General features: G+C 55.1%; 84 protein-coding genes, 1 tRNA gene and 1 riboswitch (1 of these 86 running past the window's edge). Of the genes, 42 read left to right on the top strand and 43 right to left on the bottom strand.

Annotated elements, in window-relative coordinates:
• A protein-coding gene (locus tag Poly59_RS20770; protein WP_146535976.1) for a protein-tyrosine phosphatase family protein crosses the window boundary here: on the top strand, nucleotides 1–602 show its 3' portion. It extends 307 nt beyond the left edge of the window; 602 of the gene's 909 nt are visible here — the last part of the coding sequence; its start codon lies off the left edge, out of view; it ends in the stop codon at nucleotides 600–602.
• Between the two features lie 90 nt (nucleotides 603–692).
• Nucleotides 693–2270, top strand: coding sequence for an MBL fold metallo-hydrolase RNA specificity domain-containing protein (locus Poly59_RS20765; RefSeq protein WP_146535975.1), 1578 nt, complete (start codon nucleotides 693–695; stop codon nucleotides 2268–2270).
• Between the two features lie 164 nt (nucleotides 2271–2434).
• On the opposite strand, the gene Poly59_RS20760 is transcribed toward Poly59_RS20765, so the two are convergent.
• From Poly59_RS20760 to Poly59_RS20750, 3 genes are read right to left on the bottom strand one after another with little or no spacing between them, the layout of a single operon-like run.
• On the bottom strand, nucleotides 2435–3565 hold the full coding sequence (locus tag Poly59_RS20760; RefSeq protein WP_146535974.1) for an HD domain-containing phosphohydrolase: 1131 nt from the start codon (nucleotides 3563–3565) through the stop codon (nucleotides 2435–2437).
• Nucleotides 3562–5847, bottom strand: coding sequence for a response regulator (locus Poly59_RS20755; protein ID WP_146535973.1), 2286 nt, complete (start codon nucleotides 5845–5847; stop codon nucleotides 3562–3564). The genes Poly59_RS20760 and Poly59_RS20755 overlap by 4 nt, the downstream gene beginning before the upstream one ends.
• Before the next feature lie 10 nt (nucleotides 5848–5857).
• On the bottom strand, nucleotides 5858–6451 hold the full coding sequence (locus Poly59_RS20750; protein WP_146535972.1) for a thioredoxin domain-containing protein: 594 nt from the start codon (nucleotides 6449–6451) through the stop codon (nucleotides 5858–5860).
• Between the two features lie 498 nt (nucleotides 6452–6949).
• On the opposite strand from Poly59_RS20750, the gene Poly59_RS20745 reads away from it, so the two are divergent.
• From Poly59_RS20745 to Poly59_RS20730, 4 genes are read left to right on the top strand one after another with little or no spacing between them, the layout of a single operon-like run.
• On the top strand, nucleotides 6950–7576 hold the full coding sequence (locus Poly59_RS20745; protein ID WP_146535971.1) for an RNA polymerase sigma factor: 627 nt from the start codon (nucleotides 6950–6952) through the stop codon (nucleotides 7574–7576).
• Complete coding sequence (locus Poly59_RS20740; RefSeq protein ID WP_146535970.1) at nucleotides 7576–9579, top strand: hypothetical protein; 2004 nt, start codon at nucleotides 7576–7578, stop codon at nucleotides 9577–9579. Before Poly59_RS20745 ends, Poly59_RS20740 begins: the two co-directional genes overlap by 1 nt.
• 14 nt (nucleotides 9580–9593) lie before the next feature.
• Nucleotides 9594–10943 carry a hypothetical protein gene (locus Poly59_RS20735; RefSeq protein ID WP_146535969.1) on the top strand — a complete coding sequence of 450 codons (1350 nt, stop codon included), beginning with the start codon at nucleotides 9594–9596 and terminating at the stop codon, nucleotides 10941–10943.
• 44 nt (nucleotides 10944–10987) lie between these two features.
• Nucleotides 10988–11596: a hypothetical protein gene (locus Poly59_RS20730; RefSeq protein WP_146535968.1), complete on the top strand. Its 609-nt coding sequence runs from the start codon at nucleotides 10988–10990 to the stop codon at nucleotides 11594–11596.
• A gap of 27 nt (nucleotides 11597–11623) precedes the next feature.
• Here Poly59_RS20730 and xseA read toward each other — a convergent pair whose 3' ends face one another.
• Complete coding sequence (gene xseA, locus Poly59_RS20725) at nucleotides 11624–12835, bottom strand: exodeoxyribonuclease VII large subunit (protein WP_246151807.1); 1212 nt, start codon at nucleotides 12833–12835, stop codon at nucleotides 11624–11626.
• Between the two features lie 380 nt (nucleotides 12836–13215).
• Between xseA and Poly59_RS20720 the strand changes: the two genes are divergently transcribed.
• Nucleotides 13216–13611, top strand: a complete 396-nt coding sequence (locus Poly59_RS20720; RefSeq protein ID WP_146535966.1) for a BlaI/MecI/CopY family transcriptional regulator — start codon at nucleotides 13216–13218, stop codon at nucleotides 13609–13611.
• A complete protein-coding gene (locus tag Poly59_RS20715; protein ID WP_146535965.1) occupies nucleotides 13612–17715 on the top strand; it encodes a M56 family metallopeptidase in 4104 nt (1367 codons plus the stop codon).
• A gap of 112 nt (nucleotides 17716–17827) precedes the next feature.
• Here the strand turns inward: Poly59_RS20715 and Poly59_RS20710 are convergent, their stop codons facing one another.
• Nucleotides 17828–19354: a hypothetical protein gene (locus Poly59_RS20710; RefSeq protein ID WP_246151806.1), complete on the bottom strand. Its 1527-nt coding sequence runs from the start codon at nucleotides 19352–19354 to the stop codon at nucleotides 17828–17830.
• A 260-nt stretch (nucleotides 19355–19614) separates the two neighbouring features.
• Here Poly59_RS20710 and Poly59_RS20705 point away from each other — a divergent pair, with 260 nt between their 5' ends.
• Both Poly59_RS20705 and Poly59_RS20700 read left to right on the top strand, forming a co-directional pair.
• Entirely contained in the window at nucleotides 19615–20175 is a 561-nt protein-coding gene (locus Poly59_RS20705; protein ID WP_146535964.1) for an adenine phosphoribosyltransferase, read from the top strand.
• A 115-nt stretch (nucleotides 20176–20290) separates the two neighbouring features.
• Nucleotides 20291–21301, top strand: a complete 1011-nt coding sequence (locus tag Poly59_RS20700; protein ID WP_146535963.1) for a hypothetical protein — start codon at nucleotides 20291–20293, stop codon at nucleotides 21299–21301.
• A 3-nt stretch (nucleotides 21302–21304) separates the two neighbouring features.
• On the opposite strand, the gene Poly59_RS20695 is transcribed toward Poly59_RS20700, so the two are convergent.
• The 3 genes from Poly59_RS20695 to Poly59_RS20685 form a co-directional block, all read right to left on the bottom strand.
• Nucleotides 21305–22702 (bottom strand): anti-sigma factor family protein, encoded by a 1398-nt coding sequence (locus Poly59_RS20695; protein WP_146535962.1) that lies wholly within the window; start codon nucleotides 22700–22702, stop codon nucleotides 21305–21307.
• Complete coding sequence (locus tag Poly59_RS20690; protein ID WP_146536128.1) at nucleotides 22702–23367, bottom strand: sigma-70 family RNA polymerase sigma factor; 666 nt, start codon at nucleotides 23365–23367, stop codon at nucleotides 22702–22704. The genes Poly59_RS20695 and Poly59_RS20690 overlap by 1 nt, the downstream gene beginning before the upstream one ends.
• Before the next feature lie 207 nt (nucleotides 23368–23574).
• Nucleotides 23575–23895 carry an FmdB family zinc ribbon protein gene (locus Poly59_RS20685; protein WP_246151805.1) on the bottom strand — a complete coding sequence of 107 codons (321 nt, stop codon included), beginning with the start codon at nucleotides 23893–23895 and terminating at the stop codon, nucleotides 23575–23577.
• 28 nt (nucleotides 23896–23923) lie between these two features.
• Between Poly59_RS20685 and Poly59_RS20680 the strand changes: the two genes are divergently transcribed.
• On the top strand, nucleotides 23924–24589 hold the full coding sequence (locus Poly59_RS20680; protein ID WP_246151804.1) for an NAD(P)H-hydrate epimerase: 666 nt from the start codon (nucleotides 23924–23926) through the stop codon (nucleotides 24587–24589).
• A 24-nt stretch (nucleotides 24590–24613) separates the two neighbouring features.
• On the opposite strand, the gene Poly59_RS20675 is transcribed toward Poly59_RS20680, so the two are convergent.
• Nucleotides 24614–25315, bottom strand: a complete 702-nt coding sequence (locus Poly59_RS20675; protein WP_146535961.1) for a hypothetical protein — start codon at nucleotides 25313–25315, stop codon at nucleotides 24614–24616.
• A 402-nt stretch (nucleotides 25316–25717) separates the two neighbouring features.
• Here Poly59_RS20675 and Poly59_RS20670 point away from each other — a divergent pair, with 402 nt between their 5' ends.
• A complete protein-coding gene (locus Poly59_RS20670; protein WP_146535960.1) occupies nucleotides 25718–26602 on the top strand; it encodes a DUF1571 domain-containing protein in 885 nt (294 codons plus the stop codon).
• Nucleotides 26603–26645: 43 nt separating this feature from the next.
• On the opposite strand, the gene Poly59_RS20665 is transcribed toward Poly59_RS20670, so the two are convergent.
• From Poly59_RS20665 to eboE, 3 genes are all read right to left on the bottom strand, one after another.
• A complete protein-coding gene (locus Poly59_RS20665) occupies nucleotides 26646–29858 on the bottom strand; it encodes an efflux RND transporter permease subunit (protein ID WP_146535959.1) in 3213 nt (1070 codons plus the stop codon).
• A complete protein-coding gene (locus Poly59_RS20660) occupies nucleotides 29855–31300 on the bottom strand; it encodes an efflux RND transporter periplasmic adaptor subunit (protein WP_246151803.1) in 1446 nt (481 codons plus the stop codon). Before Poly59_RS20660 ends, Poly59_RS20665 begins: the two co-directional genes overlap by 4 nt.
• A 214-nt stretch (nucleotides 31301–31514) precedes the next feature.
• The gene (gene eboE / locus Poly59_RS20655; RefSeq protein ID WP_146535958.1) at nucleotides 31515–32735 is read right to left on the bottom strand and encodes a metabolite traffic protein EboE; all 1221 of its coding nucleotides are present in this window, start codon (nucleotides 32733–32735) and stop codon (nucleotides 31515–31517) included.
• 141 nt (nucleotides 32736–32876) lie between these two features.
• On the opposite strand from eboE, the gene Poly59_RS20650 reads away from it, so the two are divergent.
• The 5 genes from Poly59_RS20650 to Poly59_RS20630 all read left to right on the top strand — a co-directional run bounded on the left by Poly59_RS20650 (nucleotide 32877) and on the right by Poly59_RS20630 (nucleotide 41454).
• A complete protein-coding gene (locus Poly59_RS20650) occupies nucleotides 32877–35270 on the top strand; it encodes a M1 family metallopeptidase (RefSeq protein ID WP_186776432.1) in 2394 nt (797 codons plus the stop codon).
• Between the two features lie 456 nt (nucleotides 35271–35726).
• The gene (locus Poly59_RS20645; protein ID WP_146535957.1) at nucleotides 35727–36251 is read left to right on the top strand and encodes an RNA polymerase sigma factor; all 525 of its coding nucleotides are present in this window, start codon (nucleotides 35727–35729) and stop codon (nucleotides 36249–36251) included.
• On the top strand, nucleotides 36241–38787 hold the full coding sequence (locus Poly59_RS20640; protein WP_186776417.1) for a serine hydrolase domain-containing protein: 2547 nt from the start codon (nucleotides 36241–36243) through the stop codon (nucleotides 38785–38787). Before Poly59_RS20645 ends, Poly59_RS20640 begins: the two co-directional genes overlap by 11 nt.
• Nucleotides 38788–38819: 32 nt before the next feature.
• The gene (locus Poly59_RS20635) at nucleotides 38820–40325 is read left to right on the top strand and encodes a serine hydrolase (RefSeq protein WP_186776416.1); all 1506 of its coding nucleotides are present in this window, start codon (nucleotides 38820–38822) and stop codon (nucleotides 40323–40325) included.
• Between the two features lie 181 nt (nucleotides 40326–40506).
• A complete protein-coding gene (locus Poly59_RS20630) occupies nucleotides 40507–41454 on the top strand; it encodes an outer membrane protein assembly factor BamB family protein (protein WP_456238993.1) in 948 nt (315 codons plus the stop codon).
• Between the two features lie 50 nt (nucleotides 41455–41504).
• Here Poly59_RS20630 and Poly59_RS20625 read toward each other — a convergent pair whose 3' ends face one another.
• The 6 genes from Poly59_RS20625 to panB all read right to left on the bottom strand — a co-directional run bounded on the left by Poly59_RS20625 (nucleotide 41505) and on the right by panB (nucleotide 48385).
• Nucleotides 41505–43517, bottom strand: coding sequence for a vWA domain-containing protein (locus Poly59_RS20625; RefSeq protein WP_146535953.1), 2013 nt, complete (start codon nucleotides 43515–43517; stop codon nucleotides 41505–41507).
• Nucleotides 43514–44407 carry a DUF58 domain-containing protein gene (locus Poly59_RS20620; RefSeq protein ID WP_146535952.1) on the bottom strand — a complete coding sequence of 298 codons (894 nt, stop codon included), beginning with the start codon at nucleotides 44405–44407 and terminating at the stop codon, nucleotides 43514–43516. Before Poly59_RS20620 ends, Poly59_RS20625 begins: the two co-directional genes overlap by 4 nt.
• Nucleotides 44408–44547: 140 nt before the next feature.
• Nucleotides 44548–46047 (bottom strand): sulfatase family protein, encoded by a 1500-nt coding sequence (locus Poly59_RS20615; protein ID WP_146535951.1) that lies wholly within the window; start codon nucleotides 46045–46047, stop codon nucleotides 44548–44550.
• A gap of 52 nt (nucleotides 46048–46099) precedes the next feature.
• Complete coding sequence (locus tag Poly59_RS20610) at nucleotides 46100–47014, bottom strand: tetratricopeptide repeat protein (RefSeq protein ID WP_146535950.1); 915 nt, start codon at nucleotides 47012–47014, stop codon at nucleotides 46100–46102.
• A gap of 18 nt (nucleotides 47015–47032) precedes the next feature.
• Nucleotides 47033–47548 (bottom strand): hypothetical protein, encoded by a 516-nt coding sequence (locus Poly59_RS20605; protein ID WP_146535949.1) that lies wholly within the window; start codon nucleotides 47546–47548, stop codon nucleotides 47033–47035.
• 18 nt (nucleotides 47549–47566) lie between these two features.
• Nucleotides 47567–48385 carry a 3-methyl-2-oxobutanoate hydroxymethyltransferase gene (gene panB / locus Poly59_RS20600; RefSeq protein ID WP_146535948.1) on the bottom strand — a complete coding sequence of 273 codons (819 nt, stop codon included), beginning with the start codon at nucleotides 48383–48385 and terminating at the stop codon, nucleotides 47567–47569.
• Between the two features lie 161 nt (nucleotides 48386–48546).
• On the opposite strand from panB, the gene Poly59_RS20595 reads away from it, so the two are divergent.
• From Poly59_RS20595 to Poly59_RS20565, 7 genes are all read left to right on the top strand, one after another.
• Nucleotides 48547–49416, top strand: a complete 870-nt coding sequence (locus Poly59_RS20595; RefSeq protein WP_146535947.1) for a hypothetical protein — start codon at nucleotides 48547–48549, stop codon at nucleotides 49414–49416.
• A 9-nt stretch (nucleotides 49417–49425) separates the two neighbouring features.
• Nucleotides 49426–51090, top strand: a complete 1665-nt coding sequence (locus tag Poly59_RS20590) for a formylmethanofuran dehydrogenase subunit A (protein WP_146535946.1) — start codon at nucleotides 49426–49428, stop codon at nucleotides 51088–51090.
• Nucleotides 51087–52019 (top strand): formylmethanofuran--tetrahydromethanopterin N-formyltransferase, encoded by a 933-nt coding sequence (fhcD, locus tag Poly59_RS20585; RefSeq protein ID WP_146535945.1) that lies wholly within the window; start codon nucleotides 51087–51089, stop codon nucleotides 52017–52019. The genes Poly59_RS20590 and fhcD overlap by 4 nt, the downstream gene beginning before the upstream one ends.
• On the top strand, nucleotides 52016–52729 hold the full coding sequence (locus Poly59_RS20580; protein ID WP_186776415.1) for a GltB/FmdC/FwdC-like GXGXG domain-containing protein: 714 nt from the start codon (nucleotides 52016–52018) through the stop codon (nucleotides 52727–52729). Before fhcD ends, Poly59_RS20580 begins: the two co-directional genes overlap by 4 nt.
• 184 nt (nucleotides 52730–52913) lie before the next feature.
• On the top strand, nucleotides 52914–54074 hold the full coding sequence (locus tag Poly59_RS20575; protein ID WP_186776414.1) for a TlpA disulfide reductase family protein: 1161 nt from the start codon (nucleotides 52914–52916) through the stop codon (nucleotides 54072–54074).
• A 257-nt stretch (nucleotides 54075–54331) separates the two neighbouring features.
• Entirely contained in the window at nucleotides 54332–57046 is a 2715-nt protein-coding gene (locus Poly59_RS20570) for a PSD1 and planctomycete cytochrome C domain-containing protein (RefSeq protein WP_246151801.1), read from the top strand.
• A 6-nt stretch (nucleotides 57047–57052) separates the two neighbouring features.
• Nucleotides 57053–58492 (top strand): DUF1501 domain-containing protein, encoded by a 1440-nt coding sequence (locus tag Poly59_RS20565; RefSeq protein ID WP_146535942.1) that lies wholly within the window; start codon nucleotides 57053–57055, stop codon nucleotides 58490–58492.
• A 6-nt stretch (nucleotides 58493–58498) separates the two neighbouring features.
• Here the strand turns inward: Poly59_RS20565 and Poly59_RS20560 are convergent, their stop codons facing one another.
• Nucleotides 58499–59926 (bottom strand): sulfatase-like hydrolase/transferase, encoded by a 1428-nt coding sequence (locus tag Poly59_RS20560; RefSeq protein WP_146535941.1) that lies wholly within the window; start codon nucleotides 59924–59926, stop codon nucleotides 58499–58501.
• Between the two features lie 69 nt (nucleotides 59927–59995).
• A complete protein-coding gene (locus tag Poly59_RS20555; protein ID WP_186776413.1) occupies nucleotides 59996–62974 on the bottom strand; it encodes a [protein-PII] uridylyltransferase family protein in 2979 nt (992 codons plus the stop codon).
• Nucleotides 62975–63273: 299 nt separating this feature from the next.
• On the opposite strand from Poly59_RS20555, the gene Poly59_RS20550 reads away from it, so the two are divergent.
• From Poly59_RS20550 to Poly59_RS20535, 4 genes are all read left to right on the top strand, one after another.
• Nucleotides 63274–64947 (top strand): RNA polymerase sigma factor RpoD/SigA, encoded by a 1674-nt coding sequence (locus tag Poly59_RS20550; protein ID WP_146535939.1) that lies wholly within the window; start codon nucleotides 63274–63276, stop codon nucleotides 64945–64947.
• A 190-nt stretch (nucleotides 64948–65137) separates the two neighbouring features.
• Nucleotides 65138–65213 (top strand) — tRNA-His (locus tag Poly59_RS20545).
• Nucleotides 65214–65623: 410 nt separating this feature from the next.
• Nucleotides 65624–66580 carry an alpha/beta hydrolase gene (locus Poly59_RS20540; protein WP_246151800.1) on the top strand — a complete coding sequence of 319 codons (957 nt, stop codon included), beginning with the start codon at nucleotides 65624–65626 and terminating at the stop codon, nucleotides 66578–66580.
• A gap of 135 nt (nucleotides 66581–66715) precedes the next feature.
• Complete coding sequence (locus Poly59_RS20535; protein ID WP_146535937.1) at nucleotides 66716–68026, top strand: M20 metallopeptidase family protein; 1311 nt, start codon at nucleotides 66716–66718, stop codon at nucleotides 68024–68026.
• Between the two features lie 27 nt (nucleotides 68027–68053).
• Here the strand turns inward: Poly59_RS20535 and trhA are convergent, their stop codons facing one another.
• From trhA to Poly59_RS20515, 5 genes are read right to left on the bottom strand one after another with little or no spacing between them, the layout of a single operon-like run.
• Nucleotides 68054–68734: a PAQR family membrane homeostasis protein TrhA gene (trhA, locus tag Poly59_RS20530; RefSeq protein WP_186776412.1), complete on the bottom strand. Its 681-nt coding sequence runs from the start codon at nucleotides 68732–68734 to the stop codon at nucleotides 68054–68056.
• Nucleotides 68731–69654, bottom strand: coding sequence for an alpha/beta hydrolase (locus tag Poly59_RS20525; RefSeq protein WP_222436144.1), 924 nt, complete (start codon nucleotides 69652–69654; stop codon nucleotides 68731–68733). Before Poly59_RS20525 ends, trhA begins: the two co-directional genes overlap by 4 nt.
• Nucleotides 69654–69779 (bottom strand): hypothetical protein, encoded by a 126-nt coding sequence (locus Poly59_RS30445; RefSeq protein ID WP_261343512.1) that lies wholly within the window; start codon nucleotides 69777–69779, stop codon nucleotides 69654–69656. The genes Poly59_RS20525 and Poly59_RS30445 overlap by 1 nt, the downstream gene beginning before the upstream one ends.
• A gap of 10 nt (nucleotides 69780–69789) precedes the next feature.
• A complete protein-coding gene (locus tag Poly59_RS20520) occupies nucleotides 69790–70452 on the bottom strand; it encodes an MIP/aquaporin family protein (protein ID WP_146535934.1) in 663 nt (220 codons plus the stop codon).
• A 57-nt stretch (nucleotides 70453–70509) separates the two neighbouring features.
• Nucleotides 70510–71040, bottom strand: coding sequence for an NUDIX hydrolase (locus Poly59_RS20515; protein WP_146535933.1), 531 nt, complete (start codon nucleotides 71038–71040; stop codon nucleotides 70510–70512).
• A 145-nt stretch (nucleotides 71041–71185) separates the two neighbouring features.
• Between Poly59_RS20515 and truB the strand changes: the two genes are divergently transcribed.
• Entirely contained in the window at nucleotides 71186–72091 is a 906-nt protein-coding gene (gene truB, locus Poly59_RS20510) for a tRNA pseudouridine(55) synthase TruB (RefSeq protein ID WP_261343511.1), read from the top strand.
• A gap of 32 nt (nucleotides 72092–72123) precedes the next feature.
• On the opposite strand, the gene Poly59_RS20505 is transcribed toward truB, so the two are convergent.
• From Poly59_RS20505 to Poly59_RS20495, 3 genes are read right to left on the bottom strand one after another with little or no spacing between them, the layout of a single operon-like run.
• The gene (locus Poly59_RS20505) at nucleotides 72124–72900 is read right to left on the bottom strand and encodes a glycerophosphodiester phosphodiesterase (RefSeq protein WP_146535931.1); all 777 of its coding nucleotides are present in this window, start codon (nucleotides 72898–72900) and stop codon (nucleotides 72124–72126) included.
• 59 nt (nucleotides 72901–72959) lie between these two features.
• Nucleotides 72960–73847 carry a lipase family protein gene (locus Poly59_RS20500; protein WP_146535930.1) on the bottom strand — a complete coding sequence of 296 codons (888 nt, stop codon included), beginning with the start codon at nucleotides 73845–73847 and terminating at the stop codon, nucleotides 72960–72962.
• A gap of 31 nt (nucleotides 73848–73878) precedes the next feature.
• Nucleotides 73879–75684 (bottom strand): beta-propeller fold lactonase family protein, encoded by a 1806-nt coding sequence (locus Poly59_RS20495; protein WP_186776411.1) that lies wholly within the window; start codon nucleotides 75682–75684, stop codon nucleotides 73879–73881.
• 349 nt (nucleotides 75685–76033) lie between these two features.
• Between Poly59_RS20495 and Poly59_RS20490 the strand changes: the two genes are divergently transcribed.
• The 3 genes from Poly59_RS20490 to Poly59_RS20480 all read left to right on the top strand — a co-directional run bounded on the left by Poly59_RS20490 (nucleotide 76034) and on the right by Poly59_RS20480 (nucleotide 77612).
• Nucleotides 76034–76630, top strand: a complete 597-nt coding sequence (locus tag Poly59_RS20490) for a hypothetical protein (protein ID WP_146535928.1) — start codon at nucleotides 76034–76036, stop codon at nucleotides 76628–76630.
• 183 nt (nucleotides 76631–76813) lie between these two features.
• The gene (locus Poly59_RS20485; RefSeq protein ID WP_146535927.1) at nucleotides 76814–77116 is read left to right on the top strand and encodes a P-II family nitrogen regulator; all 303 of its coding nucleotides are present in this window, start codon (nucleotides 76814–76816) and stop codon (nucleotides 77114–77116) included.
• 7 nt (nucleotides 77117–77123) lie between these two features.
• Nucleotides 77124–77612: a hypothetical protein gene (locus Poly59_RS20480; protein WP_146535926.1), complete on the top strand. Its 489-nt coding sequence runs from the start codon at nucleotides 77124–77126 to the stop codon at nucleotides 77610–77612.
• 47 nt (nucleotides 77613–77659) lie between these two features.
• Here the strand turns inward: Poly59_RS20480 and Poly59_RS20475 are convergent, their stop codons facing one another.
• From Poly59_RS20475 to pepF, 4 genes are all read right to left on the bottom strand, one after another.
• Nucleotides 77660–78583, bottom strand: coding sequence for a DUF4465 domain-containing protein (locus Poly59_RS20475; protein ID WP_146535925.1), 924 nt, complete (start codon nucleotides 78581–78583; stop codon nucleotides 77660–77662).
• Nucleotides 78584–78624: 41 nt separating this feature from the next.
• On the bottom strand, nucleotides 78625–79431 hold the full coding sequence (locus Poly59_RS20470; protein ID WP_146535924.1) for a DUF1559 domain-containing protein: 807 nt from the start codon (nucleotides 79429–79431) through the stop codon (nucleotides 78625–78627).
• 148 nt (nucleotides 79432–79579) lie between these two features.
• Nucleotides 79580–79809, bottom strand: a riboswitch (cobalamin riboswitch).
• Between the two features lie 130 nt (nucleotides 79810–79939).
• Nucleotides 79940–81913 carry an ABC transporter ATP-binding protein gene (locus Poly59_RS20465; RefSeq protein WP_246151799.1) on the bottom strand — a complete coding sequence of 658 codons (1974 nt, stop codon included), beginning with the start codon at nucleotides 81911–81913 and terminating at the stop codon, nucleotides 79940–79942.
• A gap of 169 nt (nucleotides 81914–82082) precedes the next feature.
• The gene (pepF, locus tag Poly59_RS20460; protein WP_146535922.1) at nucleotides 82083–83891 is read right to left on the bottom strand and encodes an oligoendopeptidase F; all 1809 of its coding nucleotides are present in this window, start codon (nucleotides 83889–83891) and stop codon (nucleotides 82083–82085) included.
• Between the two features lie 456 nt (nucleotides 83892–84347).
• On the opposite strand from pepF, the gene Poly59_RS20455 reads away from it, so the two are divergent.
• From Poly59_RS20455 to Poly59_RS20430, 6 genes are all read left to right on the top strand, one after another.
• Nucleotides 84348–85952, top strand: a complete 1605-nt coding sequence (locus tag Poly59_RS20455) for an exopolysaccharide biosynthesis polyprenyl glycosylphosphotransferase (RefSeq protein ID WP_146535921.1) — start codon at nucleotides 84348–84350, stop codon at nucleotides 85950–85952.
• A gap of 103 nt (nucleotides 85953–86055) precedes the next feature.
• Nucleotides 86056–86697 carry a hypothetical protein gene (locus Poly59_RS29720; protein WP_186776410.1) on the top strand — a complete coding sequence of 214 codons (642 nt, stop codon included), beginning with the start codon at nucleotides 86056–86058 and terminating at the stop codon, nucleotides 86695–86697.
• A 321-nt stretch (nucleotides 86698–87018) separates the two neighbouring features.
• A complete protein-coding gene (locus tag Poly59_RS20445; RefSeq protein ID WP_186776409.1) occupies nucleotides 87019–87765 on the top strand; it encodes an N-formylglutamate amidohydrolase in 747 nt (248 codons plus the stop codon).
• Between the two features lie 174 nt (nucleotides 87766–87939).
• Nucleotides 87940–89580, top strand: coding sequence for an AAA family ATPase (locus tag Poly59_RS20440; protein WP_146535919.1), 1641 nt, complete (start codon nucleotides 87940–87942; stop codon nucleotides 89578–89580).
• A gap of 348 nt (nucleotides 89581–89928) precedes the next feature.
• Complete coding sequence (locus tag Poly59_RS20435; protein WP_246151798.1) at nucleotides 89929–91650, top strand: BBP7 family outer membrane beta-barrel protein; 1722 nt, start codon at nucleotides 89929–89931, stop codon at nucleotides 91648–91650.
• Between the two features lie 178 nt (nucleotides 91651–91828).
• Entirely contained in the window at nucleotides 91829–96151 is a 4323-nt protein-coding gene (locus tag Poly59_RS20430) for an SdrD B-like domain-containing protein (RefSeq protein WP_222436143.1), read from the top strand.
• 168 nt (nucleotides 96152–96319) lie between these two features.
• Here Poly59_RS20430 and Poly59_RS20425 read toward each other — a convergent pair whose 3' ends face one another.
• Genes Poly59_RS20425 through Poly59_RS20415 form a run of 3 tightly spaced genes read right to left on the bottom strand, consistent with a single transcriptional unit; the run spans nucleotide 96320 to nucleotide 98624 of the window.
• Nucleotides 96320–96814 carry a hypothetical protein gene (locus Poly59_RS20425; protein WP_186776408.1) on the bottom strand — a complete coding sequence of 165 codons (495 nt, stop codon included), beginning with the start codon at nucleotides 96812–96814 and terminating at the stop codon, nucleotides 96320–96322.
• Nucleotides 96815–96853: 39 nt separating this feature from the next.
• Nucleotides 96854–98095, bottom strand: coding sequence for a competence/damage-inducible protein A (locus Poly59_RS20420; RefSeq protein WP_146535917.1), 1242 nt, complete (start codon nucleotides 98093–98095; stop codon nucleotides 96854–96856).
• Nucleotides 98061–98624, bottom strand: a complete 564-nt coding sequence (locus Poly59_RS20415) for a DUF6702 family protein (RefSeq protein ID WP_146535916.1) — start codon at nucleotides 98622–98624, stop codon at nucleotides 98061–98063. Before Poly59_RS20415 ends, Poly59_RS20420 begins: the two co-directional genes overlap by 35 nt.
• 264 nt (nucleotides 98625–98888) lie before the next feature.
• Here Poly59_RS20415 and Poly59_RS20410 point away from each other — a divergent pair, with 264 nt between their 5' ends.
• Nucleotides 98889–100613, top strand: a complete 1725-nt coding sequence (locus Poly59_RS20410; protein WP_246151797.1) for a flagellar basal body P-ring protein FlgI — start codon at nucleotides 98889–98891, stop codon at nucleotides 100611–100613.
• A gap of 18 nt (nucleotides 100614–100631) precedes the next feature.
• Here the strand turns inward: Poly59_RS20410 and Poly59_RS30275 are convergent, their stop codons facing one another.
• The 3 genes from Poly59_RS30275 to Poly59_RS20395 all read right to left on the bottom strand — a co-directional run bounded on the left by Poly59_RS30275 (nucleotide 100632) and on the right by Poly59_RS20395 (nucleotide 103036).
• A complete protein-coding gene (locus Poly59_RS30275; RefSeq protein WP_246151796.1) occupies nucleotides 100632–101363 on the bottom strand; it encodes a Dabb family protein in 732 nt (243 codons plus the stop codon).
• A gap of 113 nt (nucleotides 101364–101476) precedes the next feature.
• Nucleotides 101477–102430 (bottom strand): ribonuclease H family protein, encoded by a 954-nt coding sequence (locus Poly59_RS20400; RefSeq protein WP_146535914.1) that lies wholly within the window; start codon nucleotides 102428–102430, stop codon nucleotides 101477–101479.
• A 99-nt stretch (nucleotides 102431–102529) separates the two neighbouring features.
• A complete protein-coding gene (locus Poly59_RS20395; RefSeq protein ID WP_246151795.1) occupies nucleotides 102530–103036 on the bottom strand; it encodes a MaoC family dehydratase in 507 nt (168 codons plus the stop codon).
• A 344-nt stretch (nucleotides 103037–103380) separates the two neighbouring features.
• Between Poly59_RS20395 and Poly59_RS20390 the strand changes: the two genes are divergently transcribed.
• From Poly59_RS20390 to Poly59_RS20380, 3 genes are all read left to right on the top strand, one after another.
• Entirely contained in the window at nucleotides 103381–104598 is a 1218-nt protein-coding gene (locus Poly59_RS20390) for an FG-GAP repeat domain-containing protein (RefSeq protein ID WP_146535913.1), read from the top strand.
• A complete protein-coding gene (locus tag Poly59_RS20385; RefSeq protein ID WP_146535912.1) occupies nucleotides 104595–104948 on the top strand; it encodes a nucleotide pyrophosphohydrolase in 354 nt (117 codons plus the stop codon). The genes Poly59_RS20390 and Poly59_RS20385 overlap by 4 nt, the downstream gene beginning before the upstream one ends.
• 138 nt (nucleotides 104949–105086) lie before the next feature.
• Nucleotides 105087–106307: a M64 family metallopeptidase gene (locus tag Poly59_RS20380; protein WP_146535911.1), complete on the top strand. Its 1221-nt coding sequence runs from the start codon at nucleotides 105087–105089 to the stop codon at nucleotides 106305–106307.
• Between the two features lie 25 nt (nucleotides 106308–106332).
• Here the strand turns inward: Poly59_RS20380 and Poly59_RS20375 are convergent, their stop codons facing one another.
• The 5 genes from Poly59_RS20375 to secY all read right to left on the bottom strand — a co-directional run bounded on the left by Poly59_RS20375 (nucleotide 106333) and on the right by secY (nucleotide 114744).
• A complete protein-coding gene (locus tag Poly59_RS20375; RefSeq protein ID WP_186776407.1) occupies nucleotides 106333–107241 on the bottom strand; it encodes an alpha/beta hydrolase in 909 nt (302 codons plus the stop codon).
• Between the two features lie 101 nt (nucleotides 107242–107342).
• Nucleotides 107343–107732, bottom strand: coding sequence for a hypothetical protein (locus tag Poly59_RS20370; protein WP_146535909.1), 390 nt, complete (start codon nucleotides 107730–107732; stop codon nucleotides 107343–107345).
• Nucleotides 107733–107860: 128 nt separating this feature from the next.
• On the bottom strand, nucleotides 107861–112465 hold the full coding sequence (locus Poly59_RS20365; protein ID WP_186776406.1) for an outer membrane protein assembly factor BamB family protein: 4605 nt from the start codon (nucleotides 112463–112465) through the stop codon (nucleotides 107861–107863).
• A 281-nt stretch (nucleotides 112466–112746) separates the two neighbouring features.
• A complete protein-coding gene (locus Poly59_RS20360; protein WP_146535907.1) occupies nucleotides 112747–113304 on the bottom strand; it encodes an adenylate kinase in 558 nt (185 codons plus the stop codon).
• Between the two features lie 45 nt (nucleotides 113305–113349).
• Nucleotides 113350–114744, bottom strand: coding sequence for a preprotein translocase subunit SecY (gene secY / locus Poly59_RS20355; RefSeq protein ID WP_146535906.1), 1395 nt, complete (start codon nucleotides 114742–114744; stop codon nucleotides 113350–113352).
• Nucleotides 114745–115343: the final 599 nt, after the last annotated feature.

The following is a 115343-nucleotide window of genomic DNA, read 5'->3' as shown; positions in this document are numbered from 1 at the left end:
GAGTTCTACAACTCGCCAAAGCGATCACCGACCTGCCTGGCCCAGTTTACATTCACTGCCATCACGGCAAGCATCGCTCGCCCGCCGCTGCCGCATCCGCCTGCATCGCCGCAGGACGAATCGACCATGAAGCTGGCGTCGAATTTTTGAAGACCGCGGGCACCAGCCCCGACTACCAAGGGTTGCATCAAACGGTTGCTCGCACACAACTCGTCGCCCCCAACGTTTTGGAATCACTGGTCGTTGAATTCCAAGCCTTCGAAGCGCCGCCTGCCTTGGCTACGCAAATGGTCAAACTCCAAGAGATTTTTGACTCGCTCAGTTTGACCGAATCGTCAGGCTGGGAGAATCAAGCCAATCTCAATCCGACTCAACAAGCATTGATGTTGAAGGAATGTTTTGACGAGACGTTTCGTGACGATTCATCCAGCAATCGATCTGCCGAATACATTCAGCTACTCAACCGATCGCTCTCCAACGCCAAGAAACTGGAAGACATCCTCAGGTCAGGACCAACCAACACAACCACCGCATCGAGGGTCTTTCGTGAAATCAAATCGGACTGCAAATCCTGTCACCAGATTTCTCGCGACGTTCCCTAGCCAAAGTCCGCCGCCTTGGCGACATCGATTTGCACTACACTGATGATCCATTTCTAAGACGACTTTACTAGCCTTCCTACTGAGCAACTTATGGCCACGTTGAAATTCTGCGGAGCAGCCGGAACCGTAACGGGATCTTGCAGTCACATCCACTCCGAATCATCAACGTTCCTGGTGGACTGTGGTCTGTTCCAAGGCAACCGAACGACACAAGAATTGAACTTAGTGCCGTTCCCGTTCGACGCGACCAAGGTCGAGTTCCTTGTCCTCACACACGCCCACATCGATCACAGCGGCTTGCTGCCAAAGCTGACCAAGGCCGGGTTTACAGGCCCGATCTACACCACACCAGCAACCAAAGACTTGTTGGAGTTCATGTTATTGGATTCGGCCTACATTCAAGAATCCAACGCGGAACGTCAAAATAAAAAGAACGAGCGACGAGGCGAACCTGCCGTCGAGCCGATCTACACGATCGAAGACGCCAAGCACGTGCTCAAGCAAATCAAAACCCATGAATACGAAGCTTGGTTCGAACCCAGCACGGATGTTCGCGTGCGGTTTTGGAACGCCGGACACTTGCTGGGATCACTGTCCGCCGAAATTCAAGTGACCGAAAACAACAAAGCGATTCGCTTGCTGTTCAGCGGTGACCTGGGGCCCGATGAGAAAGCGTTTCACCCCGAACCCGACGCGCCAGCAGGGTACGACTACATCATTTGCGAAAGCACCTACGGTAATCGCGATCGCGAAGAATACACGCTTGTGCAGCGCCGCGAAGCGATGAAGAACGAACTAAACCGCGCTTTCAAAAAGGGTGGCAATGTGGTGATCCCGTCGTTCGCCGTCGAACGCAGCCAAGAACTGTTGCACGACATCGCCGTGCTGCTGAACTCGGGCGAGATCCCCAACGCGCAGGTCTATTTGGACTCACCGATGGCAAGCAAAGCCACGGAAGTCTTCATCAAGTATGCCAACACGATGGAAGACATTGAAATCAAACCGTCCGAGTTGTTTCGGCACAAGAACTTTCACATCGTCGAAAGTGTCCAGGAAAGCAAATCGATCAACAACGTCAAGAGCGGCGCGATCATCATTTCGGCTAGCGGCATGTGCACGGCAGGGCGAATCAAACACCACCTCAAAAACAACATTTACCGCCCTGAATGCACCATCCTTTTCGTCGGGTACCAATCACCCGGAACGTTAGGACAGATCATCACTAGCGGAGTCAAGGCGGTTCGAATTCACGGCAAAGAATACAAGGTCCGCGCCGAAATCCGACGTCTCGGAAACTACTCGGCTCACGCCGACCAACCTGAATTGTTGGATTGGTTGGTCGAACGGGGGCCTGTCACCGGTGGTCTCTTCCTGAACCACGGCGAAGACGATGGCCGCACCGTGCTTGCAGACTTGGCTGCTAAGAAAGGCTATGACCGCACGAAGATCTACTTGCCGCAGTTCGACGAAAGTTATGAACTTGTCGCCGGCGGTCCGCCAACGTCGATCGAACGTCCGGAACCTCGCTTCGACGTGACGCAAATTGAACGCGATTGGCACAACGACTACGCCGCTTTCATGATGAATTTAAGCAACAAGTTGCAGGCCACCGAAACGGCGCACGATCGCCAAGCTTTAATCTCGCGCCTGAGCGAAGCACTTAACTAAGGACTTGTTTGAAAACAACTCTTACACCGACAATCTCAAAATCACCCTCCCGCCCCGTAGGTCGTGCAATTTTTAAGTCGATATTTCACGAGCGTTTAAATCACTCTCCCTGTGGGAAAGTGATAATCCGAAAACGCTATTAAAATCCAGCCTTGTCCCCAGACCTACGCTTCGCCAAAGGTGTGGTGAACAAACAGAATTTGTTCCTTGGCTGCGAAAAACGCATCAAGGACGACCGGGTCAAAGTGCTTACCACGTCCTTCTTCAAGAATTCCAAAACACTTGTCCAACGGAAAGGCTTCTTTATAGGACCGCTTACTGCAGAGGGCATCAAAGACATCCGCCACCGCAGTGATGCGACCAGCCAGCGGAATTTCTTCGCCCTTCAACCCCCAAGGATAGCCACTGCCGTCCCATTTCTCGTGGTGCGTGGATGCGATCACACTTGCGGTCGTCAACAGCGGTGAAACCGTTCTTTTAACCAGAGGCAACTTCGTTCTTACATCTTGATGCGAGTCGCCAACCGATGCCGTGGGATCACAGATTGCTTGACCTAGTGCACAGTGCTCTTGCATCATGCTGAATTCTTCGGCAGTGTACTTGCCTGGCTTTCGCAAGATCGAATCGGAAATGCCGATCTTTCCAACGTCGTGCAAAATCGCAGCAAGTTCATAGAGCTGCGCCGTCGCGTCATCGATCCCAAGTGTTCGAGAAATCAATCCAACGTACTTGCCAACTCGAAGCACATGATTACCCGTGTCTTCATCGCGATGCTCGGCAGCGCGGGCGAGACAATGAACGACCTCGACTCGCGACTCTTCCAATTCACGTGTCCGTTGCCGGACCTGTTGTTCCAGCGAGTCTTGATACTGTTTCAACACCAACGAATTACGGACTCTCGGAATCAAATCTTCGGGATCAATCGGTTTCAACAGAAAGTCCGTTGCACCGGCCTCGAGCGCTGCCTTTCGGAGCTGCCGATCGTCGCTAGCAGTTAAGACAAGAACCGGGAGATGTGAAAACTTCGGATCCGCTCGCACGACGCGCAGAATATCCAGCCCGCTTACGACCGGCATCATCATGTCAAGCAACAGCAAGTCCGGCTCCTCTTGATAGAGCGTCGCGATTGCCTGACTAGGATCACAGACTTTTATAAACCGCTCATAACCCTCGCCGCGCAGATGAGCGCAGACGACACTGATGTTCATGGACACGTCATCAACGACCATGATGTTCGCATTGATTGCTTCAACGAGTCTGCACGGACTCTGATGATCCATGGTTGCCATTGTCATACCGTCGCCTCCTTCAATTCTGGAACAACGATGCAATCAGCCAGTTGCCTCAACTCGGAAAGGATCGATTCAAGGTCGTGCAATTTTCCGTCAACCACAACGGTTTCGAGACGTCGAACGGATGGATCAAAGTCAGCGAATCCAGCGCTGCCCGCGCTGCCTTTCAACAGATGGGTAATCCTGGAAATTGCAGCGATGTCACTCGCAACACTTGCCTGACGGAGTTCTTCGATTTGCTGGCCCAGGAAACTAGCAAACTCAACGACAACCGCGGCAAAATCTGGATTTTCGGTCGGCAGCGTTGAATGCAGCGACGTTGGCGTTAACCGACGCCCCTCTAACCCGGCCCCCGAATCGGTCACCGCGTTGACCGAGTCGTTGAATGAAGTTTTGATCGTTGCCTCAACTTTGCTTTGCAACGCATCGGCAATGGCATCAAGCAGCAAATCCGTTTCAATTGGCTTGCGCAAGTATCCGCTGCAACCCGCATTCTTGCATTTGCGATGGTCGCTGCTCATCGCGTGTGCGGTCAATGCAATGATCGGCGTAGTGATCCCAGCCTGGCGCAATCGCGCGGTCGCGGCATAGCCGTCCATCACTGGCATCTGCATATCCATCAAGATCAGGTCAAAATCATTTGTGATCGCGAGATCCGATCCCGTCTTTCCGTTTTCCGCGGTCGTAATGTCGATGCCTTCGCTGGACAGAATTGCAACAATCAGTTTGCGGTTCACTTCACCGTCTTCGACCAACAAGACCTTGCCATGCGGGATGACGCGTTTTGCCGTTGCGAGCTCACTCGATCGAGACGATAAAGAATCGCCGATTGGCGCCTCATTCATTTCAACATCATCAAGCGAACCGGTCGCGATCGACGCAGTGAATGTAGTGCCGACACCCAGCTCACTGCTGAAGGTCAACTCGCCACCCAGGGCGTGAGCAATATGCCGACTGATCGTGAGCCCTAGCCCTGTTCCGCCGAATCGCCTGGAGATCGAACTTTCACCCTGAACAAACGGTGCAAAAACGCCACTTTGTTTATCCGCTGGAATGCCGATTCCCGTATCGACCACCTGTAGAACCAAAACTGGGTGATCGCCGGTTCGGTCTAAACGAGCGTCGATTCGAACACTGCCCTTTTCAGTGAACTTGATCGCGTTGCCCACGATATTGATCAGCAGTTGGCGCAGCTTTGTCGGATCCGTTTCAATCGTGCAAGGCACTTCACTGTGCCAGGCGTACGCGATTTCAAGCTGTTTGTTGTGAGCCTGGACGCGCATCAAGCTGATCACTTCGCAAATCACTTGATGGGGTGAACAACGAAGGTGTTCAACTTCGATCGCACTGGCTTCAATCTTTGACAGATCAAGAATATCGTTGATCAATCCCAACAAATGACGTCCGCTAGTACGAATGCTGCCTAGATAGTCACGTCGTTCGGTTTCACTGCAGGTCGTGTTCCGCATCAACAAATCGGTAAACCCGATGATTCCGTTTAGTGGCGTGCGAATCTCGTGACTCATGTTGGCCAAGAATTCACTCTTGGCTCGGTCAGCCGTTTCCGCTGCGTTCTTGGCGTGTTCCAGTGCATCGGCGACCGCAGCACGCTCGGCCATCGTCGCTTCGATACTGTGATTGATGATTTCCAATTTCGCTCCGCGCAACGCCCCGAGCCACATTTCGCGGACACTATGACGACAGGACAAAAACAGGAAAAAGTCTTCGAACAGGGCCCAGGCGGCGTGCTCGAACGATCGCCAAAGAGGAGCCGAAGCCACACCAAAAACAGACTGTGGCCAGTATAGTCCTCGCCCTAGGTGATCAACGACCACAATGGCGGTGGCCGAAACCAACACTTTCCAATCGCGATACATTGCTAGAAAAGCGAGAGAGCCGAAAATGTGAAAGTGAGTCTCGATTCGGCCGCCGGTCAAGTGAATCAACAAGCTTGAGAACAAGATTTGCGCCATCGCAATCACGTGCCGAGTCATCACCTCGCCGGGCCTTCGCCAAGCGAGAAAAACAGGAAGCACCGTTAGCGTGCCGCCCAGAAATATGGCGCACCAAACGTGAAAATGAATGTAGCTGGACGCACCTTGCCACGTCGTTGGCGCGATCACGACCGCGGCTACGATAGCACCAAGCCACTGAACCACCATCAGGATCGCAAATAACCGATCGGTATGCCGAAAGATCTCGTGCTGCTGCTCGGCAAACAAGACCCTTGCACGACTTAGGATCGAGTCATCCAGCGGGGAATTTTCTTTTAATGCATTCGACATGGCAACTCCCTCATTCCTCTGTCCGAGGACTACTGAGAGAGCAACCGTACACCGGGCCCATGCTTCGATGACTGGTTCCCTTCGTCAGAATTGAAACGATCGCATCATGCCCCGTGTTGTCGCCTTCGTGACCGCGCGACAGTGTAATGCCCCCGTGGTAAGACAAATTTCCGTTTGCCTGGAACAAAAATGTCTCGCCGGAACTACGAGCCTGAAATAGCCTGCTAATGATTTGCTGATGGTCTACCGCAACGTGCAAATGAGGAATCGCCATTGCCTGTCGCCATAGACCTGATTGCTTTACAGGTTTGTCGATGGATTCGAACTCAAGGAACACTACCGATGCAGTGACCTGTCCTTCACACTGCGACAAAATCCGAGATAACTCATTCATGCTAGCGCGAGTGCATGGGCAATGAGGATGCGCGAACATCACCAGCGTTGGTTTCCCGTGCGCCGTTTGCAAATGACTGCTAGCCGGCCATCGGTCGATCTGATGATTCAGTTGGGCTGGTGTGTGCGCGTATCGCTCGATCGCAACGAAACCTGCGCCAGTGGCAAGGCACCAAAGCACCAATAGAAAATATCGTATTGAAAAAAACATAAGACGTGCGTCTCTATTCCCCTAACTCCGCTTTCAGCCCGTCGACGGTACGTCGATATAGCCCTGCAGGATGAAGTCGGCGTTGCTGGTGAATTTTGGTCCACCAACAAACTTTCTCGTTTTAAGGCTTGATGATGAAACCTCAATTCGCGGCGACGGGGCAGTTCGCACGGCGACGATTGCGGGAAACGACGGAATGTTACGTCGACCCTGCCGATTGAAACGATCCTACGGACAACGCTCGGTACAACAGTTAGGCTGACATTGGTGACCGGCATGCCGAAAACTTCGCGTGCTAGCGATCGCCAGCTCTTCTGGTCCATAGCTCTTCTGGGAGGATGGAATGCCGAACACCCCCGATTCAATCCATCGCCGACGCGGTTCGTAATCCGGATAGCAAGTAGCCGGCTTCAGCGGTGTGACCACGCATCCCCAGAACGGTCGGTGTAGAATGGGTATCAATCAACGCAGCCCTTTTCCTTATCTGAGTTAATTACGATGTCCAGCGCGGCAGGTCCGTCCAATCCCCAAGCTTCACCGACAGCGCATTTCGGCGACCGCTCGTTTGTGACGCGAGTCGTCGAAGGCGAAGCCGCGGCGTGGCGTAAATTTGTTATGGGATACCAATCGCTGGTCCGGTCGCGCGTAGCGGACGTATCGTCAGCATTCGGTCGTGGCGAAGATGACGAGGCGATTGACGACGCGACGGCCGAAGTCTTTGCCGCGCTCGTGTCCCATGATTCGGCGCCACTAAAGGCCTATCAGGGGCGGTCATCGCTAGCGACCTATATCGCGGTAATCGCGACGCGTAGCGCCACTCGCTACTTTGCACGAAATCGATTGGTTGTGCACGAAGACGAGACCGACTCAACTGAATCGAATACCGGCGACGGACATCATGACCACGTCGCTAGAACCATCAACGCCGGTCAACAACGCCGCATTCAAAAACTGATCGATCGCTTGCCACCGAAAGAACGTAGCGTGATTGCCTTGTTCCACTTGCAGGGCCAAAGCTACGCTCAGATCAGCCAAAAACTTGAAATCCCCATTGGGTCGATCGGACCAACCCTGCGCCAAGCCGAAAAGAATCTGCGGCAGTGGATGGAAGAGGAAGAAGCCTGATGCAACGCCAAACTATTTTAGAAACCATCCAGCGCCACCTGCGCGTTGGGACCGCTTCGATCGAACGTGACCAGGTCGGGCTGCCGCTTAGCGAAATCGTCGGCCGAGTTGCACGAGAGCTTCGCCGCGAGAAACCAGACCCGTCGACAGTAGTAACCGTCATTCCGATCGAACAAGTCGCTGCGTTTGTCGATGGCAACTTAGATCAAGCTCGAGTTGATGCCGTATGCCGCGCAGTCTTAGTCGACAACGGCGTGCTCGCCGAACTGATTGCAGCGGTCCGAGCGACTCAGTCGTCAACGGACGCATTGCCGCCTGTTTCCGAATCGCTTACCGAGCGACTGCTGGCGACTCATCCGGCTGAGCTAATTTCGTCAAAAGACATCGCCCGGATGATGTACGAACCCGAAACACGAGCTCGCAAATCGAGGATGCGGATCCTAATCCCGTCGATCATGGCCGCAGCGATAGCATCGATCGTTTATCTCAATCGTGACTCGACAATCGAAACGAGTCAGCCGTTGGAATCAGCGGCTTCCCAGATCGTCGCGGAACCCACCATTGTCGATGCACTCACCGAACCAGATTCAGACGCTTCAGATTCAGACGCAGTCGGATCGAATTCGCCCGCCGAGCAAACCGTGGCGACACCGAAACCTGCTTCTTTGAATGCTGAGATTGAAACTTCAGCCAAAGCAACATTAGAGAACACTGAATCAGCCGACGGGAATTCCACGATAATTGATTCTGCTGAAATGGAACCGCCAGTCGCTCCGCCTGTGGAACCAACGCAGAGCGACTTCGCCGAACTGCCAGCGACCGAAGAAACCCCAGACAAGGTATCGCCACCGAAAGTGACACGAGTGCTACAGCCTGCGCCCAAGTGGTCGGCCATGCGTTGGACCGATATCGCGGGAATCATCGGAACGATCGAGCGTCCGATTGATCCGCCGACTGACGCGTCGCCGGATGATTCCGATAACTTAAAACGACGAAAAATCCGACGCGTCATGGCACCGTCGACAGCAACCTTTGACGAACCTGTAAATTTCCACTCCCTTCGATTTTCGCGTGGCATCGCTGCCATTGAAACGGAATTGGAGGGCGGTGGCGGTGAAATTTTGATTGACGAGGACTCGATCGCGATGATCGCCGCAAGCGTCAATAATGCATCCGCCCAAATCGATGTTCGGCGCGGCTCGATCGCAATCCGCAATGTCCCTGAACACACTGGGCTCGTTTTGCGACGGGGTGCTACTCCTCTTGGAATGGTCGTTTTCGACGCCGAAGCGACCGTGCTAATTCATGCGATCGCTGGCGGCATGGAACTGCACCTACAGAACGCAATGCTGAAAACCGACGAAGGCTGGTTTGTCGGCGATGCGGTGCGTTTGACTGCGGGTGGCACCACAGAGATGAACAACCTGTCTTCGTTGTCGGCAGATTGGATGAACAACGATCCGGTCATGCTGGACAAAGTCGTGATGTCTCAGATTGGTGAATCCACTGATCTGATTGCCTCGATTGATGCACAAATCAATCGACTGGCTGGGTCGTCGCGACTGACCGATACACAATCGGCCAAACTTTCCCAACTGGTTCAAATGCGATTGTCACTTGCCGGCGATCGTTTGTTTTCGATGGTCACCAGTCAATTTGAAGTCGTGCGAGTCGCAGCCGTAGAAGCGATTGCATTGCTGCCCAAAAATGACCCGCGGTTTGAACCCGTTTGGGCATCCATCGAATCTGACGTCGCGACCTCACGACTACGTTCGAATATCGACGGTTGGATGCAATTAGTCCGCACCGGCGGTCAACCGAAACCGAATCAATTGGTAAACATGCTGGACGGATTGAAATCGACGAAGCCAACCGTTCGTGGGCTTTGCGATTCGATGCTGCGATCTTACGTTGCCGATCCACCTTCAGTCGACCCGAATGCGTCAGCCGAAAAAATGCTTGACGTGTTCACGGCTTATCAACAGCAATTGGCCAAAGAGTGACGACGACAGAATCCATGAATGGCTTTCGCGTTGCTGAGGTGAAGTACTGGGTTCTGCTAACGCTATTGATGCTCGGCGTTGCAGCAATGACGGGGCATTTGCAACCACACCACGTCGATGACACGCCAAGCTACTTGCAATATCCGCTGGACTCGATGGACGCTGCGATGCGAAGCACTCGCACGCCGGGTTACCCGCTAATTTTGGTGTCCGTGTCGAGGCTGATAGGAATTGCCGCGGTCCCTTGGATTCAAATCTTGCTGCACTCCGTGGCGGCTTGGTGGTTGGGTGTCGAACTACGCCGCTGGGGCACGCGTCCTGCATCAGCGATAGCCGCAGCGATTGCCGTTGCGTTTGGATGCACGTTCATGGATCACGTCTCGACGATTGCGACCGATGCACCGGCCGCCTCCCTTGGCGTCATGACGGCAGTCGCGATGATGCGTTGGGTTCGGCTGGGGCAAACCGCAAACGCAGCGATGGTTGTCGCTTGTTTTTCGGTGTTGGCGATCTCGTTTCGCCCCGCGTACCTAGCGCTTGCACCCTGGACTCTGTTATGCGGTGCCTGCTTCCGATTTGCCCCCATCAGTCGCGGCAAGATCACGGCGAAATTCGGTTGGCTCGTTGCGCCAATCGCAATCACAACCGCGATCGTCACGTGGATCATGCTTCGCGGGTTCACCGTGGGTGACTTCGGTGTTCTGCCGTTCGGTCACCAAAACCTTGCCGGTATCACAGTCCAGCTTGCAAGTGACGATGAACTGCTGACGTTCGACGGTGCTCCGGGAAAGCTGATCGCCGAAACGCTTCGCCAACGAGACGCACGAATCGCCGAGGGTTTGCAGTTCACCGAAGGAAACCCGTCTGCCACGATGACGATCGAAGGCCGCTGGAATGATCTTATCTATCAAGCCGTCGTGCCGGCATCCAGAGCGATCCACGGCGATGACACGATCACAAATCACAACGCCATCGCCGCGATGAACAAGGTCGTGATTCGTCGCTATCCCATGCGATATGCACGGTGGCTAGCTCTTGCTGCACGTCGCGCGGCTTGGGCGTCGGCGGCGGATATCGTCATGCATCCAGTATTTCTGGCAGGTATCACGCTGGCGGTTCTATGGGAAGCGGTTCGTGTGCTGGCGGGCTTCACGGTGAATCCATCGGCGAGTGATGCCGGTCTCGCAGTCCTGTTCATCGTCGGTTTTAGCTACTTTGTGGTCCAGATTGGTTTTGTGATTCTGACCAGTCCACCACTCGGCCGTTTCGCGGACGCGGTTGCGATACTGATACCGGCATGGATTGCCGCAAGAATCGTCCAGCACTTCCAATCCTGTAGCCGTCGCAAGTCCGCACCAGCCTAGCAAGCGCTCTCACACCTGCCGTTTCGTTTTATCAGGGCCCGCTCATGTCCAATCCAAAAGGTCCCTTCGAAACGAACCCGTTTGGGATTCCGACACCTGACGGCCGAAATCCCTATGCACCGACCTCCCACGTATCGCTTGACGAGGTGGACCTTAGCGATGTCGAGCAATACCGGCGCAAGTACTTGAGCCACGAAGCATCGATCAAATCGATGGGGTTTATCTATCTGCTGGGTGCTCTTTTCACGACACCGGTTGGATTACTAGCAATGGCTGGAAGCTTTTCGATACGCAATGATCCCGAAGGGATGATTGTTATGGCCATCGTTGGATCGATCTATACAGGGATTGGATTACTACACGGATTTGTCGGTTACGGTTTTCGAAAACTAAAGAGTTGGGCCCGCATCGCCGGCATGGTGACATCAACAATGGGATTGATCATCATCCCAATCGGCACGATGATTTCGGCATACGTTTTGTACTTATTGATCAGCAAGAAAGGTAAAGTCGTTTTCTCGGACGAGTACCGATCGGTCATCGATCAAACACCCCACATCAAATACAAGACATCGATCGTCGTTTGGATCTTGCTGGGGCTCATCGCTGTGTTTGTGATCTTAGCCTTCGTCGGCGCATTTCTTGGCGTTTGATTGCTGACCAGAATGATGGCCAGGCAATCAGTCTTGGTTTACCGATGTGACGACCGACTGTATTTCGCCTCGATGAACCCGAGTTCGAATCGAGTCACCGACGCTGACTTGGTTCGAATCTTGGATCGCGTTTCCTTGCGGATCAAGCGTCACGCTGTACCCGCGAGTCAACACGCTAAGCGGCGACAGCGCCGAAAGCGAAGCCGCTTGAGTGGCCAACTCGGCACCGCCTAAACGAATCTTGGCGAACATCGAACGGCGGGCACGAGCGTCAAGTTCATCCAAGTAACGCGAGCGAAGATGAACGATTTCGTGAGGCCTTCGGATGGCCGGTCGTGACGCTAGCTGTTCCAACCACAAAGCTCGGGACTCGATCATCATCTGAGCCGAACGATTCAGCCGTCGCTCGAGTTCGATGACGCTGCGATCAAGCATCTTGGCATCGGGCAGCACTCGAGTCGCTGCGTCGGTTGGCGTCAGCGCTCGCAGGTCCGCGGCTAGGTCACAGAGCGTGACGTCGATCTCGTGCCCGACCGCCGAAATGGTCGGAATCACGGCCGCGGCAACCGCACGAACCACCGATTCTTCGTTGAAACACCACAGGTCTTCCAAGCTGCCACCGCCCCGAGTCAGGATCAATGCGTCAAAGGAAGGTGAGTACTGGTGCGCTTGCTTGATCGCGCGGACGATCGAAGGAGCGGCGGTTGGGCCTTGCACGATCGCGGGAATGACAACGATCTCAACGCCTCGAAATCGACTTGATGCCGCCTCTAGAAAATCGCGGATCGCAGCGCCACTCTGGCTGGTGATGACAGCGATGCGGCGAGGGTTTCGCGGCAACATCTTCTTTCGTTCGGCCGCAAATAAACCCTCGGCATCCAACTTGGCTTGCAATTGCTGAAAAGCTTTTTGCAGTTTTCCGATGCCTTGCAATTGGACTTTTCGAATCACCAATTGGTAAGTGCCACGCGCCGCGTAGACTTCGACGTCACCAAAACAGAAAACGGATTGACCGTCTTCGATATCCACGTCCATTCGCGACGCGGTGCCACGCCAAATCACACCTCGGATGTGCGCATTGTCATCTTTCAAGGTGAAGTACATGTGACCACTGCGTGGACGCGACAGATCCGAGATCTCACCGGCCACCCAAATCGACGGGAACGTTCCTTCCAAAATAGCTTTGATGTGATGCGTCAGTTCGCTGACAGAGACGGCGTGCTCGACGGGCGGGTTCAACGGGAAAGTTCCTTTATCCAAAGGGCGATCAATACGGCCAATCCTACCCGCGCCCCAGGGCAACCGAGAACCCGGATATGGAACCGAAATGAATACGTCAGCGGTGGTCTTCCTTTCAACCATCCCGATCAACCATGCCGCGGTCTCCTACGGCCGGGACTTTCCAACGCTCCACTAGCCACCATGACGATCTAGCTGGCCACCTGTTCACAGCTTCCAAGCCCGACTCGATACGCTGCCAACTCGATGACGATGCAGACTAGTAGCTCAAAGGATGAAATTCCGTTTTGCTTGACACCGCCTGCAACATGTCAATACATTGGCAGGTGTCAACAGATTAGCACGCGGCCGAGTCAGCTGCTTTGACCTTGGAGAGTTCGATGGGAAGATATCAAAAGAAGCAGCGTTCGCTGGCCCCTCGAGAAGAACAGATCATGAGTGTTGTGTACCGGTTGGGTACCGCGACGGTGGCCGAAGTGCGAGAGCAGTTGTCGGATCCGCCGAGCTATTCAGCGGTTCGCACCATGCTCGGCAAACTCGAAGAAAAAAAACTACTGTGTCGTGATCGCAGCAATATCACTCATTGCTACTCACCGACTCAGTCGCGTCGCAAAGCCGGCTTGTCGGCAGTACGAAATCTCTTTGATACGTTCTTCCAAGATTCGCCCGCTGATGCCTTGGCCATGTTGATTGATGACTCCGCGAAGAGTCTCAGCGACGACGACATTGAGCGTCTCGAAAAAGCCATCGCCGCTGCTCGCAAGGGAGAAAAGTAGATGTTCAACGACGCACTGCTTGGCTATGCCATTCGATCCTGTGTCGCTTTACTCGTCACCGTCGCCATCGCGTTTTGGCTGCGTCGTCGATCCGCTTCCATGCGACACCATGTCTGGACGATGGGATTGTTGGGATGCCTGATGATCCCGATCCTGAATCTAGCGACACCCTCTTGGAACCTTCCCGTGTTCCCCGACCGAAATGCGGACGGGCGTATCGCAGAGCAATCAACAGACTCGCGAGGCACCACGAACAAGAAAGCTAATCCGAAAGAAACGTTACTGGGCGAGTCCGAGGAATTTTCCAGGCAACAACCAGCGACAGATCGATCAGGACTTGAGACAGTGGGCGGTCAGCAAACGATGCGGTTGGTTTCACCGAGCCCAACCGTTGAGGAACTCACTGGATCATTGGGGGAACAATCGGCAGACGTGTTAGAGTCGCTGAACTCGCCTGTGGCGGACGTGACGCTGTTTACGTTCCTTGCAAAAATCTCGGGCTGGGTTTGGTTAAGCGTCGCCAGTTTTCTGGGCATTCGACTAATCATGCGTTGGTCTCAGGTGCGACGCATGCTGTCGCGGTGCAAGCCCACCGTTGACGATCGGCTGGATAAAATTTTCGCCGACGTTTGTAGCGAGATGAACATTGGTCGTCGCCCTCGTTTATTGTCGGCTTCGACAACGACTTCGCCGCTGGTCGCCGGTGTCCTGAACCCCGTGCTGGTGATGCCCGAAACGGCGACCGGGTGGACTGAAACTCAGTTGCGGATGGTGTTCACGCACGAACTTGCCCACATCGCCCGACATGACCTCTTGATTCAATCGCTCGGCGATTTGGCGTGCGTTGTGAATTGGTTCAATCCGCTGGCTTGGTATGCGTCAAACCAGATGCGAAGCCTTCGAGAGATCGCGTGCGACGATTTCGTGGTTGTGCATTTTCGTCAACCTGCGGACTATGCCGATGTGTTGATGAAGATTGCCAAGGCATGCAGGCAGCAATCGCCAGTGATGACTGTTTCGATGGCTCGTGTGAACTCAGTTAGCCAGCGAATGCTTTCGATTATCGACGGTTCTCGCGAAAGGTCTCCGGTGAGTCGACCAGCAACTTGCTGGACATTTGCCGTTTCAACAATGTTGATCGGCATGTTGAGCGCTGTGCAACTGACTGCGACCGCGCAAACACCAGCAGCACCGCACGAGAAACTGAGTGCACAAAAATCGGATTTCCAAGCCACCGAGGATCTCGACGAAGCAAAGACAGCCAGAACGATACGTGTTCGTATCGTGGGCGATGACGGCAAACCAATTGCCAACGCAGATTTGTTGGTAAGCATTTGGGAAATCGAGCGAACAGGAGATTTTCCGACAAAGACTTACCAATCGAACAATGAGGGTGAAGTCGATGTGCGTTTGCCAAAGAATATTCGCATTCTTCGAATGTGGCCGTCCAAGCCTGGATATGTACCACAGTTTCTGAACTTTGCGGACGGAACTCACCAAGGTGGCGACAAGATCCCCGGAAGTTACACCTTTTACTTAGAGCGGGGCGTTCGACTCGGCGGGACCATTGTTGACTTGCAGGGCCAGCCGATTGAGGGAGCAATCGTCGAAGCAAGAGTCGACGTTGCGGAGCCGCCTTGGACATCGAATCCCGATCCCATAATTAGTACTTGGCTCGCCGATGGGGACGATGCCGTGGTGACTGACCGAAACGGAAAGTGGGAAATCCTAAACGCACCTGAGAAGAAAAATGAAAAGGACTACAAGTTTCGGCTACAGGTAACTCATCCCGAGTTCGCCGGCGACACTCGCTGGGGCGAACTGCAGGCAAAGCAGGGCGTGACCACCGAACAGTTGCGAGCGGGAACGGCCCAAATCAAGCTCAATTCGGGTTTGCGGATCCGCGGCAAGATCACAGGGCCAGATGGAGAACCGGTTACCCAAGGACTGGTTATTTGGGACGACCGACCTTATTGGGCCGAAGGGGACAACGAAGTTGCGATTGACCAATCGGGACGCTATCGAAGCTTGCCGCTCAGCCCCGGGAAATATCCCGTCACCATACTTGCACCGGGTTTTGCGCCACAGCAGGTCAACTTCGATCTCGACACAACGTCAAAAGATCTCAATTTCAAGTTGAAAGCCGGTAATCGCCTCGTGCTTAAAATCGTTGACCGGGACGGCCAGCCAGTTCCGGATGTCGATGTAGGAATCGGCGAGTGGCGGGGAACCGAAGCGATCTATAACAACAAGCATCCCAATGTTCCCGAGAGCGGGATTCCAAGAAAATCAGACTCGATCGGAAACTACCAATGGGACTGGGCACCGGAGGACGCGGTTGTCTACAGTTTCGGAAAAAAGGGTTTCGTAAACACCGAAGTTGCTTTGGTTGCTAGAGACCAGCCACACCGAATTGAATTGTCGCCACAGATGACGATTTATGGCGAGGTGACGGACAAACAAACAGGTGAGCCGATCAAGGAATTTTCCGTCGTGCCTGTGAAGGCTTTCCGGCCAGACTTCTATTCAACGAACTTTCAAGATCGGCGCCAAGCAACGGACGGCAAGTACGAGATTCCGATCAATAGCCATGGGCAAACGGGCAACCGATACATGGTTCGAATCGAAGCCGAAGGATATCGCACCGCGTTGGCAACCAAGTCGATGGAAGTCGGCGATGCTCCCCTTCGCGAAGACTTTCAACTAGAGCCTGCCGCATCGGTCAAAGCCGAAGTCGCGAATCCTGATGGCTCGCGCGCGTTCGATTTCATGGTAGCGGTCGGCACGCCAACGTCGGCTCCGCAATTTCGGATCGAGCGTCCTGATTCGAGCTTCGGAATTGCGATGAAAGTGACTGGTTCGCACCGGTTCCAACTTCCTGCGACTTTCGAGCCACAACTGGTCAGGGTCTTCAACGATCAAGGGTTCGCAGAGATTGATTTGCCGACCGATGGAACGCTTGGAAAGATCCAGTTGCAACCATGGGCAAAGATTACTGGACGTTTGATGCAAGGCGACAAGCCGATTCCAAATGAAGGTGTTTACTTCCACCCGCTGATCAAGCGAGGATTGATGCAGGCAAGATTCCAGGATTCCTTCTTTACGCCAACCGATTCCGAAGGAAACTTCGAATTTGATCGACTGCCACCGATGGCCGGTCGAATCCAGGCCTATCTGGGACCATGGGCAGACTCGCCAATGACGTCCAGTCAGTCGATCGCGGTCAATCTAAGGCCAAGCGAAACGAAGAATCTGTATTTGGGAAGTGAAGGAAGTCGCGTGGTCGGAAGAGTCGTCGCGACGGGACGCGATAATGACGGTCTAAGCAAACAGTGGTCGATCAACTATCTGATCAGTCGCACCCCGGGACTGCGGCAGCCCGGCAGCGTTAAAACGCTAAACATTGGTACTGACCACGCGGTTGATCGAGCGATTCTGCAGAGCGACGATTTCCCTGAATGGCTTGGCGCAAAAGTGCACTATTACGTCAAACTCAGCGAAGACGGCGCGCTGCAAATCGACGGTGTTCCGCCGGGCCAGTACGACTTGGTGATCCAGTTGTACGAGCAACCAGCGGGTTGCTTGGTGGAAACCATTGGCCAAGCGATCGTTCCCGTTTCGATCGAATCAGAGTCGAGCACGAAGGATCTAGCCGAAATCAATGTTGAGTGTCGCAGCGGACCAAGGGTGGGATCCGACATGCGAGCCTTCAAATTCATCAGTGCGGAAAGTCGAGAACGCAATGTCAATGAAATGAAGGGTCAGTACGTGTTGTTTCACGTCTGGGCAAGCTGGTGCGCACCCTGCATCGCATCGATGCCGAACGTGAGGTCAGCAGCAACCAGCTACGACGAAAGACCTTTGACGGTTGTCGGATTAAACGTCGACGACATCGCTCAACAACCAAAAGCTAAGTCATTGGTCCAAGACGGCAAGTGGAATTGGGCGATGAATTATCTCGGCAGTGACTCGGCCATGATGCGGCAGTTGGCCGTCAGTTCCATCCCCGCCTATTACCTGGTCGGACCGGACGGCAAGTTGTTGATGTCGTCGAACCAATGGAGCGAAGTTCAAGCGGCCCTTGATGCCGAACTGAGTGAATGATTCGAAAATCGACATGCGGATTTAACGCAAAAAACGTTTTGCAACGGTTTCGGCAAGGCCCATCACAGCCAAGTCAAGCAGCGTTTAGGGATGTTCATCATTGTCGCCGCATTCATTCCACTTCGCTGTGATCTGAGGCGGGAGCCAACCGCTGTAACAACGCCAGCAACACTTCGCTGATCCGCTGTGACGCGTCAAGTTGGACTCGGTTGGTGCCCATCCAAGTTTCATACCCGCCCAGTTCATGTTGCGCTGGCGTTGGCAAGTAGCCTTCGCTGCCGTTGGCCAATTCAATCGTAAAGGAATCCGAAAATGGATTTCGTTTCTTTAAGTCCAATCCTGTTTCCGCGAAGACTTCAAAGGGTATCGCGGTGATGGCCAGGTCGCCAATGCGGAACGCTTGCAGCATGACGGCGGTTTGATCGGGTCCATCGGCGAGTTGCCCTGCACGCTGGGCGTACACCCTGGCGTGTCGGTGAATGGATTCGGGAGAGATGTTTTCGTTTTGCAGACTTGTAAAGTATCGCTGCATTTCGGCGTCGGGCTTCCGCATCGCCAGGACCAGATCCTGCGCAGCGGCCGCTAGCTGGACCGAGTCTTGGTAGTCGATCGATCGAACGGAGTCCGCGACGCGATTAGCGATCAATTCAGAAACCTCTTCGATCCGCTCATAGCTGGGTTGCGAGCGGCGTTTTTCGCGAAAGGGGACATTGTTAACATCGCCACTGGTGCCATTGGTCATGATGCCGACAAAGGAATCATCCGCACCGATCTTACCGCCAATCCGATCGGCAAACGCGCCAAAGTAGTCGGCTGAAACTTCACCGCCGGGCACGCCACCGACATAGTGCAGCGAATAGTTGGCGAGCAGAGCGATAGGTTTGCCGTCAAGTGATTTCGCGATAATGAATGAGACTTCCGGATCGATTGGACCAGCCGGTTTGATTAATGCCGAGTTACCCGAGGGCGGATTCATGCGAACCCGGTCGACACCGCCAAACGGATTACCTAACAGCTTGGGATTACTGACGAACCAGCGGCGATTGTGAACTTCGGATGGCTCGTCCACGCTGCCCCAACCGATTTTTGCGGGTTTCAGATTGCCGATCGCATGGGCGACTGCTTGGCTAATTCGATTGGCCACTAACGTCTGATAGCTGTCCAAAACCTCAATGCCATCGACTTGGCGAGTCCCGCGAGCGGAGACGGCCGAGTGTGTGTGGGTTGCAGACATCATCACATGAGTTGGCGGCAAATCGGTTTCCGACTGGATGAGCCTGCGAGCCTGGTCGAACACTTCTCGCGGTATCCCAACGTTGTCACAGATCGCGAAAACGAGCGTGGTTTCGCCATCGTCAAGCGCCAAACAACGAACGTGCAAGTCGTCGTGAATCTTTGTCGCTGGCGGCGAATCCCAGTTGCCGATGATCGGCAACCCCAGCGGCGGCGTGATCTTCACAGCGCTAGCACCAGCCCGGAACGTGGCCGGCTCGACCGCCGAAACGGACCCCACAAACATGACGGCCAACACGATTCCGGAAAACAGAATGCCGATTGGCTGGCGATGCAGGACTACAATCTTACTGCCAGAATGAATTCGAGCCCAAGTACACGGCGCAAACGTTTCAATGCGATTCATGATTGTCGCGGTTCCCCGACAGTGTTTGATATAGCGTGACCGAGACGACGATCAATCGAAAGCAAAAGCATAACTGGTTCCAGATCCGGACGTCGCACTTTGCCATCTTGTAGCCTTGCCGGGCATTGTCAGCGCGCTCGTGATTGCCAGGCTCTGGTGTTTATGAGGAGTAAGAAAGACTCGAGCCCGTCAAACGGGTCCAGAATTGTGTACGATCAATAAGTCCGTTTTGTCCCCCTAGCCGAGTGAAAATTTCTTCAATGGTCGATCTCTCTAAATATGTTCGCGAAATCCCTGACTATCCCAAGCCAGGAATCCTGTTTCGCGACATCACCCCCATGCTGGCTGATCCCCAAGCATTGGCGGCGGCGGCCAAAGCGATGGCGGCTCCGTTCTTGGACATGAAGATCGACATTGTCGCGGCGGCCGAGGCGCGAGGGTTTATCTTCGCCACACCAATGGCGATCGAACTTGGTGCTGGTTTTGTTCCCATTCGCAAACCGGGAAAACTGCCATTCGATTTGCACTCATTCGCCTATGAATTGGAATACGGGACGGATGAACTGCAAATTCACGTCGATGGCGTCAAACCGGGCCAGCGAGTGCTAATCGTCGATGACTTGCTGGCGACGGGCGGGACGATGGAAGCATGTTGCCGGCTGTTGGAAAAATGTGAAGCCAAAATTGTCGGCTGCTCGTTCTTGATCCACCTAGCCCAATTGGGTGGCGAGGACCGTCTGAATCCGTACCATTGCCATTCCGTGCTCACGTACGACCAGGACGACCTGGAATCGGAACTGAGCCCGTCCGGCCGGGTCTAATCCACCGAGCGACGGATTATGCGAAAACGATCTGAATGCGGCTTTTATTCGGTCTGATGCTACAATGGGTGTGGGCGTGTTCCCACCTAATTGAGTCTTTCGAATGAGCACCAACATGAATCGTTTCACTATCGCGGTCGCCGCCGCCAGCAGCCTTGTCGGCAGTTTCGTTTTCAACTCAGCCGCCAATGCCCAAATACGAATCGGTGGGTACGGCGGTGTGAGCGTGCGTGCGCCCTTCGTCAGCGTCAATGTCTTGCCGTTTGGCGGCGGAACTCGCGTTCGTGCTCCTTTCACATCAGTGAATACGGGGCTGTACCGAAGCGGCTATGGGTACGGCTACGATCCCTACCGCGGTCCTCGTCTTTACGATCGCGGTTATGGATATCGAAGCTACTACGATCGTCACGATTACTATTTCGATCATCCGGCGATCCTTCCAATCCCAGTTCCGGTTTACCCCGTGCCTGCTTATCCGCCCCCGGTCTATCCAGTGCCGTCCTATGGTGCGGATTTGTACGGAGGCCCTGACTACGTTTACACCGAACCCTCTGCGGCGCCTCGCGCCGATCGTTACTTAAATGACGAGCTGGAAAGTTACCGAGCCGGGCGCCCCATCGCGCCGCTTGCACAAGGCTCCCCCGCCCAAATGTCAATGGAAACTTTGGTAGCCGACCTGCGTTTTGCTGCGGCCCGTTTGTCACGATCGCTATCCCAGCGGCGCGACGATGCGGACGTCTGGCAAGACTATTTGAAGCCTGATTTCATCATCGATACGATTGATCGTGGCGGCCCAGCATCGGAACTGCAATCCTTGCTGATGAACTACGAAGGACTTTCAGGCAACTCGCAATTGTCCGGCATTTGGATCGAGGACGGTTTTCGCCAAACCCATCAATTGCTTCGCGAATTTGTCCAGTCCAACGTTGACGTGGAATCGGCCGACTCAGGCAGTTCGATTTTAGACGGTACCGCCGAACCAGTCGCAAGCCAAGACACCGAGGCCGATACGGCGTTGCCCGCCGATACCAATCCGCGCAACACGGAACCGACCGAGGCCGCGCCGATCAAGAAGGCGACCGACGCCGAGCAATTGCCGACACCGCGTCCAACGACCTCCTTGTAAGACTCAGTCCGAGAACCGACCGCCTTGTCGATCCAGTTCTTCCAGGATCTTGGCCGGCGGCAGCAATTCGAATTCTTGACGTCGATCGGCTGGCACGTCCATGAACCGATCCAGCGTCGACATATTTTCGCGTCGCTGCCACGGTGACTTGCGGCGAATCGCTTCTTCGGCCCAGGTTCGCAACACCATTGGTTCGAAACGCCCGTCACCGCCGCCGCTGGACTCGTGCAAAATCACTAAGTCTTCGGGGGCCAAGATCAAACGAATCAGAACAATTTCGTCGGGACGAAGTGAGTCGGGACGTTGGATTGTTTCGGCTGATGGCGGCATCCGCCGGCGCGGATCTTGAGCTCCGAACATCCAGAACAGCATTCGCCATTCTGAATCCGATCGGCCGGGCGATCGGCCTTGCATCTTCAACAATGATTCGCGTTGATCCTCCGGCAACTCTTGCAAACGCTGGGCAAGAATTTGCCGCAAGACGAAGTAAATCGATTCAATGGCATCATCACTGAGCTTACGACTGGATCGTTCTGAAATCGCGGCCATGGTTTCTCCAATCGCTTCGGCCAAAGCTTCTTTTTGCGCTTCGCCTTCGGATCCTTCGATCAGATCAACCGATTCGGCCGGCAAACTTTCTCGCCAATTCGCATAAGCTCGCATCGTCTTGATCAGTTTGCCATGGTCCGTCTGCTTCGCAACGACATCGGCGACTTCCTGGATCTTCGCACGACTTTTTTCGTCCAACCGGTTGTAACGCTCCCACCGCGAATAGTACTGCGTCCGCTGCTCCATCGGCATCTTGCGAATCAGATCTTCACGCTGATCAATTGGCACATCCGCGATCAGCATCGCATCGCTTGAGTTGCCTTCGCCCTCCGCAACGCCACCAAGTTGTTGCGATGCTTTGACCATCTGCGTCCACTGCGAATCCGCGGCTAGCGAACGCATCAAATTCAGATCGCCCGCATAGAAATAGGCGTCCATCGATTCAGCAATCGCCAACTCGCGAAGCTGTTTTTCGAACGATCGTCGTTGGACGGTACGTGTCCCAACAACCGCAATCAGGCTGCCCAATGCACAAGCCAGAAAGATGCCGACCGGATATCGAAAGCGATCCTGCATTGACGACTTGGGCGGCGATGCGGACACCAAATCGGCGACCGCTAATTCAAGAGTAGTCTCAACCAATTTTGTATTTGGCGCGGGGTCAGGCAGTTCTTCCAACAGATCCCAACCAGATTGCAACTGTTGCAATCGGACTCGCAAAGTCTCATCGTCCAGCAAGCGATTCTCGACTTCGGTTCGTTCGCTACGCTCGAGTTCCCCGTCGAGATACGCCACCAACAACTCATCATCGGGATCCAGCGGTGTTTCGTCGCTGATTGGCATTGTGCTCACTACGAATCCTCCGCATCTGAATCGTCGTCATCCGACCTATCCGATGGCATGCTCAACACGCCTGTTTCGATGTACGCCTGCAACGACTCTTTCAAATTGACGCGTGCCCGACTCAGCAATGACTTGACTGCCTTGGTTGTCAGATCCATCGTTTCAGCGATTTCCACGTAGCTCATGTTTTCGAATCGTGACAACATCATTGCCATCCGTTGCCTCTCACTTAATGCCTCAACTGCGGCGCGAACAATCGTTGCCCTTTCAGAACCTTCGGCAATTCGCCCTGGCATCATTCCGCTGACATCCAACGCGGTTGACGCCAACAGTTGGGCACCACTGTCGGCGTCCTGGGATCGTGGTGCATCGACTTCATTGACTTCGTGACGACGACCGATCGACCGAGCCGAATTTCGAGCCACGTTGCCCGCAATCGTGAACAACCAAGTCGAAAACTTCGCGCCGGGCTGATACGTCTTCCTTGCACGAAAGACTCGCATGAACGTTTCTTGCGCCAAATCTTCCGCCAAGTCGGCTCGCGGCCCCATCGTTCGCATCAGACGTACCAAGCGGCCCTCGTACCGCGCCACCAATTCCGCAAACGCACTGGCGTCATCATCTCGAACGCGCAGCATCAAACGAACGTCCGGGTCGGACTGTTGATAACGCAACGCGGTCGATTCACTAACAGCCAAGCGAGCTTTCAAATTGATGAGAAAAACAGAAAGAGTCCGCAGTCTAGCTTAATTCGGTCTGCCCAACGAAATCGATTGCATCCGATATTCAAACCCGCCTAACCCCGTCGAAGTTTCGGCGAAAATTGCCTAGCCGAATTTTCGGCAAGAATTGGCAGTTTCGAATGCTTGGTGATCAAGCGGTTAGCAACTGCCGCCGCAACAACGCGGAGCGCCACACGAACCACCGCCACCCGCGATTGGCAACGACTCGCTGGCAGCCCCCGATTTGACCGTCGGCGATGCTGTCACGCTAAAAACCCGCTGGAACTGGCCGCTACCGCACCCGGGGCACTGGGCGTCGTTGGGAATGACGTCGGCCGAAGGCGTACTGACCAAGATCTCGATCACTTGGTCGCAAGACTTGCATTCGTATTCGTAAAGCGGCATGAACGGCACCTGAAACGGATCGACGTTTTGCAGCATTCCACGGGTGCTGCGATATGATGGGGAGTGGTCCCCCATTATCGCTTCCAAAGTTCAAATTGAAAACATGAGCATCTCGCCGCTGACCCGCGACCAAGTTCGCCGAGTCGATGAAGTCGCTATCCGAGATTATGGCCTATTGGGGGTCGTATTGATGGAGAATGCAGGCCGCGGAGCCGCCGAAATCATCAATCGACTGGCCCCTCAGGGTCCAATTGCGATTCTTTGCGGCAAGGGAAATAACGGTGGCGACGGATACGTCATCGCCCGGCACTTGGAACTGTCGGGACGTCAAGTCGAGATTTTCTCGGTTGTTGATCCCCGCGAACTCTCTGGGGACGCTGCGACCAATGCCGCCATCGCGTTCAAAGCCGAAATCAGAACCACAAAGATCAACGACGCGAGCCAGATCAACCAGCAATCGTGGTCGGCGGTCGTCGATTGCTTGCTCGGCACTGGCGCGACAGGATCGCTGCGCGGAATCTACGCAGGTATCGTGGACGCGGCCAACTCAGTCGAGACGATGCGTTTCGCGATCGATGTTCCCACCGGGCTCGATTGCGATACCGGCGCAGCATCCATCCCGACGTTTATCGCCGACCATACGATCACGTTTGTCGCGTCCAAAGTCGGATTCGAAATCGGCGATGCGTCGACTTACGTGGGAACGGTCCATGAAGTCGGCATCGGAGTACCCGCGAAGCTGCTGCGAGAAATTGCAAAGTCGTCGTGATGGCGCATTCTAGGCGTTACTGCATCAGTGCAGTCGCCACTCGGTCTTGTTGTCGCGGTAACTGGTGTGTCTGGACCATGACCGAGTTCCGGACGCACCGAAGTACCCGTACGAATAGGGCGTCTTCCAAGTTTCGCGGCGCACCGCGTTAGGAATGGTTGCCGTCGGTGCCTGAATGTGATGATGCAAGCGATATCCAGGTGGCAGCGGGTTCGTGAACGAGCGGCGTTCGGCGTCGTGATGGCTTGCCAAGTCGTCATGCAGTTCACCGTGCAGGCCTCCACCATCATGACCAATCCTCGCGCCCGCACCACCATGGGACGCCGATCTTGGTTTGGGCCGCGGTGCTGCGATCACTTGATGTGCCGGCAGCGGCACGGGCAACAGATCGCCCGCCAATGTCTGAGACATTTCAATTGCGATCACTGCCGCCGACGATGGCTCGTCGAATGGTGCGACTTCGTATTGAGCGTACTGGGTTTGGCGAATCGGCGGATCGCTGCCGGGTAACTGAGCAATGCGAACGGGCGCGGGCCACATGATTTGCTTGGCTGCCATGTCGGTTGCGTCATCGTCGCCCCCGCCATCTCGCTGGAAATCGTCATCCCAGCGATCGGGTGACCAGCCCCCAGACTTCACTTGCGATTGCCCCAATACGGACGAAGAATCCAATGCCGCTAATAGCAGTAACATAGCCAGAACGTTGCGGATTGATTGGGTTCCCATAAGTCATCCTCTGAACAATGCGGCAGCAATCACTGAACAATGCGGTAGCGATTACGGCGACCAGGCAAAATAGAACGGCCAGCGTATTTTCTTTCATCGTCTTCACGGTTCGTGCCGGCCAACCTTTTCCATTAGAAAAACCCCATAATTCAATCCCCAAAACTGATCTTTTCACGACTGCGAACATCGGTGTAGGGTCGTGGATGGATCAGTGGCTGCTGAGCCTATTTTCGCGGTGTCACAAGACTTATCGATCGGGGTGAGTCGAGCGATTGTGCGGAAGCGAAGATCCACCATCGATCCAGTGACCTCGCCCCACTCAATGGGGCGATAACACAACTTCGGGCAGCTAGGATGCTGCACTTAGAAACTCGATGCATTTTTAAACGCACGGATGCCAACATGAAAATTGAACGCCGCAAATTCATCACCCTTTCGGGTTCATTTTTCGCCGCATCCTCTGCGACATCCGTGCTGGCTGAAGCTCCCCAGTTCGTCGAGCCCGTGCATCGTGTCGCCAACGCCGCGAGCATCGAACCGACACCAGCACCGACTCATGCCCATCCGCTCGATCGCGCACTCGAAATTGCACACAGCGGGCTAAAGTCATGTCGCGAAAGCGTCAACGACTATACGGCGTTGTTAGTCAAACGCGAACGAGTCGACGGAACCTTGGGGCCACATGAATACATGCAGGTCAAGGTTCGCAACCGCAAACTTTCGGGCGGTCAGATCGTCCAACCGCTCAGCGTGTACGTCAACTTCGTTAAGCCGACATCAGTCAAAGGCCGCGAAGTGATTTACGTCGAAAACTCCAACGACGGCAACATCGTCGCTCACGAAGGTGGCTTCAAAGGCAAGTTCCTGCCCACGGTCAACATTCCGCCAACCGGCATGTTGGCGATGAGGGGCCAACGGTATCCGATGACCGAAATTGGCGTTGAAAACCTGATCGAAAAACTGATCGAACGCGGCACACGTGCTCGCCAAGAAGCCGACGTTCAATGCGAGTTTCGCAAGAACGCTCGCGTGAAGGACCGCACCTGCACCGTGTTGCAAGTGACTAGCCCAACCAAAGTCGAAGGATTGGATTTTCATCAAGCACAAGTCTTCATTGATGACGCATTGAACTTGCCGATTCGGTACATCGCCTATGACTGGCCAACTCGCCAAGGCGCGGCACTGGAAGTGATTGAAGAGTACAACTACTTGGACTTGAAGGTGAACGTTGGTCTGACCGACGCTGACTTCGACCCGTACAACAAGCAGTACAACTTCTATTCGTAGTCGTGGCTACGACGGTCAGCGCGACCGCGTCTCTGCTGACTTGCTAGATGCCGTCTTCCGACCGGGACAGCTTTGCTGTCAACAAGTACATGACGGGCGCTAACACCAGCACGACGATCGTGCTGACGGTAAGCCCGAATGCCAAGCTGGTCGCCATTGGCGAGACCACCTGAGCTTCTTTGGACCGTTCCAGCAAGATTGGCAACATCCCTGCGACGGTCGTCACCGACGTCAGCAGCACCGCGCGAAAACGCCGTCTGCCGCCGTCCATGATCGCTTCGTGAATCGGCAATCCTTCGGCAACTCGTCGATTGATAAAATCAACCAATACGATCGAATCGTTCACCACCACACCCGCCAGAGCGACGATTCCAAAGATACTGAACAGCGTCAATTCGATGTTCATCACGATGTGTCCGATGATCGCGCCGATGAACCCGAACGGGATGATCGACAATACCAAGATGGCTTGCCAGCACGAATTGAACTGAACGGTCAGCAACAAGAACATCGCGCCCAAAACAACGAAGAAACCAATCGTCAAACTGTTGACCGTTTCGGCGGTCTGTTCTTGTTGGCCGGCCCATTCCAGTTGAACGTTGGGAAACTCCTTCTCAAACTGGGGCACAAAGTTGGCTCGCATATCGGCGACCACGTTGAACGCGTTCCCCTGGTTCTCGTCCACGTCGGCGACGACGCCTACCGCCCTCATTTGGTCGACCCGTCGAATTTCAGCAAACCCTCGAGCGACTTCGACATCAGCCACTTCAACGAGCGGTCGTTCGGTGCCGTCGCCGTTGCGAATTCGAATGCCGTCAAAGCTGACCAACGTGTTGCGATCTTCGCGTGGATATCGAACTCGCAGCGGCACTTCGTACCGACCACGCTGCAGTCGCATGACTTCCTCACCGTAGTACGACGCCCGCACCGTTCCAGCGACATCCGCTAGCGAAATCCCCATCGCCTTGGCATCGTCGCGGACCTTCATCCGATACTCCCATTTGCCTTGCCGCGTATCGGTCGCAATGTCTGAGACATAGGGATACTCGGACAGTTTTTCTTTGCAGCGACGGATCGCCGCGTCAAGCTGTTCCAAGTGTTCGGCGCCAGCCATCAAACGCAATTCAATGGGCAACGACGCTGGTCCTCGCGGTGATGCGCCGAACGCAACTGCTTCGGCACCCGGAAACTTGCCCGCCGCCTCTCGCCACATCGACACAATTTCTGCACTTGAAACGGTTCGCTCGCTGATCTCATTCAATTGAACGAAAATGCCGCCCACATGGCTTGCCGGTGCCGCGCCGACAGCATCGCCCGATGATCCAACCGTTCGCTGCACGACAAGGACGAAGCCCCCTTTGTCGGTCGTCAACTTTTCGTCGATCGATCTTTGATTGACTGCCAAGATTGCATCTGCCAGACGCTTCGTCGCCGCGTCGGTGACGGAAACAGGCGTACCATCCGGAAACGTGACTTGGCAGGTCACGAACCCAAAGTCAATCTTCGGCAGCAGCAAAAATGGAACCAAACCCGATCGCACCACTCCCACCGACAGGATCAACATCCCCGCCGCAGCCGACATGACGATCGCAGGATTGCGAAGCGACACCGCCAAGATTGGCAAATAAACGCGATCAACAAACCATTGCAAAAACCGCGTCATCGCAGCACTCAAGTGGCTGATCACCCACCCCAACGGTTTCAGCGGGAACAACAACCATTCCACTGTATCCAGGAACGCACTGCGTCGGTGCGAAAGGTGAGCCGGCAAAATTGTCAGACTCTCGACCATCGATATCAACAGCATCGCACCGACGCAAAGCGGCAACACCACCGTCAATCGTTTGATGTTGCCTTCCAAGTACATGATCGGCACAAAAGCAATCACGGTCGTCAAGATCGCCGTGATCACCGACGGCATCACTTCGGTCGCGCCGTCGATCGCCGCATCACGATAGCTTTTACCCATTTCACGGTGGGCGTAAATGTTCTCGCCAACCACGATCGCATCGTCGACCACGATCCCAAGCGCAATTAGGAACGCAAACATCGACGTCATATTCAACGTCTGGCCGCCGTAAAACATGTAAATGCAAGCGCCCAACAGCGACACGGGAATCCCCAAAGCCACCCACCACGCCAAACGCATTTCCAAAAACAGCGCCAAGACGATGAAAACCAGTACCAATCCCATCCAGCCGTTTTTGGTCAGCAGATCCAGGCGACTTTTCACGCTTGTCGACCGGTCTCGCATGTGCAGCATCGTGTATCCAGCCGGCAATTCCGACTTTTCGCGATCAACAAACTCTCGCACTTCGTCAGACACACGGATCAGGTCATCAGCGCTAGTCGTTTCAACGGAGATCACAACGGCGGGACGTCCGTTGACTTCGTTGATTGACGAATCGACTGCGAATTCATCTCGCACTAACCCCAAATCGCCGACCGTCAACACCGCGCCGCCCGGCTCACTGACCAGCGGGATCCCAGCGATGTCTTCGCCCAGTTCGCTCTTGTCGCTACCACGAAGCAAGATTTCTTGCGATCGGCCTTTTAACGTTCCGCCGGGAAGTTCGATATTGTTGGCACGAACGATCTCGGCAACTTCACGTAACGACAGGTTGTACTCGCGCAGCGTTGACTCGGCGATTTCGATGTCGATTTGAAACTCTGGTGCACCGACGAGATCGACGACCGAAACCGAAGGCAGCGACAACAGATCGCTGCGCACGGTTTCGGCGACTTGACGCAATTGCAATGCGGCTTCGGAAACCGCGGCTTCGTTGCGTCCCTCACCGGCACCTGAGTTTTCAGGCCCTAGCACCGCGACGCGAATCGCCGTGACAAAGTTGGTTTGCAGCCGCACGTCCGGTTTCTCGGCGAGCTCCGGGAAGCTAGGAATTTGATCGATCAGCATCGTGACTTCCGTCAACACCCGCTGGGCATCTTCGCGAGTCGTATCGCTATCGAGTTCCAACATGATCGATCCGATGCCCTCGCGAGCGGACGACGTCATTTCGTCGATACCGTCAACCGTGCGAATCGACTCTTCGATCTTTTCGAGGATCCCTTGCTCGATTTCGTCCGGACTTGCGCCGGGGTAAACGACCGACACGTTCAGCACGTAGAGTTCAAAATCGGGCCAGAAATCACGTCGCAGCTGCGTCAAGCTATAAGCGCCCAACAACAGCGTTCCCAGCATCAGGACATTCATGGCCTGCCAATTTTTGACGGCCCAAGCGACGACCGATCTCATCTGACCGCCTTTTCACCAACAGATTGCTCGCGAGCAGACTGTTCTGCGGCGGACGGTTTTCCAGCCGGCAAACCAGGTTCCCCCGTCAATACCGGCTTACCCTCACGCTCTGACTTGCCGGCCGAAATCAATTTCATCCCTTCACTGGGATTGCTTACCGGCGAAACAACGACTGAAGTTTGCGCCGCCTGGGACGCCAACTCGTCTAGATCGATGATCACGCGAGTTCCTTGGCGAGCGACGACTTCGATCGGCTGGATGTGTAATGCTCCGTCGCGATTAATCCAAATCCGATTGCCAGGGCGAATTGCCGTTTCGCTGCAACTTGCGAGCTGCCGGCGAGACTCGGTCTTCAACAGTACCGACACAAACATTCCTCGCATCAATCGACTCGGTCCGTCGCTAAGATCATCTTGCTCAGCACGATCGGGCCGCGACACCTGCTCCGGTGCATCGACTCGAAACAGACAAGGATAGGTGCGAGTAGCGGGGTCGATACCGGCGCCGTCAATGCGTTCTAACACAGCTTGCCACTGATAGGTCCGCGCCCCGAGACGATACTGGATCGTCGCGGGCACCGGCGGGACTTGGTCATCGGCGGTCAACTCGGCTTCGCTGCCAACCGCATGAGCCGAATTTGAATTCCACACGCGATACATTTGATCGACGGTCAAATTCGAACGAACTTCGACGACGGAAGTGTCTTCGATCGTAACGAACGAGGTTCCGGCAGCCACGAACGATTGTTCCTCGACCGATGACGAGACAACTCGGCCGTTAATTGGCGATTTCACGGTCGTTCGGTCAAGATCAAGTTGGGCTCGGTCGATTGCAACGCGGGTTGCGACTTGTTTTTGCACGATCAGTTCGCGTCCGGCTAACAGATCACGTTTGCGATTCCCAGTCTCGACAAGCGCCGCCCTCGCCGTCAACTCGGCTCGCTTGGTGACGTCGACTTCTGACACCGACGCCGCCTGTCGCTTGACCAAAGCATCGACACGCGCCCGCTCATCGGCTGCAAGCTGCAATTGCTCGCTGGCCAGCGACAACAGCTCAGTGGTGTTCTGAATGCTGATGTCGGTCGCGGCCAGTTCGGCAGCCTCTTGAGCCTGTTGGGCGCGAAGCCGGCGTAGCTCTAATTCGAACTCCGTTGTATCTAATTGAATCAGGGTCTCGCCCGCAACGACGGAACGACCGGGGCGAAGATTATCGGACTGTTCGACGACGCGTCCCGCGACTTCCGTCGCCAAGCGGATCTCTCGCAACGGCACGACGACACCGTTGGCCGACAACGAGACCGTCCCGGAATGGGGAACCAGCGACTCGGTCGTCACAACCGTTCCGTTGGGCTTGGGCTGTTTGCCGCGGACAGGCCGTTTTCGCTCGCCCAGAAACGAGTATCCGAACAGGCACCCGCCAATCACAGCCGTGGAAACGACCAAGTTGACAATCGTGCGAAAAAGCGGACGGGGAGGGGAATCAGTTTGCAATCATGCACCTAATCATCAAGTAGGGTCACCCAAATCATCGTCCGGACATCTTAGTCAGAAAATATGGAACCCCACCAACCACCCAAAAGTTCCTGGCATTCCTCGGCTGACGATGGCTCGTAAGGTCATCGAACGGGCGAGGAAAGACAGATGATCAGGCGTCTGCTCAGTAGCTTTCGATGATTGAACGCCGCAACCACATCAACTCGCCAGCAATGTCTTCGGCCAATCCCCGTTTTCGCATGGACTCAGGAAGCACGCTCCACGCGTATGTTTCGATTTCTAAGTGCCCCGTAAAGTCCACATCGCTATTAGGGGCCGCAAGTGTTTGCAAACAATCAAGGACTTCGGCGTGCGTCGTCGTCAAATGGCCGAATCGTTCCAAAAAGATAGGAACGTGAAAGTGAACGACCCATCGATCGTCGCCCCAGACAGGATCGCCATCTTTGGCGACTCGCCCGATCAGTTCGGGCAAGTCTTCGACCAACATGTTTTGGCCGGTCGCCGTTAGACGCATGGTTTGGTGCAAATATCGGTCTTCGGCAAAGTGCTTGAGTTGCTCGATGGCTTCGCGGCGGCGTCCGATCGCCATCGATTGCCAATCGGCAACCACGGCGCTGCTAACCTGGACCTTGCCGATGGTGATCCCTGCGGCTGCCAATTGGTTCAATACATCGCTTTGGCTTTCCATCATCACAGCAGAATGGCAAACGTCGTGACACACCGTTAAGTGCCGCCGATGCCCCGCTTCGGGCAACTGCGAGTGGAAGAAATCGACCACGTCGATCGTCGTGTCCAACAAACATCCAGGCTCGGGTTCAATCGCGACGACAATCCGTCGGCCAGTTTTTGATTCCAGATCCTGCAAGAAGATCGCCAGGTCACGAAACTGCTTGCCGGCCGCATCCATTCGCTTGGCGGTGTCATCGGGTTGGCCGCCGTCCGACTGCGTCGGCCAACCGATCGGCAGCGTGCTGATCGACCCCATCGATTCGGTTCCCCCGGCTGGATTATCGGGCAAGATCGCAGCCAGAATTTCAGCGAGCTGCTTGGTGTATTCCAGACGCGCCGGTTCCTCCCAAGTTGGCCGATAGACCGCATGTTTGACCACGTCTTGGTGAAAATTATCGTAGGGAAAACCGTTGATCGTGTAGGGCTGAAGATGCCGCTGACGAAGAAATTTTGCAAACTCGTCCGCTTGACCCACCAACTGAGACGCCGCTTTGGCGGGCAACCACAGGCCGACGCCAAGCATGTCCAGGCCCGCCTCGATCCGAGCCGGAACGGCAAATTGCTCGAGATTCTTTTTGACCGATTCAATTTCGGTGCCAGCGTGAACGTTCGTGCAATAGCCGATCGTCCAGTCCGTAGGGGCTACATTCGTCACAATAAGTCGCAGAAAACAGAGTTAGGGGTGGATCCGATGCCTCAGTTTAAGCGGGGGACCCGTTTGACCGCGACCCGATTAAACTGACCCAATCAACCAAATCGTTAGACCGCTCATTTCCTCCCATAAATTGACACCATGATGCTTCGTTTCAGTCTTGCCTTGGCATGTGTCGTCACTTTCACATCGATTGGATGGGCGCAGCCCCTGGCCAATCCCAAGCATTCGGACAGGGCTGATCGCTTCTACCAGATCGACCAGTGGTTGCCGACGCCCAATTCGGCACGAACGGCTTCTGGCGCTCCCGGCCCCCAGTACTGGCAGCAACGGGCCGACTATGACATCGACGTGACGCTGGACGACGCGAACCAAAAGATTAGCGGCACCGCACGAATCCAGTACCACAACCTGTCGCCCCATCCGCTGTCGTATATCTGGGTCCAATTGGACCAAAACCGTTTCCGCCCCGACGGAGACTCAGTTACCAGCGCGCCGGCACCATCGCTGGCACCCAAGATCACGTTCGACGCGATGTCAAGCATTTTGGCGTCCATGGTGTTCGATGGCGGTTACAAGATCGAGTCGGTGAAGTCATTCGACGCCAAGAAGTCAGTGGTCGGCGACGCGATGAAATTCACGATCCATCAAACCATGATGCGGATTGACCTGGACAAACCACTCGCACCGGGCAAGTCACTCGGCTTCGTCATTGACTACCAATACAACATCGTTGACGCAAAAGTGATCCGTGCCCGCGGCGGATACGAGTTCTTTGAAAAAGACGACAACTACATCTACGAAATTTCGCAGTGGTATCCGCGAGTCGCCGCCTACACGGACTACAGCGGATGGCAACACAAGCAGTTTCTCGGCCGTGGCGAGTTCACGCTGGAACTCGGCGACTATGACGTTCGCATTACGGCACCGTCCGAAATGGTTGTGGCGGCAACGGGAGTATTGAAGAACGCCGACGACGTGCTGAAACCCGAATGGAAAGAACGGCTTGCCGAAGCAACTAGCGCTAAAAAACCAATGTTCATCGTCACGCCGGACGAAGCAAAAACTAACGAGCCCATTCGAACTAAGAAAACAAAGACTTGGGAATTCCGCGCCGACAACGTTCGCGACTTTGCCTTTGCGGCGAGCCGAAAATTCATTTGGGATGCGATGGGCGTCGACGTCCAAGGTCAAAAGGTCATGGCGATGTCGTATTACCCCGGCGAAGCCGAACCGCTTTGGAGTCAGTATTCGACCGAAGCGATCATCCACACGCTCGACATTTACGGCAAGTATTCGTTCGCCTATCCGTATCCGGTCGCCATCAGCGTCAACGGGCCAGTCTATGGCATGGAATACCCGATGATCTGTTTCAATGGTCCCCGTCCCGAGGAAGACGGAACGTACACCAAAGACACGAAGTACGGACTAATCTCTGTCATCATCCACGAAGTGGGCCACAACTTTTATCCGATGATCATCAACAGCGACGAACGGCAATGGACGTGGATGGACGAGGGACTCAACACCTTCCTTCAATACCTGGCCGAACAAGAATGGGAAACCGATTACCCGTCACGCCGCGGCGATCCTGAAAAAATTGTGCCGTACATGCGAGGCGGAAACCAACGCCCGATCATGTCAGGCAGTGAAGAAATTCTGCAATTCGGAAACAACGCGTATTCCAAACCAGCGACGGCCCTGAACATCTTGCGTGAGACAATCTTGGGCCGCGAACAGTTTGACTTTGCCTTCGCCGAGTATGCGCGTCGCTGGAAGTTCAAACGGCCAACACCAAGCGACTTCTTCCGCACGATGGAAGACGCCTCGGGTACCGACTTGGATTGGTTTTGGCGTGGTTGGTTTTACAGCACCGACCATGTCGATCTAGCGATCGAGGATCTGAAACTGTTTCAAGTCGACAGCGGTGATCCGGATGTCGAAGCAGAACGAAAACGCAAAGAAAAAGACGACAAGGAACCTACGTTGTCAAAAGAGCGAAACGAAGCGTTGCGCAAACGAATTGAATGGCAAGCCGGCCTGAAAGACTTTTATAACAGCGAAGACTATGACCCGCTTGCGGTCGACGAAGCGGCCCGCAAGTCGTTTCAAAAGTTTGTCGATGGGCTGAACGAAAAAGAACGGGCGATGCTGCGTCGTTCGACCAACTTCTACGTCGCCACCTTCAAGAATGTCGGCGGTTTGGTGATGCCCATCATTGTGCGACTGCACTACACCGACAACACCAGCGAGCTATTCACGATTCCGGTCGACATCTGGCGAGGCAACGGCGACCGAGTCGGAAAGCTGTTTGTGACCGACAAAGAGATCACTCGAATAGAACTGGACCCGCGCCGCGAACTCGCCGACACCGAAGTGTCCAACAACCACTGGCCGCCGCGAATCGTCCCCAGCCGTTTCAAGTTGTATAAAGACGAAAAAAAGAAAAACCCAATGCAAAAGCTGCGGGACAAGAATAAGGATGACGGCGTGACGGATTCGGATTCCAATTCGGAAGACACCAAGGACGAAGAATAACGCTGAATGGCTAAAAGCGAGACGTTGACTCTAAAAGTTTTGGCTGGGTCACTTTCCTAGCCAAACTTCGCCGCCGGTTCAGCTTCAGCCTTGTTCGCATGCGTCGACGGTATGACGGATCCTCAGAACGACACCATCATCTTCATCGCACCTGCGTGAGAAGCCGAAGCCAATGGCTAGTCGTTTTTTACAGGGCTTTTTTGTTTGCTACTCCAAGCCCGTTTGTTCTCGGCATTTCTTTTCGCATCTCTCTTACCTAGCTAACCCGAATAGCTAGGTACATCGCACCACCTAGTAGTTTCCTCTTTCGTGCATTTGCACAGTTTTCGCGGCTGTTTTTGATACTGCCGCTCCAGAAAACACCGCTCGAATTGCACGATTTCTTGTAAGCAACGTTCATGTCACGTTACCAACGGTGATAGAACGAGAACTTGCATCGCTGGTAAGAGGCAGTTTGTGATTGATGACGACCCCAAGTCGATATTCACGCGGTGGCTCGACGAGCATAGCTCATCAGTCATCCAGGTCGCTCGTGCCTACTCGCTCAACAGCGAAGAATGCCAAGACTTGGCTCAAGAAATTCTGCTTCAAGCTTGGCAATCGTTGCCCAAGTTTGAAGGTCGCGCCAGTGCGGCGACATGGTTTTACCGCGTGGCCCTGCACACAGCGATGAATTGGCACCGCAAGGACAAGCCGCGGCGGACGAATCAGAAACCACTGCTAGAGACGCACGCGTCTGTCTCCGAACGCACAGACAGTGGCGAGCAATTGCAACAGCGAGAAACAATCGAGCAACTTTACAACGCGATCCACCAATTACCGAAAACGGACGCCGCGATCGTTCTGTTGTATTTAGACGAACTTAGCTATCGCGAGATGGCGGACGTGCTGGGAATTTCAGAGAGCAACGTGGGCGTGAGGCTGAATCGGGCGAAGAAGGCTTTGTCCACTCTGTTGAATGGAGAGTCCGATGAATCTTGAGAAATTCCAACAAGCATGGAAGGCCGATGCCGATCAAACTTGCGTCACGATCGACGTCGACTTGCTATCGAGGGAAGTGCAGCGAGACCAACAGAATTTTCGATCGACGATCTTCTGGCGAGACGTTCGTGAAGCAGGAGGATCGCTGATTTTGATACCCATCTGGTTTACGATGGGCTTCGTCGTGCCGTTGCCGTGGACGTGGTATCTGTGCGTGCCGGGATTTCTTTGGGTTGCGACATTCATTCTTGTGGACCGCCAACGTCACCCGCAGCGTCCAAGCGGACCAGGTCAACCGCTTGGTTTCTATGCGAAGGAATCGTTGGTCCAGGTCGACCATCAAATTTGGTTGTTACGCAACGTTGTTTGGTGGTACCTGTTGCCGTACGCAATTCCCGCGATGGCGTTCTTTCTTCATGTGACCTGGCAGGCGCAAACCAACTGGTGGAACTTCCTGCTCTTGGGCGGATTCTTCAACCTGTTTTTGGTCGTCTTGCATTGGGTCATCTACCGCGTGAATCAAAACGCGATCCGAACACAACTTGAACCACGACGCCAGGATCTGTTGAAACTTGTTGCAAGCCTAGAAGATGACGCGAACAGCGAAGACGGTGGCGACATCATGGAATTGGTAGCTGCACTTGCGGTTCCGATTCACGATGCTGGCCTGAGCCCCGGTTGGGAACGTTGGGCAGCGACCTGGAACCGGCTGATCCCGTCGTGGGGAGCCGCTGCGACCATCATGGTGCCTACGATGATCGGCGGATGCTGCGGGTTCCTCTACCCGACTCCTGACATGGGACCCGCGTTCTTTCAAACGGTTGTTGCCGCAGTTATCCCATTCGAGATTGCGTTCGGATGCGTTTGGCTGCGGTCCTACGTCAAGCAGAAGCGATCGACGTTGAGTCGCGACGATGCAAACTCCCCGCTCTCGGTCACCGTGTTGGCAAGATCTTCGAACGAAACACTGACGAGATTAGACATGACAGAATCAACCTTAGCGGCCACCCATTCACCTGCGGAACTCAAACGCTTGCCAGAAGCCCCCGCGATCGTGATCATTGTCTTGACGTTGTTCATTGGAACCATGGCAATCTTTGCGGTGTTCGCATGCGTTGCCGAATCCAAAGAAACGCCTCTGACAATTCCCGCGCTCAGTGATGTCAGTGCATTCAACAGCGATGATGTCTCGCGTCTTGACACGTGGATGCAGAAATTTGTTGACGGTGGGTATCCCAGTCTCAGCGCCGTGGTCGTTCGCGACGGCGAGGTTGTCTACCGGGGCGCGTTTGGATTGGCAAACATCAAGGCCGATACCAAAGCGACTCTGCACACTCAGTACAATGTCGCATCAGTGACCAAGGCTTTCACGGCCTTGTTGGCGGCGATCTTGCATGACCACGGCGTGATTGATTTGGATCAGCCTGTCGCAAAGTACCTTCCCACCGGTGTTACGATCAGCAAGACGCCTGACGTAGGAGCAACGATCACGTTGCGACAGCTTGCGTCCCACACATCCGGTTTGCCTCGAGGCGTGCCGGGACGTGTGCAATCGGTCGAAGGATGGTACGAACTAGAACCACCGTTGCTTTATGACCATCTATCCAACGTCCAGTTAGAATCGAAGCCAGGGGTGGCTGAAGAGTATTCCAATCTTGGATTCGGGTTGCTCGGCCATGCCTTGGAACTCGCTGCCGACAAACCGCTCGATCAACTGATGCAGGAATTGGTTTGCGATCCACTGAAGCTGGAACAAACGGCAATTCAGGCAGATGATACGCTCAGACCAGCCACGGGCTACGCTGAACGTTCACGGATAGAAAAAACGCACTCGTTTCAACAACGCCTGGCGGCTTCCGGGGGCTTAGTCACTTCGATTGAAGATCTGGGTAAGTTCCTGGCTGCTCAAATGAAACCTAGCGTTTTTTCCCCTGAAATCCTGGCACAACTTCACACGCAAACCAAGTTATCGGATGGTTCGACATCAGGCACATCACTTGGATGGTCGGTTCGTTCGCGTCCATTGATTGGTCGTCTTCTGAAAAAGAATGGCGGCCGAAACAACTGCAGCGCGTGGATGGGATTCGCTCCCGAGCAGGGTGTCGGTGTTGCGATCGTTACCAACTGTGGCGGGCCGGATGTCGACCCGATTGGCTACCGTTTGTTAGAGCAATCGATTCCTCTTTCGCAGAGGAAGCTGGTAACATCAGCGGGTTTTGCGAAGGTCGCTCCGTACACTGGTGTCCGCTGGGAGCAGGACCAACCAACTGTTTGTGTACGCGGCCAATGGGCTAAACTCGTCTCAGTCAATGATGTGCCGATCGCCGGAATCATGGATTTTGCGAAGAGGGAATACAAGGAGAAGGCGCAAAAGAGATTCGCCGAAGACTTGGTCGAAGTGTTGTCAAAGATGGGGCACCAGCCAGACTGGATGGTGACTCTAGAACTGAAGGCAGAGAACGGGCAAGTCGAGCGGTCGCAGGTACTGATGACAGCAGAAAACCGCAAACATGTTCGGCGATCGCTGCGTCCATGACGGTCTCGCCCCAGTTTTGTATTCCCTATTTTATGTCTTTGTTCCGCAACGCTTCATTGCCAGAGTTCTTTATGAAATCGATTCCTGTCATTTTACGATCAGTCGTCATTGTCTTGTTGCTTTCCGCGCCGAGTATCTGCTTGAGGTCAGATGCGGACGATTCATCGCGAGAGATGGCGGCGAAGCTTGCCGAAATTTCCCGCAAACATGACTTGCCAGCGATGGTCGCGGCCGTCGTCAACAGTGAGGGACTGGTAACGTCGGCTTGCTCTGGCAACCGCAAGCGAGGAACCGCGGACGAGGTCGAGTTGTCCGACCGGTTTCCTATCGGGTCGAACACGAAATCGATGACGGCGACGTTAGCAGCAGTCCTCGTAGAATCAGGAAAAATCAACTGGAATACAACTGTCGGTAACGTTTGGCCCAAAGCCAGTGACAAGGATATTCACCCGAAGCTCGCTGCGGTAACGCTGGACGAGTTGCTGTCTCATCAAAGTGGACTTCCCGCCAACATTTCAGATGTTTCTGCGCAAGCGTGGGCTAGCTTCTTCGACGAGAAACAGTCGCCTGCGTTGGAACGCCGACGCATGCTGAAACTAGTGCTTTCCAATCCGCCCTCGCACGCTCGAGGCAAGTTCGTCTACTCGAATCTCGGCTACGCGGTCGCTTCTGCAATGTTGGAAACGAGCGCAGGCGAGTCGTTCGAGTCTCTGATGAGGAAACACGTGTTTGGTCCACTTGAAATGCAGTCGGCAGACTTTCGTTCGATGGAGTCCGCGAAACAACTTCAGCCGCCGTTGCTGTGGGGTCACCAAGCAGACGGAGGCAAGCCACTTGATCCTAGAAACGCGGGATCCGAAAACCCGACCGTCTATGCCGCGGCGGGAACCATTCACGTGTCGATCGAAGATTATGCCAAATATGCAGCGTGGCAATTGGCGGGCAAGCCCGCGCCGGTGCTTCGATCAAAGGACGTCTTCGATCATTTGCACAAACCACAAGCCGACTATACGACCGCCGGCGCAAAGTACGGGAGCGGTTGGATCATGATGAACACAGGACTCGGTCCCGCCTTCAACCATGCGGGTTCCAACACAAACACGTTCGCGTTGATTTGGCTTTTTCCGGAGTCCGACTTTGGCGTGATTGTCTGTACGAATTCGGGACAAGAACAAGCGTTTGCCGCTTGCGACGAAATGGTCAGTCATTTGATGGCCCAGCACGCGGGGTCCAATAACTTACAACCTCAACCGGCCCTCGTAGCCCCGGCCCTCGGAGAAATTGGGCCTGAGCGTCTTGTCGGCCGCTACCAACTTGCACCCAACTTTGTTTTCGACGTGACTCTCAGAGACGGTCATGTCATGGTTGGTATCACGAATCAGCCAACTCAGGAAGTCTTCGCGGATTCACCAACCCGGTGGTCGTACCGAGGAGTCGACGCGAAACTCGAATTCCACCTTCGGGCGAAAGGCCCTGCGTACGCCCTCACACTTCACCAAAACGGTGCGGCCCAAAAGGCAAAGCGAATTCGCGACTGAAAAGAATGCAACCGGGACTCCCGCCTTCTTCTCGCTTTTGCGTCGGGTTACCCCCAAAAGGCATTTCCCCCAACGGAAAAAGTGATTCGTCTACGAACCGGTAGTCAATGGCAGCCACTTTTGCGCCATGCTAGGCTGGTGAGTTATCCAACTCGCCACACTTCCCACCTAAACGATGAAAATGATTCGAAACCTGTCTACCGTAATTGCCGCGATCCTGATTTCTGTTCCCTCGCTCGCCCTTGCCGATCACGATGTGCTGCTGCAAGGCAACAATCGTCTGGCGATCATTGACGCGGATGGCACCGTTAGCTGGGAAATGCGCTGGGGTGGCATTCATGACATTCACCTCCTTCCCAACGGCAACATTCTGACTCGCCAAGGCGGGGCCAAGGTCGTCGAGATCAATCCGACCACCAAAGAATTGGTGTGGTCGTACGATAGCGCTCAAGAAAACGGCAACGCAGGAAAACGCATCGAAGTTCACGCATTCGAACGTCTTGAAAACGGCGACACCATGATCGCCGAATCGGGTGCGGCACGAATCATTGAAGTCAACCAAGACGGCAAGATTCAAAAAGAAATCGCGTTGACGGTTGAACATCCGGGCGCGCATACCGACACGCGATTGGTGCGGTCAACCAAGTCGGGAACCTACTTGGCGACTCACGAATCGGACGGCAAAGTTCGCGAATATGATCGCAAGTCAGGCAAGATCGTTTGGGAGTACGAGGTTCCCTTGTTTGGCCGCGAACCGGCTGGCGGACACGGCCCCGAAGCCTACGGAAACCGATTGTTTTCGGCACTGCGTTTAGAAAATGGAAACACTTTGATCGCGACCGGAAACGGTCACGGCGTCATCGAAGTCACGCCTGAAAAAGAAATCGTCTGGCAAATCCAACAGGACGACCTGCCGAACATCAAGCTGGCTTGGGTAACGACGCTGGAAGTGTTGCCCAACGGGAACTACGTGATCGGCAATTGTCACGCCGGGGCGGGCCAACCGCTGCTACTCGAAATCAATCCGTCGAACAAAGAAGTCGTCTGGACCCTCGATCGCTTCGACGACTTCGGCAATAGCGTTTCAAACTCGGTACTGGTCGACATGGCTGGCAAGTCGATTCGGTAAACCTGCTAATCCAGCGTTGATCGACGCTGGATCACTAAGCAACGTGATCACTAAGCAACTCGGCGGCTGAAAACCCACCATTCGGCCGCCAAAACGCCCAGCACGCCCATCAGCGCCCATCGCCAATACTCTCGGCGTTGCTCGACACCACCGGTTGCGGCTTCGACGGCTTCGTACCCTAGCTCGACGCTCGGCGCGACCTTCAAATCGCTTTCGCTACGGTCAAACAAGTTAACCGAGAACGAATCGGCCAATCGGTCACCATCTTCGACGCGATAATTCCCAGGCGTTTCAGTTCCGACGATTTCGATCAGACCACTGGGCCCCGCGATCAGATCGGACGTCGCTGTTTCGCCGACTCGCCTAAGCTTGGGCTGTGCTACGGCGTTTTCCAGGCGAATCCGAACCGTCTCGCCTGGACGAAACGATGGCGAACCGGTCGCCTCGGCCGCGCCCGCTAGATAACGCAACACGTTCAGCAAAAAGACAGGCCACGACCGTTCCGCGTACCAGTTCGTATTTGTCTCGGTCAAACCATCCGCATCGGTCGAAATGACCTCGAACCCTAGCACCAAGTCTTGATACCCATCGCGAGGCGACAGAACCAACATGGGGCCCGAATCGGCCGCCACCAATTCAGTAGAACCGACGGGCCCCTTCACGCTGCGGCCTTCGAAAATCAGCAACGAAAACAATTCTAGAAATCGCATCATCGGGTGAGTTCGATCGATGTCGACCAACGACACCGGCGCAGGTTCGGATCCCCACTGCCAATCCTGGGTCGACTCGTCGGCGTCTGGCGGCGGCAGCGATCCGATGAAGAACGTATTTGTCGCCGGCATCGTCGCGGGCGAACAACGGTCAAAAATCACCAAGTCATCGGTACCCGTTTCGGCTCGAGTCTTCCAAGCCTCGGTTTCCAAATACGACGGCAGCACAAACTCAGCAGCGCAGATCTTAGCCGCCTTTTCGGTTTCTAGCCCAAGTTCCAAGGGACTGTTCCCGGAGGTCACAACCAACACATTCACGTTTCGCATCGGCGACAATCCGGCGAACGCAACATTGTCGACCGGTAAATCGTCATCGACATCCAGCGACAATCGCAACGCAACGCCTTCGTCATTTTCGATCGTGAACGAAAGCCCGGTTTGTTCTTCTGGTTCTAACGAGACCGAGACAGCGTCCAAAAATTCATTGTCATTTGCAGACGATACCGCGTTCAGCGTCGCTGTCGTCTCGATTGGCTGGTCGCCAAGATTGATGACCGTCGCGAACGCTTGAACCTGAGACGGCTGTTCGATGTTTCGTTCGGCCGAGAACGCCGTGATCGCAAGATTTTTGTGGTTGCTGCCACCGATCGAGATGTAAGTCGGTATCAAATTGCCAAGATTGAATTCCGTGACCGGCTGGAAACCGCCATCGGTAAAGATCAGCAAGTCGGCTGGCATCGCATCAGCCACCTGCAGGTCATTGATATTCCCAACTTCACTGCTGCGCCGAGGATTGGCGAGTCCGTCGGCCGCTTGCAAGGCACCCAGAATATCGGTTGGATGATTCGTCACTTCGACTCGGCCAAGGGCTTCGCGCAGCCGACGACGATCCGTCGTGAACGACTGGACGGTGTCCGGGCGATCGCTAAAAGTGACTAACATCGCAGTTTCGGAATCGGACATCGATTCAATGCGTCCACGAATCTGCTCGCGAGCCGATTCGAATCGCGAAACGCCACCTTCGCCACCATCACGCGACTGCATGCTGGCCGACGTATCCAACAGAAAAACCATTCGCCCCTGCGACGACGCTTCGCCGCGAATTCCAGGGCGAAACAACGCAAGAGCAGCCAAAGCGACAGCCAACAATTGCAAAAACAGCAACAGGCTGCGGCGCAAACGCTGCATCAAACTGTTGACGTGCAAATCCTCAATCGTGCGTGACCACAAGTAGGTGCTGGGCACTTCGACCGGTTCGCGGCGCAGCTTCAAAAAGTAAAGCAGCACGATTCCGACCGGGACCGCCGCGAATAAAGCCCATTGCCAGGGCGAGATCGCCGAAATCCAACTCATCGCACCACTCCTCGCTCGCGCAGGTACCGTGTCACGATCGTTTCGACGGGCACATCCGTTCGCACGGGGATGTAGACGATGCTACGCCGACTACAAAACTGCTTTGCACCGCCAATGAACGACTTCACCGTTTCTTTGTACTTGTCTATCACATACTGGTTGATCGTGATCTCGGCCGCGTCACCGTCTTCCACATCGATCAGCTTGCGATCACCACGCAGCGGCGGATCAATCTCCTCGGGTGACAAAATGTGCATCACGAACACATCCATCCGTCGTCCGATCAGCATCCGCAGCGCCGACTCGTAACCGTTTTTGTCCATCAAGTCAGTCAGTAAGACACAGACGCCGGTGCCGGCGGTCCGCAGCGAAAAATCTTTCACTCCATCGTGCAACGAAACATTGTGTCCGGCATCGATTGAATCCAAGTAGTTCAGCATCTTCCAAAGACTGGCTCGGCCACGCAGCACCGGTGCACGCCGTCCTTCTGGGCCGAGCGCCGACACGCTGATACGGTCGGCGCGGCACATCCCGACATACCCGAGCGCCGCGGCCAACTGCTTGGCGACATGCAATTTTGTCGGATCGCCGAAATTCATCGATTCGCTGGCGTCGATCAAGGCAAAGAAGTGCAGATCTTCTTCTTCCAAAAACAGCTTCAGGAATAACTGGTCCAAACGCGCGTACAGATTCCAATCGATCAGTCGCAGGTCGTCGCCGGCGACATAGTTTCGGAAGTCAGCGAATTCGACGCTTTGGCCTTTGCGTTTGCTGCGTCGTTCACCCTTCATCCGTCCGCGAAATACCTTGCGAGAAACCAACTCCATGCGTTCAAGACGCCCCAAGAGTTCAGGGCTTAGCAAGGTCGAAGAGGAAGCAAGTTTTGCCATGGGGCGATGCTGCCGGTGAAGCGTGCTGTGAAAAGAGGCTGAGAACGCGCTGGGTACCCAGCCTATCGGAATCGAAGTGACCGACGTCTGTTTCGGCAAAACGCCTCAACTCCGATTGCTCCCATCCTACTCGATTTCGACTAGCGCCAATTCTGTGGCAAACGTGCGTCATCGGGTGATAGGCTATCGGCCGGACGAATGCCCTTTCCTGACCGTCCGGTCAGTTTGTCGCCCAAGTCTTCACGAGCTTCTTCGGCGGCGGCCTGCAGTTTAGCGACTTCGGCAGGGAACTTGTCCATCACATTGGTGGTTTCTGACACATCATTGTCGAGGTCGTACAGGGCCAGTTCAGCTTGCACGTTCGTGTAAGCCACCGGCCGACCTCCGAACCCGCCTGGATGCCCTTTTAGTGTTCGATATTTGTGCGGAAAAACCAACTTGAACCGCTCGTTGCGAATCGTTTGCAGTTGTCCACCGCCGTAGTAACCATAGAAGGCATTGTGAGGCGAAACGGCACCCGCTTCGCCGAACATCAACGGGCGAATGTCTTTGCCGTCGATTTTGTGCTTGGGCAGATCGGCACCGATCAGGGCCGCGACCGTGGGCAAGAGATCGATGGTGCTGCCCAGTTCATCGCAAGTTGTGCCAGCGGGAATTTTGCCTTTCCACCACATGATCGTCGGTTCGCGATATCCGCCTTCGAACATCGTCCCCTTGCCTTCACGTAGCGGCGTCGCTTTGCCAGAATCCGTGCCGTATGAAAGCCAGGGTCCGTTGTCACTGGTGAACACGACCAGCGTATTTCGTTCGACTCCGATGTCTTCGATCGCATTCAAGATTTCGCCGACCGACCAATCCACTTCCATCACCACATCGCCGAATTTGCCAGCACCACTTTTGCCACGAAACTCTTCCGATGCATACAGCGGTACGTGAACCATGGGATGCGGCAGGTACAAGAAAAACGGCGTGTCAACGTGATCCTTGATGAAGCCCACCGCTCGTTCGGTAAACTGCTTCGTCATCTGTTCTTGATCAGCCGGCTGAATGTCATCGTTGACGATCGTGACACCACCATCGACGGTGGCTTCGATCATCGGTAGCGCCGGCCAAGCAATTTTGGCGTTCGGATCTTTTTCTCGCTGGGCGACCGACGCCGGGTGCAGCGGCCACATGTCGTTGCTGTAGGGGATTCCATAGAACTCATCGAATCCGTGATTGGTGGGCAAGAACTTGGGATCGTGACCAAGGTGCCATTTTCCAAACGCCGCGGTTGCGTAGCCCTTGGATTTACACAGCTCGGCCAACGTCGTTTCTCGCTCGGCGATGCCGATGTTTGACTTTGGCCCCAAAGCGCCGCTAATCCCGACGCGGCGGTGATAGCACCCTGTCATCAGTGCCGATCGTGAAGCCGAACAGACGGCCGATGACACGACAAAATCCGTGAACTTACGACCTTCCGACGCCATTCGATTCAGGTTGGGCGTTTGATACTCGGTCGCACCGAACGGATTGATATCGGCATAGCCCATGTCATCAATAAAGATGACGACAATGTTGGGTGGCGGCGACTGAGCTTGCAAAGAAGTTGTAAAAACAACGGCAATGAAACCGAGAACCAGGCTGGTGAGTCGAAGCATTGCGTGAGATCCGTGACATAAGGTTGCGAGTTCAAGAAAATCGTGAAATGGATTACTTCAGATCTTTAGCCAATTCTAATAGCTCGGTGCACTGCTGGCGGTACGCATTGATGGGTGCCTCGGCGACAGCCGCCTCGAGATGCTTGATCGCCAGATCGGTTTGGCGAGTGTAAATGAATACTTCACCTAGTCCGCGATGCCACGCGTACAAATTGTTGTCGACTCCTTTGCTCGGTCCCAACTGATCGGCCCGTTTGGCCGCGGCCAGTGCTTTTGGCTTGTCCTTGGCCTGTTGCCAAACTTCCGCTGCCCGCATCAATGCGAACGAACGCGATGCATCGTCGAGTTCAGCCGTCCCCTCGTACAGTTCGGCGGACTTGGGATAGTCGTGCAAGATTTTGTACGAGAACGCGCGGTCCATGTGCATCCGTATATCGATCGGCTCGTCAGAACTTTTTTGCAAATCGATCAGTCGATCCAGATACTCAATTCGCTTGTCATGCTGGCGAGATAGCAAGTACGTGTATCGCTCCATCATCTCGAGCGCGACGCGATTCTTGGGATCCTTGACCAGGATTCCTTCGTAGCGTTCCTTCATCTTCGCGTGCCAATCGCGTTGACCGACGATGGACGTCAAGCTGCTTTTGGTCAGCGATGCTGACGCAGCGTGCGGGTGGTTTGCAACGACGAAATCAGCCGAATCAAACATCGCACCCGGTTTGTCGAGTCTTGAATAGACGTCGACCAAAACACGGTGAGCGTCGCAGTGTTTGCGAACGTCCGAGCTAAGCTCGATTGCCTGCCGAAGTGCGTCCTCGCTAGCCTTCCATTCTCCACTGGCACGATGCTTGGACGCAGCGTGAAAGGCCGCTTCGTAACTGACGTACGGTTTGACCTCGTCTTCGGCGGCGAGCTGACTGGCAGAGACGACCAGCGAACATGCGACGACGAGCCAGACGCGTAACATGGCAACCCACTTCTATACTTATTCGGAAAAAAAGAACTTACTGACGCCACGAGCTCCGCTGGGAAGTTGTCCGGTCACGGTGACGTCTTCTACATCGTACTTGAACGCGTCGAACCGTTGGCTGCTTCGTTTGTCGGTGAACACGCTTTGCGGCATGGTCAACGTCTCGCCAACTTTGAGCGGCGAGCTTTGCAGCAGCAAGTATTGCCCGTTGATATCCAACGTCAGCTTGGGAATGTCGTGGTCCGAAACGTTGGTGACAATCACCACCTCGGTGACCATGGCACCGACACCACTGGTTGTCATGACGGGTTCATTGCCAATTTGAACTTCGACGGGCAGCGGCGGACCATCAATGCTTGATGGAAACAACGCGTACACAGCCAACCCCGCGGCGACCATCGACGACAGGCTGATGATTAACCCGAGTCGCGACAATCGCATCGTGGGCGCGACGCTGGGCGGCGATTCAACGGAGCGGTTCTGGACTAAGTCGTTCTCGACTGAGTCATCCTGATTCGTGGTTTCCGACATCGTGCTTTTTGCTTCGGGCTAGAAGGATTCTTTTTCGCTAGGAAATTCACCGTCGCGGATCGATTGGGCATAACCGGCGGCAGCGTCCTTGATCAAACCGCGCACGTCGGCAACCTGACGAACGAACTTGGGCAAGTACCCCGAATGGAAACCGATCAAATCATGCGTCACCAACACCTGGCCGGTCGTATGCGGTCCAGCACCAATGCCGATCGTCGGAACCGTGACTGATTCGGTGATCGCTTTGCCGATTTCAGTGGTGACGCATTCAATCAACACTGCGAAGGCTCCCGCCGCCTGAGCCGCTTTTGCATCGGCAATCAATTGAACTTCATCACGTTGGACGCGGTAGCCGCCGTCGACGTGAACGTTTTGGGGACGCAGTCCGACGTGAGCCATGACAGGGATGCCAGCGGTCACGATCGCTTCGATTCGCGAAGCCTGTTCGGCACCGCCTTCAAGTTTAACCGCATGGCACTGAGTCTCTTTCAACACCCGCGCACTCGCTTCGATGCTTCGTTCGATCGACAATTGGCCTTCGGGGAACGGCAGGTCGACAACGACCATGGCCCGCTTTGCTGCCCGGCCGACCATTTCTGCGTGATAAATGATCTGGTCCATCGTGACGGGCAAAGTTGTCGAGTGTCCCTGTACAACCATCGCCAACGAATCTCCCACCAACAAAACGTCGATGCCGGCTTCGTCGAGAGCTTCGGCGATTGGAAAATCGTAGGCCGTCAGCATCGAGATCGACTGGTTCTCGCGACGCATTTTTGCCAACGTGCGAATCGTCACTCGCGATGGTCCAGGTGAGTCCGTCGAATGGTTGCGGGTCATCAGTGGCTTTCGAAGGAATCGTTGGGAAAGATCTGCTGCGGCAAAATGCGGCAATTCAGTATCTTAACCAACCGCCGAAGCGTTCCAACGGGGCGAGATCGACGTACAATGAGCGTCCCAGGACCGAACTGTCACGAAAACCTGAATTAGAGCGACGGCTGATGGCACACAACTATTTCTCTCGAATCGCCCTGATTGCCAAGGTCGCGATAGCTAACTTCACGATTGGATGCCTATTTGTGATGGCCTGCTCGATTTCGTCAGGGCAAGACGCAGCCTCGCCGGATCAAGACGCGGCCGGCTCAAACATGGTGACGGAGTTCAAAGGCAAACTGAAATCGTTCGAGCGAGGCGTCATGGTTGTGATCCGCGACGATGGCACGGAAGTCATGGTGCAGCCGCCCGATTCGCCGGAATCGTTCGTGTTTGTGGCCGAAGCCAAACCGATGTTCTTGCAACGGGGAATGATGGCTCGATTTCGAGGCACCTTTACCGCCGCTGGCGCGGCGACTCAGGCAATTGAAAAGGTCGAGCTGTTTCAACCGTTAGCCGGCAATCTGTCAGGGCGCGCTCGAGAACAATTCGTCCCTGGGATTTATGGCGAGCGAAGAAACAGAAACGAACCTGTTCCGCAGGTCGCGACGGTCAATGTCGTTGGCGGAATCCTGGGAATGGACGGAACTGGCATCATGATCCAAGCCGGCAAAATTCCGGTGCAGGCTCCGCTGACCCCAGACGTAAAATTCGAGATCCGATTCAACAATCTGTCGTTGGCCCAAGAGGGCGACAGCGTTTCGGTCGAGGGTTTCTATCAGCCGCCAGACGACACGAAAGTGAAAGGCGATCGCGTCGTCGTTACCACTGACCGAATCTACGGCGAGCCCGCGGCGGCACCGGTTCGCAAGACGCGTCGCAGCCGACGCACCGCTGACCAGGAGGCTGAAAAAGGCGACGACAAAGCCACTGACGATGCAGACACCGAATCGCCCATGCCCGAAACGCCCATGCCCGAAACGACTGCGGCCGAGTAAGCTCTCCGCATGCGAACTCGAATCACCTCAGGACGACTGATCGACCCCGCCGCCGGAATCGACCACATCGCCGATCTTGTCATCGAACACGGTCGTATCGCGATTGCGCAGGCGAGCGACGTCAATGACAAGAGTGTGCGGACCATCGACGCATCGAATTGCACCGTGATGGCCGGCGGCATCGATTTGCATACGCACATTGGTGGCGGAAAAGTCTCGATCGCTCGGATGCTGCTGTCCGACGAGGTCGCTTCGCATGCCGCGGCCGCACAAACGCTTGCTGCCGAATGCGAGTACTTGCCAGCGGCACATGTAACTGGCCGGCGTTATCTGGACATGGGCTACACGACTTGCTTTGAACCGGCCGTGATTCCCTGCAATGCCCGTTCGGCCCATGCCGAAATGGCCGATGTCGGCGGACTCGATACCGGTGGCTATTGTTTGCTGGGCAACGACGACGTGCTGCTGTCGATGATTGCGGACAAGGTGCCGCAGCCCTTGATCAACGATTACGTCGCTTGGATGGTATCGGCGACCCAGTGCATTGCCGTGAAAGTCGTGAACCCGGGCGGCATCAATGCGTTCAAGTTCAACGTGCGAACCTTCGATGTTGATTCGCGTCATCCCAAATACGACATCTCGCCGGGTGATGTGATTCGGACGCTTTGCCGATCGGTCCACGAAATCGGTTTGCGCCATCCGCTGCATGTCCACTGCAGCAATCTGGGCGTGCCGGGCAACATTGAATCGACCCTGGCCACGATCGAAGCCGCCAACGGTCTGCCGATCCATTTGACGCACGCCCAATTCCACTGCTATGGCACCGAGGGGCCGTACAAAATGTCATCGGCTGCGGCACGACTTGTCGAAGCCATGCAGCGGCATCCCAACGTGACCATCGATGTCGGCCAAGTGATGTTCGGGCAAACCGTCACGATCAGCGCCGACGCGATGCACCAACACGAAAATTTCCGACATGCCAGCCCCAAGCAATCAGCACTGGTCGACGTCGAATGCGAAGCCGGTTGCGGCGTGGTGCCGTTCAAGTATCGCCGCCGCCAATTCGTTCACTCGTTGCAGTGGGCAATCGGGCTAGAACTGTTCTTGTTGATCGATGATCCGTCACGAGTCTTCCTGACAACGGACCATCCCAACGGAGCCCCGTTTACGACTTACCCGCACTTGATCGGTTTGCTGGGCGATCGCACGATGCGAGAAACCGCACTGGCCGAAATCCATCGCGACGCAGCAGCGTCTAGCGAATTGGCAGGACTGGATCGCCAATACACGATCCCCGAAATAACAACGATGACTCGCAGCGCGCCGGCCGCGATCCTGGGTCTGGCCGATCGCGGGAACTTGCAAGTCGGTTCGATTGCCGACGTCGTTGTCTACGCCAACCACGAAAACATCGAACGAATGTTTTCAAAACCCAAGTACGTGTTCCGCCAAGGAAAATTGGTCCGCGGCGAAGGAGCAACTCATGTGTCCGCTTCGCCAACCACACTGAAAGCCAACTTGGATTGCGATCGTGATGCGGTCAGCGGTTTCATTGACCGTTACCAGTCGTCGGCAATGATGGACATGCGTCGTTTGTGGATCAGTGACGATGAAATGGCCAACGTAATTCGGTCCACTCCTACCGCCGCCAGCACGAAGGAACGTGTGCAATGACCATTTTGAACGGCGTAACGATCGAATCCGAATTTGCCGAAGCTTTCGACATGAAAGCAACTCGCGTGATCATCACCGGCCACGATCGCCAATGGGCTCTTGATGCAACCATGGCGATGACAGGATTCGGAACCAGCGTGATTGCCTGTGGTATCGAGACCGCAATCGAGCGAGAGCTTTCACCCGAGGAAACGCCCGACGGTCGACCAGGGTTTTCGGTGCTGGCTTTCGCCGTTTCCGGCAGCGAACTGGAAAAGCAGATTCCGCGCCGAGTCGGTCAGTGCGTTTTGACCTGCCCAACATCGGCGCTTTACGCCGGCATCGTCGGTGACAAGTCGATGCACCCGAAACGAATCCCGCTTGGCAAAACGATTCGCTACTTTGGCGACGGTAATCAGATCAGCAAAGTCACCCCCGCAGCCGGCTACGCCAAGGGACGCCGTTATTGGCGTATCCCAGTGATGGACGGTGAGTTTGTTTGCGAACATGATGTGGCGAGAATCAACGGCATTGGCGGTGGCAACTTTTTGCTGCTAGGGAATTCGATCGAGGCGATCTCAAAAGCCTGCCGTGCAGCCGTGGATGCAATGCGAGACCTTCCCGACATGATCACTCCATTCCCCGGTGGCGCGGCGCGTAGCGGATCCAAAGTCGGATCAAAGTATCCGGCGCTGTTCGCGTCCACCAACGATGCATTTTGCCCCACGCTGCGAACGATGACACCATCACTGCTGCGTGATGACGAAACCATCGCGATGGAAATCGTGATCGACGGGCTGTCGTTTGATGCAATCGCCAACTCGATCAAAGTTGGCGTCACCGCGGCATGCAAAGCGGCGGGCGGAAACGGACTGTTACGCGTAACCGCCGGCAACTACGGCGGAAAATTAGGCAAGCATCACTTTCATTTAGCCGAGGTGATGCAATGACCAAGTGGACTCTGACGCAAAAGCAAAAGCCCCCTGAAAACAAAGTTGAGACCTGCGCCGAAAACATCGACGCGTCCCCAATCGACGCCAAGAACTTTGGCGACAAATCACTCGCCGAAATCAAGAAAATTTCGCTGGGACGTCAAACGATCGGTGACTGGTTTGATGTTCAGGATTCCGATGGCCCGGACACCGTGGAATTGCGAGGCGACCTGCGCCGGTTCGATCACATCGGCGCCGCTTTGTCGTCGGGCGAATTGAAAGTTGTCGGCGACGCAGGCAATTTCCTGGGTGGTGCCGCGGACGGCAAACGACTCGGCATGTCGGGCGGCCGAATCGTTATTACCGGGAACGTCGGTGATTACGCGGGCCATCGAATGCGGCGTGGCGAGATCTGGATCTGCGGCAACGTGGGTCGGTTCGCCGCCGCTCACATGGTGGCCGGCACCATCGTGATCGCTGGAAAAATTGGTCATGATTTTGCGATCGGCATGCGACGGGGCAGCTTGATTGTTTCCCAAATGCCAATTTTGGCAGACGGACGCTTTTCTGATCCGGTGGAGTCTGACTTTTTGATCGCCTCCTTGATTGCACCGCCAGAAACGGGCCACTTGGTGGAATTTTGGTCGCGACTGCAAGATCAACAAGTCTCGACCCGGCGAGGCGACCGTGCGGTTGGTGGCCAAGGCGAGATCGTGACGCCCCATTAATACGTGAAACCAACGCGTTAACGCCAATTGTGCGTTTCCGTTCAACGGCTCGTTTGGATCCGTATGGGCGAAACACCTTCATTCGGCGTAAACTACGCGTACAGATTCGGGTGCTAACGCCCGACAGATCCCCCTTCCCGGCTTTCCGGCCGTAAAAACCGCTGACATGAGTCATTGTCCCACCATGAAAATTCGACTGCTCTTTACTTCGCTTCTGGCTTCTGCGCTCGCAATGGCCGCTACCAATTCTGGTCTCGCATCGGCTGCCGAATTGGGCATCGGTTCCAAGGCACCTGCGATCGACATTGAGTTCTGGCTGCAAGACGGCGCCAGTGCGTTCAAACCAGTCACCAAGTTCGCGGCAGACAAAGTCTATGTCGTCGAATTTTGGGCAACCTGGTGTGGTCCATGCATCGGCAGCATGCCGCACTTGGCAGAATTACAAAATAAATATCGCGGCCAAGGCGTCCAAATCATCAGCGTTTCGGATGAAACCGTTGACGAAGTCAAAGACTTGATGGGCAAGGAACATCCTGATGCAGGCAAAACATTCGCCGAAATCACCTCGGCCTATTCCTTGACCACCGACCCCGACCGTTCGGTGTACGAAGACTACATGGAAGCTTCCAAGCAACAGGGAATTCCGACCGCATTCATCGTGGGCAAAACCGGATTGGTTGAATGGATCGGGCACCCTGGCAATATGGACGAACCGCTCGAAGCAGTCGTCAACGATTCGTGGGACCGCGAAGCGTTCAAAGCAGAAATGAAGCTGCAGGAAGAACTCGAAGAGAACATGCAGAAAATGGCCAGCTTGGCCGGCGCCGGCAAGTTCGACGAAGCCATCGTGGTCGCCGACGAGCAAATCGCAGCGTCACCCAACGACATGATGAAGGAACATTGGACCGCCGTTCGTCACAGCCTAAAGCTATCGTCCGGAAAGTTGGACGACGAAACGACCACTTACTACAACGACCAAATCAGCGAAATGAAGGGCGACCTCGACTCGCTGGTTCGCTTCGGATACTCGCTTTACGGTGTTTCCCAACAGGGTGTCGACGTTAGCGCTCTGGCAGGAACGACGATCAAGGCACTCGAAGCAGAATCCGAATCGGTTGCCGAAGAAGCCAAACCGATGTATTTCAATGCCATCGCCGTCTTGAGCGATGCGAACGGTGACCTGGACAAAGCCATCAAGTCGCAAGAATCAGCGATCGAATTCGCCAACGAACGTCAAAAGCCTCGATTGAAGCCAATGTTGCAGGAATTCAAGGACAAGAAATCCGGCAAGAACAAAGATGAAGAAGCCGACGACACCAAGGCGTCCAAAGAAGCCAAGGAATAGTCCTGGCATCGAGCCAAGGTAAGAACTTAGCCACGAATCCGACAAATTTCGACGAATCTGACCCGAGCGTCATTCGCACGAGTTGTCAGATTCGTGGCCAAAATCGTGGCAAACCTAATTCGCGACGGCCGGTCGGTTACAATGTCTGGACGGAACCGACGTTTGCTTCCTCCCAATCAGCACGACTCGGTTTTCGCCCGCCTCTTCGGAAACCTCCCGCCCACCGAACTCGACGTTCCCCACGTCGCGAAATTCACGTGCATCACGCCACTCGCCGGACCGCGCGTCCCGATCGTCCCCAACCGATAATTCAAAGACACGGGCGGCACCGCCAACGTGTCGATCGCCCCGTTTACTGGGGCTGCCTGCTGATGGTTTTGACCGTCAGCGGATTGGGTGCGCCGATCGCTGCATCGGCTGACGATGGAATCGACTTCTTCGAATCCAAAGTACGACCGCTGCTGGTCCAGCACTGTTACGAATGCCACAGCGTCGATACGGGCGAATCATCTGGTGACTTGCTCGTTGACTCGGCCGCCGGAATGCAAACTGGCGGAATGCATGGGCCAGCAATCGTGCCCGGCGATTCGGCAGCCAGTTTGATGATAAAAGCAATCCGGTACGACGATGCCGACATGCAAATGCCTCCCGCCGGAAAGCTTGACCAAGAATCGATCGACGTGCTGAGCCACTGGATCACAATCGGCGCGCCAGACCCCCGTGAAGGAACGGTGATCGCCAAGGCGACTTCACCGATCGACCGAGATCCCAAAACCCACTGGACGTTTGTCACGCCGAAACAACCCAACGCACCGGATCACCCGGGGCGTTCGGATCGCGATGCGATAGACACATGGGCACGCACGGCCGCCCAATCCAATGGAATCGAAACCAGCCCGCCAGCGGATGACGCGACGTTGGTCCGCCGACTGTACTTTGACTTGACCGGGTTGCCACCAACGGCCGAACAAATCCGCAACTACACCGAATCTCTTCGACCGGACCGCTATGCGCGGCTAGTCGATTCATTATTGGCATCGCCAGAATTTGCCGAGCGATTTGCGAGACATTGGCTGGACGTGGCGAGGTACGCGGACACCGTTGGATACGATTTTGGTGGCAAAGAACGCCGCATCAAGGGCAGCGAGCGATATCGGGACTGGGTGATCAAGGCTTTTGCCGCTGACATGCCCTACAACCGAATGATCGAACACCAATTGGCCGGCGATCGCACCGACCCCAACAACATCGACGGCAATTTGGATGCGATGGGATTCTTGACGCTAGGTCGTAAGTTCATCAACGGCTTGGACATCACCGATGACCGCATCGACGTGATTACTCGCGGGCTGCTTGGATTGACGGTTGCTTGCGCCCGATGCCATGACCACAAGTTCGATCCGATCCCAACGTCCGACTACTATTCACTGTTTGGTGTTTTAAACAGCAGTCGGCAACCTGACGACGGTGCCAGCCCGTTAATGATGGTCGACAAAGAAAAGGTCGGCGACCACCCAATTTTGCTGCGTGGCCAAGCCGGCAACAGAGGCCCCATTGCGCCGCGTCAATTTCTGACATCGCTGCGCAATCCTGATGAAAAGCCTTTTACTGAAGGTAGTGGACGATGGGAATTGTCTCAGCGGATCACCGCGACCGACAATCCGCTGACGGCTCGCGTGATGGTCAACCGCCTATGGGATCGCCTGATTGGCAAGCCTCTGGTGGATTCCCCAAGCGACTTTGGCTTCCGAACCGAAGCCCCTGCCGTTCCGGAAGTACTTGATGAATTGGCGGTCGCATTCGCCAAGGACTGGAGCATCAAGCGAGTGATCCGACGTATCGTCATGACGGGCGTCTATCAGCAATCATCGGCCGCGACCGACGCGATGATCGACGTTGACCCCGACAACCAATTGCTAACGCGAGGGAACCGAAAACGGCGAGATTTTGAATCGTTGCGTGATTCGTTGCTTTGTGTTGCTGGATCGCTAGACCGATCGATGGGCGGCCCGCCGGTGGAAATCACGCTGTCAACGCCGACGCCAAAGCGAACCGTCTATGCGATGATTGATCGACAGAACTTGCCTGCATTATTTCGGACGTTTGACTTCGCCAGCCCCGACACTCACTCGCCCAAGCGATACTTCACAACCGTGCCTCAGCAAGCGTTGTTCTTGATGAACAGCCCTCAAATGTTCGCGCTCGCAAAACGCACTTCCGAATCGATACGCCAAACGGTCAATGAACAAGACATCGAGGCAACCGTGACTGCGGTGTTCCAGCAAGTACTACGACGGGCCCCGACGAACAATGACTTGGCCATGGCGATTGAGTTCTTAAAATCGCCAGCCGCGGACGTCGCACTGGAAATTGACCCCCGAGACCTGTGGTCTTACGGAGTCGCAAAATTGGGCGATCAAGAATCAGTCGTTTCATTTGAACCACTGACTCACTTCACCGGCGACCGCTGGCAAACGTCCGAAACATTCCCGCACGATTCCCCCAATGGTTACGCATTTCTTGATCGCGAAAACGGTCACACTCCTCGGGCAAACGACATGGCAGTCGTCCGGCGGTTCACCGTTCCATTTGATGCGAAAGTATCGATTCGGGGTCAAATCGGACATCGTGATCAAGGCGACGGCGTCAACGTGGGTGTTTGGATTGGTGGCAAGCGACGTTTTTTCACCAACCAAAAGAGCAACCAACGTCCGATCGGTCCGATTGAGGGAAAGGCGAAGTCCGGCGAAACGATCGACCTTGTCGTCAGCCCTGGGGAATCAGACAGTTTTGATTCGTTCTTTTTACGTGCCACGCTCCAATTGGTCGGCGACGACGGACGTCGAGTCGAAACCAATACCGTTCGCGACTTCAGCGGTCCGCGAACGGATGCGACTGGCGAACCACTCGATCGATTGGCTCAGCTTGCGCAAGTGCTGATGCTTAGCAATGAATTTGCGTTTGTGGATTAGACAAAGATGAACCATCCCATCAACCATCGAAACCTGTTGACATCGCGGCGCGAAATGCTGAAGCGATCGGGGGTCGGATTTGGCGCCTTGGCGCTGGGCGAGATACTCGGACGCGAATCCTTGGCCGATCAATCCGGTTCGACACTCGCCACCGGTGAGGTGCCGATCCACTTTCCGACCAAAGCGAAACATGTCATCCACTTGTTCATGAACGGTGGACCTAGTCAGGTCGACACGTTTGACCCGAAACCGGCGCTGGCGAAACTGCACGGCAAAACGGCGCCAATGGCAAACCTAAAGACCGAACGACCGACGGGCGCGGTCTTGCAATCACCGTACAAATTTAAAAACTATGGCGAATGCGGTTTGCCGGTCAGCGAGTTATTTGCCAATACCGCCAAGCACATGGACGACATCTGCGTCATTCGCAGCATGTATGCGGACGTCCCCAATCACGAACCCTCGTTGATGCTGATGAACACGGGCGAATCCCGATTGGTTCGGCCAGCCTTGGGGTCATGGCTGACGTACGGTTTGGGCAGCCAAAACGAAAATCTGCCCGCTTTCATCGCGATGTGCCCAGGTGGCTATCCGATCAAAGAATCCCAAAACTGGCAAAACGGCTTCTTGCCTGGCAAATACCAGGCAACGTACATCGATTCCGCCGGCGAACGAATCGAACAATTGATCGATCACATCCAAAGCAAAGGGGTCGCCGGAACCGACCAACGCGAACAACTGGATTTGTTGGCGAAACTGAACCAGGCGCATGCCGCCGAACGCACCGAAAACGCCCGACTTGAATCGCGAATCGAATCATTCGAACTCGCCTACCGAATGCAAAGCGAAGCATCGGAGGCGTTCGATGTGTCACAAGAGACCGCCGAAACTCGCCGTTTGTACGGCGAGGGAGCCTTCGCGCGCCAATCGCTGATCGCTCGTCGACTGGTCGAACGGGGTGTCCGGTTCGTTCAGCTCTACACCGGTGCTGGGCAACCATGGGATGACCACGACGACCTAGAGGTTCGCCACCGTGCGAACGCAAAAAAAGTTGATCAAGCCATCGGTGCGTTGCTGACCGATTTGAAACGCATTGGAATTTTGGACGAAACCTTGGTGATGTGGGGCGGCGAATTTGGACGCACACCAGTGGTGGAAATGCCCAAGGAGGGTTCCAACCAAGGCAAGATGAACGGCCGCGACCACAATCACCACGGCTTCACATGCTGGCTAGCAGGTGGCGGCGTCAAAGGTGGACAGGCGATCGGCGCCACGGACGAATTGGGGTTCAAAGCAGTCGAAAACCGGGTTCACGTCCATGACTTGCATGCGACGGTTCTGCGTTTGATGGGCTACGACCACAAAAAATTGACCTTCGCCTACGCCGGTCGCGATTTCCGGCTAACCGACGTCCATGGCCGCGTCGTTGACGAAGTACTGGCGTAACACTGTCTACTTCAATGCCGCCGAATTTTGATAAGCGGGATCGCCCGCGTCCATCGGCATTGTCGCGTTCCACTGCAACGTGGAATTCAGCAATCGTGCCGTCACGTCGGGATTCTGTTCCGCAACGTTATTCGATTCCGACGGATCGATGTTCAAATCATGCAGCCGAACTCGCTTGCCGTCAAAGTCGCACATCAATTTCCACTGACCTGCGCGAACGGCTAAGTCAGGTAAGTCTTTGTAGGCTTGAAACTCTTTTCGATCGGGTGGACGTCGAAAGAAGATAGGCTGCGAACGCGACTGTTTCGATTTCGCGAGGATCGTCTCGGACAAATCTTCGCCGTCGAACTCAGCGTCTTTGGGCGGCTCGACACCGGCGATGGTAAGCAGGGATGGAACCAAATCCATCGCGGCAAACACCGATGATTTGTTGACCGTTCCGACCTGGTCTTTGGCAATTAGGCCTGGCCCCCAAGCAATCAGCGGGGAACGAATTCCACCTTCGAACAGAGTCGCTTTGGATCCGGAAAACGGTCCAGCCGATCCACCATTTTTATCGGGTCCGTTGTCCGAACAAATCAGGATCAGCGTCTCGTTTCGCAACTTCGGATCGTCGGCGATCCGCCGAAACAATCGTTCAAGCTGCGTGTCCATTTCTCGCAGGACCGCCAAGAACAAACCGTGCGGCGTACCCGACCAGTTCTCGATCGTCGGGAAGTACGGGCCGTGAACATCGTCGGGCCAAACGTTGACATAGAACGGCTGATCCTTTTTTGCAGATTCATCGATGAACTCGATCGCTTTGTCGGCAAAGCCGCCAGTAATTTCGCTGCGAAGTCGCCACTCAACCGGCTCGCCAAGGTTAACGGCTTTGTCCCAGATTCGCCCTTTCTTAATGCCGCCATCGGCGGTCGGCACTTCGGTCAACGGCAGCAACTTTGCTCCCATGCCTTCGAAATTGGTTAGCGAAACATCAAATCCATAATCGGTGATCGGCGGCGCGTTATCTACATCACGCTGGCCGCCCATATGCCATTTGCCACAGTGAGCGGTCGCGTAACCCGCGTCCTGCAATGATCTGGCCAGCATCGGTGCCCGGGGATCAAGCCACTGGGCCATGCCACGTTCTTTGTTGTTTTTTCGATTGTTCAGGAACGAACTGATGCGATAGCGATATGGGTACCGGCCAGTCGAGATCGCCACCCGTGATGGCGAACAGATCGGTGAGTTGACATAGAACTGGTGAAACCGAATTCCCTGTTCCGCCATCCGATCAATGTTGGGCGTTTCAGCTTCGGTGTTGCCAAAGCATGAAAAGTCGCCCCATCCCATGTCATCGATGAACACTAAAACGATGTTAGGTCGATCCGCCGCACAGGCGACAGTCGAAAGCAAAATGAAAAACGCGATCGATCGAAACAGTGTCATGGCCATGATTGATTTCTATGATTTCCGGTGATTCGCTTGAGGTTCGTTACAATCGATTCGCAACACGGACAACGATTAGGTATCCGCTGCGAAGATTCGATCAAAGATTTCGCGATTACTCTTCTTCGCCGCGTCGCATCGCTCTTGAATGACCGCAGGATCGGACTCGCCCATCAAGAACGCAAGATTCTTTAGCAGGTCGATGCTCTCTGGCATTGAATGCCGAGCCGGAGCCAACATCAGACGCAAACTCGCTTCGATCCGACGCAGCGTTCGATAACCGCTCGCTAAAGCCTCTGCGTCACTATGATCCAACAACCCTAAGCCGGCCAGTGCTTCTAACGATGCAGTAGTGCCTTGGCGAATGATCTGTGGCGTGGCATGGGCGTGCTTCAACGTCAACATCTGAGCGATGTACTCGACGTCCATCGTCCCGCCGCAACCACGTTTTAGGTTCTCTGGTTCAGCGGTTTTTTCTTGTTCGATTCGCAACTGACGAATTTGTCCAGCCATCGACTTGTCCCAGACCGTAGCTGCGATCGTATCGGCAACTGCGGCATCAACTCCCTTGCGAATCAAACGCGATCCCGAAATCACACGAGCCTTGCAAAGCGCCAGTCGCATCCACACGGGCGTTTCGTCGGATTGGAAAAGCTGTAAGAAATCGTAAACCGACATTGCGATCGGACCGCTGTCGGCGAAGGGACAAAATCGAGAATCCAGTTCGTACAGACGCCCGTTTTTGTGCGGTTGATTGATTCTTGCGAGGACTTGGCGAGCCACTTGATTGAAGAACCGGTGATTCGTGGTAGTCAGCCGGTGGCCACCGACTCGCCGCCGAGTTTCGCCGGTGGATGAATACAGGAATACGGCATCCAAGTCGCTATGGTAATTGGGTTCGCGTCCGCCAAACTTGCCCAAAGCGAGTGCGATCATTTCGGACGGATTGCCGTTTTCGTCGGTAGGATCGCCAAACTGATCTGCCACGACTTCTTGCTCGTGCTGGATCACTCGCCGCACACAAGCCTCGGCGCAATCCGCGATCGACTGGTGCGTCGCTTCGAGCGTTTCTTTGCCGAGCATGTCTCGGACGCCAATCATCAAGTGAACGCCTGACTTGAAGCTACTAAGGATGTCGTCGATATCAGCGGCACCACGGCATAGTTCAATCGAGTGAGCGTCAACACGCTCAGCCGACGGCAATCGGTTGATGACCAACGAATCGACCAATTCGTCAATCATGCCAGGATTGTTGGTCAAAATATCGCTCAGGTACGGTGTTGTCGCACACAACCGGACCATCAGGTTCATCGTTGGACGACTTGCGCCCAACAATTCCCACAACGTTGCTTTCGCACCTAGCGAATCGGTCACCTTGACCATTGAATGCAGTGCCGCATCCGGGTTCGGTGTCATCGCGACTTCGGCGAGTAGCGCCGGAGCGATCGACGCGAACACGTGCCGACAACGCAGCGGCGATAGAAACGGTACCGTTTCAGTGCTGAGCGATGCGAGATCCGTCATCGCCGAACGCGGATGCTTCAAGTTGTACCGGATCAAAGTTGCTTCGACGTGGGCCGGATCGGGATCGGGATCAAGCATCAAATCGGTTTCGACGGGCGTGTCGGACCGTTCACCGAGCGCGTTTACCATCAACTGGTTCATCGTCGCTCGATTTTTGTCCAACGTATCGGCAAACATTTGATGAAAACGATTGACGTCACCGACACCCGGTTGATCCGACCGCTGAATCCCAAGCTGTAACGCTAGTCGCTGGCGAGCTGTGATGTCGTCGGGCAGTTTGGTCAGACCGCGATCAAAGGCGATTCCCAATTGATGTTGCAGCCGACAAAGCCTCGCATAATTCCCGGCAAGCCGAGTCCGTACATCATCGTCCAAGTGTCCCGCGCGGTGCAGGCTATTGATAGCGTCCAGCGTGCCAAGTCTGCGCACCGATCGGTCATGTCCTCCATAAAGCAGCTGTAAAAACTGGACCGTTAATTCCATGTCGGCTCGTCCACCGGGTGAACGAACAACGTCATCGTCGTCGCGGGATACATCGCCGGAAGATTCGAATCGACGTTCCAGCTTGTGACAAAGCGACCGGATCTCGGCCCGTTCAACTCGGCTGATGAATTGGCGGTAAATCCACGGTTCCATCCGATCGAGAAACGCCTTACCAAGCGACTTGGAACCGGCCACGACGCGGGCCTTGATGAACTTCAATCGCTGGCTCGTCCGGCCGCTGGTTTCGTAGATCCGCGCGGCTTCGCGAAAACCACAGATGTGAACACCGACTTCGTGCCGCGGCCCTTCGCGTAAATCAATGTCAACTCCGTCGTTGCGTTTCGCGTCTCCGCAAAGCAGCGTGACAATGTCCGACACCAAGGCGGAGTAAAACTTGCTGTGCCAAACGTTCTTGTGGTCGATCGAGTCGTACAGGAACACGACTTTCATGGGTGCGGCGTAGCTCATTTCAGACCCGCCAAGATTCCCCAGCCCGATCACGGTGATTTCGGGCGTCGTTCCGTCAGGCCGTTCGGGCATGCCACGGCGATCGGCCAAACGCTTTAGCGTGAATTGCAGGCCACCTTCGAGAATCGCGTCGCTCAAATGTGCAAGTTGTCGGCCGACCAATTCGGGCGAATCGCCGCGAACGAATTCGCCGTAGGCAATCCGCATCACGTGCCGCGAATAGAACTTGCGAATCACGACGGCCGCGCGAGTCGGTTGATCAGTGCCGGCAAGCAGTCGAGCGAGCTCGGCGTTGAGTTGCTTTGCGTCGGGCGAACCCAATTGGCTTGCCTGGATCAGATCAAATGTCTGCGGATCGGCGATCAATCGCTCGGCCAATCGCGGGCTGCTGGCAAACAACATCGCCAAAGCATCGGCAAGCGGCCGTTCTTGTTGAAATCGGGCCAACAGCAATTCAGAAGAATCGCTGGATCGCACGAATCGGGCAATCAGGTTCAGTACCGAATCCGATTCGGCAGATTGGCAAAGCGATGGTGTCAGGCACTCGCGAAGCAGAGCGGGCAGGTTATCGGCGTCCATGAATGCGATCGGTTCTCGCGATTTATCTGGCGAAATTAGGGATCGATGGGGAACCATCTCGGACCGCCGTTATCAGAAACAGTGTAAATCCTTTGACGCAGACCGTGTAGGCCGCGAACGTAACCTAATCTTCAGGACTGAGACGAATTGACGGCCATCGGGGTCGCCAATCGTCGTGAATCACCACCACGACAGACGTTGTTTTTTAGCAACATCATTGTGTGGTCAATTCACAACGCACGAGGGGTCGGCGTTTACGGTAACTATTCACGCAACCTCTTTGCACCAAACGACTTGCCATGATATATGCCCTACTCTCTTGGAGCGATGGCACCGCTCCTGCTTGGTCTCTCTCGAACCAAACTGATCGTTATGACCTGGGGACCGAGGAACCGCTCGTGGGTAAAAAATTTATTAGCCGCAGTCTGCAAGATGACGCGTTCGACGCTGACGAATCTGTCAGCCGACGGAATCGGGTGATGGGCCAAGAATTGGCTGATTCCTTGGACGACGACTCTCTGACTGATGACGTTCCTCGCCGTCGCGACGAAATGATGTCCGACCCGACCGAGGATCCTGTCCGCATGTATTTGATGCAGATGGGGCAGATTCCATTGCTGACCCGCGAGCAAGAAGTCTCGGCTGCGAAGCAAATCGAAAAGACTCGTGTCCGCTATCGCCAAACGATGATGGCGACCGACTTCATGCTGCAGGGTGCGTTGAAGTTGCTGGAACAGGTTCGCGACAAGACGCTGCGATTGGACCGCACAATCGAAGTCAGTGTGACCAACGCGCCAGAAAAGAAAGCGATCATGTTGCGGATCATCCCTAACGTTCGCACGATTCAGCACTTATTGTCGCTTAACCGAGCCGACTACATGACCGCGATCAATCGTAAGATGCCCATTCGCCAGCGTCGGGCCGCATGGAAGAACCTGGTCATTCGTCGCAACAAAGCGGTTCGTTTGATCGAAGAAATGAACTTGCGAACCAACAAGCTGCAACCGTTGTTTGAAAAGCTTCGCCGTGCCAACGAACGCATGACCGAAATTCGCACACAACTGAGTGATGCTCAGGCAATGTCGGTGCCGGGCACGCAGACGGCTGCCGAACTGAAGAGCGAGCTGACGTACCTGATGCGTTTGACCTTTGAAACGCCTGCCACACTGTCGCGCCGGATCAAACGATGCGACGCGTACCGCGACGACTATGACGCCGCGAAGCGAGTTTTATCGGCTGGAAACTTGCGTTTGGTCGTTTCAATCGCCAAGAAATATCGTAACCGCGGCTTGTCGTTCTTGGACTTGATCCAAGAAGGCAACACCGGCCTGATGCGTGCGGTTGATAAATTCGAACACGCTCGCGGTTACAAGTTCAGCACGTATGCAACGTGGTGGATTCGTCAAGCGATCACTCGCGCCATCGCCGACCAGAGCCGGACGATCCGCGTGCCTGTTCATATGATCGACACGATGAACAAGGTTCGCCAAATCACGCGTGAACTTGTCCAAGAAAACGGACGCGAACCAACTCCCGAAGAAGTCTGTGCTCGCAGTGGTTTGTCGATCGACGACACAAGAATCATCTTGAAGATGAGTCGCCAACCTTTGTCGCTTGACCAACCGATCGGCGATCACGAAGAAAGCGTCTTCGGCGAGTTCTTAGAAGATCACCGCGACGTCGATCCGTTGATGGAAACGAATCGCGAAGCTCTGAAGACTCAGATCGACCGAGCGATGGAAACGCTGAATTATCGCGAACGCGAAATCTTGCGTCTCCGTTACGGACTGGCTGACGGCTACACGTACACGCTCGAGGAAGTCGGCCGGATTTTCCAGGTCACTCGCGAACGAGTTCGCCAAATCGAAAGCAAAGCCGTTCGCAAACTGCAACAACCATATCGTGCCAAGTCGCTGGTCAGCTTCCTGGACGGTGCCGAATTGCAGATTCTTGAAGGCAGCGAGGCGGTCTAAAGCCGGCAAACGCCGTATTCCTGGCTAACGCGATGCGACGAAAACACGTCCATCGCAGCGTTATTGCGGGTTTTCTCGGCCCAATCGATCCAATCGAATCCTTGGCTCAACCAGGTGCAAGATTCGATCTTTCTGGGCCGGGCCAGGAGTTGACTGAACCGACACCGGTGCGTAATCTTTACCAAATCACGGTGGTTGTAGCTCAGTTGGTTAGAGCGTCGGTTTGTGGTACCGAATGTCGCGGGTTCGAGTCCCGTCTTCCACCCTATCTTTTGGCTGGTTTTTACCTGCCGCGACGCTAGCTAGCGTTTCCATGCCCCGACGATTCGGTTCTGGCGAGTCAATCTTGTAGTCCAAATCGTGAGCCAGATTGGAAATTGATCAGTCGCGAGCGATCTGGGCAATCGCATCTCGAGCATTCGGACGACGGAATTCTGGCGATTCCCATTGCGGATATCCTGCAAGACGGTAAACCGTTGAAGCGAACTGAACCCGAGTGGACAGACTTGTTGAAGTATCGTCTGTTTGACCGGTGATGGTGCCCCATCTAACCTAAAAGAAGTCTAAACTTTAGGCAGCAAGGCGAGGTTTGATGCCTTGTTTGCTGATCTTAGAAAAAGATTCTTGCCGGCGAATGTGAATACGTTGCTGGGCAAACTCAAAATAGGACACTTGAATGCGATCGATGGCGGCAACTTTGAAAACGGAAAATGCCCAAGTCCAGTCACGCCGAATCTTTAGCGGACTTGTTTTCTTGGCGGCCATCGCGGTCGCAGTGGTAGCGTCAGCTCAACCTGCGGCGAAGCCGAAAACGAAAGCGGATGCCAAATTAAAACCGCGGCCGGTGACGCTGAAGACTAAAGACGGCATCAACCTGCGCGCGTTCTATTTTCCATCAGCAAAGGGCAAAGAAGCGATCACCGTGATGGTTGTTCACGAGTGGGAAGGATCAGCGAGCCCGTACTATAAATTGGCAATGGAGCTTCGCGGTGCGGGATGTGCCGTGCTAGTCCCTGACTATCGCGGGCACGGCGGCAGCACCGAATACGTGGCGGCTGGAAAAACACAATCGTTTAACGTTCCGCAGATGGGCAAGTTCGACATCCAGAACATCATTTTACGAGACCTCGAAACCGCGAAGGGTTTCTTAAAAGATGAGAACGACGAAGAAAACCTGAACCTCAATGCGATGGTTGTCATCGGGATCCGGGAAGGATGCGTGATGGCGGCTCACTGGGCAGCGCGAGATTGGAGCTTCCCCAGCATCGGCAGCAAGAAACAAGGGCAAGACGTCAAAGCACTCGTGTTGATCTCGCCGGAAAAGCAGATCAAATCAATTTCGCTTGACCAGGGGCTTAATTCGCCGGCCATCATGCAGTTACCGATCATGGTCGTCGCTGGAAAAGAGAGTCCCGAAGCGGGAGAAGCCAACCGCATCATCAAACGAGTCGAAGGACTCAAGAAGCGGGCCGGCGGTGGCACGGTCAGCAAATTCGAAGGAAAAATGGTCGGAACGGCGTTGAGCGGCCCGTCGCTAGTGAACGACGTCAGCGAAGTGATCCCAGCGATCGTCAAGTTCTTGACCACCGAAGTTGATGCTGTCACTGACAATCCTTGGATCAAGCGAGACTGACGGCTTGCGAACGGTTTAGGTTCGCCGCGTTTCGGTAACCGTTGTTCGCTACGCTGAATATGGGTTTAATCAACGAACGGTTCGCAGCACCAGCAGCGACTTTTTCCCCCGTCATTTGCGAAGCCAGCTCCCTTGATGCGAACTCTCCTCTTTTCCGCTGCCCTAGCGGTCGCCGCTGTCTCGAATTCGGCATGGGCGCAGACGCCGATTGCAAAGCCAATTTCGGATTGGTTTGACACCCAGGGCCAAGACTTGTTTGGGATCTACTGCAACCTGCACCAAAACCCAGAACTGTCTTGGGACGAATCGGCAACTGCCGACTTGATGGCCGACCATTGGCGCCGCGAAGGGTTCGACGTCACGGCTCAGGTTGGGATCAAGGGAGTGGTAGGGATTCTGCGGAACGGCGACGGGCCCACTTTGATGCTTCGCTGCGACATGGACGCGTTGCCGGTAACCGAATTGACGCAGCTCGACTACGCGTCGACAAAGGACGTCTCGCTGCCGAGCGGCGTCTCCGCAGGTGTGATGCACGCTTGTGGCCATGACATTCACATGACCAACATGATCGCCGTCGCAAAGTACATGGCGACTCACCGGCAAGACTGGTCGGGAACGTTGATGGTGATCGCGCAGCCGGCCGAAGAAAAAGGCGAAGGCGCCCGAGCGATGATCGACGATGGGCTTTTTACAAATTTTCCCAAACCCGACTTCGCTGTTGCCTTGCATGTGTCGGGCGATACGCCGGCAGGTCAAGTCGGCGTGCTGGCCGGATTCACTCAGGCAAACGTCGATAGCGTCGACATTGACGTCAAGGGTCGCGGCGGCCACGGGGCTGCGCCCGAAACGACCATCGATCCGATCGTTCAAGCGGCCGACTTGGTAATGTCACTACAGACCATCGCGAGCCGCGAAATCAAACCCAGCGCCCCGGTCGTGATCACGGTAGGGGCGATCGCTGGCGGCACCAAACACAACATCATCGGTGACTCGTGCCACTTGCAGTTGACGGTACGAACTTATGGCGACGAAGTCCGAAAACAAGTGCTGGCAGCGATCACCCGCAAAGCGAATGCCGTTGCCGAAAGCTATGGTGCACCGTCACCGGAACTGCTGTTCAGTCAAGGGACACCGTCATTAGAAAACAACGCGGAACTGGCCGGTCGTTTGCGAGAGGTTTTCAAAGACGCCATCGGCGAGCAGAACGTGCTGGTGAGCGAACCGTCGATGGGCGGCGAAGACTTTAGCCGGTACGGCCGCGAAGGCGTCCCAATCTTGATGTACAAGCTTGGCAGTGTGACTCAATCGCGACTCGATCGATTTGCTGAACTGGAAGTGCCGCCGCCTTCCTTGCACAGCGGGCACTACTATCCGGATTTCGAACCAACCATGCGAACAGCGGTGGTGACGATGACCGCAGCCGCACTGCACTTGCTAAAGAAATGATCGGCGCACAGATTTCGTCACATCGAACTATGCCGCGACCACTTGCTTCCAAATCCCGTAGTAGTGGCACCCGGCGGCGGCCATCACGAACAGGTGCCAAACAGCGTGTAGATAGCGAATTCGAGAGTCGTTGATTAAGAACAATACGCCAAGTGTGTAAAGAACACCGCCGGCGACCATCCACCCCACCAATTCGCCTGGCACGTTACCGACCAGGGGAAGTGCAGGAAGCCAACCGAGCAACAGGTACGAAACAGTTCCGATCGAGTTGATTCGGTGGCGAACGGCGACTTTCATCAAAAATCCCGCTGCGGCGGCGACCCAGATCGCGATCAGCAAGCCGGTTCGCATGCTGTCGGGACAGAACATGAACACCATCGGTGTGTAGGTGCCCGAAATCATCGTGTAGATCATCGCTTGATCCCAAGCTCGCAGCTTGTCGAGCAGCGGTTGACGAAAGATGACGTGCGACAACGTTGAACAGAAAAACGTCCCAAACACCGACGTGATATATGCCAGACACGCGATCATCATTCCGGCACTGACCGTGGACGCTTCACGTATCAAAAAGAAGCCCAAAACCACGCTGCCAAATGCGGCCAGTCCGTGTGTCAGCGCGTTGGCCCATTCCTGGTCTGGCTTGATCGGCGCCGACGGCGATGGCTTTTTCGCCGCAGACGCTGGTTCATTTTGATGAGCATCTGTCACTGGGCGAGCCAACCTTTGCTTTTCATCCAAGTTTCGCAAAGACCACGCCATGCGTCCGTTGGCTGGCCAGCGATGCGTCCGCCGAATCCGTGTCCACCGCTGCCGAAGATGTGTAGCGAACCGTCGATACCATTATTCTTCAGCTCGCTGTAAAGCGTCACGCTACTCATCGGAGTGACGCGATCGTCCGATGCGTGTGCGAAAAACATCGCTGGTGATTCACTCGTGACTTTCACTTCGTCGATCAGTTCATTCGGCGCATCTTTTTTAACCAGCCATGCTGGGTAAACCAGAATCGAAAAGTCCGGTGTGCATTTCGCTTCGTCCGCGTCGTCAAACGGCTCGTAAAACCGCTGCGTTGCCAGCGACGCGCGAGCCGCCGCATTACCGCCAGCCGAAAAACCCATCACGCCAATCTGCGTTGCTTCAACACCTTCAATATTACCGCCGCGAATCAAGCTGATCGAACGCTGGACGTCTTGGACGGGGGCCAACCACGGTGCCTCGCTTCTACCGGTGGGAACGCGGTACTTCAACACCGCTGCCGTGACGCCGATCGACTGAAACCACTTTGCGATTTCGGTGCCTTCCAAGTCCCAGGCCAAAATCGAGTAACCGCCGCCGGGACAAACCACGACCACGGTGCCTGTGTCGTTCTTGATGGGCCGGTAGACATGCAACTGGGGCGTCGAAACATGCCCCAATCGAATCACGCGTTTACCCGCAACGTCGCGGCCGTTATCACCCGACGTGTCGTGTTCGGGCTCGGTCGGAGCGTCCCAAGTTGGCGGCTGGGCTGGCCAAACCGGCACAACTAAATCCGCATCCACAGCAACTGTTTCCGCTGCCGCAGGAGCCTGCCCGGTCACAGACGCGAGGCTGATCAGACAGGCCATTAAGAAAGCGCTTACTCGAAACATCATTTCAATTCTCCGGTTTTCAAAAACAATAGGCTGGTCGCGATGACGCTGCGATGCAAGGCGGCGCGGTTCGGTTTCATGCGTCGCGAGGCTTCGGCAATGACGAACATGGAACGAATCAGCATGGAAGGGACTCTATTTCTTGTGGATTGCGATCCGCAGCAGCCCACCGACAATCGCGCCCAAGATCGGTCCAACAATATAGACCCACAAGTCGGTCAGGTGCCCCGACGCCAGCGCCGGCCCGATACTTCGAGCCGGATTCATCGACGCAGCGGTCAGCGGGCCAGCAACAAAGGCCTCCATCGCAATGGTTGCCCCTACGGCAATTCCGGCAGTGATTGATTCTTCCTTGGCGCCAGTCGACACGCCCATGACGACGAACATCAAAATGGCCGTCATCATCGCTTCAACGGCCATTCCGGCCAGCGGCGATAGTCCAGCCTTCACTGTCGTCGCACCGAGCAACCCGTCATCGAGGCCCAACACCGACCGAATCGCAAGCGCGCCGGCCAAAGCCCCCAAGCATTGGGCGGGAACGTAACCAATCACGTCTTTCACCGGCAGCTTTCTGAAACAGGCAAACGCGATCGTGACGGCTGGGTTCATATGCGCGCCGCTGACGCTGCCGATCGCGTAGATCATCGTCAACACAATCAGCCCCCAAACGATCGCGACGCCAACGTGAGTCAAAGCCAAGGTACGCACATCGACTGCGATCGCGCCACAACCGATCACCACCAGAAAAAACGTTCCTAAAAACTCAGACAGGCACCGAGTCGGCAAAGGAGTTTGCATTGACGGGATTCTCAAGGGTGGGACAGAGACGAATAAGCATCAGTCATTGAACAAATTTCAGCCATTGCCGCTGATCAGTGGCGAATACAAAAACGCGTAAAGCCCCACCAACGTTTTAGCATCGCGGATTCGGCCTTCACGAATGTACCGGAGCACATCGGAGCGCGAAGCCACGTGGTTTTCGATCTGCTCGACGGCTTCTCGAGCTGGATCACCGGCGGTCAAATCGGTTGCTAGGTACAGGTGCATCAGTTCGTCGCAGATCCCTGGTGCCGAATAAAACTCGTGCAGTTTGACCAACGATCCGGCGTGGTAGCCGGTTTCCTCGATCAATTCGCGAGCCGCGGTCGCCTCGGCCGGCTCATCCGGCTCGCGCGTCCCGGCCGGCAGTTCCAACAACGTTTCGTTGACTGTCGGCCGGCGGTTTTCGATCAGAACCACTGTGTCGGCATCCAATAACGGCAACAGCACGACCGCGCCGGGATGGCGAATGACTTCCCGGTGATAGGTCTTTCCGTCACTTCCGGTCAGTTCCATCTGGTGAATGTCGAACCGAGTGCCTTCAAAGACAAGTTTTTCGCTTTTCATTTTGAGTCCAAGTGGATCGGCCGGGGGGCGTTCCCCCAATGGGCAAGCTTAATCAGGGCGGGCTACTAGAAACGCTGATCTTTTGTAAAGCTATCCGGACCGTGCTGCCCCTAACACCCCGACCAATTCCCCCCTCGATAGTTTCTTGTTCGGATTCATCAATTGCTACAAACCGCCCGGCATGACGTCGCGCGATGCTGTGAACGTCGTTCAGCGACGATTAAAAAACCTTCGCACCGACGATGGATCTAAAGTGAAGGTCGGACACGCAGGGACTCTGGACCCGTTGGCCGAAGGCGTTTTGGTGATGGGAGTCGGTCGGGCCGTGCGGTTGGTGCCTTATGTCCAGCAACAACCGAAACACTACCGAGCAAAATTCCTGATCGGTCAATCGAGCGTTTCTGGCGACTTAGAGGACAAAGTTCAGATGCATCCGCGTCTGCCCGTCCCCTCTCGCAGCCAACTGGAAACCGCCGCCAAGACCTTGATCGGATCGATCCAGCAAACTCCGCCGGCCCATTCAGCCATCTGGATCGACGGCAAACGTGCGCACGAGCGAATTCGCGCCGGCGAAGAAGTCGAGATGCCGTCGCGAACCGTCGATATTCACTCGATCGAAATTTTGAACTATGCGTTCCCTGAAATCGAAATGGACATCGTCTGTGGCTCGGGCACCTACATTCGAACGCTCGGCTTGGACTTGGCGACTGCAGCCGGATCAACCGCAGTGATGGCCCATCTTCGACGCGATGGTGTCGGGCGTTTCTTGCACACCAAAGCCGTGTCGATCGAACGGTTGCGTGAGGATGATCTGGAACCGCTGCTGTTACCGCCATCGATGGCGGTTTCACACATGCCCCAGATCACGCTGACCGAGAACCAATCGACGCGACTGGGACACGGTTTGGAAATTGAAACGGGCGACGAAGCCGAAGGCGTCGACGAAGCAGCCGCGTTGACCGAAGACGGACAGATTCGCGGCATCGTGATTCGCAAGGGATACGCCTGGTACCCGAAACGAGTTTTTCCCGTTGACGATCAAGTCTACTGAGCTGTTCTACTGAACAACTCTGCGCAAACGCTCTACTCAGCGGTGCCCCGTAATGCCGGGCCAATCACGGCGGGAACGTTTGTCGTAATGCCGAAGGCACCAAGTTCATCGAAAAACTGAGCATCGCGGCCGTCGTCGATCGTCCAAACGTGAAATTCATTGCAGCCGCCGCCTTTCAAGCCAGCAACAAAATCGGCGTCGATGACGTCTCGGTTGCCCTGCATCCCAACTCCGTCCGCCTTGGATTGCTTAACGATGGTCGCGATATCGGGTGCTGACGGACGGTAAGCCGACACGGCAGTCGATCGCTTGAAACTGGTCAGCCAGTGGACTTTCAAGTCAGGCATTTGTTTCTTCAGCTCGGCCACCGTGGGTGCATCGAACGCGATCACAAGCCACTCGATCGGTTTGTCGCGATGCCGTTTGAGTGTCTCGACTAACTTGGGGATGATGCGCAGCGTCGACTTCAATTCAATCACCATCGTTTTGCCGTCCGGCACGGTCGCGATGACTTCGTCGAGTGTTGGAATCGGTTCGCCGGCAAAGGCAGCATCCTTCCAAGCACCGTACTCGAGCAAGCGAAGTTCTTGCAGCGTTGACGACTCGACAATCCGTTTTTCCCCCGCTGTTCGCTTGGTGTCTTTGTCGTGGATGCAAACAATTTGGTTGTCGGTGGTCAAATAGAAATCACCTTCGACGCCGTCGGCACCTTGTTCCCAAGCCAATCGGAATGCGGCCAGGGTATTTTCCGGCGCATCGTGCGAAGCACCCCGATGAGCAACAATTTTCGGAGCAGACGAAGGTTTCATAGCAACCACAGATGCCGAAAAACAACTGGCGGCCAAAACAACAAAAGCTAAACGCATGATCACGCGATTTCTCCATCGGTCAATCGTGACAGGTAATTGTTCATCAAATGGGACGGCATGCCCTTGGACAATTCGTTCCAGATCGCATCGGCGACCGCTGGATCCAACACCGAATCGATTCCTGCCGCAGTCGCACCCGACGTGGCCGCATTAGCGATCACCTCGGCGGCTTTGACAAGAGTCGACTTGCCGACCAGAACCTCGGTTTGGCAATGATTGTAGTCGTTGCTCAGCAGACTCATCATCGGCAACTTGGGCACCAAGTCACCCGCGTCGACATATCGAAAAATCTGATTCGGGAACTCGCGAGCAAACGCGTCGGCGGCAGCTTGATTGCCGATCATCGGCGCGCCGAACGTCACCACCTGATGAATCGGAATGAAATGACGATGCATCCGCCAAGCGCACAACAACGCCAATGCACCGCCGAGGCTGTGCCCGGTCACCCAGACCGGTCGTTCTTTTTGGCCAAAGACATCGTCGACTCGGTCGTAAAGCGAAGCCCAAATCTCGGCCAGCGCTTCCATAAAGCCGCGATGAAAACGGGCCCCTACACCGGCTGCGGCAAAGTCCGTTCCGATCCGGCCTTCGGGCACCACTAAAAAATTTCGAGCATTGGTCAACAGCCAATCCTTCACTCCATCGATCGACGTCGGGGACTGGGACCCACGGAACGCGACGACAATCGCTGCGTCGCTTTCGCCAACGAACGCCTGTGTATTATCGACGCTGACCATGATGCCGGTCAGACCGAGTTGGCGTCGAAACTGCTCGGCCGCCTCATCGGGACTCAGATACGCAAGCTCGCACGCGGTTGCCAAAAACCGAGCGTGCTGGCGAGTGTGTTTGCCCAACGAATCGAGCGGACAAGTAGAGAGAGGGTTCATAGGTTTCGGCAGCAAGTTGTCGTGGCAGAAATCACAGCGACTTCAGATACTCGACCAAGTCGGCGGCCTCGCTTTCAGAGAGCGGATCATTGCCGCTAACTTTATCGGGGCTATGTCGATCAGTCACGACTTCCATCAGACTTTTCGCTCGCCCATTGTGCAACCAGCGAACCTTTGCGTACGTCCCCAGCAACGAAGGCGTGTTGTATCCCTGGTAGTGGTCCGTTTGTGATCCCGTATCGACGTCGTGAATTTCACCGTCGGTAAACAGTTCGCCCGAGTGACAATCCAAACACGCCGCATTGCGACTCTCGAAAACCGATCGTCCACGCAAGGCGGATTCACTGAGGCTGCCGTCGGCATTGCGGAACGGATTGGGCGGATGCTGCAGCGTACCCAAAAAGGCAATCAAGGCCGCTTTGTCGCTCGGCTCCGGTGCACTCCCTTGCATCGACGAAACCACCGACCGGTGCATCGCGTCCGTCAAATCGGTTTGCCAACCATGCCACGTCCAAGGGTCTGTTCGTGTCACGTTCTGCAATGGCAATACAGTCTTGTACGACATCTCGGTGCCGTCGTTGAAGGTGTCCATCATTTTCGAATTCGTACCACCACCTTGGTGACAGGTTTGGCAGCTGTACCACTGATCCAGACTCCGCTCGGCATCGTAAAAAATTTCCATGCCGGTTCGGGCAAGAGTCTTTTCGGACGCGGCCCCCAAATCGATTTCGAAAACCACTTCACTCGAGTTGATGTCGACGACCTGCACCGAGTTTTTCAAATAGTTGGCAACAAAGACCGTGCGATCATCTTTTGCGATCGCCATTCCCATCGGCCGGCCACCGACCTCGATCCGATTGAATCGCTGCGGGTTGAATCGTAACTGAGGATCGATCAAATCGCCGGGACCGCCTTCGGCGATGAACGGCATGTCGTGCAGTCGGTATACCAACAACTCGTGAGTTCCCGACGACGATGCAACCAATCGTTCGTCGCCCGATGTCAAAACCAAGTCGTGGGAATCGGCGACCGCCAACCCCGGTTCGTCCAACGATGCCGCTTCACGATACGACGGGCCATCCAACCTGACGCGTCCCATCCGACTGGCCAACACCCAACCCAACTGAATGTTGCGTACGTTGATGGGATTGGTGCGATAAACCATCCAAGGAAAATACGCGTACGTTCCATCGGCTGACGTCAGCATCTGGCCCAAGTTGATGCCGCTCGATAGCGGTTCGGTGTAAAGAGTCTCGCCCGAGCGAACGTCAATGACGGCGATCTCGGACTGACCCGCAAGCCCAACTGCCAACCGAGTCCCGTCGTGATTGAGCGTCAAGTACCGCGGCCAGTTTCCGGTGGCGAACTTTCGCCGAACCGATCCGCTGACCAAGTCAACTTCGGCAATCTCGGCGGATGCCACCAATCCAACGTAGGCGGTTGATGAATCCGGTGACACGGCGATCCCGCAGGGGAGCTTGCCGATCGATACGGCCTTCTGCACGCGAAGTTTTTCCTGACCATCATCGATTCGCAGCACATGCATCGTCCCCGACCAATCGGAAGTCACCAAAACCAACTGTCCGTCGGGCGTGAACGTGATGTTGGCGGGATGGTCGCCGATCGCTATTTCGTCCACGAGCAATTGGTCGGCTACGCGGATCAGCGACGCCGAATTTGACGTTTCGTTGGCGGTGACGATCCATTTGCCGTCGAGCGAGATTGCCAAATCAACGGGCGAGCGGTCCCCTACAATGCTGGCAACTGGTGATCCGGCCTTAGGCGAAACAGCAATCGCTAACCCGGCCGAAAGAGTTCCGACGACGGTCGCAAACACAAGTGAGACATTTCTTACCAAAATTACGGTCCGCAATCCGGAAGCGTCCGCGCAACGATTCGCAAAGTGTCTGTACGTCATGGAAAGCATCATTTGAGGACTCTGGCATTGAGATAAACGATGTATTTCAAAGAAACCGCGTCGCGTTGCGGCGGATTGGTTTGCCGGATGAGCATTTCTTCCTAACATACCCGCGTCCGGCCAATCAGGCGAATCGACTAAGTTAGTCGAACCATGCTTTCCCAGGCCGGATCAAGTACAATCACGCGGCGATGTAATGAACAGACCGCAGACAGACAAAATTCTTTTGTCCGTCGGATTTTGCTACCTCCCTTTGAAGGAAGTCCCCGTGAAGAAGATGTTTTTGTTGAGCCTTGGATTGGTTGCTGCCTTGGCTACCTCAAGTTTGACCGGGTCGGTTTCGGCTGAAGAAACCGCCACTCACGACGAAGTCAAGAGCGGCCCCAAAGGCGGCGACTACTTGGGTCCTTTCACCGTGACTAAGATCGCGGGTGCTGAAGAAGATGGTGTCGCGGAAGGCAAGAAACTGTGCTATCGCTGCAAGAACGGAAGCCGACCACAAGTCGTGATCTTCACTCGCTCGACCGGTCCTGAGGTCGCAGCATTGGTTTCGAAGATCGACAGTGCGTTGGTCGAACATCAAAGCGAAAAACTGACTTGTTTCGTCAACGTGATGGCTGAAAACGCCGAAGAAGCTGCCGAGTCAGCCAAGAAGTTTGCCATGACGAGCAAGGTGAAGAACATCCCGTTTGTTGTCCCCAACGAATTCGAAAACGGCCCAGACGATTACGGAATCAACCCAAAAGCAGAAGTCACCGTGACCTTTGCAACCGACGGCAAGGTTGTCGCCAGCCACGGTTTTGCATCTGCTAAAGACGTCTGCTTGGACACTTGCATGGCTGACCTTGCTTCGCTTGTGAAGTAGAGCCGCGAAGTAATTTCGAACGAAAATCGTTCAATTTAGAACTCAGAAAAGCTCGACCGGAAACGGCCGGGCTTTTTTTATGCTTGGATGGCAGGTCTCGCCCGAGCCTGATCTGGCGTCTGCCACGACGGGCAAGTCTGCGCCGGGGCCTGACGCACGGGTGGTTTCTGATAATATGAGGGTATGAAACAAATCGTCACCATTGTCCGTCCTCATCTGGCCGAAAGGGTTCTCAAGAGCCTGCGGCTGGCACCAATCGAAGCGCTCAGCGTGACGGAAGTGAAAGGCTATGGACGCCAAAAGAGTTATCTCGATGAATACCAAGAAACCGAATACTCTCAGGCGTTCGTACCTAAAGTCGAAATCACGCTTTGGGTCGACGATGCGAGGTGTGACGAGATCCTAGAAAAGATTGTCACCGTCGCTCGCAGCGGCCGGATCGGTGACGGAAAAGTTTTTGTCTTGCCCGTCGGCGAATACTTGTAGGTGTGTGATGCAGTGGCCCGTTCTTCCCGACTACGGTTGCATTCCTCGTTGGCCAGTCGATGGTGACGCGTTCATCCACCCTGATGACGTAGCGATCGCGACTAAATGCTTTCCCAGCGAACGCGTGCTGCGGCGAGACCGTTTCGACGATGTCTACTACCATTACAGCTATGGCAAGATTCGCTTTCGACTGTTGCCTTGCATGTGGTTGAAGGTAAAGCCCGATGGAATCGATATCGGCGACGAAGTCGAAACAATCGGCGTCGGAATGGAACGCGAACTCTTCGTCGGTGTCGTCTGGGGCATGCACTATGTTCGACGCAAAGGACGAATTCTGTACCGATTGCGGCGAGGCGACAACGTGATCCCGCGACTCTATTCCGCTGATCAATTGAGATTGCTGACGGCCAAAGAAACCGTTCGTCCAGGCGAAATCGGACATCCGGAACCCAAATGGTCGGGCCAGGGCGAAACGATTTCGGGTCTGGATCTTTAGTCAGTCACGTAGCTGCTTTTAGGTGAAGCGTATTTCGACGACACGCTTCAAACACTCCGTTTGCGGCGGCGACGCATCGCGACCGCGCCACTGACCGAGACAAGTGCCAACCAAGTTGCCGGCTCGGGTACCGCGGCGACCGACAAGTTGTCGATCGCAAAATAAGATGGCGTGTTCGCCCCGAACGGGCCAATATCGGTTGACTCCAAAGACACCGAAAACGACTTTGCATTTCCGAGCGAACTGAGGTCGACATCAAGCCACTGGGACAAGACATAGTCATTACCACCAAACAGCAAAGCGTCCGGGTTGTCGGACTTATCATCACGGTAATCCGCCAAATAGCGAGTGACCGAACCGGTGTCGGCACCCAAGCCATCAAGCCCACTTTTACCGTTGAACGTGATTCGAAAAAAATCGTTCCCGTCGGGATCAAGTGAATATGTGCCAAACATGTCGCTGTAGCTCTCCTTGGATCCGAAGGCGCCCGTCACGAACTCTGTCATCCCGCTATTGCCGTCCGCGCCATCACGCATCGCCAGCGCCGCATAGGTCGTGTTGTTCAACCACAACGACCGAGCAACCGTACTGGTCGGTAAGTTGACGAATAGGTTGCCGCCTGAAGCAACGGCGTACTTGCCGCCGACATCAACCGTTCCATCAGAAGTTGCTCCGCCGCCTGCGAATGATGCGTATTGGTTTTGAAAACCCGTTGTCGTGCTGTTGGTAACGTTGGAATATGCCCATCCAGACCAGTAGCTATAGGTCGGCTCCCGAGTGAAGCTGTTGTTGAACGTTGCGCCACCAGACACCCATCCGTCGGTGTTCGTCACGCCCGTGTTACCGTTATAGAAGCTGCCTGGCGTGAGAGTCAGATCTTCAAAGTCAATTACCGTTTCGGCACTAGCGATTTGTGAAGTCAGCGCGACCGCGAATGTAATCGCAGCAGCGAGTCGAGTTAGTTTTTTCATGGTGTAGTCGTGGAAGTTTCAAATATCAAATGCCAACAGATTTAGAACGCGTCCGATGGAACAATTTCGTGTCCTGATCGTGTGATCAGAGAACCAAGAACCCGCTTGTCGATTGCTTCGTTGACGAATTGGACGTGACCGTCGATGTACAGCACCATCGCACCGCTGCCATGCAGGCTGCGAATTTCGTTGTCGCCGATCCATGCGTTCGAATCATTGATACCGTGCGACTGGACAAAGACATTGCGTCCGTTGATCCATTCGCTGTCCGGACCACCCACATCTTCGGCAATCGCCATGGTGTGGGAAAGTCCGTCGGTGATATCACGGAACCGGATCGCATGCTCGTACAGAAACAATCCGGTCGACGGATTTCGATCCATCAGCTTTTCGCCATACAGCCCACCATAGTCGGACTGCCCTCGCACGAGAGCTCGATCGAGGGCAGTCGGGCATTCGAACCCACTGATGCGGGTCGCCGCGGCGATTGCATTCTTAGGTGCGTCGAACGGCACGGAGAAATCGATTTGGTCATGAAGACTCTGCTGTTCGATGAACGGCAGCAGCATTGCTGACCAAGCGTACTGGCGAAACGTCGGCGGTGACTGGAAGCTTCGCCATTCGATGCATCCGGTCGGCAAGGTTCGATGGGCATTGTGATAGGCGTGCAGAGCCAATCCAATTTGTTTCAGATTGTTCTGGCACGACGACTTACGGGCCGCCTCGCGGGCCGCTTGCACGGCTGGCAACAGCAGCCCTACCAAGACACCCACGATCGCGATCACGACCAACAACTCGATCAACGTGAAAGCATCACGAATCGCTGGCAAGCGTCTTTTTCCGAACATCGATGCAGCCCTTCGAAATCACTTCGCGAAATCTGCAAAAGGGAATCAAAGCTTCGGCAGCGGACAGACGTAGCAACGAACGCATGGTTCAAACTTGACTGAGTTGCCGCAGAGACTTTGCAACGATCACCCCAATCCGAGAGGGCACGAAACCGTCTATTTCGTGGTAGGTCTTCTGACTTACTGCCGATCGACCTCCCCTGCCTTCTCGCTCGGATTCCCGAGCAATGGCCAATTCAAGAGATAGGTAAGTCGGTTTTGAATGTTTTCACATCCAAAGGCAGTTCACAGCGGCTGGACCGTCCCGGGATTTCACCGGAGTTCCCTGTTCACTTGCTCGGTAAAACCGGGCAAGTCACCACGAACACTGGCGATCTTACCGGTGATTCCGGCCGCGTCAAGCCTTCGATTCTGCGAGCCAAAAGGGATCGCGGGCGCAAAACAGGCAAGCGACGCTGACCAAGCCTGTCTTGCCAGCGAGCGTCTCTCGCCGGGCACGGTGGTACGCTCAGGCGGTTTTGCGGAACTCAGATCCGCAGAGGCTTTGGTAAAAACGGTTTCGTTCTACTAGATCTTTGTGCTGGCCGACGTCGGATACCACACCCGCTTCGATGACCACGATCCGGTCAGCGACCGCCAAAGTGGTCGGACGGTGGGTGATCATGACGCCTGTTCGATCGACCAAGAATTTGGCCAAAGCCTGATGAATCAGTTGCTCGGATTCCAAGTCGATCTGACTGGTTGCTTCATCCAAAATTAGGATGTCCGGGTCTCGCAAGAAGGCTCGTGCCAATGCGATCCGTTGCATTTGACCGCCCGACAATCGCATCCCGCCGCCGGTACCCAACATGGTTTGATAACCGTCCGGCATCTTGCGATGGATGAAGTCATCGGCGAACGCCATTTTGGCCGCGCGAACCACTGCGTGGGCATCGGCGCCGGGACAACCGTAGCGAATGTTGTTTTCAATCGTATCGTCGAACAAAACGGTGCGCTGAGTCACCAGGGCGATTCGTTTTCGAAGATCGCGAGTTCGCATCTGATTCAGCGGCACACCATCCATCGAAACAGTGCCCGACTGAGGATCGTCGAATCGGCAAAGCAAGTTCACAATCGTGCTCTTGCCGCTGCCGTTTGGCCCTACGACGGCAATCGTCTCGCCGTGGCGAATCGTCAAGTCGACACCGCGAAGCACGATCGGTCCCGATGGATACTGGTAGGCCACATTTTCGAAGGTGATCGCGCCGTGGGGACGTGCCGGCGATAACGGCGACGCGGGCTCTTTAACGCGGACCTCTTTGTCCATGATTGCGTAGACGCGGTCAGTCGCTGCGATGCCACGCTGCAAACCACTCCACACGTCGGACAATTTCCGGGCGGGATCCGAGGCACCGATCAACATGGCAAAGAACGTAAGTACTTCGCCAACGCTTAGCGGTACGTTGCTCATTCGAATGCCAAGCAAGTGTGTTTCTTGATTGACGACCAAGTAACCGCCAGCAAGGATCGCGAGCGTGACGGTGCAGATGCCCAGCAATTCGCTACTGCTGCGAGCGAGCGTGTTGTAGAACGCCATCTTCATCGACTTGCGATACAACGACTGGGTCGCCGTGTTGAACCGAGCTCGTTCAAAGCCCTGCGTCGTAAATGCTTTCACCACTCGGATGCCAGCGAATGAATCGTTCAGCATCCCGTACAACTGACTCATTTCTTCCATCAGTTTTCGGCTGGCGCGGCGAATCGCTTTGCTGAGGTAATTCATCACCAACGCAACTAGCGGTGTCACGACCATGACCAGCAATAGCAACCGCGGGCACACGTACAGGGCGCCGCATACACAAACCGCCATTTTCAACGGCTCGCGAATCACTCGTCCAAGCAACACCGTCAAACCGGCGGTCACATTCGAAATATCGTTTGTTAATCGGGCCGTCAGGTCGGCTGATCCATTTTCGCCAAACGAATCCAGATCCAAGTGCAACGCTTTGCGAAAAAACCCAGCGCGCATTTCCAGCGACGTTTTTTCGGATACGAACTGGACCAACATCAAGTTGATCGACAGCGCGGTTAACTTGACCATCGTGCCAATGACCAAGAACCCCATCACCAACAGCAGCGTTTGATACGGCCCGGTGGGCGCAAAACGGTCGATTGTCGGCTTTGCCATCGACAGATAATACACTCCGTCAGAAATCGCTTTTCGCTTGACCGCGCGGCTTTCTCGCTGGACTTGCAAACGGTTTTTTGCGTCGCCACTTGCCGCAATGATCTGTTGGTCCAGATCCAGGATCTCAACGTCTAGGTCGGCGACATTCTTGTCAGCCTCGGCGATTTTCTCGGCAGCATAGGCCGGGAAAGACTTGCCTTCAAAGACGACCTCGACGATCGGGTAGATCGCGCCGATATTGGCTCCCCAAAGGAGCGCCACCATCAACGAGGTTGCCAAAATGCCAGCCAGCGCCCAACGTCGTCGGGCAGCCATCGCTAGAACACGTCCAAAGTTTTTCATCCGCTCGCCTGATCCATTTAAAAAAGGGCAGGCCGTCTTGTACCGAAGCGATGAAAACGTAGCCACCCGAATTTACCGATTCGAAAAACCCGGGCGGGGTAAATTACGCAGCCTGGATAAGGTTGGGGCGGGCGACACCGGATCACAGTAAGCGATCGAGTTCTTCTGTCAGATTTCGGAAGTGTTCCAGTGTTTTGGCAACGGGTTCTGGCGACGTCATGTCGACACCCGCATCTTTGAGCAAGTCGAGCGGATCTTTGCTGCAACCGCCCTTCAAGAACGACAGGTAATCCTTCAACTCGGCTTCGCCGCCTTCGAGCACTCGTCGCGATAGAGCAACTGCAGCACTCAGGCCAGTCGCATACTTGTAGACGTAGAACGCGCGATAGAAGTGAGGAATTCGGAAGCACTCTAGTTCCAGTTCTTTGTCGATCACAAAGTTTGGGCCAAAGTAGGCTTCCAGCAGTTCGCGGTACGCAGCGCGGAACGACGCAACGGTCAGTGGCTCGCCCGCTTCGGCCATTTCGTGTGTCTTCTTTTCGAACTCGGCAAACATCGTCTGACGAACGACCGTCGCACGAATGCTGTCCAGTTCATTGTTGATCAGATACGCCCGTTCGTTGTCGTCGGTGGCATTCTTGATCAAGTAGTCCGTCAACAGTTGTTCGTTGAACGTGCTGGCGACTTCGGCGACAAAGATCGTGTAGTTGTAGTACTGGAACGGTTGATTCCGCGACGAATACCAACTGTGCATCGAATGGCCGGCTTCGTGAGTCAGCGTGAACACATCATTGAGGACTTCGGGTTTGAAGTTCATCAGGATGTACGGATCGCCTGCGAACGAACCGCAACTGAACGCACCGGACTGTTTACCGCGGTTGGGATAGCGGTCTGACCATCGCCCGCGAAGTCCCTTGGCCAGCGTGTCGGTGTATTCGGTTCCCAGCGGCGCCAGCGATTTCAGCACCACTTCGACGGCTTCGTCCCAGGTATGGTGCTTTTCGATGTTGCTGAGGATTGGCACGTAGGTGTCGTAGTGATGGATGTCTTTCAACTCCATCTTGCGGCGTCGAACGTCCAAGTAATGGTGGACAGATGGCAACGAGTCCCTTACGGCCGTGATCAAGTTGTCGTAGACGTCGACAGGAACGTTGTCGGGGAACAACGCCGATTGCAAGCTGCTGTCGTAATTGCGTGCTTTGGCGTAATAAACGTCGCGTTGGACGCTGCCACAAAGCGTTGCCGAAAACGTGTTTTCGTGTTCTGCGAATTGTTTGTAGTACTGGTGAAACGCGTTGCGACGGACTTTGCGTTCGGGGCTGATCAAAAGTTGCCCGAACGTCGCGTGCGACAACTCGACGGTGCGACCCTTGTGGTCTTCGACTTCGCCGAATCGCAGGTCAGCATCATTGAGCTGACGAAAGGCGTTGCCGGCGGCCGACGCCATCTCACCCTGCATCGCCAACAGCCGCTCTTCGTTGTCGGTCAGCGTGTGGGGGCGGAACCGAACCAATCGTTCGAGTTGCAGCTTGAACGGTGCAACGGCTGGGTCTTCGATCAGTTTGGCCATCGCCGCTTCGTCGATTCCCAGCAATTCCGGCCGCATGAAGCTTGCCGCCTGCCCGGCCCGAACGGCCAAGTTCTGGAACCGAGACTTCATGCCTTGGTACAGGCTGTCACCCTGGTCTTCGGTCGTTTTCAGGAACGCGTAGGTGCCCAGACGTTCAGCAATCAGGTCAAATTCGTTGTCGAAATTCAGGGCCGAGGCCAGCGTTTGAGCAGACTCGCCAAGCCGACCACGGTAGGTCTCGAATGTCGGAATCTTCGTTTCGAGCAGCTTAAAGTCAGCCTCCCAGGCTTCGTTGCTGGCGAACAGGCTGGACAGATCCCAGCAATCCGCGGCGGGAACATCACTTCGATTGGGCAGTTTGGCGGGGGCGGCAGTACTCATCGCGTCGGGTCGTCCTTGGAGAGAAACGTTGGTTTTGCGGGCATTGTAGCGATCCGGGCACCAGCCTGACACGGCGTGCAGGAAGCCCCACCGATCCCCAGAAGGCGGGAATTTTGCGGCAAATTGGCCTGCCGGTGCAGGCGATTGAACCCCATCCCGCCGCCGTCGCTGAAGAAACCTTTTGGGTAAATTGGGTTATTCCTGATTTAACCATTAGCCATGTCGAACTAGTGTATTACTAGGTTTGCGGGGCAATCTTTTACAGTTTGGCTCGCATGCAGTGAATCTGTGGGGGACGGTTGTATGACGTCGCTCCTCCGCAACGATCCAACTGCGGCCCGTATCGGGGGATACGACGTCGTACTGAAAACGCAAATTTCAGCCGCTCGCCGAGCAGCCTGAGGTCGGACGTTTTCTTGTCCGAGTACTCCCGATGCGAAAGCCTGGCATTCAACAGTGGTTCTTTCAGTCGCAACATTGTCGCCTCACTCACTCGACGCAATCGCTCCGGAAACCGGTGGCGTTCCTCGTCGTACTGAATCCGGTCAAACGGAATCCGCCGATGCTCGAGAAAAGCAGTCGGTGTCAGATTTAATCGTTGGCCCGCACGCCGAACCTCGACTGCAACCAGCCGAATCGGTCGTCGCCAACCACACCGCGGCCAAGATGAATGGCAACTTGTCGCGGTCCTACCTCGTACAGTCGACCTACACAGGAGTGCCGCTTGTAATCGCCGATATGGCAATCACCGCGGTTGCATTGCTTGTGTCTTCTTATGTGGTCAATCTGTCTCAAGGGCACGGATTCAATTCCGGCACTTGGACTCAGTTGCCCGCTCTGCTGCTGTTGCAGTTTGGTTTGATTTCCCTGCACGGTTTGTATCCCGGAGCGGGCATTAGTCCTGTGTATGAACTGCGTGGGATCGTCCGATCGACGTTTTTGGCGGCACTTAGCTTGTCGACTATCAATATATTGTTTGGGCAGTTGCCGCGGATTGAGTTCGCGATCTTCGCGTGCACAGCCGTCATGATTGCCGTTTTACTGCCGCTTGCCAGACACCTGACCCGTACGGCGCTTGCCAAAACCAGTTGGTGGGGCATTGGCACCCTGTTGATTGGAACCGCCTCGGATGGCAGTCGAATCTGTTCGCGCATCCAGTCGCTTCGGCAGTCAGGTTTCAAATTGATCGGCTACGTTTGCCGCGACTTTGAAAATGGTCACAGCGATTCGAACTGCTTGGGCCCGCTGGACGATGCGTACTCAATCGCCAGCCTGAACGGCGCACCGGTCGCGGCGATTGCATCGTCCGAGATTCAAGAATCCGCTCACCGATTGATGTTCCAATTCCCATCACTGGTGTGGATCGGAAACTCGTCAACCGCACAAGAGTCGTCCGACGTCTTGGGTGCGTTCACCCGACGGTTGAACATGCCCTTTTTACGATTCGTTCCACGGTTCTGCAAACGAGCTTTGGACTTGATGATTGTGATTCCTGGATTGGTGGCTCTCGCCCCACTGTTCGCGATCCTGGCGATCGCGATCAAACGACGTTCACCAGGTCCAGTCATCTATGGCAGCAATCGAGTCGGCCAGCATGGTCGCCGGTTCAAGATGTGGAAGTTCCGATCAATGGTGGTTGGTGCCGACGAAGTGCTGAAACAAAAACTGGCCAGCGACCCCGTCGCTCGCGCCGAATGGGATCGCGACTCAAAATTGAAAGACGATCCTCGAATCATCGCTGGCGTCGGTCACATGCTGCGTCGCTTTAGCTTGGACGAGTTACCACAACTCTGGAACGTCCTAACTGGCGAAATGAGCTTGGTGGGACCGCGGCCTGTTCCGCCAGACGAGATCGTTCGCTACCAAGCCCATTACTACGAATACACACAGATGTGGCCCGGCATGACGGGTCTTTGGCAAGTTTCAGGTCGTAATGAAACCACGTTTGAAACCCGCGTCTTCCTGGTGCACCACTATGCAGCCAACTGGTCGCTTTGGTTGGACGCCTGGATCCTGGTTAAAACCCCGTTAACCGTCCTAACCCGACGGGGCGCGTACTGAGACTTGTATATTTTTCAGCTTTCCGACGCAAAAGACTAGAAAAAGCTAAAGACCGAACCAGACTAGTGAAACCGTAAGAATCCTCTATCCCTTAGATATTGACATGAAAAACATCAAAAACATCAGCAGCGCGTTTGCGTTGACGATCGCTCTGGCGACTTGTTCGACCAGCATTGCAGCCGAAGAAGCCACAATCGAAGCAATCGGACAAGAAGTCGAAGCCAAGCTCAGCCTAACTGACACCTTCGAGCAAATTCGCGCAGACGTTGCGTCGGCTAAAACAGCAAATCCAGCCATGCTGGCTCGTATCGACAAGTTGGTCTCGCAGATCGACGCCGAACTGGCAACCAAGCCAGACAACGCCGACCAACTGAATTACCTGCGTGAGCGAGTTCTTCGTCTTCGCGGCGAAATCAGCAAGAGCCTCGGCTATGACACCGAATTGGTCAACCAAATCGGTGGCGAATTGATGCCAACCCCGATGATGGGCGACGTCGTTCCTATGGACGGACAAATCATCAGCGATCAACCACTTGGCTGCCTCGACGGTTCGTGCGGCGGATCAATCTCCGGCGGCGGATTTAGTGGTGGCGGTGGTGGCGGATTCAGCGGCGGTGGTGGTGGCGGCGGAATCGGTGGCGGCGGATTCGGCAAATTGGCTGCATTCGGTGGAATCGCAGCAGCAATCGCCATTGGTGCCTCGGACGACAACGACCCCGGAACGCCTGCTTCGCCATCGAATTAGTCGACGATCCGGATGAAACTCCTGCGTTTTGAAGCGGGAAGTTCTCCACAGAAGAATCTTACGGAAACAAGAATCCGAGATATCCAGAAATGGGTGTCTCGGATTTTTTTGTGTGTCACCCCAGACGACCAAATGAAAGCAATGTGACGCAGCGAGTTGCCCCACACTGCCCGAACCGCCCATTTCCACTGGACGGGTCTATGAGTCGATTTGATTCGTTCAATTCGACGCCCTGCATGGCTGAATCAACATTTACCGCGGGTTGATTCGGTCTTTACACTAGCTCGCAGGAGGTACGTTTCCTGCAATGCGAGTATGGCGATGTGTTTATTGATCAGTTGCGAAGTCGGGGGCGATTCCGTTCCTGCTGCGCTGATCAGAACCGAGGGTGACGCACAGGCCGATTCGAAATCGTCAAAGCACTTCGAAACTGGCCCGCTGCCAGACCGACTGCTAGGTGACCAGTCCGCTCTCTACGTGGCCAAGCGATTGGCCACTGGTTTTGATGCGCCGCTGATTGCCAACCGATACTCGCCTCAGCTAATCGATGTTGGCCGCTCGCTGCATCATCGCGAACTTTTTCCCAAGCTGACCCGTCAATGGTCGCCCGATGATCGCCAAAGTTTGATCGACCTGATCTATCTGCCCTACCGCGATCGGATTCGACGAGCAATCGCCGGCGGACTGTTGCGGCATTCCTATGTGATTCATTTGTCGATTCGAACGTTTGATCTGCGAAGCCGTGGCAAAGTTCGGCGAACGGACGTCGGGCTGCTGTACGATCCGTCGAACAACAACGAAGTCGATTTGTGCTTGGACTGGATTGATGAACTATTTGACGAAGCCGAAATGTTGAAGGTCCGGCGAAACTATCCACGCCGCGGCACGACCGACAGCATCACCAAAGCAATGCGTAGCGAATTTGCGGGCACTCAATATTTGGGGATCGAATTGATGCTCAATCGAGCCTGGGCCGCTCGAGACGTTTCACTAAGAGACCAAGCGATTGATGGTCTGATCTGGTCGCTCAAAACGATCACCGACGGCGTCAACGCCGAGGCAGCCTAAGCCGCCCATCTCGGTGGAAAACGGGAATCGTTGCCCAGGGATCGGACAGTCGTCTTTTTACTGCGCCTCGCCGAGACCTAGGTTCGGCCATTACACTGGTATCGATTCGATTGGGTATTCGCCAATCGCCGGCTCCGCTGTTCTGTCACGTCCCGCTCGCATTCTCTTCACTTCATGAACGACGCTGACGAAACTCGCTTGACCGGGATGCTGCGCCGGGTGATCCGGGACTGCGGAAAGCTGTACCAGAAGTGCGGCAAGTGGATGGTTCGCCGCTATCCCACCATGATCGAGGGGCGTCCCGAAGATTTCCCGGCTTTGATGGACGACCTGCATCGGGGACTGCTTGTCAAGGTATACGTCACCGTGGTGCGAGCGGACGATCGATGGACGGGACCGGAAAAGAAGATCGCTGCGGCGATGATCGAACACCTTTGGGGCCAAGAATTTCAAGGCAGCGAGCTCCGTGAAGCCGCGACGGGACTGTTCCAACAAGCGGATCTGTTGACGTGGGAATCCTTGGTCGCACCGTTTGTTCGCTATCCGCCGCTGGCCGACAGCAAGGCTCAAATCGAAACGATCGTGATGCGTCTGGCCAACCTGGTCGCCAAATGCGATGGCAACACGATGCCAGAAGAATCGGTTGCTCTGCACCTGTTGCAGCGAGAAATCGACGCGGCTCTGTACCCAGCAAATCCAGCATCGACGCTGGCGAGCTTGCCATCGTCGCCGAAATCATCAGGCGGCCGAGCAACAGCACAGGCCTTTGAACAGGAACACGCCCAAGCAGGATCGCCAGCGCCGCCCGAACCGTTAGTCGATCGTGACGAGCGCCTGCGGACGGCGATGGCCGAACTTGAAACGTTGATTGGCTTAAGCAGCGTGAAGTCGCGAGTAAAGAGTTACACCAACTTCTTGAAACTTCAACAGCAACGTCGTGGCAAAGGACTCTCGACGATGCCAATCAGTTTGCACATGACGTTCGTCGGAAATCCTGGAACGGGCAAAACCACGGTGGCTCGAATCGTGGGCCAAATCCTTGGCGCTCTTGGAACCTTGCGTTCGGGGCATGTAGTAGAAACTGATCGCAGTGGGCTAGTGGCTGAGTATGCGGGGCAAACTGCGACGAAAACAAATAAGCTGTGTGATTCGGCATTGGGCGGTGTGCTATTTATCGATGAAGCGTACGCCTTGCTGGACTCGTCTGGCGACGATGCCTACGGACGCGAAGCGATCCAAACGTTACTAAAACGGATGGAAGACAACCGCGATAACTTGGCCGTGATTTTGGCTGGTTACGGTGACGAAATGGACAAGATGATTCAGTCCAACCCGGGCCTGTCATCGCGGATCAACACCAAGGTTGAATTCGACGATTACGAGCCTGTCGAAATGGGACGAATTTTCGAGTCGATGTCGCGCAGCAACGACTACGAATTGCCTGCCGCGGCGCGGCATCGTTTACTGGTCGGACTCGATCGGCTCTATCAATCGCGCGATCGACATTTCGGCAACGGCCGTTTGGTTCGCAACGCGTTCGAAGATAGCGTGCGCCGTTTGGCTGATCGAATCGCCGACGTGAGCGACCTGAGTGACGACTTGCTGACGCGATTGACTGCGGCGGACATTGCTGTCCCCGGCGTACGCCCGGCCGAGCTGGATGAATTGTTGCGGCGGCCGCACGAACTGAGGATGGAATGCGAGGGCTGCGAGCGAAGGATTCGTGTGAACCCCGAATCACTCGGTGCCCGCGTTCGTTGCGGCAAGTGTGACTTCATCCAGATTGCATCTTGGGCAATGGTTGAATCGAAATAGTCCGCCCCCCGCGTCTGAACTGGGAGATCTGAGCTGGGCGATCTGAACTGGGCGATCTGAACTGGGAGATCTGATCTGGGCGATCTGAACTGGGCGATCTGAACTGGGCGATCTGAACTGGGTGACTTTTCCGATTAGCGAAACCTTTCTGGCCGGGATGACTTTGGCGATTTTTCGGATTATTCCGATTTTGAGTTGAGGTTCGGGCACTTCTCCGTCGATATCGCTAGGGAACCAGTCGGTGTGTGCCGACGCAAGGCGGAATTTGCTGTCTGGTTCTTCCCGGGGGGGAAAACGATTTCGGTGCTGTTTCACGACACGCCATCCAAGCATCCCATGGTGAAGCCCGTGCTTACCTTTCAAAGAACCATCAGTTTTTCTCTTGTCGCGTTGGTCATTGCGACCTGCGGACCTGTGGCCTCGGCACAAAATCAGTCGAACACGTCGTCTTCAAGTCGAAGAAGCGTTCGCACGACCGAGAAAGCCGCTCGAGCCAATTGGCAGCCGACTCGTGAAACCACCAAGTCGGGAAACACACAGTCGTCGACTTTAGTCGAGGCAGCCGTCGAACCGGCCTTCGAACTCAAGCCTGCCCCGGCTCGTCAAACCAAGACAAAGAAATCGGTTCGTCCAGTTGGACACGTTTCGAGCCGCGGCATTCCAGTGCCTCCGGATGATTCGATGTCGATCGTCGATTCGACTTACTCGAATTACGACGAGCACGAAATCCTAGACGGCCAAGTGATGATGTCGCCGATGGAAGGCGAAGTCATCTACGAGGGAGACATGTCATCATCGTCATGCGATTCAATGGGCGGTTGCGGATGCGGCGACGTGTTCTGCACTGGTGGCTGCGATTCGATGGGTGGCGGATGCAACTCGGGCACGTGTGGATCAAGCGGCTGTAGCACCTGTGGCGAACTGATCAGCCCCAACGCTTGGCGTCCTTGCGTGACCCTTTGCTTGCCACAAGACGGATGGTTTAGTGCCGAGTATCTGATGTGGTTCCAAGACGGCATGGAATTGCCACCTTTGGTCACAACCAGCCCAACGGGAACGAACGTCAACCAAGCCGGTGTGCTTGGCGGACCCTCATCGATTCTGTTCGGTGGTAACAAAGTTTTAGAAGACTCCATTGACGGCTTCCGCTTCAACTTCGGCGTGTGGTTGGATGGATGTCACACCTGGGGTCTGGGCGGTGAGTACTTCAAGATCGGTCAAGAGAGCGAGTCGTTCAGTGCAACCAGCAGTGGTGCCACGATCCTGGCTCGTCCGTTCTTCAACGTAAACCCAACCACCGGTGCGGCTCGCGAAGACGCAGAATTGGTGTCGTTCCCGAACGTCATCGCCGGAACAGTTTCAGCAACGGCATCGTCGGAACTCTTTGGGACTGGAATTCACTTGCGTCATCTCCGGATGGCCAACGAGGGCTGCACTTCGGGATTGTTCTGCGGATGCCCAGGACACTTCTGCAGCCGCCAAGAAGTGATGTTCGGTTACCGTTACCTGCAACTGGACGAGAGCGTCAACATCCGCGAAAACCTTCGTGGAATCGACCCGGTCAGCACTTTCAACATTCATGACAGCTTCGAAACACAAAACCAATTCAACGGCTTCGACTTGGGTTGGAAGTATCGTCGCACACGGGGATACTGGAGTGCCGATGCGATGCTTCGAATGGCGTTCGGTGTGACCAATCAAACGGTCCGAATCAACGGCTCGACGGTCTCGACCGACTCGACCGGAACTCAAGTGTCAAGCTCGGGCGGCCTGTTGGCTCAACGCACCAACATTGGTGTATACGAACAAGACGAGTTCTCGGTGATCCCTCAGCTAGACCTGAACCTGGGCTACCAACTGACCGACCACTTGCGTGCGACTGTAGGTTACACGTTCCTTTACTGGTCCAATGTGGTTCGTCCCGGCGATCAAATCGATCGCGACCTGAACCCAGCGTTGCTGCCGCCCGAACAAGATCCGTTCACCGGTGCAAGCCGCCCTGGATTCAAGTTCGACACCACGGACTACTGGGCTCAGGGGCTTTCGATTGGTGGCGAGTACCGTTGGTAAGTTCGGCTTAATCCGAACATTGCGATCAAGACCGTTGAAACGATTGTCCGATACCTGGACAGGACGGTCTGCAGCTTGAGTTACAGCGCGGATTCTCTCCCCCCCAAAATCTTGAAGAACGCCCGAAATGAGTTCGGCGTCGGTTGCTTCAAGCAAGTTCAACGAAACACGGAAGATCATGATGGTCTGGCAAAACTTTCTAAGTCGTTTAGTTCAATCGAAGTCGGCACCGTCAAAAGTGGCTTCCAAGCCAGCGTCGTCAAACAAGCGATCGGCACGCAAACGCAATGACCGACGGCTGCGTTTGGAGCAGATGGAACGACGCGAATTGATGGCGTCGGACTTAGGCGTGATCGCCGGCACCGCGTTTGTCGACCAAGCCAACGACGGATCTTCCGCGGGTGACCCGCCCGTGTTGGTCGACGCAGGCGGCAACTTGGTCTCGCCAGGCACGGCCGGTGCTACCGGAATCCAAATCCAACTATTCAATGACGACGGAACCACGCCGGGCACATTCGACGCAAGCGACACGCTTTCTGGCACCGCGACGACTGACTTGAGTGGTGACTATCGCTTCGACCAATTGTCGCCGGGCACTTACTTCGTTCAACAAGCGACCGTTCCCCAGTTGACAACACCGGGCCCACTAACGGTCGAAGTCGTTGACGACAACGGCATCCGAACTGCATTGATCGACGATTACTCGGTGACTCCGATGACCGTCTTGGCCAATGCCGCCAACCCATCGGTGTTTTCGTCGATCAGTGCGACCGAAGCCATCGGTGGCAGCCGAGACGTTTCCGTCAACGCAACTTCGGGCAACATTCTGTTCGAGGTCAACAACCTCAACAGTGAGCTAACCGTTTCGCCCGGAGCCGGCGGCGTTGGTTCGGTCAACATCCAGTACGACGGATCCGACACGACCGCTACCTTGGATGCGACCGGCCTGCGGACCGGCGGTGTCGGTGTCTCGCTAGGCGGCGGCGCGGCCGGTGTAGCAGTCGATCCCAACGGTGGCTTGATCGCATTGCTGCGAGCCGAGCAACCCGGCGACAGCATCCAAGTGATTGTTCACTCGGACGCAAGCAACTCGTCGATCGTAACGATCGCGATTCCGCAAGACTTAGTGGCCAACCAAGAAGTCTACATTCCGTTCTCGAGCTTCACGATCAACACGGGAACCGGTGCGGACTTCAACGACGTCGGTGCGATTGAAACCAACGTGCCGATCACTGTTGCGAACAACGACGTCAACATCTCGATCGTCGAAGCGATCACGCCAGTGATCGTCCAAGCCGACTTGGCAAACATCCTGCCTCTGTCGCTTGGCGGCCAACTGTTCAACGACAGTTCCGATGGCGGACAGGACGATGGAATCCGCCAAAGCACCGAAGCCGGCGTGGCGGGTGTGACGGTCCAACTTTACGAATTGACTGATCCCAACGGAACCGTCGACCCGACTACCGACACGCTGGTTGCGACCACGACAACGATCGCCGGCGGAGTCTACAACTTCACCGGACTAACGCCGGGCAACTATGCGGCCGTCGTCCCGAGTTCCCAGTTTGTCACGGGAGCCGCTCTGTTTGGGTTTGCCAACAGCACCGGCAACGACCCCGCATCGGATCCCGATGATAATGTCGACGATGACGACAACGGCACCACGCTCGCAGGCGGCGATGTCGCTAGCGGCACGATCACGCTAGAGTCGAACCTTGAACCGACCAACGACGGCGACACCGACGCCAACACAAACAACACAGTGGACTTTGGGTTTGTCCCACAGATCGACTTGTCGATCACTAAGACTCTAGTCACCGCTTCGTCCGTTGTCGCAGCCGGTGGAAATGTGGTCTTCGACATCGTGGTCCAAAACGGTGGTCCACTTGCAGCCACCAACGTCGTGGTCACCGATGTTTTCCCAGCCGGTTTGACTTACACCGGCATGACCAATGCGTCCGGTGCATTTTCACCAGCGGTTAACGGAACGACCGTTACGATTGCTCTGGGAACGGTCGCTGCGGGAACCACCGCAACGTTCCGCTTGAACGCCGACATCGGCGATAATCAAACCGCGGACATGACCAACACGGCCACCGTGGTCGGCGACCAAGTTGAAACCGACGCAACCAACAATAGTGATGACGAGCTTGTCGATGTCATTGCGTCCGACTTACGAATTGAAAAGGTCGATCTGACGGACCCGGTCAACGCTGGCAATCAATTCACTTATGAAATCACCGTCACCAACGATGGTCCTGATGGCGCCGCCGGTGTGATTGTGGTCGACCCGCTGCCCGTTGGCGTTACTTTCATCAGCGGCAACGTCGGTGGTGCTGCCAACCTGGTCTCGTTCGATTCGACGACCCGCGAAGTCACCGCAACGGTTGGCACGCTGGCCAACGCAGCCACTTCGACAATCACGCTGGTGGTCGAAGTTAGTCCCGACGCAGTCAGCCCGCTGACCAACACCGCATCGGTCACGGCATCGCCAAATACCGACCCCAACCCCGACAACAACAGCACGTCCGAAGACACGACCATCAACCGAGTCGTTGATGTTGCCGTCGACAAAACAGTTTCTGGCACCGCAATCGCGGGGCGCACGGTGACCTACACCGTCGCGGCGACGAACAACGGCCCTGGACAAGCTCGCGGTGTTTCGGTCATCGATACGCTCGACGCCGATTTGACCTTTGTCACCGGCAGCCTCAACGCAGGCACCACGGGCGTCACGGTAACGCAAAACGGGCAAACGTTAACATTTGACGTCGGCGTTCTGGATTCATTGCAAACCAGTACGTTCTCGTTCGATGTCATGATCGGATCGGACGCCACCGGCGTGATTCCAAATGCGGCTACGATTTCCACCACCGACACCGACAGCAACGCGGCCAACGACACCGACAGCGTGGACATCAATCCCGGCCGGCAAGTCGACCTGATCCTGAACAAGACGGTCGACAAGGCAACCGCCGTCCCCGGACAAGACACGTTGATCTACACCTTCGTGGTCAGCCACGACACCGACAGTGTCAGCGATGCCACCAGCGTCGTCGTCTCGGACACATTGCCGGCCGGCTTGTCGGGAGTTGTGATTACGGCGGCCACAGCCACGACTAGCAACTTCGCCAACGGCATCATCACGGTCAACTTTGATTCCATCCCTGTCGGCGAGACACGGACATTTACCGTTGCGGCAACCGTGAACAACGACGCTGTCGGTGACGCATCCGGAAACGTCGTCAACCCTGCTTCGGTGACGTCGACCGGTACTGAACTGGACACCACCAACAACTCGTCGTCTGCGACGACATCGCTAACGCCGGTATTCGACATCGTCGTCGACAAGACCGTCAACAGTGCGACGCCTGCCATCGGTTCAACGGTAACCTACACGGTTACGCTCACCAACGACGGTCCTAGCCAAGCTCAGGGCATCGTGCTGACCGATGCAATTCCTGCCGGATTGACGTTCGTCAGTGCGACGATGGGAGGGCAAACGGGCACGGCATCGGGCAGCACGATCACTTTCCCCGCCGTCGTTCTTGCACCTTCCGCAACCACGACCGCCACGTTGAACTTCACGGTCAATGCCAACGCTTCGGGCACGATCACGAACACCGCTAGCGTGCCCGACTTGTCGGCTGCTGGTGAAAACGACATCACCAACAACTCCGACGCTGTCGACATCACCGTGACGCCGATCGTGGACTTGGCGATCACCAAGGCTGTTTCCGACACGACTGCGGCCGCGGGTGATTCGTTGACCTACACGATCAACGTCGTCAACAACGGACCGTCGTCGGCAACCAACGTCGTCGTCACTGACACCTTGCCAGCCGGCGTGACATTGACCGGCGGTACTCGTCCCGACGGCACCGCATTCACAACCGCTGGCGGCTCCGGCATCACGATCAATGGCGATCAAATCACCGTGACTGGCGGTGACTTGGCAAGTGCCGGAACGTTTAGCTTCACCGTCACCGGCACCATCGACAGTGGCGTCAGCACGGTGCAAACCAACACCGCGGTGGTCACTTCGGATACCAACGAAACAGCAACCGCCAACAACACGGCAACCGTTGCGACGACGGTCGATCCGTTGACTGGATCGATTGCGGGCAAAGTCTACTTGGACGTTAACAGCAACGGCATCTTTGATACCGGCGACACTGGGATCGAAGGTGCCAGCATCCGATTGACCGGCACCGACAACTTAGGCACGGTGGTTGATCGCACCGTACAAACCAACGCCGCTGGCGATTACGTGTTCGCTCAGTTGGCAGCCGGATCGTATCAAGTTACTGAAACACAGCCCGCTGGCTTGGCCGACGGCAGTGAAACCGCAGGTACAGGTGCAACGTCGTCCAACACCGGCAACGACCAGTTCACCAGCTTGGTCATCGCACCCGGTGCAACTGCCGCTGCGTTTAACTTTGGCGAACTGGAACCGATCGACCCGCTATCGAAAAGACGCTTCTTGGCATCAAACCGTTGATGCTTTGTCGAATCGTTCGAACTGCGACGCGGGCGGCGGGAGCCGGTGGAGAGACAACCCGCAGAAGCTAACCGAACGGTAGGACAAAAAAGAAGCGAAGAACGCTCGGCTTTCGGGGGGAAGCCGGGCGTTCTTTATTTGATGGACACAGTCCGACGGACGTGATCCCTACTGATCGCCCCTCACTTCTTCGTCCGCTTCCGCCGGATCTTTCGAACCGGCAACAACGATCTTGCCGAACATGTGACCACCGACTTTGTCGTGCTGCCATGTCCCCGCATAACGTCCAGCGTGGATCATCACTCGGGCATCGAACGTTCCCATGCCGGGAATCCAAAGTGAGTCCAACGTGATCACAGGCGTCTGGCCGGACCACAAAATCTTAATCTCCATCGGCACCTCGCTGTCGACTTCGCCATACTTGATCCTGGCCGTCAATCGATACTGATCAGCGGCGTCCATTTTTTCGCACTTGCTAATCATGTACTGCTCTGTCTTGGGCAGTTTGTCTTCTTTGCCATCGACCGTGAACTTGCCAACAAAGCTTGCCCCGGTCAGGTAGTTGGCCAACCGAGTCTCGCGATCTGCGTTGTCGTTGGTGTTGTCGGCAGCAACCGCCAGTGACGCCAAAAGCATGAAGGCTGCCAGTGTGAACCATCGCATCGGGTGAGTCCTTTTAAAGAGGGAAGATCTGTCGTCTGTTTACTCTAGCACTTCGCGCAACCAAGCCATCGCCGCTTTGCCAATCCGGGCATGCAGGATATCAGGATGACCGCCGATTCTGATCGTTTTTTCGTGACACTTGCCGCCCGGCGCTCGGACGACCAAGTTCACATCCGCGTTGGGTAGCGGCGTTTCGGGTTTCGCATCGAGCGGCGGATAAGCGTCGACCATCAACACCCAATCCGATCGGAAACGACGCTGGATTTCAGTCATCGCGTCGGCCGTGTTGGCAACATCCAACAGCCCGACCATGTCATCCGTCGTCGCTAGCGATATGCCACCGCGATAGGCCGGCGAATCGCCAAGCGAGGCAAACCAATCACCCAGTAATGCAGCCCGACCGAGTTCGATGACGCACAACGATTCATCTCGAGCTCGCAGCGTCGCCTCGACGGCGTGCTGCTGTTCGAACGATTCGCCGTCACCAAAATAGTATTCCGGCACCAACTTCAAAATTTCTTCGCGCGTCATGGCGATCATGGCCGCGCACGTTTCATCGGTGTCGGCCGTCGCCGTGATGCGCAACGAGATCGTCGCGCCGCTGACGGTGATGCCGACGCGTGGTTCTCGGTCACGTGAAATCATTTCACCAAGCCGTTGCTCCATTTCACTTTCGCCAACACCAAAAAACTTCATCACTGCGTGCGAGATCCGTGAACCGCCGCCCGATTGCTGCATGATCCGGGGTGCCACGGTTTCGTCGAACATGCGAACCATTTCCGCGGGAACACCAGGCAACGCAAAGATTCGGCTGGGCATTTGGCCATCGCGTTCGACTTTTAAATCAATACCAGGCGCTGTGCCTTGGGGATTGAAGATTTCGTCACTGCCGATCGGAAACATCGCCTGAACACGATTGCGTTCCGGCATCTCGCGGTGCCGCTTTGCGAACATCGATTCGATATGCTGCATCGCCGAGTCTCGCATTTCGAGTGGCCGGTCGACCATGATCGACAGTGCTTCGCGAGTCAGGTCGTCGCGGGTCGGCCCAAGTCCACCGGTTGCGACAACGATGTCGGCGCGACTGGCTGCGATACGAAAGACGTCGACGTTGTCCGACAACGTATCGCCAACGGTCGAGTGAAACTTGACAACCACGCCCAACTCACCGACTCGGCGACTTAGCCACTGGGCGTTCGTATCCAGTCTCGCGCCACTGGTCATCTCGTCGCCGATCGAAATAATTTCACAGGTCAGTTGGCGGCAAGGGTGCTTCGTCATGGTCAGTCGTATTCTTAGGGTTCGTTTTGCCTGGTGAAACAGTGTCCGCCGCCGCATCAAGCCGAACTCTCGACCGAGTCGCAGTCAGGTTCATCGCTCGCGGCGGCGTGTGATTTAACAATAGCAGTCGATGCAGAAAATCGGGTTCGCGATCAAACAGCAGCCGGCAATCGATCCATTCAGGCCGCTTGCCATCGGTTGGTTGGATTTCAAAGTACCACCAAACATGAGCCCCGTCGCGGTCCCGTCCAATCCAGTGATAGGTGGCCGAATCTTTCGCCACCTTGGATTCTGGCGACGATTTTGGTTCTGGCGGATTGGTAATCCGAACTCGTTTCTGGAGGTACCGGATCGCCCAGATCGGCGTTTGATCACCGCCGCCCACTTTGGTCTTGATCCACTGCTCGTCTTCGATATCCAACCGCACCGCGACTTCCATTCGCCGCGTCTGCGGATTCCACTGGACCTCTGTGACGGTTTCGTGGACCGGATGCACCAGCAACGCCAAAATCAGGCTCAGGAATGCCATGCAGCGGCTCTCAAATCAAAAAGGGCAAAAGTTAGGCTCGACGGGGAAACAACAACCGGCATCCCGCCACGCCCCCAGTCTAAGCGATGCGGCCGATTTCGCTGCACCACTGATGCTTATGAAATCCATGCTTGTGAAATCGTGTCGATGCTCGTTTGCCAATTCGAGCCGCCATTTTCCGGCTTGCCTCGTCCCCTCCGGTTTCGGTATGACCCCCAATTGATAGTGGCCGTTTTCTCGCCTTTTTAACGGATGCGTGGCAGGATGCCGAAGCTCTCCGAGAAACCTCAATTTCCCGTTCTGATACTGCTGCTCGCCTGCATGACCGCTGGCGGCTGTTCGATATGGCGTGGAAAACCCGACGAAGATGAAAATGAAGCCTTAAAAGCGTTGATGCAAGCACCGGCCCCACCGGACTTGGTCCGCGAAGCCGCGATTCCTCACGGCATGAACACATTACAGATCGAGGGCGTCGGAGCGGTCAGTTCGCTTGCCGGAACTGGCGGAGCGGCCGATCCGTCGCTGTATCGCGAGCAATTGCTCGAAGAAATGAAACGTCGCGACGTTGACAACCCCAACCACTTTTTAGAGTCCCCCGATACTGCATTGGTCCGCGTCGTCGCCGCGATTCCTCCAGGCGCACGACGTGGCGACCCAATGGACATCAAAGTCCTGGCTCCCAAAGAAAGCCGTGCATCGGACCTCAATGGCGGATGGTTGCTCGACACACGACTGCGCCAACAAATCGCGGTACAGAAACAATTGATGCAAAGCTCGGTTCGTCAAAGCGAAGTACTGGCGATCGGAACCGGTCCGATTCTGACTCGCGCTGCCTATTCAGCGTCGATGGACGAGAGCAACAAAATTGAAGGCACGATCATTTCGGGTGGCCGTGTCCAAACCAGCCGGCCGCTGGCGTTGATTCTGCGTCCACGATACCGACATGTTGCCATGGCCAGCGCGATCGCATTGGCGATCAACCGCCGTTTCTTCTTCTTTGACGGAACGACTCGCAAAGGCATCGCCGAACCACTCGAAGACGACTACATCGAACTAGAAGTCCATCCACGTTATCGCGACAGTATCGGCCGAATGATGACCGTGATTCGCGCAATCGGAGTCGAACCGGAGTCCTCGGACACTCAGAAACGCTTGTCCAACTTGGCAAGCCGTCTTGCCAATCCAGCCACCGCTGCCGACGCTGCCATTCAATTGGAGGCGCTCGGCGAAAGCGCCGTGCCGACGCTGATCGATGGATTGAAATCCACGAATCCAGAACTACGGTTCTATGCAGCCGAGGCGTTAGCGTATTTGGACCGAGTCGAAGGCATCGAAGCACTTGAAGATGCAATTCGCGAAGTCGCTGCTTTCCGCGCCCCCGGACTGGTGGCCTTGCAAGGCATGAAGTCACAAGAGTCTGTCGATGCGCTAAAACGTCTTACCGGCGAAGCAAGCTTGGAGACTCGCTACGGCGCATTCTGTTCGATCCGCCGCCGATCTGACGGCCCCCGACAACTCAACGGCCAAACGCTCGGGTCCTTTTGGCTGTACCAAGTTCAAACAAGTGCCTCGCCAACCGTCGTGGTTTCGCTGCGAGAGTCGCCCGAAGTTGTCTTGTTCGGAAACCTTTCGAATATTCAGTTGACACAGTTCATGCGAGGCCCTGCCGGCATCATGATCAAACCCGATACCGATTCGCCCGGACAAATCCGCATCAGCCGATTTCAAGCTGGCGAAGAAGATCGTATCGCGGTCGTCAACACCAGCGTGCCTGAATTCATCGCGGGCCTGACTGCCGTTGGTGGCGGTTATGGTGACGTCATCGAAGTGCTGCGACTTGCCAAAGCGAAAGGCTATCTGACCGATCAACTAGCCATTGATCCGCTGCCCGCCCGCATGCGAACGTACTACCGCGACGGCGATGATAGCGAGGGCTCAGACGATGATTCACAAAGCGATGAACCAAAATTTGATCCCGAAGCCGCTTAGGCTAAAACACAATCGACGTTACTGGACCCAGAAGTCAATCACACGAGGCTTTTCGAGAATGGGCTTTAAGATTTCGACGAACGCCATGTGATCGGCGTGTGGAAGATAGGCTGCACGGCCTTCTTCGCTGTCGAACGTTACCATGAAGGCGTGAGTGAATCCGTCGTCATGCTTTTCAGGGCTATTGTTCACACCCCACTCATACGCCTTGATCGTGTCAATCTTTGACGGCAGCGCAGCGAACGCTTCTTCGATGGTCTTGATATCAGCCGCTGATGCGTCGGATTTGAATTTGAAGAAAACGGCGTGCTTGAGTTCCTTTTCTAGGTCAACGTTCGATTCGTTTCCCCAGTAATCGATCACGAAAACGTCGTTCATATGCGGACGCAACACGCCACCGAATTCCGCATGTGCTGGATGGGGCAAGTACTTTGCTCGGCCCGCTTCGTCGGCAAAGGTCAACACGAATGCATGCGTGAACCCGTCGTCCAGACCCTCGGGGCTGTTGTTGGTGCCCCACTTAAAATCGGTGATCGAATCGATCTTTGACGGCAAAGCCTCGAAAGCTTCGACCACTTTCGCAATGTCTTCTTTCGACGACGATTCTTTGAACGAAAAGAACACCGCGTGACGCAGCACTTTGCCGTCGTTTGAATCACCGTCTGCGGCCTGCACACCTGTTCCCATGCCTAGCGATACCGCGACGAGCGAGGCGGACAGACAGATCAAATTGCGGTAGAAACGTTTCATCGGGAGACTTTCACAAGCTTTGAGGGGTGATTTTCGCTTTGGCGACATTAACACGCCGTGCCTCGGAATTCAAATCACCCGCTGAAAATGACAGAATCACGCAGCGGGATGAATCAGCGAGATCGAATCAGCTTACTCGGATCGATTTTCTGATGATGAATCGTGGCGGCAATATCCGCGAGAAAACGATCCGCATCGACGGGATAGCCGGCCGTCGGCACCAGCACTTTCCCTTGGGGATGCAGCCCGGCAAAGTATCCGTTTAGTGATTCCATCATCCGTTCACGCAGATACTTGGCGTGCATCGAAGCCAGGGCAACCGGCGTAAACGAGTCTCCCTTGACCGTGAACGCGATTTCGATCGTCTTACCGCGGTCGGTCATCCGATAGGCACTGTGCTGCTTCGCTTCGACGATCACTTGGACCGCGGCATCGGCAAAGACATGCCCCAGCACGCCGCTATAATACCGGCGTCCGCCGTGCCGGTCACAGTAAATCGCAACGTCCGTTTCGTCGCCGACATTTCGGTCCATCACCAACTTTGCCAATCCAATCGTTGATTCGGACAACAAATCGGCTTTGTTGGCTCCGTCCGCGCAGGCTTCGTTGAACTTCGCCGCTGTGATTATTCGCGATTGCACATCAACCAAGCGGATCCCCGTTGATTGCCATGCCGACAACCATTCGGATGTCTGGGCGACATCCAAAAATTCGGCGTCCGACAATCCGTGCAACCAAGGCGTGGCTTTGATTGACAGCAAGTCATCGGCAGCAATCCGCGGCAACATTTCTTGCAATGAACGTTCGCGGCGACCGCATGCGTGATGACTGGCACTGACCACCGCGTGCAACGAAGCAAGCCCGGTCCCGGGCTTGAAAATGGATTTCGAATCATCCACTCGGATTTTCGTCGCGCCGATCTTGGCGGGTTTGCGAAGCTGTGCAAATAACGCATCGATCGCTTGGTGTTCCAGACCGTCACCAGGAATCTGCCAAACCGTCGCGGCGATCACCAGCGGACCAAGCTTGGGCCCGTAACCAGCCTCGTCAGTAGCGATCAACAACATGGCGCGATCAACAACACAGCAGAGAAACGCAAGGAAAAAGTGATCCGGTGATAACGTGTGCGAACCGATTCAGCATGCCACCCGCATCGGCCGATTGGCTTAGCGAGCCGGCAGTGTTCCACGCTGGGTTTCTTCTTGGCTCGACAAGCGTCGCGCCCGCGCTTTGGTGGCAACCAATGACACAAACCGTCCTCGTTGGACAATCCGCCCCTGTTGGTTCAGCAATTGACGGATCCAAGTCACCCGACCAGCTCGACGCCCATGCTGGTCGATTGCTTCGATTTCGGTCGACACTTGCACTCGGTCGCCGAAGAAAATCGGCGCCTCGAACTGCCAATCTGAAATCCCAACCAACGCCAATGTTGCGACACAAGGATGATCGCTACTGAGTCCCGCCAAAACGCTGAGTCCCAACAAACCATGGGCGACAGGTTCGCCAAATGGTGAACCGCCCGCCGAGGGAGTATGCAGGGGATCGTGATCGCCGGTCAGGCTAGCAAAATCAGCGACGTCATCCGCCGTGATTTCTCGCCAGTCGCTCATCCAGCGATCGCCTACACGCATGTCCTCAAGATAGAGCTGGTCGTTTTGGTTGGAAATTTGCAATGCCGCCTCGATGTTTCTTAAAGGATACGTCGACGTGCCAAATTGAACCGCAGGAGTGTCCGTTGCCTTGCGGTTGCTGCTAATTGACTGCCAAGCAATTCAGTGCCGTCGAGTGGCTATAATCATGGCGGCTTAGCTGAGTCTTCAATAGTGTGCTTCCAAGTTACTCTGAAAAACAGCACTGCATCCCAAACACTCGTTCCGGTTGCGCAAGCAATTCGCTCTGAAACATTACGGTTAAAACCGCGAAAAGTTCCCTGCGAACCCGCCCCGCAAGACAAATGTGCCCTCCCCGCCTCTTTAAGGATTCCCCCATGCTGGCATTCCGATCCTTCGTCGATTGCATGCGTTTCCCTCCCGCAATCGTTCTTTTGACTGGCTTCCTTGTATCCACGACCGCGTGCGATCAAGCGTCCGGCCAATCCCCAGTGGCAAGTTTTTCCCACCGTTTGCTGGCTCTCGACGCGAACGAAGGCATCTCAGCCGGTGATGTCGACGGAGATGGATTTACAGACCTAGTCGCCGGACGAAGCTGGTTCCGTGGCGGCGACGGCAAGTCAGGTGGCAATTGGGAACCACGTCCGGTTCGTTCGATCGACGACTGGAATGGCTACGTTGAAAGCAATGGTGACTATCTGTTCGACGTCAACGGCGATGGCCGACTGGATGTGATCGCCGGTTCTTTCCTGCCCAGCGAAGTGCACTGGTATCAAAACCCAGGCGATGATGCGCTGCGATTGGGAAAAACGTGGCCCAAGCATTTGCTAGTGGACACCGGCAACTCAGCCAACGAAGGACAACTGCTGCAAGACATCGATGGCGACGGCCGACCAGAGTGGATCGTCAACAGTTGGAAAAATGATGTGCCTACCGTGATCTGGCGTTTGAGTGATCGTGAAAAACCAAACGCTGAAAACGGCGGTGCGATGTTTGACTTAGTCCCGCACACTCTCGGCGAAAAGGGCAATGGGCACGGCGTCGCGGTCGGCGACATCAGCGGTGATGGTCGACCGGACCTGTTGGTCGGCCAAGGCTGGTACGAACAACCGGCCGATCAACCATGGTCAGCACCGTGGACCTTTCACGCCGACTGGAAACTGCACTCGTCACTGCCAATGTTGGTAGTCGACTTGGACAAAGATGGCGACGGCGACTTGATCTTTGGCAACGGCCACGACTTCGGTTTGTTCTGGTGGCAAAACGATGGAATCCAAGGCACCGGTGACGACCGCAAGATCGCCTGGACTCCGCACGAAATCGACAAGTCCTACAGCCAACCGCACTCACTTGCCTGGGCTGACATCACCGGTGACGGCAACCCCGAACTGATCACTGGCAAACGCTACTTTGCACACAACGGAAAAGACCCCGGCGGAAATGAAATGCCGTGCATGTACTACTACGACTGGAACGCGAACGAAAAAACATTCACGCGTCACACGATCGAAGAGGGCCACGTTGGAACCGGGCTTCAAATTGTCACTGCTGACTTAAACGGTGACGCAAAGACCGACCTAGCGGTCGCTGGTAAAAGCGGCACTTACCTGTTGCTGGCCCAATGAGCGATTCACCCAGCACCCTGCCACTTTCAATTCAGGAAGCACAACACCAAGTTGATCAGTGGATTCGAACGATTGGCGTGCGCTATTTCAACGAGATGACGAACCTTGCGCAGCTCGTCGAAGAGGTTGGCGAGGTCGCGCGAATCTTGTCGCGAACTTGTGGCGAACAATCGTCCAAACCCGGTGAATCGCCGGGCGAATTGTCGGACGAACTAGCCGATGTGCTGTTTGTCACCATTTGCCTGGCCAATCAATCCGGCATCGACTTGACGGAAGCCCTGCGCCGAAACCTGGACAAAAAGACCAAAAGAGACGCGATTCGTCATAAAACGAACCCCAAACTGAATTAACGCCCCCCACGGCCCGATTGGGATGCTGAAACTGGTTTTATCGGCTTCGCAGACAAGTTAGACTCGAGTCCCGTGACCGCTTGCGCTCGCTCGTGTTTTTGGGCCTTGTTCGAATCCCGTTTCTAAGCCGGACTTTCCATGCGTCTCTCTCGCTTTATGTTCATTTGCGCGGCAGCCTCTGCAATCGGCGCTCAGGCCATCGGAAATGCGGCGGAGTTGACGACGATTTTAAATAACGGCAGTTCAACCAACCGCGTCGATGTCATGTTTATCGGCGATGGTTACACCAGCACCGAACTGGGTACGACGTATACCTCGCACATTGATCAAGCGATCAGCTATTTCTTTGACACGAAAGATCCGTTTCCACGATACAAGAACTTTTTCAATTTTCACCGCGTTGACGTGGTCAGCAACGAATCCGGCGCGGATGATCCGGTCAATGGAATCACTCGCGATACCGCACTCAATGCGACATACAACACGAACGGGATTGATCGTCTGCTGTACTTCAACACTGGAATTGCCAACGCCGAAGTGAATTCTGCGATTGCGGGTACAGGCGTCGATGTTGACATGCGAATCGGAGTCGTTAACAGCACCAAGTACGGCGGCGGTGGCGGCCAGTGGGCTGTTTATGCAGGCGGCAATGCCAGTGCGTTAGAGGTCGCCGTCCACGAGGTTGGACATTCGTTCGCAAGACTAGCCGACGAATACTTTTCCCCCGGAACTTACACCGGCAGTGAACCCGGCGAGGCGAACGTGACAGCCGATCCGGCACTTGGGAAATGGGACCGCTGGCTCGGGTACACAGACCCCGACAATCCCAGCATCGGCGAGATCGGTTATTACGAAGGCGGCAAGTACGTCGAAAATGGGATTTATCGCCCCAGCAACAATTCGTTGATGCGCAGTCTCAACCGGCCGCTCGATGCAGTCGGACGCGAAGCCTTCATCGAAAAAATTTACGCAGAAGTTGACCCACTGGACGCTTGGACCGACACAGCCGCGACACTGTCGATGTTTGACGATGTTTGGGTTGACGTGATCGATGAAAGCGTGATCAACGTTCAGTGGTTGATCGACGGAATCGACAGTGGCATGCAAGGATCGATGCTAGACATTGCCGCACTCGGACTGGCCGACGGCAACTACACGTTGACGGCAAAAGCCTACGACAACTTGCTGGACAGTTCATTCACGGGCAACACATTGGATTGGTGGCGGCTCGATGACGCTCCGCTAACACAATCCGTTTCGTGGAATCTTTCCGTGGTCGCCGTTCCAGAACCTGGCTCGTTTGCGTTCCTCGTCATTGGCCTCACGGTTCCGATCGCAATCCGCCGCCGTCGTCGCTAATCGATTCGATCGACAGTCCCGCGAACTATCGCGACAACTCGTGCAGTCGCAACCAATCGCTAACCAGTGTCGGCCATTGGTGGATCACGCTGTCGGCTCGTTTGCGAGTTCCGTAACCGTGCCCGCCCGTTCGATAGATATGCAGTTCCGCATCGACCTTGTGCTTTTTCAACTGCGTATAGAACTGCACGCTGCCTAACGAGTCAGCCCCTGGATCGTCGTGCGTATGAATCAGGATCGTCTTGGGCGTCGACTCGCTTACGTTGATGCCAGGTTTCAAGCTTCCCGATTCGTCAAGCATTCGCCATGGATAAACCAGGATGCCGAAATTCGGATGCCAGTTTGCATCGTCGAATTCATCTGCTGACTCGTACAACGCATTTTCGGCCGTCAACAGGAAAGCAGCCGCTTGTCCGCCAGCCGAAAACCCGAGCACGCCGACCTTGTCTGGATCAATTGACCACTTAGCCGCATTACTGCGAATCGTCCGGATCGCTCGCTGAGCATCTTGGACCGGCTTTTTCCAAACGTCTTCTTTTTGATTGTCACCCGTCCGATAGCGAAGCACAAAGACCGAAACGCCAAGCGGATTCAAGAACGTCGCTGCCTCGCTGCCTTCCAAATCCGTGACGACATACCCAAAACCACCGCCAGGCAAAATAAGCACGGCCGTGCCGTTTGGATCGGATGCCGGAAAGACATCAATCGTAGGTGCCGTAATCTGCTCAATCCGAGTAATCGCAGGCCCCTTGCTGGGCGGACCCTGGCGAGGTGTTCCCAACGCGATCGTTGTTTCCGATGGCGCCGGCCCCGACCACAGTCGCATCGAAACCGGATCTTCGGCAGACACTTGATCGGCAAAACAACTCGAAACAATCACTCCCATGATCAAGACACATTGCCGGATCGCTGACCAACGAAATGGAACCGCCATCAAAACAAACTCGCCGATAAGTGAAAACAAAATTGTCCGCGTTACCGACATAGCATAACAGCACTTCGAGTCACGACCGGCAAAGTCGATACTCGCCGGCACTATCGAGGCAGTTTGCATCGGGGAAAGTCATCTTCGATTACCTTTCCAGCAATCATGGCCATTGTTCGCGGTGCCAACCCAGCGGCAATGAACAATCGATTCATGCCGATCATCAAATTGTGCCAAGCTTCAATCGCCTCAGGAGTTCCAACAAATATCGCATCAGTTCGATCAAACCCCTTTTCGCTGACCTGCATCGTCGGATCCATATGCAACAGAGCTTCGAGCATCAAATGGTCACGACAGTCCTGATTGCTAAGTTCGCAATCGTCATAGATCCATGCATGCATACGAAGCGTTTTGTCGATCGCTGCGATCGTTGCCTGGCGAACGGTATCTGCAACCAGAACCACTTGAAGCGGGCCACATTGAACGTAGTACTTTGCCATCGAATATTTCCTCCGTGAAGCGTGCTAAGCTCGCCCGGCGGATCACGATCGGATCACATCACTGGGCGACAAAAGAATGATCGCCCAAGGGTATGACACGTCTGGTCAAAGCATCGGCATCGGACCTGCTAGTCCTCTTTTTCCGCGGACACCTCGTCCGGCTGGATCGCCGAACCATCCGCCCCATCGCCTTGTTCGACTTCTCCGTATTTGAACAGCAATAATTCGGGCCCGACCTGTGCCAACACACGCTGCAACGGCGATTGAACAGTCAAACGAGTTTCCAATTCGTTATTCCCCGACAAAATCGGCTTGCCCAATTTCTCGGCAACTTCTTCTCCGTCGCGAACGTCTAGCGCAAGTATATCTAAGGATTTTTTGCGACTAGGGACCGAATAGGTGAACGGGCTGCGGGTCAACAACAGCATTGGTGTTGCGTCAGCTTGCGTCAGCGTGCAGCCCCAAGGCTTGTCAAATTCTTTGCCCCAACGCAGAGCCCCGTCGGTCATCGAAACCGCAAAAACACCATGCGTCGTTTGGTGGGCCGCTCCATCCGCCGTTTGTAACTGTTCGACAGATTGAGTTCGCGGACGCTCGACTCGTCGTTTCGGCAACAGAATCATTTGATCCTCAAGCATCATCGCATGAAGTCCCTGCAGATTTTCGAAAGCAGGCAACTTTGGCCGACCAATTTCGCGTCCTTCGGCGAGATCCCAAATCAACGTCTCACCGCTGCTGCGCATCATCGCCAAGTAACGACCGCTGATGATCTTGCCTTGCGCCGAAACGCCGGTGTCTGCACTCGGGTTACTCGATGGCGTTTCTTCGCGAAGCAAGACTTTGCCGGATAACGCATTCACCAATGTCAATTCGTAGCGATCGCCATCACCATCGCCTAACTTGCGATAACTCAATACGTTCGCGCCGATCGACTCCCAAGCATCGCCATAGATCCACGGCTTGGTTTCTTTCTTCGCGCCATCCAGTAGGTCAAAGAACATGATCTCGGAGGTCGCCGATGAAACCACCGCCAATCTATGTCCATCGCTAACCACGACTCCACTTTTTGGTGCCGTCGAATTGCGCCACATTGATTCTTTGGTCATCAGGTCGAGCGCAATCAAATCGCCACCCTGCAACATCAACACACGATCACCCAGAACCGGGCCGAGCGCGAACTCGGGAACGACGCTGGATGCTGACGCCGACTTGATGTTGTAGTGAATCACCTGACCACCAAAGGGTGTTGAATCACTGCGTCGGTTCGCGATCGGACCACCATCGCCCGACAGACTGCGTTGCCAGCGGACCGATTCGCCATCGTTCGATTTGACATGATACAAATCGATCATCGTCAAACCTGTTGGCATCAAAACTACCATGGCGCCACCAGTGACCTGCGCTTCCTTGTCCACATCGTCGCTTTGGCGCGTGAATTCAACCGGCAGAGGCCTCGCCATTCCATAGGGATCGCGAAGCGACAACGGACTGGCACCGTCGCTGATCAGTTGCCAACCGATGAATTCTAAACCAGCGAGAGTCTGAGTTTTCGAAACACGCTGATTGTTGGTGTCAAAGCGAGTACGGATTTGAGCCGAGTCCCAGGTCATCGAGACTTTTTTGGGCCAATCTGTTTTCACAACGCTGTTTCGCGCCAAATCGCGAACTTCGTCAAGATCAACCGGCAATGCTTCGACAACCGCTGAATCGGTATAGTCGTCATCCACTTCTGCCGCCGCTTCGTCGCCAACTGCATCGATCAACGCCAACACATCTTTACCAAAACCAGCTCGCGCGTAAGACTGAATCAGTCGCAATGAATCTCGTCGGGGCCAGGTACTGACTTCATCCAGTGTCGGCACGTGCGTCCCCAAGATCGTTCTTTCGAACAGCAAGTGGTCACCTGCCGAACGATGACGACTCAACAATTCGTCCTTGACCCGCGAAAAGCCTTCGAACATGCGAAAATGATGATCCAAACGGACAAGTGAGTTCGTTGTCGCTTCGGTCCGTGATGCGGCCGCTTGTGACATCAACTCATTGATCTGGCTTAACTGCTCGGGTGCGGCTGCGACTAAGATTTCATGAGATCGAGCCGCCAACCAACTATCCAGCGTGCACTGGCGAGCTTGATCGTTGATGACTTGGTCCGAGACAGATTCAAGTGACGGTTCATCGATCAACAGACGCGAAAAATCAATCAGACGTTTCGCCGCGTCCACATAATCCTTGCTCGTCATCGCCGCGCGGATCCGCAGCGACAACAACTCAACACGTTGAGCCGGACGATCGATCAATTCTTCCAACGATTCAATGATCGTCGAATCAACATCAGCGTCATCGCGCAGCAGTCCCAGCATTGCCGAAACGCTCAACATTTGAACCTCGTCGTTATCAGGCTGCATCTGACGAGCACGACCGAGCATTTCCAATGCCTCGCGGCGTTGGTTGCGTTGCAAAAGCAATTCAGACTTCCGCACAATCGCTTCAAAATCCTCGGGGTTCGCTTTCAACATCCGATTGACGATCGGTTCCAACGTTGCCTCGCCAAACGCAACCGAAACAGAGGTCGGGCCCTGCACAATCACTTCGCCGTCAACTGCAACCAAATTCCCCAGCGGATAACGAGTGTTCCGTTTTGTGACAACCGAACCATCTTTCAATGACAGTTCGACCAATTGGTTCGTTGTCGTTGGCACCAGATAGGTGTTCTTGCCAAAGACACCGCGTCCGGCAATTTGCTGGCCCGCGGACAAAATTTCGCGGGCACTCCACACTGCCATGCCGTTGTCTTCCAAACTAAACGCGTGGACTTGGTTTCCGCCGACGACAAAAAACCGGCCATCTCGAATGCCAGCCAAGTAACGCATCTGCACGCGAGCCTTTTCAGTAAACAAAGGCTTGCCCGTCAGCAAATTGAAACCGAATAACCGATCCGCTTCGACCGGCGTCACCAAGACAGCCTGGCCATCGGCAATCGCAGTCCCATTGTCCCAACGCTGCATCAATCGACTAGCTTCAACCCCCGGGCCGCGACCATTGATCGAACGGATCATCTCGGCGTTACGCTCGTACATCGTCCCCCAACGCAGCATCCGATCGCCCAAGTCGACCGCGACGGTTGCGCCGGCGCCGGTTGGACAAATCAGAACGCCTTCGTGGTACGTCGGCACCGCACCAGCGACTCGTCGAATTGGATCGGTGTCGATGCCGCCGGATTCAACGGCGACCAAGTGCTGCCGCCACAACTCGCTGCCCGTCGCCGGATCCAAACAGCACAAATTGATGTCACCAGCGATTTCCACCATCACATACAAACGCCCATCCACCGGCAGGGGAGGGCCCAAGAAAAACGCGTCCGACAACGACGAACCGTCTTCCGACCCTGCTCCCAATCGCCACAACAACTTGCCCTCGGTCGCCATCTCGAGCGCGACCAAAGTATTCGTACTGGTATCGGCCGGGCGAGTGCCTCGCAAATTGATCATTGGACTGAACGACATCATCTCGACTTCGCCCAAGTCATCCAGCATGAAGACGCGTTCGCCGTCACTGGTGACCTGGCCGTAGGGAACATCATTCCAAACTCGCTGAGTCAGCAAACTGTTAGCATTGCCTTCACCCGATAGTTCATCGAACACGATGTCCTCTTCTTCTACCGTTTCGTAGGCCGACTGCCAGGGATAAGTCCACAATCGTTTGCCCGTTCGATAGTCAACGCCAACCAATCGCTCAGTCGTTCGCATCAACAACTGACTGCCAACACGAACGGGGCTCCAAGACGGTGGCGGCAGTTTTCCACCAATGGCTAACTCGTCGGCGATCTCTCGTAGTGATCGCTCCTGACGCGGGCTCGCGGCGGTGCTAAGCATCCATCGCAAATTGGTCAGCGGAACTTGGCCCGCCGATCCACCGTTTCGGCTCGGCGTCCCCCCAAACATCGGATACTCATCCGAATCCTTCGAGACGAATTCTGGCAACACACGCGACAACTGAGCCAACCAAGCCGATTGCTCGTCGCCGGTTGGAATGGTTTTGGAAGCACCGTTGATCTTTGCTTCGCCGGCTGAAATCTCTGATACCGATCGCCCTGCCAACTGACACGCCGACGCGTGCAGCACCACGACACCAACACCAAGCTGATCGATTCCACGTTTGGTCGAAACAACATCTTCCAACAAAATCGACGCAGCCATGGGGTGCCCAAGATGCATTTCATGCTGAGCTAACAACCATGACGCCTGATATCCCGCCGCGGTATGAAAGTACTTCCGCCGAACGAGGCGTACTTTCTCCCAATCTCGGTTCTCACTCGCTTCAGTAAGAAGCTTCTTGGCAATCGCACCGTATCGCAACTCGTACGTTTCCATCGCGGCCGACGGCAGCTTGCCGATCATGTCACGCGCAGCCCGCAACAAACTCGTGCCAACCACGGAACCGGCGCCTGCGTCTTCGGTGCCAAGAAAGAAATCCTGACCCGTCAAATCCGACTCGTCCATTTGCTGAGCGTCTCGCGCAAGCAGATCCCCCAGTACCACCACCGCATCGCTGTAACGTTTCTCCAGCAATGACTGCTCGGCGTCCTTCAACTGCTGCTCGATCGCCCGCGGCGGTTCGATAAATCGTCCTGATTGAGCACCCGATATCGGGCGAAGAAAACCCTGGGCCCGAGCTTTGTCACTCCCCAGTGCCAGCGGCAAACCTACTGCCGCAATCACAGCACCCAACACCATCGGTCGAAGAGAAAAACGCGTACGACATGACGAGAGAAAAATCACGTTAGAACCTGTGCTGAAAGAAATCGCCGGAACGCTCGCATTGTACAGCCACAAACTGCATTCGGCAGGCTCAGGAAGCAGCCAGGCCAATGATGCCACGGCAACGTTCTTTGAAAACAGGCCGAGTCGGGCTCGCACACGCATCCGCACGCCCGCACGATCACGAAGTCCTAACCCCGGATCGATCGGCTGGACCCAATAGCAAATGCAACAAGACCAATGGCACCCAAGAAAGCTTAGGGCAAATGCCCTAGGATCTCTTCAAACACTTTGTCCGGCGACTGCATGCCGTCGACCGTTCGCACCAAATCACGACCTGCGTAATAATCCAGCACTGGTGCCGTTTGAGTATGAAAAACTCTCAATCGCGCCGATATGGTCTCGGCATTGTCATCGACCCGATCTTCCAAAGTCGAACGCTTTAGAAGCCTTGCGATTAGCTCTTCTTGATCAGCAACCAAATTGAGCACCAAGTCAATCTTGCCATTCTTTTCAACAAGATATTCGTCCAGCATGCGTGCCTGATCGACCGTACGTGGAAACCCATCGAACAGACAACCGCCAACACAGTCAGGCATCGCCAATCGCTTTGTGACTAGACGCATGACCAAATAGTCAGGCGCCAGACGGCCACCGTCGATATAGCTAGCGACAACTCGGCCAAGCGCGGACTGGTTGCGTGTTGCACGCAACATCTCGCCCGTTGAAAAGTGCGGAATCTTCAAGTGCTGCGTTAAACGCATGCACTGAGTTCCTTTGCCCGCGCCCGGCGGACCAATGAAGATGATTCGCATCGAAACACCTTCATTGTTGTGAATCGAAAGTGGACAAAAACTCGACTAGACGACGGGTGCTACACCACCGCCGGCACCTTCAAGCAGTCCGCGATAGTTTCGCATCACCAAGTGACTGTCGATCTTCTGTACCAGGTCGAATGCGACGCTAACCGCAATCAACAATCCCGTACCACCGTAGAAACCAGCGATCGAATACGGCACACCCAGCGATCCATAAACGATCGTGGGAACAATCGCGACGATCGAAAGGAAGGCTGCACCGACATACGTGATCCGGACCATTACCTTCTCGAGGTAATCCGTCGTTCGCTTTCCGGGACGATATCCAGGAATGAACGTTCCGCTGTCACGAAGGTTGTCCGACATCTCTTTCGGATTGAAAGTGATCGCAGTCCAGAAGTAACAGAAAAAGAAAATCAGCACGACATAGAACAGGTTGAACACGAACGAGCCTTGGTCGTTCAGAGTCAAACCGATCAAGTTAAGAGGTTTGAACAATGAGCTTTCGCTACCCACGAAGCTAGCCATTCCGCCCATCAACATTCCGGGGATGATCAGCAAGCTGCTAGCGAAAATGATCGGCATCACGCCGGCTTGATTGATACGGAGCGGCAAGTGTTGGCGAGTACCACCGTAAACACGGCGACCACGAGTAAATTTGGCTGATTGAGTTGGAATCTTTCGTTGCCCAAGTGTGATGAAGACCACACCGAACACGACGCCCACAAACAACACAACCAACAACACCAACGTTTCAATACCAATCTGTCCACGACTAAGACCAGTTAACTCGGTCTTCATGTTGCGAACAAGTTCGTAGAGTGCTTTCGGCATTTGAGCCAAAATACCAGCCATGATCAGCAAGCTGATCCCGTTGCCAATTCCGTGCTCGTCGATTTGTTCGCCGAGCCACATAAGGAAAACCGTACCGCAAGTCATCACGGACACCGCAACAATTTGCCAGCCCCAGAACAACGAACCATCGCTGGCCATAAAGTTTGGGTTGATGTCACCGTTACCCGATGGGCCACCCGACATCAGCATGAATTTCAAGTACATGTAGCTTTGCACCACACAAATCAACACTGTTAAGTAACGCGTGTACTCGTTCAGTTTCTTGCGACCAGCTTCGCCCTCTTTCTTCAAATCCTCGAGCGGTTTGTAAACGCTCCCGAGCAACTGAAAAATGATCGACGCAGAAATGTATGGCATGATCCCCAACCCGAAGATCGTCGCCTCGCGAAGGTCGCTAGCTGCGAACAGAGTGATCTTCTCGAAGAACTCCGAAGCGGTGCCACCAGCGTCACCGATGTTCGTTGCGATCATCGGCAATGGGATGTGGAAACCGATCCGATAGATAGCTAACAAACCAATCGTCAGCATGATCTTCTTGCGAAGCTCGGGAATCGAAAAAATGATGCGCAGCTTTTCAAACATGCGTCAGGTCCGTCTTAAATTCTTGGGCGGAGTGGAACGACGTCCCAACACCGGCAGGTTAACTGGATGGCTGTATTTCGGCGGAGTTTAGCGGTTATTGACAACGGTGGCGATAGCGCACACGCGGTTTCTGAGCTGCAAAGTCATAAAGAAACAGACTGCGATGCACGAGCCTTGAAACTAAACGCAACAAAGCCAATTACTCAAGCCATTTCAACTCGAAACGCCAGCTCGCCGAACCACATCCCCCAACCTATTACGAAACGACGAACTCAGAACAACTCGAGCTTGTCACATAAAAACACGTGGCGAAAGATGCAGGTATTACAAAACGAGACAACCGAAACTCGTGACCAGTCAGAACTTCTTGAGACATTCGACGCCTTGCGGCCGACGGTTCAAGGTTCGCGCCGAAAGCGTTGACGACTTGCGAGATATCGTTCCCCGACGAGCGACGTGAGTGCGCATAAACAAAACCCTTCTTTGACCGAAGTCAAAGAAGGGTTTAAAAATCTGGCAATATCTACTTTCGCACTGGTAGGCACTATCATCGACTCACAAAGCTTGACTGCTGTGTTCGGAATGGGAACAGGTATAAC

The sequence above is a fragment of the Rubripirellula reticaptiva genome (assembly GCF_007860175.1).
Taxonomy (GTDB): Bacteria; Planctomycetota; Planctomycetia; order Pirellulales; family Pirellulaceae; genus Rubripirellula; species Rubripirellula reticaptiva.
The sequence above is the reverse complement of the archived record's forward strand: the minus strand, read 5'-3'. Positions and strand labels throughout refer to the sequence as shown.

Excerpts from the sequence above, each read along its gene's own strand:
- Poly59_RS20765 (WP_146535975.1), top strand. The coding sequence starts at position 693 with ATGGCCACGTTGAAATTCTGCGGAGCAGCCGGAACCGTAACGGGATCT.
- Poly59_RS20760 (WP_146535974.1), bottom strand. The coding sequence starts at position 3,565 with ATGACAATGGCAACCATGGATCATCAGAGTCCGTGCAGACTCGTTGAA.
- Poly59_RS20755 (WP_146535973.1), bottom strand. The coding sequence starts at position 5,847 with ATGTCGAATGCATTAAAAGAAAATTCCCCGCTGGATGACTCGATCCTA.
- Poly59_RS20750 (WP_146535972.1), bottom strand. The coding sequence starts at position 6,451 with ATGTTTTTTTCAATACGATATTTTCTATTGGTGCTTTGGTGCCTTGCC.
- Poly59_RS20745 (WP_146535971.1), top strand. The coding sequence starts at position 6,950 with ATGTCCAGCGCGGCAGGTCCGTCCAATCCCCAAGCTTCACCGACAGCG.
- Poly59_RS20740 (WP_146535970.1), top strand. The coding sequence starts at position 7,576 with ATGCAACGCCAAACTATTTTAGAAACCATCCAGCGCCACCTGCGCGTT.
- Poly59_RS20735 (WP_146535969.1), top strand. The coding sequence starts at position 9,594 with ATGAATGGCTTTCGCGTTGCTGAGGTGAAGTACTGGGTTCTGCTAACG.
- Poly59_RS20730 (WP_146535968.1), top strand. The coding sequence starts at position 10,988 with ATGTCCAATCCAAAAGGTCCCTTCGAAACGAACCCGTTTGGGATTCCG.
- Poly59_RS20720 (WP_146535966.1), top strand. The coding sequence starts at position 13,216 with ATGGGAAGATATCAAAAGAAGCAGCGTTCGCTGGCCCCTCGAGAAGAA.
- Poly59_RS20715 (WP_146535965.1), top strand. The coding sequence starts at position 13,612 with ATGTTCAACGACGCACTGCTTGGCTATGCCATTCGATCCTGTGTCGCT.
- Poly59_RS20710 (WP_246151806.1), bottom strand. The coding sequence starts at position 19,354 with ATGAATCGCATTGAAACGTTTGCGCCGTGTACTTGGGCTCGAATTCAT.
- Poly59_RS20705 (WP_146535964.1), top strand. The coding sequence starts at position 19,615 with ATGGTCGATCTCTCTAAATATGTTCGCGAAATCCCTGACTATCCCAAG.
- Poly59_RS20700 (WP_146535963.1), top strand. The coding sequence starts at position 20,291 with ATGAATCGTTTCACTATCGCGGTCGCCGCCGCCAGCAGCCTTGTCGGC.
- Poly59_RS20685 (WP_246151805.1), bottom strand. The coding sequence starts at position 23,895 with ATGGGGGACCACTCCCCATCATATCGCAGCACCCGTGGAATGCTGCAA.
- Poly59_RS20680 (WP_246151804.1), top strand. The coding sequence starts at position 23,924 with ATGAGCATCTCGCCGCTGACCCGCGACCAAGTTCGCCGAGTCGATGAA.
- Poly59_RS20675 (WP_146535961.1), bottom strand. The coding sequence starts at position 25,315 with ATGGGAACCCAATCAATCCGCAACGTTCTGGCTATGTTACTGCTATTA.
- Poly59_RS20670 (WP_146535960.1), top strand. The coding sequence starts at position 25,718 with ATGAAAATTGAACGCCGCAAATTCATCACCCTTTCGGGTTCATTTTTC.
- Poly59_RS20665 (WP_146535959.1), bottom strand. The coding sequence starts at position 29,858 with ATGAGATCGGTCGTCGCTTGGGCCGTCAAAAATTGGCAGGCCATGAAT.
- Poly59_RS20650 (WP_186776432.1), top strand. The coding sequence starts at position 32,877 with ATGCTTCGTTTCAGTCTTGCCTTGGCATGTGTCGTCACTTTCACATCG.
- Poly59_RS20640 (WP_186776417.1), top strand. The coding sequence starts at position 36,241 with ATGAATCTTGAGAAATTCCAACAAGCATGGAAGGCCGATGCCGATCAA.
- Poly59_RS20635 (WP_186776416.1), top strand. The coding sequence starts at position 38,820 with ATGTCTTTGTTCCGCAACGCTTCATTGCCAGAGTTCTTTATGAAATCG.
- Poly59_RS20630 (WP_456238993.1), top strand. The coding sequence starts at position 40,507 with ATGATTCGAAACCTGTCTACCGTAATTGCCGCGATCCTGATTTCTGTT.
- Poly59_RS20625 (WP_146535953.1), bottom strand. The coding sequence starts at position 43,517 with ATGAGTTGGATTTCGGCGATCTCGCCCTGGCAATGGGCTTTATTCGCG.
- Poly59_RS20620 (WP_146535952.1), bottom strand. The coding sequence starts at position 44,407 with ATGGCAAAACTTGCTTCCTCTTCGACCTTGCTAAGCCCTGAACTCTTG.
- Poly59_RS20615 (WP_146535951.1), bottom strand. The coding sequence starts at position 46,047 with ATGCTTCGACTCACCAGCCTGGTTCTCGGTTTCATTGCCGTTGTTTTT.
- Poly59_RS20610 (WP_146535950.1), bottom strand. The coding sequence starts at position 47,014 with ATGTTACGCGTCTGGCTCGTCGTCGCATGTTCGCTGGTCGTCTCTGCC.
- Poly59_RS20605 (WP_146535949.1), bottom strand. The coding sequence starts at position 47,548 with ATGTCGGAAACCACGAATCAGGATGACTCAGTCGAGAACGACTTAGTC.
- panB (WP_146535948.1), bottom strand. The coding sequence starts at position 48,385 with ATGACCCGCAACCATTCGACGGACTCACCTGGACCATCGCGAGTGACG.
- Poly59_RS20595 (WP_146535947.1), top strand. The coding sequence starts at position 48,547 with ATGGCACACAACTATTTCTCTCGAATCGCCCTGATTGCCAAGGTCGCG.
- Poly59_RS20590 (WP_146535946.1), top strand. The coding sequence starts at position 49,426 with ATGCGAACTCGAATCACCTCAGGACGACTGATCGACCCCGCCGCCGGA.
- fhcD (WP_146535945.1), top strand. The coding sequence starts at position 51,087 with ATGACCATTTTGAACGGCGTAACGATCGAATCCGAATTTGCCGAAGCT.
- Poly59_RS20580 (WP_186776415.1), top strand. The coding sequence starts at position 52,016 with ATGACCAAGTGGACTCTGACGCAAAAGCAAAAGCCCCCTGAAAACAAA.
- Poly59_RS20575 (WP_186776414.1), top strand. The coding sequence starts at position 52,914 with ATGAAAATTCGACTGCTCTTTACTTCGCTTCTGGCTTCTGCGCTCGCA.
- Poly59_RS20565 (WP_146535942.1), top strand. The coding sequence starts at position 57,053 with ATGAACCATCCCATCAACCATCGAAACCTGTTGACATCGCGGCGCGAA.
- Poly59_RS20560 (WP_146535941.1), bottom strand. The coding sequence starts at position 59,926 with ATGGCCATGACACTGTTTCGATCGATCGCGTTTTTCATTTTGCTTTCG.
- Poly59_RS20555 (WP_186776413.1), bottom strand. The coding sequence starts at position 62,974 with ATGGACGCCGATAACCTGCCCGCTCTGCTTCGCGAGTGCCTGACACCA.
- Poly59_RS20550 (WP_146535939.1), top strand. The coding sequence starts at position 63,274 with ATGATATATGCCCTACTCTCTTGGAGCGATGGCACCGCTCCTGCTTGG.
- Poly59_RS20540 (WP_246151800.1), top strand. The coding sequence starts at position 65,624 with ATGCGATCGATGGCGGCAACTTTGAAAACGGAAAATGCCCAAGTCCAG.
- Poly59_RS20535 (WP_146535937.1), top strand. The coding sequence starts at position 66,716 with ATGCGAACTCTCCTCTTTTCCGCTGCCCTAGCGGTCGCCGCTGTCTCG.
- Poly59_RS20525 (WP_222436144.1), bottom strand. The coding sequence starts at position 69,654 with ATGTTTCGAGTAAGCGCTTTCTTAATGGCCTGTCTGATCAGCCTCGCG.
- Poly59_RS30445 (WP_261343512.1), bottom strand. The coding sequence starts at position 69,779 with ATGCTGATTCGTTCCATGTTCGTCATTGCCGAAGCCTCGCGACGCATG.
- Poly59_RS20520 (WP_146535934.1), bottom strand. The coding sequence starts at position 70,452 with ATGCAAACTCCTTTGCCGACTCGGTGCCTGTCTGAGTTTTTAGGAACG.
- Poly59_RS20515 (WP_146535933.1), bottom strand. The coding sequence starts at position 71,040 with ATGAAAAGCGAAAAACTTGTCTTTGAAGGCACTCGGTTCGACATTCAC.
- Poly59_RS20505 (WP_146535931.1), bottom strand. The coding sequence starts at position 72,900 with ATGAAACCTTCGTCTGCTCCGAAAATTGTTGCTCATCGGGGTGCTTCG.
- Poly59_RS20500 (WP_146535930.1), bottom strand. The coding sequence starts at position 73,847 with ATGAACCCTCTCTCTACTTGTCCGCTCGATTCGTTGGGCAAACACACT.
- Poly59_RS20485 (WP_146535927.1), top strand. The coding sequence starts at position 76,814 with ATGAAACAAATCGTCACCATTGTCCGTCCTCATCTGGCCGAAAGGGTT.
- Poly59_RS20480 (WP_146535926.1), top strand. The coding sequence starts at position 77,124 with ATGCAGTGGCCCGTTCTTCCCGACTACGGTTGCATTCCTCGTTGGCCA.
- Poly59_RS20475 (WP_146535925.1), bottom strand. The coding sequence starts at position 78,583 with ATGAAAAAACTAACTCGACTCGCTGCTGCGATTACATTCGCGGTCGCG.
- Poly59_RS20470 (WP_146535924.1), bottom strand. The coding sequence starts at position 79,431 with ATGTTCGGAAAAAGACGCTTGCCAGCGATTCGTGATGCTTTCACGTTG.
- Poly59_RS20465 (WP_246151799.1), bottom strand. The coding sequence starts at position 81,913 with ATGGCTGCCCGACGACGTTGGGCGCTGGCTGGCATTTTGGCAACCTCG.
- pepF (WP_146535922.1), bottom strand. The coding sequence starts at position 83,891 with ATGAGTACTGCCGCCCCCGCCAAACTGCCCAATCGAAGTGATGTTCCC.
- Poly59_RS29720 (WP_186776410.1), top strand. The coding sequence starts at position 86,056 with ATGAAAAACATCAAAAACATCAGCAGCGCGTTTGCGTTGACGATCGCT.
- Poly59_RS20445 (WP_186776409.1), top strand. The coding sequence starts at position 87,019 with ATGTGTTTATTGATCAGTTGCGAAGTCGGGGGCGATTCCGTTCCTGCT.
- Poly59_RS20440 (WP_146535919.1), top strand. The coding sequence starts at position 87,940 with ATGAACGACGCTGACGAAACTCGCTTGACCGGGATGCTGCGCCGGGTG.
- Poly59_RS20430 (WP_222436143.1), top strand. The coding sequence starts at position 91,829 with ATGATGGTCTGGCAAAACTTTCTAAGTCGTTTAGTTCAATCGAAGTCG.
- Poly59_RS20425 (WP_186776408.1), bottom strand. The coding sequence starts at position 96,814 with ATGCGATGGTTCACACTGGCAGCCTTCATGCTTTTGGCGTCACTGGCG.
- Poly59_RS20420 (WP_146535917.1), bottom strand. The coding sequence starts at position 98,095 with ATGACGAAGCACCCTTGCCGCCAACTGACCTGTGAAATTATTTCGATC.
- Poly59_RS20415 (WP_146535916.1), bottom strand. The coding sequence starts at position 98,624 with ATGGCATTCCTGAGCCTGATTTTGGCGTTGCTGGTGCATCCGGTCCAC.
- Poly59_RS20410 (WP_246151797.1), top strand. The coding sequence starts at position 98,889 with ATGCCGAAGCTCTCCGAGAAACCTCAATTTCCCGTTCTGATACTGCTG.
- Poly59_RS30275 (WP_246151796.1), bottom strand. The coding sequence starts at position 101,363 with ATGAAACGTTTCTACCGCAATTTGATCTGTCTGTCCGCCTCGCTCGTC.
- Poly59_RS20400 (WP_146535914.1), bottom strand. The coding sequence starts at position 102,430 with ATGTTGTTGATCGCTACTGACGAGGCTGGTTACGGGCCCAAGCTTGGT.
- Poly59_RS20390 (WP_146535913.1), top strand. The coding sequence starts at position 103,381 with ATGCGTTTCCCTCCCGCAATCGTTCTTTTGACTGGCTTCCTTGTATCC.
- Poly59_RS20385 (WP_146535912.1), top strand. The coding sequence starts at position 104,595 with ATGAGCGATTCACCCAGCACCCTGCCACTTTCAATTCAGGAAGCACAA.
- Poly59_RS20380 (WP_146535911.1), top strand. The coding sequence starts at position 105,087 with ATGCGTCTCTCTCGCTTTATGTTCATTTGCGCGGCAGCCTCTGCAATC.
- Poly59_RS20375 (WP_186776407.1), bottom strand. The coding sequence starts at position 107,241 with ATGGCGGTTCCATTTCGTTGGTCAGCGATCCGGCAATGTGTCTTGATC.
- Poly59_RS20370 (WP_146535909.1), bottom strand. The coding sequence starts at position 107,732 with ATGGCAAAGTACTACGTTCAATGTGGCCCGCTTCAAGTGGTTCTGGTT.
- Poly59_RS20365 (WP_186776406.1), bottom strand. The coding sequence starts at position 112,465 with ATGGTGTTGGGTGCTGTGATTGCGGCAGTAGGTTTGCCGCTGGCACTG.
- Poly59_RS20360 (WP_146535907.1), bottom strand. The coding sequence starts at position 113,304 with ATGCGAATCATCTTCATTGGTCCGCCGGGCGCGGGCAAAGGAACTCAG.
- secY (WP_146535906.1), bottom strand. The coding sequence starts at position 114,744 with ATGTTTGAAAAGCTGCGCATCATTTTTTCGATTCCCGAGCTTCGCAAG.